This window comes from Micromonospora rhizosphaerae (assembly GCF_900091465.1).
Taxonomy (GTDB): Bacteria; Actinomycetota; Actinomycetes; order Mycobacteriales; family Micromonosporaceae; genus Micromonospora; species Micromonospora rhizosphaerae.
The window spans coordinates 6,386,481-6,498,872 of record NZ_FMHV01000002.1 but is presented as its reverse complement, the minus strand read 5'-3'; the positions used below and the strand labels follow the sequence as shown (position 1 = coordinate 6,498,872).

103 protein-coding genes, 1 tRNA gene, 1 other RNA gene, 4 pseudogenes and 1 riboswitch (1 of these 110 cut by a window edge) are annotated in these 112,392 nt (G+C 73.1%); of the genes and pseudogenes, 59 read left to right on the top strand and 50 right to left on the bottom strand.

Features of this window, described 5'->3' with window-relative positions; genetic code table 11:
* Window positions 1–13: 13 nt before the first annotated feature.
* On the top strand, window positions 14–412 hold the full coding sequence (locus GA0070624_RS30545; RefSeq protein WP_091350183.1) for a hypothetical protein: 399 nt from the start codon (window positions 14–16) through the stop codon (window positions 410–412).
* 147 nt (window positions 413–559) lie between these two features.
* Here the strand turns inward: GA0070624_RS30545 and GA0070624_RS30540 are convergent, their stop codons facing one another.
* Window positions 560–1,138, bottom strand: coding sequence for a TetR/AcrR family transcriptional regulator (locus GA0070624_RS30540; RefSeq protein WP_091346653.1), 579 nt, complete (start codon window positions 1,136–1,138; stop codon window positions 560–562).
* Window positions 1,139–1,209: 71 nt separating this feature from the next.
* Here GA0070624_RS30540 and GA0070624_RS30535 point away from each other — a divergent pair, with 71 nt between their 5' ends.
* Complete coding sequence (locus GA0070624_RS30535; RefSeq protein ID WP_091350179.1) at window positions 1,210–2,415, top strand: FAD-dependent monooxygenase; 1,206 nt, start codon at window positions 1,210–1,212, stop codon at window positions 2,413–2,415.
* Between the two features lie 59 nt (window positions 2,416–2,474).
* Here GA0070624_RS30535 and GA0070624_RS30530 read toward each other — a convergent pair whose 3' ends face one another.
* Both GA0070624_RS30530 and GA0070624_RS30525 read right to left on the bottom strand, forming a co-directional pair.
* Window positions 2,475–3,017 (bottom strand): SRPBCC family protein, encoded by a 543-nt coding sequence (locus GA0070624_RS30530; RefSeq protein WP_091346651.1) that lies wholly within the window; start codon window positions 3,015–3,017, stop codon window positions 2,475–2,477.
* A gap of 2 nt (window positions 3,018–3,019) precedes the next feature.
* On the bottom strand, window positions 3,020–3,328 hold the full coding sequence (locus tag GA0070624_RS30525) for an ArsR/SmtB family transcription factor (protein ID WP_091346649.1): 309 nt from the start codon (window positions 3,326–3,328) through the stop codon (window positions 3,020–3,022).
* Between the two features lie 137 nt (window positions 3,329–3,465).
* Between GA0070624_RS30525 and GA0070624_RS30520 the strand changes: the two genes are divergently transcribed.
* From GA0070624_RS30520 to GA0070624_RS30505, 3 genes are all read left to right on the top strand, one after another.
* The gene (locus tag GA0070624_RS30520) at window positions 3,466–4,395 is read left to right on the top strand and encodes an LLM class F420-dependent oxidoreductase (protein ID WP_091346647.1); all 930 of its coding nucleotides are present in this window, start codon (window positions 3,466–3,468) and stop codon (window positions 4,393–4,395) included.
* Window positions 4,396–4,766: 371 nt separating this feature from the next.
* Window positions 4,767–5,522, top strand: a complete 756-nt coding sequence (locus GA0070624_RS30510; RefSeq protein ID WP_091346645.1) for a DivIVA domain-containing protein — start codon at window positions 4,767–4,769, stop codon at window positions 5,520–5,522.
* Window positions 5,523–5,707: 185 nt separating this feature from the next.
* The gene (locus GA0070624_RS30505; RefSeq protein WP_091350176.1) at window positions 5,708–6,874 is read left to right on the top strand and encodes an FAD-binding protein; all 1,167 of its coding nucleotides are present in this window, start codon (window positions 5,708–5,710) and stop codon (window positions 6,872–6,874) included.
* Window positions 6,875–6,892: 18 nt separating this feature from the next.
* On the opposite strand, the gene GA0070624_RS30500 is transcribed toward GA0070624_RS30505, so the two are convergent.
* Window positions 6,893–7,342 carry a MarR family winged helix-turn-helix transcriptional regulator gene (locus GA0070624_RS30500; protein WP_091346642.1) on the bottom strand — a complete coding sequence of 150 codons (450 nt, stop codon included), beginning with the start codon at window positions 7,340–7,342 and terminating at the stop codon, window positions 6,893–6,895.
* A gap of 83 nt (window positions 7,343–7,425) precedes the next feature.
* Here GA0070624_RS30500 and GA0070624_RS30495 point away from each other — a divergent pair, with 83 nt between their 5' ends.
* The gene (locus GA0070624_RS30495; protein WP_091346640.1) at window positions 7,426–8,121 is read left to right on the top strand and encodes a maleylpyruvate isomerase family mycothiol-dependent enzyme; all 696 of its coding nucleotides are present in this window, start codon (window positions 7,426–7,428) and stop codon (window positions 8,119–8,121) included.
* Here the strand turns inward: GA0070624_RS30495 and GA0070624_RS30490 are convergent.
* Both GA0070624_RS30490 and GA0070624_RS30485 read right to left on the bottom strand, forming a co-directional pair.
* Entirely contained in the window at window positions 8,063–9,208 is a 1,146-nt protein-coding gene (locus tag GA0070624_RS30490; RefSeq protein ID WP_091346638.1) for a site-2 protease family protein, read from the bottom strand. The two genes, GA0070624_RS30495 and GA0070624_RS30490, sit on opposite strands and share 59 nt — an antisense overlap.
* A 48-nt stretch (window positions 9,209–9,256) precedes the next feature.
* The gene (locus GA0070624_RS30485) at window positions 9,257–10,108 is read right to left on the bottom strand and encodes an alpha/beta hydrolase (protein WP_091346635.1); all 852 of its coding nucleotides are present in this window, start codon (window positions 10,106–10,108) and stop codon (window positions 9,257–9,259) included.
* A 146-nt stretch (window positions 10,109–10,254) separates the two neighbouring features.
* On the opposite strand from GA0070624_RS30485, the gene GA0070624_RS30480 reads away from it, so the two are divergent.
* The 6 genes from GA0070624_RS30480 to GA0070624_RS30455 all read left to right on the top strand — a co-directional run bounded on the left by GA0070624_RS30480 (window position 10,255) and on the right by GA0070624_RS30455 (window position 16,952).
* On the top strand, window positions 10,255–11,214 hold the full coding sequence (locus tag GA0070624_RS30480) for an ABC transporter ATP-binding protein (protein ID WP_091346633.1): 960 nt from the start codon (window positions 10,255–10,257) through the stop codon (window positions 11,212–11,214).
* Window position 11,215: 1 nt separating this feature from the next.
* Window positions 11,216–12,019: an ABC transporter permease gene (locus GA0070624_RS30475; RefSeq protein ID WP_091346632.1), complete on the top strand. Its 804-nt coding sequence runs from the start codon at window positions 11,216–11,218 to the stop codon at window positions 12,017–12,019.
* A gap of 31 nt (window positions 12,020–12,050) precedes the next feature.
* Window positions 12,051–13,187 (top strand): sensor histidine kinase, encoded by a 1,137-nt coding sequence (locus GA0070624_RS30470; protein WP_091346630.1) that lies wholly within the window; start codon window positions 12,051–12,053, stop codon window positions 13,185–13,187.
* Window positions 13,184–13,807: a response regulator transcription factor gene (locus GA0070624_RS30465; RefSeq protein ID WP_091346623.1), complete on the top strand. Its 624-nt coding sequence runs from the start codon at window positions 13,184–13,186 to the stop codon at window positions 13,805–13,807. The genes GA0070624_RS30470 and GA0070624_RS30465 overlap by 4 nt, the downstream gene beginning before the upstream one ends.
* 194 nt (window positions 13,808–14,001) lie before the next feature.
* Window positions 14,002–15,489, top strand: coding sequence for a hypothetical protein (locus tag GA0070624_RS30460; RefSeq protein WP_091350173.1), 1,488 nt, complete (start codon window positions 14,002–14,004; stop codon window positions 15,487–15,489).
* Window positions 15,486–16,952, top strand: a complete 1,467-nt coding sequence (locus tag GA0070624_RS30455; protein ID WP_091346619.1) for an NADH-quinone oxidoreductase subunit NuoF family protein — start codon at window positions 15,486–15,488, stop codon at window positions 16,950–16,952. The genes GA0070624_RS30460 and GA0070624_RS30455 overlap by 4 nt, the downstream gene beginning before the upstream one ends.
* A 285-nt stretch (window positions 16,953–17,237) precedes the next feature.
* Here GA0070624_RS30455 and serS read toward each other — a convergent pair whose 3' ends face one another.
* The 3 genes from serS to GA0070624_RS30440 all read right to left on the bottom strand — a co-directional run bounded on the left by serS (window position 17,238) and on the right by GA0070624_RS30440 (window position 20,929).
* Window positions 17,238–18,524 (bottom strand): serine--tRNA ligase, encoded by a 1,287-nt coding sequence (gene serS, locus GA0070624_RS30450; RefSeq protein WP_091346617.1) that lies wholly within the window; start codon window positions 18,522–18,524, stop codon window positions 17,238–17,240.
* Between the two features lie 92 nt (window positions 18,525–18,616).
* Entirely contained in the window at window positions 18,617–19,696 is a 1,080-nt protein-coding gene (locus tag GA0070624_RS30445) for a DNA polymerase III subunit beta family protein (protein WP_091350168.1), read from the bottom strand.
* A gap of 45 nt (window positions 19,697–19,741) precedes the next feature.
* Window positions 19,742–20,929 (bottom strand): saccharopine dehydrogenase family protein, encoded by a 1,188-nt coding sequence (locus GA0070624_RS30440; RefSeq protein WP_091346615.1) that lies wholly within the window; start codon window positions 20,927–20,929, stop codon window positions 19,742–19,744.
* Between the two features lie 208 nt (window positions 20,930–21,137).
* On the opposite strand from GA0070624_RS30440, the gene GA0070624_RS30435 reads away from it, so the two are divergent.
* Entirely contained in the window at window positions 21,138–23,942 is a 2,805-nt protein-coding gene (locus tag GA0070624_RS30435) for a helix-turn-helix transcriptional regulator (protein WP_091346613.1), read from the top strand.
* Between the two features lie 6 nt (window positions 23,943–23,948).
* On the opposite strand, the gene GA0070624_RS30430 is transcribed toward GA0070624_RS30435, so the two are convergent.
* Both GA0070624_RS30430 and GA0070624_RS30425 read right to left on the bottom strand, forming a co-directional pair.
* Window positions 23,949–24,500, bottom strand: a complete 552-nt coding sequence (locus GA0070624_RS30430) for a DsbA family protein (protein ID WP_091346611.1) — start codon at window positions 24,498–24,500, stop codon at window positions 23,949–23,951.
* A 14-nt stretch (window positions 24,501–24,514) separates the two neighbouring features.
* Entirely contained in the window at window positions 24,515–25,192 is a 678-nt protein-coding gene (locus GA0070624_RS30425; protein WP_091346609.1) for a BON domain-containing protein, read from the bottom strand.
* Between the two features lie 304 nt (window positions 25,193–25,496).
* On the opposite strand from GA0070624_RS30425, the gene GA0070624_RS30420 reads away from it, so the two are divergent.
* Window positions 25,497–26,633, top strand: a complete 1,137-nt coding sequence (locus GA0070624_RS30420; protein WP_091346607.1) for a hypothetical protein — start codon at window positions 25,497–25,499, stop codon at window positions 26,631–26,633.
* Window positions 26,634–26,670: 37 nt separating this feature from the next.
* Window positions 26,671–27,309 carry a maleylpyruvate isomerase N-terminal domain-containing protein gene (locus GA0070624_RS30415; RefSeq protein WP_091346605.1) on the top strand — a complete coding sequence of 213 codons (639 nt, stop codon included), beginning with the start codon at window positions 26,671–26,673 and terminating at the stop codon, window positions 27,307–27,309.
* A 60-nt stretch (window positions 27,310–27,369) separates the two neighbouring features.
* Here the strand turns inward: GA0070624_RS30415 and GA0070624_RS30410 are convergent, their stop codons facing one another.
* Window positions 27,370–27,774, bottom strand: coding sequence for a hypothetical protein (locus GA0070624_RS30410; RefSeq protein WP_091350164.1), 405 nt, complete (start codon window positions 27,772–27,774; stop codon window positions 27,370–27,372).
* 404 nt (window positions 27,775–28,178) lie between these two features.
* On the opposite strand from GA0070624_RS30410, the gene GA0070624_RS30405 reads away from it, so the two are divergent.
* Entirely contained in the window at window positions 28,179–28,538 is a 360-nt protein-coding gene (locus tag GA0070624_RS30405) for an STAS domain-containing protein (protein ID WP_091346603.1), read from the top strand.
* Window positions 28,539–28,586: 48 nt separating this feature from the next.
* Here GA0070624_RS30405 and GA0070624_RS30400 read toward each other — a convergent pair whose 3' ends face one another.
* Window positions 28,587–29,114 (bottom strand): 5'/3'-nucleotidase SurE, encoded by a 528-nt coding sequence (locus GA0070624_RS30400; RefSeq protein ID WP_281181055.1) that lies wholly within the window; start codon window positions 29,112–29,114, stop codon window positions 28,587–28,589.
* Window positions 29,115–29,212: 98 nt separating this feature from the next.
* Here GA0070624_RS30400 and GA0070624_RS30395 point away from each other — a divergent pair, with 98 nt between their 5' ends.
* Window positions 29,213–29,683 carry an SRPBCC family protein gene (locus GA0070624_RS30395; RefSeq protein ID WP_245719067.1) on the top strand — a complete coding sequence of 157 codons (471 nt, stop codon included), beginning with the start codon at window positions 29,213–29,215 and terminating at the stop codon, window positions 29,681–29,683.
* 15 nt (window positions 29,684–29,698) lie between these two features.
* On the opposite strand, the gene GA0070624_RS30390 is transcribed toward GA0070624_RS30395, so the two are convergent.
* The 5 genes from GA0070624_RS30390 to GA0070624_RS30370 all read right to left on the bottom strand — a co-directional run bounded on the left by GA0070624_RS30390 (window position 29,699) and on the right by GA0070624_RS30370 (window position 35,858).
* Window positions 29,699–30,205 carry a hypothetical protein gene (locus tag GA0070624_RS30390; RefSeq protein ID WP_091346601.1) on the bottom strand — a complete coding sequence of 169 codons (507 nt, stop codon included), beginning with the start codon at window positions 30,203–30,205 and terminating at the stop codon, window positions 29,699–29,701.
* Window positions 30,206–30,328: 123 nt separating this feature from the next.
* Complete coding sequence (locus GA0070624_RS30385; RefSeq protein WP_091346599.1) at window positions 30,329–31,390, bottom strand: coiled-coil domain-containing protein; 1,062 nt, start codon at window positions 31,388–31,390, stop codon at window positions 30,329–30,331.
* A 4-nt stretch (window positions 31,391–31,394) separates the two neighbouring features.
* Window positions 31,395–31,529: riboswitch (cyclic di-AMP (ydaO/yuaA leader) on the bottom strand.
* Window positions 31,530–31,640: 111 nt separating this feature from the next.
* Complete coding sequence (locus GA0070624_RS30380) at window positions 31,641–32,555, bottom strand: cation diffusion facilitator family transporter (RefSeq protein WP_091350157.1); 915 nt, start codon at window positions 32,553–32,555, stop codon at window positions 31,641–31,643.
* A gap of 100 nt (window positions 32,556–32,655) precedes the next feature.
* Window positions 32,656–34,773: a HelD family protein gene (locus GA0070624_RS30375; protein ID WP_091346597.1), complete on the bottom strand. Its 2,118-nt coding sequence runs from the start codon at window positions 34,771–34,773 to the stop codon at window positions 32,656–32,658.
* A 119-nt stretch (window positions 34,774–34,892) separates the two neighbouring features.
* The gene (locus GA0070624_RS30370; protein ID WP_091346595.1) at window positions 34,893–35,858 is read right to left on the bottom strand and encodes an alpha/beta fold hydrolase; all 966 of its coding nucleotides are present in this window, start codon (window positions 35,856–35,858) and stop codon (window positions 34,893–34,895) included.
* Window positions 35,859–36,009: 151 nt separating this feature from the next.
* Here GA0070624_RS30370 and GA0070624_RS30365 point away from each other — a divergent pair, with 151 nt between their 5' ends.
* On the top strand, window positions 36,010–36,654 hold the full coding sequence (locus GA0070624_RS30365) for a carbonic anhydrase (protein WP_245719066.1): 645 nt from the start codon (window positions 36,010–36,012) through the stop codon (window positions 36,652–36,654).
* A gap of 34 nt (window positions 36,655–36,688) precedes the next feature.
* Here the strand turns inward: GA0070624_RS30365 and GA0070624_RS30360 are convergent, their stop codons facing one another.
* Entirely contained in the window at window positions 36,689–37,018 is a 330-nt protein-coding gene (locus GA0070624_RS30360; protein WP_091346591.1) for a hypothetical protein, read from the bottom strand.
* A gap of 315 nt (window positions 37,019–37,333) precedes the next feature.
* On the opposite strand from GA0070624_RS30360, the gene GA0070624_RS30355 reads away from it, so the two are divergent.
* The 4 genes from GA0070624_RS30355 (at window position 37,334) to GA0070624_RS30340 (ending at window position 42,993) form a co-directional block, all read left to right on the top strand.
* A complete protein-coding gene (locus GA0070624_RS30355; RefSeq protein WP_091346589.1) occupies window positions 37,334–37,825 on the top strand; it encodes a DUF3145 domain-containing protein in 492 nt (163 codons plus the stop codon).
* A gap of 39 nt (window positions 37,826–37,864) precedes the next feature.
* A complete protein-coding gene (locus tag GA0070624_RS30350) occupies window positions 37,865–39,592 on the top strand; it encodes a glycoside hydrolase family 3 protein (RefSeq protein WP_091346587.1) in 1,728 nt (575 codons plus the stop codon).
* A 126-nt stretch (window positions 39,593–39,718) separates the two neighbouring features.
* Window positions 39,719–40,717 carry a glycosyltransferase family 2 protein gene (locus GA0070624_RS30345; protein ID WP_281181034.1) on the top strand — a complete coding sequence of 333 codons (999 nt, stop codon included), beginning with the start codon at window positions 39,719–39,721 and terminating at the stop codon, window positions 40,715–40,717.
* Window positions 40,714–42,993, top strand: coding sequence for a hypothetical protein (locus GA0070624_RS30340; protein WP_091346585.1), 2,280 nt, complete (start codon window positions 40,714–40,716; stop codon window positions 42,991–42,993). Before GA0070624_RS30345 ends, GA0070624_RS30340 begins: the two co-directional genes overlap by 4 nt.
* On the opposite strand, the gene GA0070624_RS30335 is transcribed toward GA0070624_RS30340, so the two are convergent.
* The 9 genes from GA0070624_RS30335 to GA0070624_RS30295 form a co-directional block, all read right to left on the bottom strand.
* Entirely contained in the window at window positions 42,978–43,709 is a 732-nt protein-coding gene (locus GA0070624_RS30335) for a class I SAM-dependent methyltransferase (RefSeq protein WP_091346583.1), read from the bottom strand. The two genes, GA0070624_RS30340 and GA0070624_RS30335, sit on opposite strands and share 16 nt — an antisense overlap.
* 99 nt (window positions 43,710–43,808) lie before the next feature.
* The gene (locus tag GA0070624_RS30330) at window positions 43,809–49,259 is read right to left on the bottom strand and encodes an ATP-binding protein (RefSeq protein ID WP_091346580.1); all 5,451 of its coding nucleotides are present in this window, start codon (window positions 49,257–49,259) and stop codon (window positions 43,809–43,811) included.
* A gap of 201 nt (window positions 49,260–49,460) precedes the next feature.
* Window positions 49,461–50,885, bottom strand: coding sequence for an acyl-CoA carboxylase subunit beta (locus tag GA0070624_RS30325; protein WP_091346578.1), 1,425 nt, complete (start codon window positions 50,883–50,885; stop codon window positions 49,461–49,463).
* Window positions 50,886–50,908: 23 nt separating this feature from the next.
* The gene (gene fabF / locus GA0070624_RS30320; protein WP_091346576.1) at window positions 50,909–52,135 is read right to left on the bottom strand and encodes a beta-ketoacyl-ACP synthase II; all 1,227 of its coding nucleotides are present in this window, start codon (window positions 52,133–52,135) and stop codon (window positions 50,909–50,911) included.
* Window positions 52,136–52,137: 2 nt separating this feature from the next.
* The gene (locus GA0070624_RS30315) at window positions 52,138–52,377 is read right to left on the bottom strand and encodes an acyl carrier protein (protein WP_007072348.1); all 240 of its coding nucleotides are present in this window, start codon (window positions 52,375–52,377) and stop codon (window positions 52,138–52,140) included.
* Between the two features lie 86 nt (window positions 52,378–52,463).
* Window positions 52,464–53,408, bottom strand: a complete 945-nt coding sequence (locus tag GA0070624_RS30310; protein WP_091346574.1) for a beta-ketoacyl-ACP synthase III — start codon at window positions 53,406–53,408, stop codon at window positions 52,464–52,466.
* Window positions 53,405–54,574: an acyltransferase domain-containing protein gene (locus GA0070624_RS30305; protein WP_091346572.1), complete on the bottom strand. Its 1,170-nt coding sequence runs from the start codon at window positions 54,572–54,574 to the stop codon at window positions 53,405–53,407. The genes GA0070624_RS30310 and GA0070624_RS30305 overlap by 4 nt, the downstream gene beginning before the upstream one ends.
* Before the next feature lie 78 nt (window positions 54,575–54,652).
* Window positions 54,653–55,954, bottom strand: coding sequence for a PucR family transcriptional regulator (locus GA0070624_RS30300; protein WP_281181030.1), 1,302 nt, complete (start codon window positions 55,952–55,954; stop codon window positions 54,653–54,655).
* Between the two features lie 100 nt (window positions 55,955–56,054).
* Window positions 56,055–56,921, bottom strand: a complete 867-nt coding sequence (locus GA0070624_RS30295; RefSeq protein ID WP_141715217.1) for a septum formation family protein — start codon at window positions 56,919–56,921, stop codon at window positions 56,055–56,057.
* A 194-nt stretch (window positions 56,922–57,115) separates the two neighbouring features.
* Between GA0070624_RS30295 and GA0070624_RS30290 the strand changes: the two genes are divergently transcribed.
* Window positions 57,116–57,454, top strand: a complete 339-nt coding sequence (locus GA0070624_RS30290; RefSeq protein ID WP_091346566.1) for a hypothetical protein — start codon at window positions 57,116–57,118, stop codon at window positions 57,452–57,454.
* 36 nt (window positions 57,455–57,490) lie between these two features.
* Window positions 57,491–58,417, top strand: coding sequence for an NADP-dependent oxidoreductase (locus tag GA0070624_RS30285; RefSeq protein WP_176731934.1), 927 nt, complete (start codon window positions 57,491–57,493; stop codon window positions 58,415–58,417).
* A gap of 36 nt (window positions 58,418–58,453) precedes the next feature.
* Here the strand turns inward: GA0070624_RS30285 and GA0070624_RS30280 are convergent, their stop codons facing one another.
* Window positions 58,454–59,122 carry a hypothetical protein gene (locus GA0070624_RS30280; protein WP_091346564.1) on the bottom strand — a complete coding sequence of 223 codons (669 nt, stop codon included), beginning with the start codon at window positions 59,120–59,122 and terminating at the stop codon, window positions 58,454–58,456.
* Between the two features lie 224 nt (window positions 59,123–59,346).
* Here GA0070624_RS30280 and GA0070624_RS30275 point away from each other — a divergent pair, with 224 nt between their 5' ends.
* Entirely contained in the window at window positions 59,347–59,958 is a 612-nt protein-coding gene (locus GA0070624_RS30275) for a copper resistance CopC family protein (protein WP_091346562.1), read from the top strand.
* 382 nt (window positions 59,959–60,340) lie between these two features.
* Here GA0070624_RS30275 and gltX read toward each other — a convergent pair whose 3' ends face one another.
* The 3 genes from gltX to GA0070624_RS30260 are packed head-to-tail and all read right to left on the bottom strand — an operon-like array spanning window position 60,341 to window position 64,461.
* Window positions 60,341–61,750, bottom strand: a complete 1,410-nt coding sequence (gene gltX / locus GA0070624_RS30270; protein WP_091346560.1) for a glutamate--tRNA ligase — start codon at window positions 61,748–61,750, stop codon at window positions 60,341–60,343.
* Window positions 61,751–61,798: 48 nt separating this feature from the next.
* Window positions 61,799–63,076 carry an MFS transporter gene (locus tag GA0070624_RS30265; RefSeq protein ID WP_091346558.1) on the bottom strand — a complete coding sequence of 426 codons (1,278 nt, stop codon included), beginning with the start codon at window positions 63,074–63,076 and terminating at the stop codon, window positions 61,799–61,801.
* Complete coding sequence (locus GA0070624_RS30260; protein WP_245719064.1) at window positions 63,073–64,461, bottom strand: GH1 family beta-glucosidase; 1,389 nt, start codon at window positions 64,459–64,461, stop codon at window positions 63,073–63,075. The genes GA0070624_RS30265 and GA0070624_RS30260 overlap by 4 nt, the downstream gene beginning before the upstream one ends.
* Before the next feature lie 186 nt (window positions 64,462–64,647).
* Between GA0070624_RS30260 and GA0070624_RS30255 the strand changes: the two genes are divergently transcribed.
* Window positions 64,648–65,094 carry an SRPBCC family protein gene (locus tag GA0070624_RS30255; RefSeq protein ID WP_091346556.1) on the top strand — a complete coding sequence of 149 codons (447 nt, stop codon included), beginning with the start codon at window positions 64,648–64,650 and terminating at the stop codon, window positions 65,092–65,094.
* 265 nt (window positions 65,095–65,359) lie between these two features.
* Here the strand turns inward: GA0070624_RS30255 and aceE are convergent, their stop codons facing one another.
* On the bottom strand, window positions 65,360–68,104 hold the full coding sequence (aceE, locus tag GA0070624_RS30250) for a pyruvate dehydrogenase (acetyl-transferring), homodimeric type (protein ID WP_091346554.1): 2,745 nt from the start codon (window positions 68,102–68,104) through the stop codon (window positions 65,360–65,362).
* Window positions 68,105–68,310: 206 nt separating this feature from the next.
* Between aceE and GA0070624_RS30245 the strand changes: the two genes are divergently transcribed.
* The 8 genes and pseudogenes from GA0070624_RS30245 to GA0070624_RS30210 all read left to right on the top strand — a co-directional run bounded on the left by GA0070624_RS30245 (window position 68,311) and on the right by GA0070624_RS30210 (window position 74,417).
* Window positions 68,311–68,697 (top strand): hypothetical protein, encoded by a 387-nt coding sequence (locus tag GA0070624_RS30245; protein ID WP_091346552.1) that lies wholly within the window; start codon window positions 68,311–68,313, stop codon window positions 68,695–68,697.
* Window positions 68,698–68,753: 56 nt separating this feature from the next.
* On the top strand, window positions 68,754–69,158 hold the full coding sequence (locus tag GA0070624_RS30240; RefSeq protein ID WP_091346549.1) for a YjbQ family protein: 405 nt from the start codon (window positions 68,754–68,756) through the stop codon (window positions 69,156–69,158).
* 294 nt (window positions 69,159–69,452) lie between these two features.
* Window positions 69,453–69,933 (top strand): annotated as a pseudogene (locus GA0070624_RS30235) (MarR family winged helix-turn-helix transcriptional regulator).
* A 171-nt stretch (window positions 69,934–70,104) separates the two neighbouring features.
* Window positions 70,105–72,600, top strand: coding sequence for a transketolase C-terminal domain-containing protein (locus tag GA0070624_RS30230; RefSeq protein WP_425413565.1), 2,496 nt, complete (start codon window positions 70,105–70,107; stop codon window positions 72,598–72,600).
* Between the two features lie 111 nt (window positions 72,601–72,711).
* On the top strand, window positions 72,712–73,149 hold the full coding sequence (locus tag GA0070624_RS30225; RefSeq protein WP_091346545.1) for a DUF3052 domain-containing protein: 438 nt from the start codon (window positions 72,712–72,714) through the stop codon (window positions 73,147–73,149).
* A gap of 83 nt (window positions 73,150–73,232) precedes the next feature.
* Window positions 73,233–73,700, top strand: coding sequence for a peroxiredoxin (locus GA0070624_RS30220; protein ID WP_091346544.1), 468 nt, complete (start codon window positions 73,233–73,235; stop codon window positions 73,698–73,700).
* 82 nt (window positions 73,701–73,782) lie between these two features.
* Window positions 73,783–73,857, top strand: a tRNA-Val gene (locus GA0070624_RS30215).
* Between the two features lie 122 nt (window positions 73,858–73,979).
* Window positions 73,980–74,417, top strand: a complete 438-nt coding sequence (locus tag GA0070624_RS30210) for a hypothetical protein (RefSeq protein WP_091346542.1) — start codon at window positions 73,980–73,982, stop codon at window positions 74,415–74,417.
* On the opposite strand, the gene GA0070624_RS30205 is transcribed toward GA0070624_RS30210, so the two are convergent.
* Window positions 74,414–74,707: a DUF7710 domain-containing protein gene (locus tag GA0070624_RS30205; RefSeq protein ID WP_141715216.1), complete on the bottom strand. Its 294-nt coding sequence runs from the start codon at window positions 74,705–74,707 to the stop codon at window positions 74,414–74,416. The two genes, GA0070624_RS30210 and GA0070624_RS30205, sit on opposite strands and share 4 nt — an antisense overlap.
* A 182-nt stretch (window positions 74,708–74,889) precedes the next feature.
* Window positions 74,890–75,084, bottom strand: coding sequence for a hypothetical protein (locus GA0070624_RS30200; protein WP_091346538.1), 195 nt, complete (start codon window positions 75,082–75,084; stop codon window positions 74,890–74,892).
* A 215-nt stretch (window positions 75,085–75,299) separates the two neighbouring features.
* On the opposite strand from GA0070624_RS30200, the gene GA0070624_RS34445 reads away from it, so the two are divergent.
* The gene (locus GA0070624_RS34445) at window positions 75,300–76,055 is read left to right on the top strand and encodes a hypothetical protein (RefSeq protein ID WP_141715215.1); all 756 of its coding nucleotides are present in this window, start codon (window positions 75,300–75,302) and stop codon (window positions 76,053–76,055) included.
* 195 nt (window positions 76,056–76,250) lie between these two features.
* On the opposite strand, the gene GA0070624_RS30195 is transcribed toward GA0070624_RS34445, so the two are convergent.
* The 3 genes from GA0070624_RS30195 to GA0070624_RS30185 form a co-directional block, all read right to left on the bottom strand.
* Window positions 76,251–77,156, bottom strand: a complete 906-nt coding sequence (locus tag GA0070624_RS30195) for an NmrA family NAD(P)-binding protein (protein ID WP_091346536.1) — start codon at window positions 77,154–77,156, stop codon at window positions 76,251–76,253.
* A gap of 417 nt (window positions 77,157–77,573) precedes the next feature.
* Entirely contained in the window at window positions 77,574–78,485 is a 912-nt protein-coding gene (locus GA0070624_RS30190) for an MBL fold metallo-hydrolase (protein ID WP_091346534.1), read from the bottom strand.
* Window positions 78,486–78,795: 310 nt separating this feature from the next.
* Complete coding sequence (locus tag GA0070624_RS30185; RefSeq protein WP_091346532.1) at window positions 78,796–79,413, bottom strand: TetR/AcrR family transcriptional regulator; 618 nt, start codon at window positions 79,411–79,413, stop codon at window positions 78,796–78,798.
* 108 nt (window positions 79,414–79,521) lie between these two features.
* Between GA0070624_RS30185 and GA0070624_RS30180 the strand changes: the two genes are divergently transcribed.
* Both GA0070624_RS30180 and GA0070624_RS30175 read left to right on the top strand, forming a co-directional pair.
* On the top strand, window positions 79,522–80,235 hold the full coding sequence (locus GA0070624_RS30180; protein ID WP_091346530.1) for an SDR family NAD(P)-dependent oxidoreductase: 714 nt from the start codon (window positions 79,522–79,524) through the stop codon (window positions 80,233–80,235).
* A 32-nt stretch (window positions 80,236–80,267) separates the two neighbouring features.
* Window positions 80,268–80,507 (top strand): tautomerase family protein, encoded by a 240-nt coding sequence (locus tag GA0070624_RS30175; protein ID WP_091346528.1) that lies wholly within the window; start codon window positions 80,268–80,270, stop codon window positions 80,505–80,507.
* Window positions 80,508–80,802: 295 nt separating this feature from the next.
* Here GA0070624_RS30175 and GA0070624_RS30170 read toward each other — a convergent pair whose 3' ends face one another.
* A complete protein-coding gene (locus GA0070624_RS30170; RefSeq protein WP_176731933.1) occupies window positions 80,803–81,957 on the bottom strand; it encodes a low temperature requirement protein A in 1,155 nt (384 codons plus the stop codon).
* Between the two features lie 285 nt (window positions 81,958–82,242).
* Window positions 82,243–83,037 carry an SDR family oxidoreductase gene (locus GA0070624_RS30165; protein ID WP_091350143.1) on the bottom strand — a complete coding sequence of 265 codons (795 nt, stop codon included), beginning with the start codon at window positions 83,035–83,037 and terminating at the stop codon, window positions 82,243–82,245.
* A 103-nt stretch (window positions 83,038–83,140) separates the two neighbouring features.
* Here GA0070624_RS30165 and sigJ point away from each other — a divergent pair, with 103 nt between their 5' ends.
* The 4 genes from sigJ to GA0070624_RS30145 all read left to right on the top strand — a co-directional run bounded on the left by sigJ (window position 83,141) and on the right by GA0070624_RS30145 (window position 88,193).
* Entirely contained in the window at window positions 83,141–84,022 is an 882-nt protein-coding gene (gene sigJ, locus GA0070624_RS30160; RefSeq protein ID WP_091346523.1) for an RNA polymerase sigma factor SigJ, read from the top strand.
* Window positions 84,023–84,033: 11 nt separating this feature from the next.
* Window positions 84,034–85,302 (top strand): MFS transporter, encoded by a 1,269-nt coding sequence (locus GA0070624_RS30155; RefSeq protein WP_091346521.1) that lies wholly within the window; start codon window positions 84,034–84,036, stop codon window positions 85,300–85,302.
* Window positions 85,303–85,643: 341 nt separating this feature from the next.
* Entirely contained in the window at window positions 85,644–87,134 is a 1,491-nt protein-coding gene (locus GA0070624_RS30150; RefSeq protein WP_091346519.1) for an NCS2 family permease, read from the top strand.
* A 261-nt stretch (window positions 87,135–87,395) separates the two neighbouring features.
* Window positions 87,396–88,193, top strand: a complete 798-nt coding sequence (locus tag GA0070624_RS30145) for an alpha/beta fold hydrolase (protein ID WP_091346516.1) — start codon at window positions 87,396–87,398, stop codon at window positions 88,191–88,193.
* Here GA0070624_RS30145 and GA0070624_RS30140 read toward each other — a convergent pair.
* Window positions 88,165–88,725 carry a hypothetical protein gene (locus tag GA0070624_RS30140; protein WP_091346514.1) on the bottom strand — a complete coding sequence of 187 codons (561 nt, stop codon included), beginning with the start codon at window positions 88,723–88,725 and terminating at the stop codon, window positions 88,165–88,167. The two genes, GA0070624_RS30145 and GA0070624_RS30140, sit on opposite strands and share 29 nt — an antisense overlap.
* 474 nt (window positions 88,726–89,199) lie before the next feature.
* On the opposite strand from GA0070624_RS30140, the gene GA0070624_RS30130 reads away from it, so the two are divergent.
* Window positions 89,200–90,348 carry a polysaccharide pyruvyl transferase family protein gene (locus GA0070624_RS30130; RefSeq protein WP_091346512.1) on the top strand — a complete coding sequence of 383 codons (1,149 nt, stop codon included), beginning with the start codon at window positions 89,200–89,202 and terminating at the stop codon, window positions 90,346–90,348.
* Between the two features lie 9 nt (window positions 90,349–90,357).
* Here GA0070624_RS30130 and GA0070624_RS30125 read toward each other — a convergent pair whose 3' ends face one another.
* Window positions 90,358–90,564, bottom strand: coding sequence for a hypothetical protein (locus GA0070624_RS30125; RefSeq protein ID WP_091346509.1), 207 nt, complete (start codon window positions 90,562–90,564; stop codon window positions 90,358–90,360).
* Window positions 90,565–90,634: 70 nt separating this feature from the next.
* Window positions 90,635–91,507, bottom strand: a complete 873-nt coding sequence (locus GA0070624_RS30120; protein ID WP_091346507.1) for a carbohydrate kinase family protein — start codon at window positions 91,505–91,507, stop codon at window positions 90,635–90,637.
* Window positions 91,508–91,570: 63 nt separating this feature from the next.
* Between GA0070624_RS30120 and GA0070624_RS37055 the strand changes: the two are divergent.
* The 3 genes and pseudogenes from GA0070624_RS37055 to GA0070624_RS30110 all read left to right on the top strand — a co-directional run.
* Window positions 91,571–92,023: pseudogene (locus GA0070624_RS37055) on the top strand (ATP-dependent helicase); the annotation flags it as partial.
* 93 nt (window positions 92,024–92,116) lie between these two features.
* A pseudogene (locus GA0070624_RS30115) lies at window positions 92,117–94,687 on the top strand (DEAD/DEAH box helicase); the annotation flags it as partial.
* Window positions 94,684–95,799: an SWIM zinc finger family protein gene (locus GA0070624_RS30110; protein WP_091346503.1), complete on the top strand. Its 1,116-nt coding sequence runs from the start codon at window positions 94,684–94,686 to the stop codon at window positions 95,797–95,799. The pseudogene GA0070624_RS30115 and the gene GA0070624_RS30110, both read left to right, overlap by 4 nt.
* Here the strand turns inward: GA0070624_RS30110 and GA0070624_RS30105 are convergent.
* A complete protein-coding gene (locus tag GA0070624_RS30105) occupies window positions 95,794–96,051 on the bottom strand; it encodes a DUF3040 domain-containing protein (protein ID WP_091346500.1) in 258 nt (85 codons plus the stop codon). The two genes, GA0070624_RS30110 and GA0070624_RS30105, sit on opposite strands and share 6 nt — an antisense overlap.
* Before the next feature lie 425 nt (window positions 96,052–96,476).
* On the opposite strand from GA0070624_RS30105, the gene GA0070624_RS30100 reads away from it, so the two are divergent.
* The 3 genes from GA0070624_RS30100 (at window position 96,477) to GA0070624_RS30090 (ending at window position 99,267) form a co-directional block, all read left to right on the top strand.
* Complete coding sequence (locus GA0070624_RS30100) at window positions 96,477–97,898, top strand: ferredoxin reductase family protein (protein ID WP_091346498.1); 1,422 nt, start codon at window positions 96,477–96,479, stop codon at window positions 97,896–97,898.
* Window positions 97,899–97,913: 15 nt separating this feature from the next.
* A complete protein-coding gene (locus GA0070624_RS30095; RefSeq protein WP_091346496.1) occupies window positions 97,914–98,483 on the top strand; it encodes an FMN-binding protein in 570 nt (189 codons plus the stop codon).
* Between the two features lie 61 nt (window positions 98,484–98,544).
* Window positions 98,545–99,267 carry an FAD:protein FMN transferase gene (locus GA0070624_RS30090; RefSeq protein WP_091350139.1) on the top strand — a complete coding sequence of 241 codons (723 nt, stop codon included), beginning with the start codon at window positions 98,545–98,547 and terminating at the stop codon, window positions 99,265–99,267.
* Window positions 99,268–99,406: 139 nt separating this feature from the next.
* Here the strand turns inward: GA0070624_RS30090 and GA0070624_RS35105 are convergent, their stop codons facing one another.
* Both GA0070624_RS35105 and GA0070624_RS30080 read right to left on the bottom strand, forming a co-directional pair.
* Window positions 99,407–99,568: a hypothetical protein gene (locus tag GA0070624_RS35105; protein ID WP_176731932.1), complete on the bottom strand. Its 162-nt coding sequence runs from the start codon at window positions 99,566–99,568 to the stop codon at window positions 99,407–99,409.
* 88 nt (window positions 99,569–99,656) lie between these two features.
* The gene (locus tag GA0070624_RS30080) at window positions 99,657–100,337 is read right to left on the bottom strand and encodes a bifunctional DNA primase/polymerase (protein ID WP_176731931.1); all 681 of its coding nucleotides are present in this window, start codon (window positions 100,335–100,337) and stop codon (window positions 99,657–99,659) included.
* Between the two features lie 235 nt (window positions 100,338–100,572).
* Here GA0070624_RS30080 and GA0070624_RS30075 point away from each other — a divergent pair, with 235 nt between their 5' ends.
* From GA0070624_RS30075 to mctP, 7 genes and pseudogenes are all read left to right on the top strand, one after another.
* Window positions 100,573–101,799, top strand: coding sequence for a helix-turn-helix domain-containing protein (locus GA0070624_RS30075; RefSeq protein ID WP_091346491.1), 1,227 nt, complete (start codon window positions 100,573–100,575; stop codon window positions 101,797–101,799).
* Between the two features lie 16 nt (window positions 101,800–101,815).
* Window positions 101,816–102,397, top strand: a complete 582-nt coding sequence (locus GA0070624_RS30070; protein WP_091346489.1) for a flavoprotein — start codon at window positions 101,816–101,818, stop codon at window positions 102,395–102,397.
* Window positions 102,398–102,516: 119 nt separating this feature from the next.
* Window positions 102,517–103,354: pseudogene (locus tag GA0070624_RS30065) on the top strand (Nif3-like dinuclear metal center hexameric protein).
* The gene (locus tag GA0070624_RS30060) at window positions 103,344–104,081 is read left to right on the top strand and encodes a zinc ribbon domain-containing protein (RefSeq protein ID WP_091346487.1); all 738 of its coding nucleotides are present in this window, start codon (window positions 103,344–103,346) and stop codon (window positions 104,079–104,081) included. The pseudogene GA0070624_RS30065 and the gene GA0070624_RS30060 overlap by 11 nt, the downstream one beginning before the upstream one ends.
* Before the next feature lie 5 nt (window positions 104,082–104,086).
* Complete coding sequence (locus GA0070624_RS30055) at window positions 104,087–105,307, top strand: bifunctional RNase H/acid phosphatase (RefSeq protein WP_091346485.1); 1,221 nt, start codon at window positions 104,087–104,089, stop codon at window positions 105,305–105,307.
* Between the two features lie 160 nt (window positions 105,308–105,467).
* Window positions 105,468–105,710: a DUF3311 domain-containing protein gene (locus GA0070624_RS30050; protein WP_091346483.1), complete on the top strand. Its 243-nt coding sequence runs from the start codon at window positions 105,468–105,470 to the stop codon at window positions 105,708–105,710.
* Window positions 105,710–107,365, top strand: a complete 1,656-nt coding sequence (gene mctP / locus GA0070624_RS30045) for a monocarboxylate uptake permease MctP (protein ID WP_091346481.1) — start codon at window positions 105,710–105,712, stop codon at window positions 107,363–107,365. The genes GA0070624_RS30050 and mctP overlap by 1 nt, the downstream gene beginning before the upstream one ends.
* An 88-nt stretch (window positions 107,366–107,453) precedes the next feature.
* Here mctP and GA0070624_RS30040 read toward each other — a convergent pair whose 3' ends face one another.
* Window positions 107,454–107,933 carry a MarR family winged helix-turn-helix transcriptional regulator gene (locus GA0070624_RS30040; RefSeq protein ID WP_091346479.1) on the bottom strand — a complete coding sequence of 160 codons (480 nt, stop codon included), beginning with the start codon at window positions 107,931–107,933 and terminating at the stop codon, window positions 107,454–107,456.
* 53 nt (window positions 107,934–107,986) lie between these two features.
* On the opposite strand from GA0070624_RS30040, the gene GA0070624_RS30035 reads away from it, so the two are divergent.
* Entirely contained in the window at window positions 107,987–109,219 is a 1,233-nt protein-coding gene (locus tag GA0070624_RS30035; protein ID WP_091346477.1) for an MFS transporter, read from the top strand.
* A gap of 104 nt (window positions 109,220–109,323) precedes the next feature.
* Here GA0070624_RS30035 and GA0070624_RS30030 read toward each other — a convergent pair whose 3' ends face one another.
* Complete coding sequence (locus GA0070624_RS30030) at window positions 109,324–110,085, bottom strand: sulfite exporter TauE/SafE family protein (protein WP_091346475.1); 762 nt, start codon at window positions 110,083–110,085, stop codon at window positions 109,324–109,326.
* A 143-nt stretch (window positions 110,086–110,228) separates the two neighbouring features.
* Between GA0070624_RS30030 and rnpB the strand changes: the two genes are divergently transcribed.
* Both rnpB and GA0070624_RS34430 read left to right on the top strand, forming a co-directional pair.
* An RNA gene (gene rnpB / locus GA0070624_RS30025) (RNase P RNA component class A) lies at window positions 110,229–110,639 on the top strand.
* Window positions 110,640–110,869: 230 nt separating this feature from the next.
* A complete protein-coding gene (locus GA0070624_RS34430) occupies window positions 110,870–111,280 on the top strand; it encodes a DUF3592 domain-containing protein (RefSeq protein WP_141715213.1) in 411 nt (136 codons plus the stop codon).
* Window positions 111,281–111,316: 36 nt separating this feature from the next.
* On the opposite strand, the gene GA0070624_RS36555 is transcribed toward GA0070624_RS34430, so the two are convergent.
* Window positions 111,317–111,451: a hypothetical protein gene (locus GA0070624_RS36555; protein WP_281181028.1), complete on the bottom strand. Its 135-nt coding sequence runs from the start codon at window positions 111,449–111,451 to the stop codon at window positions 111,317–111,319.
* 17 nt (window positions 111,452–111,468) lie between these two features.
* Between GA0070624_RS36555 and GA0070624_RS36550 the strand changes: the two genes are divergently transcribed.
* Entirely contained in the window at window positions 111,469–111,594 is a 126-nt protein-coding gene (locus GA0070624_RS36550) for a hypothetical protein (RefSeq protein ID WP_281181027.1), read from the top strand.
* Between the two features lie 109 nt (window positions 111,595–111,703).
* On the opposite strand, the gene GA0070624_RS30015 is transcribed toward GA0070624_RS36550, so the two are convergent.
* A protein-coding gene (locus GA0070624_RS30015; RefSeq protein WP_091346473.1) for a M48 family metallopeptidase crosses the window boundary here: on the bottom strand, window positions 111,704–112,392 show its 3' portion. The gene runs 586 nt beyond the window's last position; the window shows 689 of its 1,275 coding nt (coding positions 587–1,275); its start codon lies off the right edge, out of view; the stop codon is at window positions 111,704–111,706.

Below are 112,392 nucleotides of genomic sequence, written 5' to 3'. Positions count from 1 at the left end.
GTCCGTGACCACCATGACACGAACGCGTAACCTGCTCGGCGGTCTGATTCTCGCCGCGGCCACGGTCGGCACCTGGTGGGCCTGGCTGGGCTGGGACACCGGGTACACGGTCAACCCGGAGACCGGCGCGACCAGCGGGCCGTACGCGCCGTGGCAGGTGGCCGGCTGCGTGCTCACCCTGACCCTGCTAGCCGCGGTCGGCGGCTGGTGGCTGAGTCCCTGGCTGGTGGCGCCCGTGATGACGGCCGCCTTCACCCTCACCTGGGCGACGCACGCCGCGTCGGTCGACGAAACCGGCCTGTGGGCGGTGGGAGCGGTGCTGGTCTTGGTCGGGATGGCGGCGGGGACGACCGTGGTGAGCGTCGGTGCCCGGCTGATCCGCCGACGCCGCACGCGCAAGCCGGCCAGCTGACCGGCGTGCTCCCGTTGGCGGGTCCGCGGGCCCCGCCGCTGCTCGCCTTGGCCGGGGCGCATGAGCGCTGAGGCCGTCGGCGCGAGGTCCCGGGCTGATGGGAGGGTGTCCGAATCGGAGCACGAGAGGGTGCGGGCGGTGCGCCACTCAGGTGGTGAACTGGCCGGAGATCGTGCGGAGCGCCCGGGCCAGGTCCTGGGCGGACGGGGCGCTGTCCGGATCGACCAGCCACTGGGCCGCCACGCCGCCGAGCAGCGCCTGGTGGAACGAGCCGAGCCGCAGCGCATCCGCCTCGTCGGCGGTCGGGTCGAGGCGGTGGAAGATCTCGGCCAGCCCCAGCCGGGCCTGGTGGTTCGCGGCGGCGAAGGCCTCGCGCAGCTCCGGGGCGCGGTCCATCTGGGCGATCAGCTCGAACTGGATGGCCCAGAGCGGCCGCAGCCGGGCGAAGGACTCGATGATCCGGGTCCAGGCCGCCTCGAACCGCTGCTCGGGCGTGGCGTCCGGCCCGGCGTCCACCGCGAGGGCCCGCTGGAGCTCCTCGCCCCACTCCGCCATCGCCTCGACGAGGGCCTGGTCGAGCAGGGCCTTCGTCGTGCGGAAGTGGTAGCCGATGGCGGCCAGGCTGGTGCCCGAGGCGCCGGCGATGTCCCGGGCGGTGGTGCCCGAGTACCCCTTCTCCATCAGGCAGCGCTTCGCGCCGGCGAGCAGGTCTTCCCGATTTCCCATGCCGACAGCCTAGCCGATCGCTTGAACGAACGTCTTGCACAAACGTCTTAAACGCTTGTACGGTGATGGGCATGACGAACATCCTGATCTCCGGCGCCAGCGTCGCCGGCCCCGCTCTGGCCTGGTGGCTGCGTCGCTACGGCTTCCGTCCGACCGTCGTCGAGCGCGCCCCCGCGCTGCGCGCGGGCGGCTACAAGGTGGACATTCGCGGTGCCGCCCTCGACGTGGTCGACCGGATGGGCCTGCTGGAGCAGGTGCGGCGGCACGACACCGGCATGCGGCTGGCCCGCTTCGTGGACGCCGAGGGCGCCCAGCTCGCCACCATGGACGCCCAGCTCTTCGGCGGTCGGGAGGGCGACGACGCCGAGATCATGCGCGGCGACCTGGCCCGGATCCTCGCCGCCGCCACCGACGACGTGGAGTACGTCTTCGGCGACTCGATCGCCGCGATGACCCCGATCGCCGAGGGGGTCGAGGTGGCCTTCGAGCGGGGTTCGCGGCGGACGTTCGACCTGGTGATCGGTGCGGACGGGCTGCACTCGAACGTGCGCCGGCTGGCCTTCGGACCGGAGTCGTCGCACCTACGGCACCTCGGCCACCACATCGCGATCTTCACGGTGCCGGCCGAGTTCGGCGTCCCCCGCACCGAGCTGATGCACCCCGCCCCCGGGCGGACGGTCGGCGTGTACCGCACCGCCGGCGCTCAAGACGCCAAGACCCTCTTCCTGTTCCCCTCGCCGCAGGGCGGGCCCGACCACCGTGACGTGGCCGGGCAGAAGGCGCTGCTGGCGGAGGCGTTCGCCGGCGTGGGGTGGCAGGTGCCGCGGCTGCTCGACGCGATGTGGGACGCGCCGGACTTCTACCTCGACTCGATGAGCCAGGTGCGGATGGACCGCTGGTCGGCGGGGCGGATCGGCCTGGTCGGCGACGCCGCGTACGGGGCGTCGCCCGCCTCCGGGCAGGGGACCAGCCTGAGCCTGGTCGGGGCGTACGTGCTGGCGACCTCGCTCGCGACGGCGGGCGGCGACCCGGCGGCCGGGTTCGCCGACTACGAGCGGCGGATGCGCCCGTTCGTCGAGGCGAACCAGCAGCTCGCCGAGCGCAACCTGAAGGGGATGGTGCTTCGCTCGGCCGCCCAGATCCGGTTCCAGGTGCTGATGCTGCGGCTGATGCCGCACCTGCCCGGCCGGGAGCGCATGATCCGCCGGGTGACCGAGCCGATCCGCAAGGCGGCCACCGCCATCACCCTCCCGGACGCCGCGGCCATTGCGAGCTGAGGCCGGCCCGGGGGCGCCGGGTGCGGCCCCCGCCGGCCGGGTGCGGCCTCGCCGGCCGCTCAGGGCCGTGGTGGGTCAAGGTCCAGGCGCTCGGCGTACGCGTCGCGCAGCTCGGCCCAGCCGAAGTTCATCGCCTCCGCGCCGCGGATCGGGCCGACCGGGTCGCCCTCGAGCAGATGGTCGGCGACGTCCAGGCAGAGGTGCCACCCGGCGGCCATCATCGGGGCCAGGTCCCGCTTCTCCACCCGGTGCTTCAGCGTGAGCCGGGTGCCGGCGTCGGACGGGGTGAGCTCCCAGCGCAGCAGGTCGCCGCCCCAGGTGTACTCGAGCAGGGTCGGCCGCTCCGCGCGGAGCACGGTGGCCGGCGTGTCGGTGGTCTGGTCGCCGTCCACCATGCTGAGCGTGGCGTCGCCCTCCGTGCCGAGGTCGCGGCTGGCGAGGAACGGCGCCCACTCGGCGAGCCGGGCCGGCTCGGTCAGTGCCGCCCACACCTTCTCTGGCGGATGCCGCAGGTCGCGGACGAACACCAGGTCCCAGCGGTCGTCGGCGGGTATGCAGAAGACCTCGGCGAGCGGGCCGGGTCGGAAGCTGTCGCGGTCCATCGTCACTCCTGACTGTCGAGATGGCGCTCGAGGGCGTCGAGATGGTCCGTCCACAGTCGCCGGTACGGCGCGAGCCAGCCGTCCACGGCCTGCAGCGGGCGTACCTCGATCCGGTAGATCCGCTGCCGGGCGACCGTGCGGCAGGTGACGAAGCCGGCCTCGCGCAGCACCTTGAGGTGCTTGGAGACGGCCGGCTGGCTCATCCCCAGCGCGTCCACGAGGTCGCCGACGCTGCTCTCGGCGCGGCGGAGCCGTTCGAGGATCCGGCGCCGGGTCGGCTCGGCCAGGACGGCGAAGGCGTCAACGGACACCACCAAAGTATGCCCCGAGGCTCATATGACTGTCAAGGAATGTGACGAGGTCAGCTCCGAAGAGCTGCATCACTGCACAGGTGTTAACAAGGGTCCTTCCCCCTCAGCCGGACATTTCGGCTCAATATGCTCGGGGCATGGAACTGCGGATCTTCACTGAGCCCCAGCAGGGCGCCAGCTACGACCAGCTGCTCGCCGTGGCCCGCTGTGCGGAGGAGACGGGCTTCGCCGCCTTCTTCCGCTCCGACCACTACCTGAAGATGGGTTCGGTGAGCGGCGAGCCGGGTCCGACCGACGCCTGGACGACCCTCGCGGGGCTGGCCCGGGACACCGCCCGGCTCCGTCTCGGCACCCTGATGACCGCGGCCACCTTCCGGCTGCCCGGCCCGCTCGCGATCACCGTCGCGCAGGTCGACCAGATGAGCGGCGGCCGGGTCGAACTGGGCATCGGCACCGGCTGGTACGCCGAGGAGCACAGCGCGTACGGGATTCCGTTTCCGGCGCTCCGGGAGCGCTTCGACCGGCTGGAGGAGCAGCTCGCGATCATCACCGGGCTCTGGGAGACGCCGGTCGGCAAGACCTTCGACTTCCTCGGGAAGTATTACCAGGTCCGGAACTCCCCGGCGCTGCCCAAGCCGGCGCAGCGCCCGTGTCCGCCGATCCTGCTCGGCGGGACGGGTGCCAAGCGGACGCCCGGCCTCGCCGCCCGCTACGCCGACGAGTTCAACCTGCCGTTCGTCTCGGTCGAGGACTCGGCGGCCCAGTTCGAGCGGGTCCGGTGGGCGTGCGCCGAGATCGGCCGCGACCCGGACGAGCTGGTCTGGTCCAACGCGCTGGTGCTCTGCTGCGGCCGGGACGAGGCCGAGGTGACCCGGCGGGCCGCCGCGATCGGCCGGGAGCCGGCCGAGTTGCGCGAGAACGGCCTCGCCGGCACGCCCGCCGAGATCGTCGACAAGATCGGCCGGTACGCCGAGATCGGCAGCCGGCGGATCTATCTCCAGGTGCTCGACCTGGCCGACCTGGATCACCTGGAGTTGGTCGCCGCCGAGGTGATGCGGCAGGTCTGAGCGGTGGCAGGGCGACGGGGGCGGACCGGCCCCGTCGCCCAGGTCGGCGGGCCACTGCGCCGGCCGCGCGGGGCGGTGGACCCGGTACGGGGACGGGGTCCGGCTCCGGCTCCGGCGTGGGCACCGGCAACGGCACCGGAGCAGTCCGGTGCGCCGCCGGGGCCGCGCTGGCCGGGTCGCGCCCGACGCCGGTCGAGTTGATCTCCTCCTCCGACGGGCACCCGTCGCCGCGGAGGGTGGGGTCGCGGTAGCAGCTCATCGGCGTAGGTTTCCCCGTCGGCGCCGGAGCAACCGTGCCCGATCGACCGGTTTCCGCCCCTTGACAGGCAGGCGGATGATGCACCCGGACGGTCGCGGACGGGGGGTACGACGTGGAGCTGCACAGGAACCGGAGCTCGCTGCCGCTGGCGATCCTCTGCGTGGTCGGCGGGGTGGTGCTGTTGTCCTGCTCCCGTGAGGGGCGGGTCCTGCCCATCCTGGTCGCCCTGGGCAGCATCGCCCTCGGCGCGGTGGTGCTGGTCGGAGTGCTGCGCCCGTTCCGCTTCGCCATCGGCCCCGAGGGCCTCGACGTCCGCCGGTCCGGCCTGCGCGGGACCTACCGGTGGGACCAGTTCGACGCGCTGGCGCTCGAGGACGCGCCCCGCCAGGACGGGCGGCCCGGCGCGCCGCGGCTGCTCGGCGTACCGGCCGCGGGCATGCCACCGGGGCCGAAGGCGACCGCGCAGCACCCGGTCGACGGTCGGGCCGCCATCGAACTGCTCGACCTGGCCCAGGTGCGGGAGACGCCCGAGGAGCTGGCCGCCGCGCTGACCCGCTTCGCGGGGGACCGGTTCACCGACTCCCGTACCTCGCTCGGGCTGGACGGCCTTGAGCTGGAGTTCACCGAGGGGCTGCGCGGCTACCGGATGGACCGGGTGAACGAGCTGATCCGCCGCGCCCGGGCCGCGCTGGCCCGGGACGACCGGTCGGCGCGGCTGGCCGCCCGGTCGGAGATCGAGCAGGCCCGGGCGGCCGGGCTGCCGGTCGCCCTGCGCGGATACAACACCGGCCAGGTCGACGCGGCGCTGGACCGGCTCTGCGCCGCCCTGACCGACGAATCCGCGACTGACCGGAAGACCGCTCCGTGACCGACACTCCCGCCCACGCCGTCGCTGCCCCCAACGCCGACGGCGGCCGCATCGCGCAACGGGTCCCGAGCGGCGGCGCTGCCCGCGCCGAGAGCGGCGGCGCCCGCGTCGCGGGCGGGGACGCGAGCCGGAACTGGGCCGGCAACGTGCGCTACCGGGCCCGACGTCGGCACGAGCCGTCCACCATGGACGAACTGCGCCGGCTGGTCGCCGGCAGCGACCGGATCCGGGCCGTGGGCAGCGGGCACTCCTTCAACCGGCTCGGCGACACCACCGGCGACCTGGTCTCGCTGGCCGGGCTGCCGCCCACCGTCGAGCTGGACCCGGAGCGGGCGACGGTGACGGTCGCCGCCGGCCTGAGCTACGGCGAGGTGGCCACCCGGCTGCACTCCCAGGGGTACGCGCTGGCCAACCTCGCCTCCCTGCCGCACATCTCGGTGGCCGGCGCGGTCGCCACCGCCACCCACGGCTCCGGCGACGCCAACGGCAACCTGGCCACCGCTGTCGCCGCCCTGGAACTGGTGACCGCCGACGGCGAGCTGCTGACCGTGGACCGCTCCGACGACCGGTTCGCCGGGATGGTGGTCAACCTCGGCGCGCTCGGCGTCGTCACCCGGGTCACCCTCGACGTGGTGCCCGCCTTCGACGTGCGGCAGTACGTCCGGCTCGGCCTGCCCCGCGACGCGCTCGGCGCCGCCTTCGCCTCGGCGTACAGCGTCAGCGCCTTCACCGACTGGCGTTCGTCCCGCCTCGAGGTGTGGCGCAAGCAGCAGGCCGACCAGCCGCCGCCCCCGGCGCGCTGGTTCGGTACGACGGCGGCCAGGGCGGACCGCCATCCGGTGCCCGGCATGCCGGCGGAGAACTGCAGCCCGCAGCTCGGCGTGCCCGGGCCGTGGCACGAGCGGCTGCCGCACTTCCGGCTCAGGTTCACCCCGAGCAGCGGGGACGAGCTGCAGTCGGAGTACCACCTGCCACGCGAGGTGGCCGCAGCGGCGCTGGCCGCCCTGGATCCGGTGGCCGACCGGATCGCGGCCGTGGTGCAGGTCTGCGAGCTGCGCACGGTGGCCGCCGATGAACTGTGGCTGAGCCCGAACTACCGCCGGGACACCCTGGCGATGCACTTCACCTGGATCGGTGACGAGGCGGCGGTGACGCCGGTGGTGGCCGAGGCGGAGCAGCGGCTGGCGCCGTTCGCGCCGCGCCCGCACTGGGGCAAGGTCTTCGGCTCGAGCCCGGGCGCGGTGGCCGCGGCCTGGCCCCGGCAAGCCGACTTCCTGGCTCTGCTGACCGACCTCGACCCGACCGGGAAGTTCCGCACCGAGCTGCTGGACCGCTACTTCCCCCGTCGATAGCGGCCGATCCGTAGTCGGTCACTCGTACGGGTCGGTGATCTCCCGGAGCCGGGTCAGGGCGCGCCGGAGCTGGCTCGCGGCCTGCCGGCCCAGGTGTCGGGTCCATTCGGCTTCGACCTGTGCCTCGGCGCCTCGCGCCACCGTGATCGCCGCTTCGCCCCGCTCGGCGATGGTCACCAGCCGGGCGCGGGCGTCCCTGGGGTCGGGCACCCGGCGGACGTAGCCGGCGCGCTCCAGCTGGTCGACCAGGAACGCGGCGGTCTGCTTGGTGACCCGCGCCTGCTCGGCCAGGTCCGTGACCCGGGTGCCGTTCGGGCCGATCCGGGCGAACACCCGTCCCTGCGCCGGTGTGAGGTCGTCGAATCCGGCAGAGGCCAGGGCGTCGAGCACCCGGGCCTCCATGGCCCGGTACGCGATGAAGCAGAGCAGCCCGAGGTTCGGCTCGTCGGTGCCGCGATCCGCGCTCATGCGCCCCCTTGACTTAGTCAGAGCATCTGACCGATATTAGTCAGAGGATCGTATCAAATTCAGTCGCCGGCGAGGGGGCGGGGATGGATCGTGATGACGTCTGGCGGACGGTCGACGACGAGCGGTCCAGCCTTGCCGACCTCCTCGATGACCTGTCGCCGGAGGAGTGGGAGACCCCATCTCTCTGCGCCGGCTGGCGGGTACGCGAGGTCGCCGCGCACCTGACGCTCGCCCACATGGGCGCGCTGCCGGCAACCCTGGCGATGCTGCGAGCCCGCGGCAGCTTCCACCGCATGGTCCACGACACGGCCGTACGGCAGGCCCGGCTACCCGTCGAGCAGTACGCCGTCCAGCTGCGGGGCATGGTCGGATCGCGCCGGAAGGCACCCGGCGTGACGCACCTGGAGCCGCTGTTGGACATCCTCGTGCACGGCCAGGACATCGCCGTACCACTGCACCGCAGCCGCCCGCTGCCCCTGGCCGCCGCGGCCACCGCCGCTACCCGGGCCTGGACCATGGGCTGGCCGTTTCATGCGCGCCGCAGGCTGGGCGGATTCGAACTCGCCGCCGTTGACCATGCCTGGTCCATCGGGCGCGGCCCGCGGGTCCAGGGACCCATCGCGGCGCTGCTGCTCCTGCTCACCGGCCGGCACGGGGCCCTGGCGGGACTGTCCGGCCCGGGACTTGCCGAGCTCGAGGCACGACTGTCTCGGCAGCCAGCTAGCGGCGGCCGCCGGCCATCTGCTCCCGGAGGCTGCCGCGCTGCACCGCCCGACTGATGTCGCTCGGCGAGACGATGCCGACCAGCCGCTGATCCGTCACCACCAGCGCCCGGCCGTCGGAGCACTCGCTGAGCCGGGGGAGCAGGTCGTTGAGCTGTTCGTCCGGCGAGGCCAGCACGAGTTCGTCGGCCCGGCAGGCCACCTCGGCGAGGGTGGTGGCGGAGCGCCGGTCGGCCGGGATGCCGCGTACCCGGTCCAGGGTGACCAGGCCGACCGGCCGGCCGCCGTCCTCGGTCAGCGGCAGCGACGAGTGCCGGTACGTGAAGAGATGGTGGTCCACGAAGTCGGCGACGGTCATCTCCGCCGAGGCGGTCTGCGGCTCCGGGGTCATCACTTCCGCTACCCGGACCCCGCGCAGCGCGCTGCCCATCCGGGCCTGCCGCTCCTCCATGCCGGCCGCGCCGATCAGGAACCAGCCGATCAGCGCCAGCCAGAGCCCGCCGATCCCGGCGCCCACCAGGAACCGCCACAGCCCGAGGCCGATCAACACCGCACCCAGAACCCAGCCGGCCCGGGCGGCCACCACGGAGGCCTTGGTCCGGTCGCCGGTCGCCTTCCACACCGCGGCCCGCAACAGCCGCCCGCCGTCCAGCGGGGCGGCCGGCAGCACGTTGAAGATCGCCAGCAGGATGTTGATGCCGGCGAGCCAGGAGAGCGCGCCGAGCAGCAGGCCGCCCTGACCGGCGAGGGCGAGCACCACGGCCATGCCGCCGAAGAAGAACCCGATCAGCAGGCTGACCAGTGGCCCGATGCCGGCGATGCGCAGCTCCGCACCGGGATCCCGGGCCTCACCCTTCAGCTCGGAGACCCCGCCGAAGAGCCAGAGCGTGATGCCGCCGACGCCGATCCCGTTGCGCTTGGCGACCACCGAGTGGGACACCTCGTGGGCGAGCAGGCCGAGGAAGAAGACCACCGCGGCGCTCAGTCCCGCCGCCCCGTACGCCAAGGCCGAATGGCCGGGGTACGAGCGCGGGAACAGGCTGGCCGAGAGCGCCCAGGCGATCAGCAGGAAGATGACCAGGACGCTCCAGTTGACCCCGACGGGTACGCCCGCGATCCGGCCAAGCCGGAAGCTCGCCCTCATAGGTCCGTGATACCCCCGCGATGTCCCGCCATGCCAGCGACGCCCGCCTCACCGGCCGGGCGCCGTGCTCACCACCGTCGGCGACACGGTGTTCGCCATCTCCACCGCCCAGTCCAGCGCGTAGTCGGCCTGCTGCTCCCAGCCCGGCTCGCCACCCACGAAGTGCGACCGCCCGGGGAACTGGTGGTAGGCGGTCACGGCCGTGGACTTCTGGTAGAGGGCGGCGTTCGAGGAGATCACCGAGGGCGGCAGCACGTGGTCGGCGCCGCCGGCGATGAGCAGCAGCGGCGCCCGGGCGTCGCGCCGGGTGTCCACCTGGGCGGCCGAGTCCGGGTCCAGGTTGGCGAAGGCGCCCTCGAAGAAGACGTGGCCGGCGCCCGGGACGGCGTACCGCTCCCAGGCCGCGTCGGAGTCCGCCCGGCTCATGGTGTTGCCGAAGGCGTAGTGGAAGTCGTCCGCGGAGAACCACACCGCGCGGTGCCGGTTGGCCGGGTTGCGCAGGATGGAGAACGCGGAGCGCAGCGTGCTGAGCGGCAGCTTCAGGACCCCCTTGACCGGGGCGGGGTGCACGCCGACCCCGGCGGCGCCGAGGCCGCGGTCGAGCAGGATCTGGGTGATCAGTCCGCCGAAGGAGTGCCCCATCACGATCGGCGGCCGGGGCAGCTCGCGGATGATTCCGGTGTAGTGGTCGACGATGTCGGCGATGCGCTGCTGGGCGATCGGGGTCGGATCCGCCCGCAACGCCTCGACCTCGACCTCCATCCCGGGCCAGGCCGGGGTGAGCACCCGGAAGCCCCGGGCGGCGTAGCGGTCGGCCCAGCGTTCCCAACTGCGCGACGTCATCCACAGTCCGTGGATCAGCACGATCGTGTCGACCCGTCCCGTTGGCGCGCTCGCCATGGCATTGCCTCCCGGTCTCGAGACGCGTGGACGACGCGCTTACCCGGCCGCGCTCGCCATGCACCCGTACGCCCTGACAAATGTCATGGCCGGAAGGTGACGCGCGCTCCGGGGCTCGGCCGCCCTCCCGCTGGAGCATCAATCTCATGACCCATACCCCACCGGCCGTCGAGCTGGCCGGACTCACCAAGACCTTCGGCCCGGTGACGGCTGTCGACGGGCTCAGCCTCCGGATCGCCCCGGGCGAGGTGGTGGCCTTCCTCGGCCCCAACGGCGCCGGCAAGACCACCACCATCGACATGCTGCTCGGGCTGGCCCGCCCGGACGCCGGCAGCGTCCGGCTCTTCGGCGGTACCCCGGCCGACGCCGTCCGGTACGGGCGGGTCGCCGCCGTGATGCAGACCGGCGGGCTGCTCAAGGACCTCACCGTCGCCGAGACGGTACGGATGACCGCGCACTTCTACGGCCGGACCCGCCCGGTCGGAGAGGTGCTGGAGCGGGCCGGCATCGCCGGGATCGCCGACCGCCCGGTCGGCAAGTGCTCTGGCGGTCAGCAGCAGCGGCTGCGCTTCGCCCTGGCCCTGCTCCCGGACCCGGACCTGATGGTGCTCGACGAGCCGACCACCGGCATGGACGTCGAGGGGCGGCGCGACTTCTGGCAGGCCATCCGGGCCGACGCCCGGGCCGGCCGGACCATCCTCTTCGCCACCCACTACCTCGACGAGGCCGACGCGTACGCGGACCGGATCGTGCTGGTGCGGCAGGGCCGGGTGGTCGCCGACGGCACCACCGCCGAGATCAAGAACCTGGCCGCCGGGCGGGTCGTCCGGGCCACCCTGCCCGGCGCCGACCAGGCCACGCTCGCCGCCCTCCCCGGCGTCCGCGCGGTCGAGGTACGCGGCGACAGCGTGCTGGTGCGGACCGACGACTCGGACGCGGTGGCCCGGCACCTGCTGACCCGGACCGCCGCCCGGGACGTGGAGATCACCTCCCGCAACCTCGAGGACGCCTTCCTCACCCTCACCACCGACAGCCCGACCGCGGACGGCCGCACCCCCGACAGCCTGACCGCCGTCCGTTTGACCGCCCAGACCATCGGAGCCTGAGATGACCGTCGCCGCCTCGCCCACCACCGCCCCGGCCGCCCGCGTCGACCGGCGCCCGCCCGCCCTCGGCGGCTTCTCCACCGCCGTGCTGGCCATCGAGATCCGCCGGGTGCTGCGCAACCGCCGGACGCTGATGTTCACGCTGGTCATGCCGGCGGTCTTCTTCCTCCTCTTCGGACTGCCGCAGCGCGGCCAGGAGCTGCCCAACGGCCGCCCGGTCACCGCCTGGATCATGATCAGCCTGGCCGTCTACGCCGCCATGGTCGCCACCACCAGCGCCGGGGCGGCGGTCGCCACCGAACGCGCCCTCGGCTGGAGCCGGCAGCTCCGGCTCACCCCGCTGCGCCCGGCCGCGTACGTGGCCACCAAGGTGGCCACCGCGATGGTGCTGGGGCTGCTCGGCGTGCTGGTCGAGTTCGCGGTCGGGGCGGCCGCCGGGGTGCGGGTGCCCGCGGACGTCTGGCTGCTGTCCGGCCTGGCCGCGTGGATCGGCTCGCTGGTCTTCGCCGCCTTCGGCCTCTTCGTCGGCTACCTGGCCCCGGCCGAGAACGTCATGCAGTTCATGGGTCCGATCCTGGCCATCCTGGCCATGTTCGGCGGCCTCTTCGTCCCGCTCGAACTGCTGCCGCACGTGTTCCAGCAGATCGCGAAGTTCACCCCGGTGTACGGGGTGGGCGTCCTCGCCCGCGCCCCGCTGACCGGCGACGGGGTCTCCTGGGCGGCGGTGGCCAACCTGGTCGGCTGGACCGCGCTGTTCGGCCTGGGTGCGGCCCGGCTGTTCCGCCGGGACACCACCCGGGTCTGATCGGGGACGGCGGAGGTTTAGCGTGTTCAGGATGCAGCTTCCGCCGGACCGGAACTATCTGGAGACCCGCCATTGGCGGCTCACCGGCTGGTTGCTCGCCGCGGTCTGGCTCTTCTTCCTCAACATCCCGCTGCTCGCCGCCCTGCACCAGCCTGAGCCGTGGCGACGGGTGGTCGGCGCGGGGACGCTGGTCGCCTTCGGCGTGTGCTACGTCTACGTCTTCCAGTGGGCGCGCGCCCGGCGCCTGACGCACCGGGGGATCCCGGTCGGCCGGGCCTGGGCAGCCGTGGCGCTGCTGCTCGCGCTCGGGCTGGCCGGCATCCCGGGGACCGGCGGCGACTGGCTGACCACTTTGGTCTTCGTCGCCGCCGCGGCGGTGTTCCTGCTGCCGTCCCGGCAGGCGCTGGTGGTGGTCGCCCTAACCGCGCTCACGCCGCCGGTGACGGCCGCGCTGGTGCCCGGCTGGGAGGCGGAGGGCACCGTGGTCTTCGCGGTGCTGCTCGCCTCCTTCGCCATGTACGGGGTGACCCGGCTGACCCAGCGCAACAGCGAACTCCAGGCCGCCCAGCAGGAGATCCGCCGGCTGGCGGTGGCCGAGGAACGGGCCCGCACAGCCCGGGACCTGCACGACATCCTCGGCCACTCGCTGACCGTGGTCGCAGTGAAGGCCGAGCTGGCCGGCCGCCTGCTGGAGCTGGATCCGGCCCGGGCGGCCACCGAGATCGCCGACGTGGAGCGGCTGGCCCGGCAGGCGCTGGCGGACGTCCGGGGCACCGTCGGGGCGTACCGGGGGATCAGCCTGGCGGGCGAACTCGCCGGCGCCCGCTCCGCGCTGGCCGCCGCTGGCATCGCCGGCGAGCTACCGGACGCGGTGCCGGAGCTGCCGGCGGAGCGGGACGAGCTCTTCGGGTGGACGGTGCGGGAAGCGGTGACCAATGTGGTGCGGCACAGCGGGGCGCGGCGCTGCGTGATCCGGGTGGAGCCGGACCTGGTCGAGGTCCGCGACGACGGCCGCGGGCCGGGCGAGGAGGCCGGGCCCGCCGGCCACGGGCTGGTCGGCCTCCGGGAGCGGGCGCGACGGCTGGACGCCACGCTCACCGTCGGCCGCCGCCCGGAGGGAACCGGATTCCTGCTCCAGGTCGCCCTGCCCAGGTCGGAGCGCGCATGACCGGACCGATCCGGCTGCTGCTCGCCGACGACCAGGCGCTGGTCCGGGGTGCGCTGGCCGCGCTGCTCTCGCTGGAGCCGGACCTGACCGTGGTCGCCGAGGTGGGCCGGGGCGACGAGGTGGTCCCCGAGGCCCGCCGGACGGCGCCGGACGTGGCGCTGCTCGACGTCGAGATGCCCGGCCTGGACGGGATCGCGGCGACCAGCGCCCTGCGCGCGGCGGTGCCCGGCTGTCGGGTGCTGATGGTGACCACCTTCGGCCGTCCCGGCTACCTGCGCCGGGCGATGGAGGCGGGCGCCAACGGATTCGTGGTCAAGGACACCCCCGCCCGGCAGCTCGCCGACGCGGTGCGCCGGGTGCACGCCGGGCTGCGGGTGGTCGACCCGACCCTGGCCGCGGAGACCCTGGCGACCGGGGCGAGCCCGCTGACCGAGCGGGAGACCGAGGTGCTGCGGACCGCCCGGGGCGGGGGCACCGTGGCGGACCTGGCCGCCACGCTGCACCTGTCCGAGGGGACGGTCCGCAACCACCTCTCCGCGGCGATCGGCAAGACCGGCGCCCGCAACCGGGCCGACGCCGTGCGGATCGCCGAGGAGAACGGCTGGCTGCTCGGCGAGTGACCGCCCGGCCTCGTCCCATTGATGGGTAGGCGTCGTTGAGACGACGCCTACCCGCGCGCCGGGGCGGGACGGTTCGAAGGACCGGCCGAGAAATTGGCCAGCCGCGCTGATCCGCCCGCGTCGTCCGTCCGTACTGGAGGAGGGAGCAGGGTCGGCCGGTGGGGGCGCCGCCGCGAGATGCGATCGAGGAGCAGATGGCCCGGGCAAAGCAGAACGAGGATGCCGCGACCGTCCGGACCACCAGCACCAGTCGAGGTGTCCGGACCCGGTCAAAGCCCGCGCTGGTCGCGCTGGCCGCGTCCCTGCTCGCCATCGCGTGGGCCGGCGTCGAACTGGCCGGCGCGGGCGGGATGCTGTACACGTACGGCTTCTTCTTCACCGAGCTCTTCGCCGGGGTGGTCGCCCTGGTCTCGCTGAGCCTCACCGTGATGCTGGGGCTGCTCGCCACCGACCGGCTGGTGCTGATGATCCGGCACCGGGTGCTGCTCCAGTCCGCGCACCGGGCCACCGGCATCCTCGGCGTGGCCGGCCTGGTCTGCCACATCATCACCAAGATCTCGATCGGCCGAGCCGGACCGACCGACGCCGTGGTGCCGTTCATCGGCGGCCGCGGGCTCTACGTCGGGCTCGGCACGGTGGCCTCGTTCCTCATGGTGAGCGTGCTCTGGACCGGCCTGATCCGGGTCCGTTTCGCGGGCGCGGGTCCGAAGTGGTTGTGGCGGGCGCTGCACTCCATGGCGTACGGCTCCTGGCCGTTCGCACTGATCCACGGCCTCAACGCCGGACGGCCGGCGAAGTCCTGGGTGGTGCTGAGCTATCTCGCCTGCGTCCTGCTGGTGGTGGTGGCGCTGATGGTCCGCCTCAGCGTTCACCTCGGCAGGCGCAGCCGGGAGCGGCACCAGGCCGCCGCGCGGAACAAGGCGATGGCCGGCAGCCCGGCCGAGGAGAGCCGGGGACTGCTCGCGGGGCTGGGCCGCAAGCACTCCGGGGACGAGGAGGAGAGCCGGTCCGGCCGGGGACGCGAGGCTGGCTGGGCGGTGCGGGAGGATGGCTGGGCGGAGACCAGGGCCACCTCATGGAGCGTGCCCACCGGCCGTCGCCGTGACCCCGACCGGTTCGCGGTTCCGGTGGTGCCCGAGCCCGGCACCCTGCGGGAGCCGGTCCGCGCGGCGGCGCGACGGCGCGCCGGCGAGCGCCCGGCCGGGCGGTACCGGGACGCGGCGGAGACGACCTCCCGCCCGTACCGCGACGACGCCGGCGCCCGCTACTCGCTGCCCCCGCAGCGCCGGGTCCACGAGCCGGAGGAGCCGTGGGGCAGCCCGCGGCGGTCGGAGACCGCGGAACGGCGGGTCTCCGCGGAACCGACCTCCGCCGGATCCGTCTCCGCCGGACCGGTGTCGGCTGGACCGGCCTCGGCCGGGTCGGTCTCCGCCGCGCCGCGCAGCGGAGGTGGCCGGCACAGCGCCGAGGACGACGTGCCGGAGCAGCCGGACTACTGGCGGCCGCCGGCCCGGTACGTCCCGGAGGACCTCCCCGCGGACGACACCCCGACCCTGGTCGACCTGGCGTCGCGGCGGGCGCTGCGCGCCTCCGGGGAGAGCCGGTCGGCCCGGCGGCGCCGGGCCAGCGCCGAGGCGGTCGACGGGGCGTACTGGGCCGGGCTGCGGGGCGAGGCGAAGTGATGCGGACGACGGTGCCACCGGTGGCCTGCGTCGGCGAACCCCGGCTCACCGCCGGCTTCGCCGAGTTCGGCCGGCTCGACCTGATGGCCCATGGCGAGGTGCACGGCCCGGCCGGGCCGATGGAACCGGCCCACCTGCTCCGGCTGGCCGAGGCCATCGAGCTCAGGGGCAAGGGTGGGGCCGGCTTTCCGTTCGCCCGCAAGCTGCGCGCGGTGCTGGAGTCCTGCGCGCGGCAGGATCTGGCCGCCGTGGTGGTGGTCAACGCCACCGAGGGCGAGCCGGCGAGCTGGAAGGACAAGGTGCTGCTCACCCGGGCCCCGCACCTGATCCTCGACGGCGCCGCGCTGGCCGCGTACGCGCTGGATGCCGAGGAGATCGTCATCGGGGTGGCAGACGACGACGTGGGCCGACCCTCGCTGGCCGACGCGCTGCAGGAACGCCGGATGCCGGTGCCCACCACCATCGTCACCGTGCCGCACCGGTTCATCTCCGGCGAGGGCGGCGCGCTGGTCAACGGCATCAACGGCCTGCCGCACATCCCGCCCGGCACCAAGAAGCGGGCCAGCGACTCGGGCGTGAACGGGCTGCCCACCCTGCTCTCCAACGCCGAGACGTACGCCCAGCTCGCGGTCGCCGCCCGGCTCGGCCCGTACGAGTACGCGGCGCTCGGCACCGACGACGAGCCGGGCACGGTGCTGCTCACCGTCACCGGCGCGGCGGCCCGGCCGGCGGTGGTGGAGTGCGCAGCCGGCACGCCGCTGCGGGAGATCCTCGACCTCTGCGAGGTGCCCGACGGCCCGGGGGTCCTGCTGGGCGGCTACCACGGCAAGTGGATCACCCCGGAGGCGGCGGACCGGGCGGAGGTCTCCCGCACGGGGCTCGCCGCGGTCGGCGGCACCCTCGGCGCCGGCATCATCCTGCCGCTCGGGCGGGACACCTGCCCGCTGGGCGAGGCCGCGCAGGTGGTCCGCTACCTGGCCGGCGAGTCCGCCGGGCAGTGCGGACCGTGCAGGATGGGCCTGCCCGACCTGGCCCGCGCCGTCGACCTCGCGGTCTCCGGCAGCGCCCCGGTGGAGATCGTCCGGGCGGCCGCCGGTGACGTGAAGGGGCGGGGCGCGTGCAGCCACCCGGACGGCACGGCCCGGTTCGCCCTCTCCGCGATGGAGGCCTTCGCCGAGGACCTGCGGCTGCACACCACCGGCGAGGGCTGCGGCCGGCGGGTCAAGGGCGTGCTGGGGCTGCCCGGGGCGCCCGACGCCAACCCGCAGAAGCTCACCCTGGACTGGTCCCGCTGCGACGGTCACGGGCTCTGCGCGCACGTGGTGCCCGACTTCATCCGGCTCGACGCCAACGGGTACCCGGCGTTCCCGTCCACCCCGGTGCCGACCTGGCTACGGGAGGGCGCGCTGAAGGCGGTCAAGGTCTGTCCCGAACTCGCGCTCCGGCTCGCCCGGGCCGAGTAGCCGCCCGAGAGGAGATCCGCTGGTCGCCGGCCCGTCGGACGGGCGCGGCGCGGTCGGCCGCGCGCTCACCGCCACCGTCGGGCTGACCACCGGGTCCGTGCTGGTCTTCGGCGCCCCGTCCGCGCTGGCCTCGCTGACCTGCTCGATCGCCCCGTGCCCGGCACGACACGCCGGGATGCTGGGCCGGTCCGACCGCGGCAGATCCCGCTGGCGACGTCGGGGCCCCTCGTGAGACGACGAACGGCGGGGGCCGGGAAAGCCCGACCCCCGCCGACGTCGAGACGGTCAGCGGACCGGCGTGAGCCGGTCGGTGCCGATCCTGTCGCGGAGCACCTCCGGCACCAGCACCGAGCCGTCGGGCTGCTGGAACTGCTCCAGGATGGCCGGGAAGAGCCGGCTGGTGGCCAGCGCCGACCCGTTCAGGGTGTGCACGAAGCGGGTCTGCTTGCCGCCCGGCTCGCGGTAGCGGATGGCCGCCCGGCGGGCCTGGTAGTCGCCGGCCCAGGAGACCGACGACACCTCCTTGTACTTGCCGGTGCTCGGCATCCAGACCTCGATGTCGAGGGTCTTCCGCATCGAGGCGGCGGCGTCGCCGGCGGCCAGCAGGCTGCGCCGGTAGTGCAGGCCGAGCGCCTCGACCAGGCTCTCGGCGTGGGCGAGCATCTCCTCCAGCGCCATGTCGGCCTGCTCCGGCAGGGTGAACTGGAAGATCTCCACCTTGTTGAACTGGTGGCCCCGGACCGTGCCCCGCTCGTCCGAGTGCGACCCGGCGGCCTCGCGCCGGTAGCAGGGCGTGTAGGCGAACGCCTTCAGCGGCAGCTTCGCCGTCTCCAGGATCTCGTCCTGGTACGCCCCGAGGATCGCCGTCTCCGAGGTGGGGAGCAGGAACTGGCCGCGCGGGGCGCTTTCCCGGTCCAGGTGGTAGACGTCCTCGTAGAACTTGGGGAACTGGCCGGCGGCGTAGCCGGCGCTGTGCAGCAGCAGGTGCGGCGGGAGCAGGAACTGGTAGCCGGCCTTGATGTGGTGCTCGATGAACCAGTTGATCAGTGCCCACTCCAGCCGCGCGCCGAGGCCGGTGTAGATCCAGAAGCCGGAGCCGCCGAGCTTGACGCCGCGCTCGTAGTCCACCAGGCCCAGGGCCCGGGACAGCTCGACGTGGTCCCGGACCTTCTCGATCTTCGGCGGCTCGCCGAAGGTCTTGACGACCCGGTTGGCCTCCTTGCCGCCGGGGACGACGTCGTCGGCGGGCAGGTTGGGCAGCTCGCTCATCGCCTCGCGGAGCCGGGACTGCACCTCGTCCAGCTGGGACTCCAGCTCGGCGAGCTGCTTGCGCTCGGCCTCCAGCTTGGCGGGCTCCGGCGCGGTGCCGGCCCGCTTCGCCTCCGCGTACGCGCGCGCCTCGGCCTTGCGGCGCTGCCGCTCGGCGTCGATCTCGCTGATCAGGGCGCGGCGTTCCTGGTCGAGCCGCTGGACCTCGTCCAGCACTCGGTTGACCTCGGCGGGATCCAGACGCTTCGCCAGCGCGGTCGCCACCGCCTCGCGATCCTTCCGGATCAACTCCATGTCGAGCATGCTGCTCCGTACGCCTCCGTCCAGGCAGTCAGGTGGGACCCCCAGATGCTACCGTCGCTGCCCCTTCCGCCCGGCCCACACCCTTGACCGGCTCAGAGCCGGACCGGCATCAGGATCGAGAAGGCGTGCTCGTCGTCCGGGCGGCGGACGGCCAGCGGGGCGATCGGCCCGTCCAGCTCCAGCACGAGCTGGCCGCGATCGCCCGCGTCGAGGGCGTCGAGCAGGTACTCCCGGTTCACCCCGATCCGGACGGCCTCCCGGCCCGTGGCATCGTCGGCCGCCAGCACCCGCAGCCCGCCCCGCTGGTCCAGCCCGAGCACGCTCACCTCGGCGCGGACCCCATCGTGCTCCTTGACCACGACCGGCGCGCCCTCGGCGATCAGCGCGGTCCGGAGCGCGACCACGTCCACCGGGACCCGGTGCGTCGGCGCGGCGGTGACCTGGCCGCGCAGCAGGCGGCGGTAGTCCGGGAAGTTGTACGGCAGCGGGGTGGCCTGCACCGCGCGGCCGGCGACGGAGGCCTCGATGCCGTCCGGGCGCACCGTCACGTGCGCCTCCGGGGTGATCCCGGCGCCGGTGTCCAGCAGGGCGCGCACCTCGTCGACGAAGCCGACCGGGGCGATCACCCGCACCGGCGGCCCGGCCATCTTCGATCCGGTGCGGGCCACCGCCAGCCGGTGCCGGTCGGTGGCGACCAGCCGGACCCCGTCCGGCTCGACATCCAGCAGCACGCCGGCCAGCACCGGCAGCTCCGGATCGGTGCCGACGGCGAAGCGGACCGCGTCGATGGCGGCGGCGAGCTCGGCGCGGTGCAGCACGAGGCGGGTGGTCATCGGGATCTCCTCGGGATCGATCAGGGTACGGATCCGGGAGAGTTCACGGCGGGCGTCGGCGAGGCCGTCCTCCAACCGGCGCAGGTGCGCGTCCAGCAGCCGGCCGACCACCGCCGGCTCGGACCGGTGCCGCACCGCGGCGGCGATCTCGGCCAGCGGCATCCCGACCCGGCGCAGCCCGGCCACCAGCCGGGCCGGGGCGACCTGGTCGTCGGTGTACCAGCGGTAGCCGGTGATCGGGTCGACCAGCGCCGGGACCAGCACCCCGGAGCGGTCGTAGAACCGCAGGGCGCTCACGGTCAGTCCGCTGGCCCGGGCCAGCTCGCCGATGCTGCGCAGTTCGCTCTCCACGAGGTGATCCTGTTGCCTCAACCTGGTTGAGGGTCAACCGGTCGCGCGGTCGTCGAGCACCCGGAACGCGATGCCGGCCTTGACCAGGCGGTCGAGGAGGGCGTCGCCCATGGCGGTCACCGGGGTCACCTGGCCCGACCTCGGCGGCAGGTCGTCGAGGGCCAGGCAGAGCGCGGACTCGGCGAGCATCTTCGCGGTCTCGTCGTACCCGGGGTCGCCGCCGGCCACCTCGGTCAGCACCCGGCGGTCGCCGCCGGCGCCGAGGAACCGCGCCCGGAACCAGGACTTCGCCCGCTGCTCGGGAGTGGGCCCCTGCCCGGAGGCGAGCCGGCCGAGCAGCCAGCGCCGGGCGGGCGGCAGCTTCACCACCCCGACCAGCCCGGCGAGCCCGGCCGCGCCGATCAGCAGGGTCGGCAGCCGCTTCACCGCGGCGAAATGGCGGTAGCGGAAGTCCGGGCCGTACTCCGGCCGGGCGGCCGCCGACCGGCGGACCACCTGCGGGTCGATGGTGGGCAGCGGCACCACCCACCTGCCCAGCTCCTTCGACCGGCCCACCTTGCCGGGCACCGCGCGGACCCGGCGCCCCTCCGGCCGGGGCTCGACGGCCTTGCGCTCCTTCGCCGCCCGGCTCATCTGCGCCTTCCGGGACAACGCGATCAGCGCCGAGTGATACGTCCCGGCGGAGAACCGGGCACCGACCCGGACGAAGCCGTCCACGGTGATCGGGACGTCCGACGGGAGGTGCTTGACGGTGAACCAGGCACCGAGGTCGTACGGGATCGAGTCGAAGCCGCAGGCGTGCACCAGCCGCGCGCCGGTGCGGACCGCCTCGGCGTGGTGCCGCACGTACATCAGGTCGACGAACTCCGGCTCGCCGGTGATGTCCAGGTAGTCGGTGCCGGCGGCGGCGCAGGCCGCCACCAGCGGCTCGCCGTAATGGATGAAGGGGCCGACGGTGGTGGCGACCACCCGGGCGCTCTCCGCGACCGCCCGCAGCGACCCCGGGTCGGTCACATCGGCGGTCAGCAGCGCCAGCTCGGCCAGCGCCGGATCGATCGCGGCGAGCCGGTCCCGCACCGCGGCCAACTTGCCCGGGTTGCGGCCGGCCAGCGCCCAGCGCAGCCCCTCCGGAGCCTGGCGGGCCAGGTACTCGGCGGTCAGGCCGCCGGTGAAGCCGGTCGCGCCGAACAGGACGAGGTCGTACGGGCGGTTGTCGCGCATGCGCCGAGTGTGCCATCCGGCCCGTCCCATCCGTACCACCTGCCCCTCGCCTCGTCGCGGTCCTGCGGACGGCCGGCCACGCGCACCGGCCGCTCGCGCTCCTCCGGCTCCGGGTGAAGCTGGCTCGCCCCGAAGGGGTGAACCGGGCCGGGCCGGGTAACCGCTGCCGGCACCGCTGGGGAGTGGACGCGACAGGGGGAGGGGCCGCATGCCGGAGGAGCGCGACCGCGTCCGGGCCGTCGACGCGCCGACCGGAGCGACGGGCTCGACCGGACCGACGGGCTCGACCGGACCGGCGGCGGCGACGGCATTGGACTCGCCGCCGCTGCTGGCGTCCCGGCTGTCGCCGGCCGCCCTGCCCGAGCCGGTGGTGGTCCGGCCGCGGCTGCTGGACCGGCTGGAGCGGGGCGTCACCGGGCCGGTCACCCTGGTCTCCGCGCCGGCCGGCTGGGGCAAGACGACGCTGCTCGCCTCCTGGGCGCGGTCGACGCGGGCGGAACCACCGCCCGCCTGGGTCGCGGTGGAGGCCGGCGACACCGGGGAGCGACTCTGGTCCTACCTGGCGGCCGCGCTCCGCTCGGCGGCGGCGGGAATGCCGGACGCCGAGCCCCCGGTGCCGGACACCCCGCCTCGCCCGGACCAGCTCGAACTGCTCGCGGCGGCGCTCGCCACCTGGGAGCGCCCGGTGCTGCTGGTCCTGGACGACCTGCACCGGATCACCGATCCGGGCGCGCTGACCGGGCTGGAGTTCCTGCTCCGCCACGCCGAGCAGCGGCTGCGACTGGTGGTCGGGGCCCGGGCCGAGCTGCCGCTGGCCCTGCACCGTTGGCGGCTCGCCGGGGAGCTGACTGAGATCGGCCCGGACGAACTGGCCTTCACCGAGGACGAGGTGGCCGATCTGCTGGTCGCGCACGGGGTGCGGCTTCCGGTCGCGGCGGTGCCCCGGCTGCGGGAGCGCACCGGGGGCTGGCCGGCCGGGCTGCGCTTCGCCGCGCTGGCGCTGCGCGCCCAGCCCGATCCGACGCGCTGGGTCGAACGGTTCGGCGGGGACCAGCCGGACGTCGCCGGCTACCTGCGCGAGGAGGTGCTCGCCTCGCTGGACCCGGACGCCCGGGACCTGCTGCGGCGTACCGCCGTCGCCGCCGCGGTCTGCGCGGACCTGGCCGACGCGGTCACCGGCCGGGCCGACTCGGAGCAGGTGCTGGCCGACCTCGCCCGGCAGAGCGGCTTCCTGCGCCAGGACGACAGCAACCCGCCGTGGTACCGCTGCCAGCCCCTGCTGGCCGACCTGTTCCGCGACGAGCTGGGCCGGCTCCCGGCCGACGAGCTGCGCGAGCTGCACCTGCGGGCGGCCGGCTGGTACGCCGGCAACGGCCGGCCGGCGGAGGCGCTCCGGCACGCGCTGGCCGGCGGCGAGTGGGACCGGGCCACCGAGCTGCTGATCGCGCAATGGCCGGAGCTGGCCCCCTACGACCGGGACCTCCCGGTCGATCCGCCGCCCGCCGCGTCGCCCCCGGAGGCGGTCCACCGGGACCCGGAACTCGGGTTGGCCTGCGCGGCGGAACGGGCGTACGCGGGCGACGCGAGCGCCGCGGCCGAGTATCTGCGGGTGGCGGTCTGGGAGGCTCGCGCGCTGCCCGCTCCGCGCCGGGACCGGTTCCGGCGGCTGGCCACCGCCCTGGAACTCACGCTGGCCCGGCTGTCCGGCGACCACGATGAGACCCGCGAGGCGGCCGCCCGGCTGTTGGCCACGCGTACCGAGCCGGGGCCGAAGGACGATCCCCGTACGGGCGTCGGTGAGGACGCCGACGCGCGCGCGGTCGCCGGGACCGCGCTCGGCCTGGTCGAACTGGCCGAGGGGGACCTGTCCACCGCCGGGGACCGGTTCGCCGAGGCGCTGGCCGCGGCCCGGCAGGCGGGTCGGGGTCGTACGGAGCTGGTCTGCGCCAGCCGGTCCGCCCTGCTCGACGCGGTCCGGGGCGGGCTGCGGGCGGCTGAGCGGACCGCACGGGAGGCGCTGGCGATGCCGCCCTGCCGGGGCTGGTCCGGCCGAGTGGACTGCGGGCACGCGTACCTGGCGCTGGCGGTGGTGGCGCTGCACCGCGACGAGCCGGCGGAGGCGGCGGCGAACCTGGCGCTGGCCGCTCCGGCCACCGGAGGGGCCGGCGTCGCCGCGCTGGCCGCGTTCTGTCGGGCGGAGCTGCTCGCCGCGAGCGGCGAGGAGCCGGCCGCGCTGCGCTCGCTGGTCGAGGCCCGGGCGGGATTGCCGGACCGGCCCGCCGACCGGGAGCTCGCCGCCTGGTTGACCGGCGCCGAGGCGCAGCTCAGGGCCGCCGTCGGCGACGTGGACACCGCCCGCGGTCTGCTCGTCGATGCGCTGGGCCGGGCGGATGCCGAGGGTGGACCGCGGTCGGCCGGTGCGGCGGCGGCGCTGGGCGTGGCGCTGTCCCGGGTGGAGCTGCGGGCCGACGATTCGCGGGCGGCCGCTCACGCGCTGCCCGACTGGTCGGCCCCGGAGGCGGAGTCCTGGCCGCTGCCGGTACGCCTCGCCGCCGGGGTGCTCGACGCGGTCCTGGCTCAGCAGGGCGGGGACGACCGGCGGGCCGGCCGGATCCTGGAGCAGGTGCTCGGCCTGGCCGAGCCGGAGGGGTACCGCCGGGTCTTCACCCGGGCCGAGCCGGGGGTACGCGATCTGCTCGCCGCCCACCTTGACTCGGGCACCGCGTACTGGCCGACGGTGAGCGACCTGGTCCGGGGCGCGGACGAGCGGCGGGCCGACGAGCCGGCGGACCGGCCGGGCGCGCCGGAGCGGGCGCTGGACGAGCCGCTCACCGAGCGGGAGCTGACCATCCTGCGCTACCTGCAGAGCATCCTGTCCAACGTGGAGATCGCCAGCGAACTGTCCCTGTCGGTCAACACGGTCAAGACGCACGTGCGCAACATCTACCGCAAGCTCGACGCGACCCGCCGGCGCGAGGCGGTCCGGCGGGCCCGTGAGCTCAGGTTGATCTGACTGTGTTCAGGCAGTGGCCGCAACGTCCACCGCGGCCAGCAGCTCCGCCACGTTGTAGCCCCCGTCGTGGCGGACCTCGTTGACGAACAGGGTCGGGATGCCCTTCACCCCGCTGTGGATGCCGCCGACGAAGTCCCGGCGGACCCGGTCGGCGTGCGCCTGCCGCTCCACCTCCGCGCCGACCTCGTCCGGCGGCAGCCCGAGCTGCTCCACGCCGAGCGACAGGTGCACCGGGTCCAGCTGGTCCTGGTGCTCGAAGAGCCAGTCGTGCATCGCCCAGAACCGGTTTCGCCGCCCGGCCGCCTCGGCCACCTCCGCCGCGCTCTCCGCGTACGGGTGCACGTTGGCGATGGGGAAGTGCCGGTAGACCAGGCGGACCACGTCGGCACGCTGGCGCAGCACCTCGGCCAGGCTCGCGTGCGCGGCCCCGCAGAACCGGCACTGGAAGTCGGCGTACTCGACGATGGTGACCGGGGCGTCCGCCGGGCCGCGGGCGTGGTCGGTCTCGGTCACCGGGATCCGCAGCTTGGCGCTGACGACCTGCAGTGGCGTGGTCATCCGCGGCTCGGCGCTCAGCGGGCCACGGTTACGTGGTTCTGCACCTCGCGGATTCCCGGCGCGGACCAGACGACCCGCTCCACCTCCTCGCGTTCCGGCACCGATTGCACCACGCCATCGAGGACAATCGTGTCGCCGCGTACCAGGACCCTGATCCCCTCGATCTCGGTCGCGCGGTTGCGGGCGAGCGCGTCCACGATCCGGTCGGCCAGTTCGCGGGCGTCGGGCCGGGTCGCCGGCCGCACCGTGATCCCGTTGGTCACCCCGCGCACACCGGTCAACCGGCTGACCGACCGCTCGGCGGCGCGCCGCTGGTACTCCCACTCGACCTCGCCGTGCAGCGTGACCCAGCCGTCCGCCACGGTCACGTCGAGGGCCTCGATCGGCACGAAAGCGTCCCACTCCAGGGCCCGGCTGGCCGCCGTGGCGATCTCCGGGTCGCTGCGCTCGGCGGCGGTGGCGATCCGGACGGCCAGGTCGTTGGCGACCGCCCGCACCCCGGACACCCGGTGCGCGGCCCGTTCGGCGGCCCACTTCTTGGCGTAGCTGTCGACCCAGCCGCTCAGCGTCACCACCCCGTCGGTGACGGTCACCCCGACCTCGTTGGCGCGGACGCGGGGTTCCCAGGTCAGCTCGTCGAGCACGTCCGACTGGATCTCCTGGTTGTTACGGGTGATCGTCGCGGTGGCCATCGGTCACTCCTTCGGATCGGGATCGGGAGGGCGGCCCCGTGGGCCGGCCCCCGGCAACGGACACGCACCCACCACTGATCCTGTCGCCACCCGGGGTGACCCGACCTCACCCACCCGGGGTGACCCCACCGCCGCCCCGGCACCCGTCGATCTTGCACCTCGTGCTCCGGCAAACCGGGTGATACGCCCATCTCGCGGGCCGCGCTCTCGCTGGCCATGCTCGCCCGGGGGCACGGCTGGTCGCTGCGCCGGGGCTACCGGCCGGACCGGGTCCGACCCGGGCTGGGCGGCGGCCGGCTGGGCCGTGGCCGCCTGGCAGATCACCCTCGGCTTCGGCATCGGCCTGCCCTTCGCGTACGTCCTCGGGCTGCTCTGCCTCGCCGCGGCGGTCGGGTACGGCCGGTCGTGGTGGCGGCGCCGGTCCCGGCCGGTCGTCCCGCGCGGGCTGCTCCTGGCCGCCCTGGCCGGCGGCAGCGGCTTCGCCGGGGTGACCCTGCTGATGGCCGCGCCGTACTTCGAGGTGGTGGCCCGGCATCCGGCCGGCCGGCGGACGGTCGCGCAGGTCGCCATGTTCTCCCCGCCGGTACGCGGGTTCCTGACCGCGCCGCCCGAGTCGTGGTTGTGGGGTGAACCGCACGCGGCGGTCCGGGCGACGCTGGGTTTCCCCACCGAGATGACCCTGCTGCCGGGGGTGGTGCTGCTCGGGCTGGCCGGCGCCGGGCTCCTCTTCTCCGTGCGGCGGGTCCGGCACCGGGTGGCGCTGGCGCTCGGGGTGCTGCTCAGCGCCGCGCTGGCGGCCGGCACCACGTTGGGCGGCGACGGCGATCCCGGCTACGTCACGCTGGTGCGGCACGTGCCCGGCTGGGACGGCATCCGCACCCCGGGCCGGCTGGTGCTCTGGACGACGCTGCTGCTCGGCGTCCTGGCCGCCGGGGCGCTGACCGTACGCCGCTCGGAGCTTCCGCCGGGTGCCCGGGGCTGGCGGCGGTGGGGCCGCCCCGTCCTGGTCCTGCCGCTGCTGCTGGTGCTGCTGGAGGGGGTCAACCGCACCCCGCGCGTGCCGGTGCCCGCCGAGCCGGCGGCGCTGCGCGGGCTGGACGGCCCGGCCCTGGTGCTGCCCAGCGACGGCACCCGGGAGTTCCACGTCATGCTCTGGTCGACCGACGGCTTCCCGCGGCTGGTCAACGGGCTCGCCTCGTTCACCCCGGCGAGCCAGGAGCGGATCCGCGCGGCGAGCGAGACCTTCCCGGACCCGGCCTCGGTGGCGTACCTGCGGGCCGCCGGGGTGCGCACGGTGGTGCTGCTGCCCGGGTACGCGGCCGGTACCCGTGGTGGGACGCGGCCGGACGACCGGTGGACGGTCTCGGGATCCGCCGGGAGACGGTCGGCGACGGGATCATCTACCACCTGGACCGGCCGTCCCGCTGATCTTCGTGGGTAGGCTCGGGGACCGGATCCGTGAGAGAGGGGTACGCCCGATGCATCCGATCAGGACGGTCTACCTGACCGCCGCGCGTTCTGCGGTGGAACTGCTCGCCGCCCCGGCGGTGGCGCAGCGGTGGGACTCCCCGAGCGCGCTCGCCGAGTTCCGGGTCGGCGGGCTGGCCGGTCACCTCGCCTGGCAGCTGCTGGCGGTGCCCGGGGTGCTGGCCGAGCCGGTCCCCGCCGGCGAGCCGGTCGGCCTGCTCGGCCACTACGCCCGCGGCACCTGGATCGGCGCGGCCCTCGACGACGAGGTGAACGTGGGTGTCCGGCGGTCCGGGGAGCGGGTCGCCGCCGACGGCCCGGAGGCGCTGGTGGCCGACGCTCGGGCCACCGTGGAGGAGCTGGCCGTTGCCCTGCCGGCCGAGCCGGACGGGCGGGTGGTGCACTTCGCCCGGGGGCCCTGGTCACTCACCCTGGAGGACTACCTGACCACCCGGCTGATGGAGATCGCGGTGCACTCCGACGACCTGGCGGTCAGCGTCGGCGTGCCCACCCCCGAGCTGCCCGCCGAGGTGCTGGACCCGGTGCTCGCCCTGCTCGCCCGGCTGGCCGTACGCCGGCACGGGCAGCCGGCCGTGCTCCGCGCGCTCAGCCGGGCCGAGCGAGCGCCGGCGAACGTCACCGCGTTCTGATCAGGCGAATGGCGGTGCCCCCCGGGCCGGGGGGCACCGCCATGTCGTCGGCGCGGGATGTCAGCCGTCCAGGCCGACGGGGGAGTTCGGCCGGTCCACGTCCACGAACTCGATGCCGTCGACCGCCCGGTACCGGCTGCCGGCGGCCCGGGCGGCGGTGCCGGCGGCCCAGCCGATCGCCGCGCCGACCAGCGTGGCGCTGACCAGCAGGGTCCACGGCAGCGCCGGGCGGCGGCCGGCGAGCGCGTCGAAGGCGAGGGTGGCCCGGCGGCGGGCCTCGTCGGCGGCGGAGCCGACCAGGTCGGTGGCCTCGTCCGCCAGGCCCGAGCCGCTGCGGCGGGCCGACCGGGCGGTGTCCCGGACGCTGTCACCGGCGGAGCTGACGGCGGAGACCAGGTGCTGCCACGCCTGGTCCGCGATTCGCTCGGGCTTGCTGCGGCGTTCCAGCAGGGTGGTTCCGAACATCGTGCTTACCTCCTCGGGGTGCCGAAGCCCGGCGGCCATTTCGGACTCCGGCGTCTGTCCGGCGCGGACTGTTCGCTCCACCGTGCCCAGCCCGGCGGCGGCGCAAACCCTGCAGGTGCGAGAGGTCAATCACCCGAACGCGCCGACGTTCGGGTGCGCGCCCGGCCCGCCTCGGACCGCTACCCTGGTTCGGCGGATCGGCCGGCCCCGGTCGTTCGTTGAAGAGTGAGAAACCCGTCGTCGAGAGAGTGGGAACCGGAAGTTTCGGATCCGGGTGCCCAGGTGTGCCCAGTCCGCGAATTGCTCATCCCGAGGGGTGGCGACCGAGGCCGTCGGAGGAATACTCTCGGTCGCGGCCCGCGTACTGATGAGGCGCCCGGTTACGGGCGAGTGGAGGTGCTCGCGTGAGCCTGTCGATCGTGAAGTCGGTTATGCCGGGTGGTGTCGTTCAGATCGTCCCGCGGGGCGAGATCGACGTCGACACCGCGTACGAGGTGCGTGATGCGATCGCCGAGGTGCTCGCCAAGGGGCGTCCGTCCCGTATCGAGCTGAACATGCGGTTGGTCACCTTCATCGACTCCGTCGGCATCAGCGCCATGGTCGCCGGCTTCCAGACCTGCGAGGTCAGCGGCGTCAAGCTCGTGGTGATCGAGCCGAGCCGGTTCGTGCACCGGCAGCTCTGGGTCACCGGCCTGCTCGGCCTCTTCGGCGCCCCGGAGCCCTACTTCGCCGCGGCCACCCGCGAGGTCCTTCCCGGCGCCTGACCGCCCCTCGTCCGCCCCACCGTCGTCCGGGCATCCCGCCGGAGCGGCTCAGTCATCCGTTGCGCCGAGGTTGGCGAGATCCACGTCGGAGACCTCGGTGACCGCCCGGACGGCGGTGACCGAGGCGTACCCGTCGGCCAGCAGGGCGAGGCCGGTGCCGGGCTGGGCGGCCTGTCCGGGCTCCTGCAGTGAGGTGCGTACGAAGCCGTGCCCCGACTCGGCGACCGTCATCTGCACCTGACCGAAGGTGGCCAGCGAGCCCTGGCGCACCCCGCGCAGCCGCCCGTGCGGCAGGTCCGGCGCGTTGACGTTGAGCACGCTCTCCACCGGCCCGGCCAGCAGCCGGGGCAGCAGGTCGAGGGCGACCCGGGCCGCCGTGGACCAGTGGCGTTCGGCGTCGCGCACCCGGACGGCTGCCGCCACCGCGGCGCCCCCGCTGGCGGCCGTGGCCTCCCCGGCGGAGAGCACGTCGAGGGAGACCGCCATCGCCCGGCAACCGTTCGCGGCGGCGGTGAACGCGGCGCCCACCGTGCCCGAGTGCAGCACCGCGCGGCCGGCGTTCGCGCCCCGGTTGATCCCGGAGATCGTCCAGCCCCGGCAGCCGCCATGTCCGGCCAGCCGTTGCCTGGCCGGCCGGCGTACGGGACGATCGGGCGGACCGCCGACGGTGAGGGGTGGACGAGGTGCTAAGCCGGGACACGTTCAGCTACACCGTCCAGGCGCGCTGCTCCCGGGCGGACGCGTTGGCGCTCCTCGGCGATCTGACCCGCCAGGGCGAGCTGCACCCGCTGGTCGTCGCGGTCCGCCGGGTGCCGCCCCGGCCCGGCGCGCTGGCCAGCTACGCGATCACCGACCGGCTGGCGGTCGGGCCGCTGCGCTTCCCGGTCACCTACCAGGCCGACGTGCTGATCGCGACCGAGGACGAGGTGGTGACCGTGGCCCGGCAGTGGCCCGCCACCACCGTGCGCAACCACACCCGGTTCAAGGACGAGCCGGCCGGCGTGGTCCGGATCGACGTCGAGATCACCCTCTCCGCACCGGCGCCCCTGTTCGGGTACGCCTTCCGGCAGGCCCGGGCCGCCCATCTGGGGCTCGCCACCCGGCTCGGCGCGGCCCTCGAGCGCGGCCCGGACGCCGCGAGCTGAGCCGGCGGTGGTCGCTCAGGGCCGACCCGCGGCCACGGGCCGCCGGTTCCCACCGGCCCGGACCCGGCGGCGACCCCACGGCTTGTAGGTGGAGAGCACGGTGGCCACGATCAGCACGCTGGTGGAGACCATCGGCGGGATCACCAGGTCGAGCCGGTCGCGGGTGGTCACCGCCGGACCCAGCTCGCCGAGCCCACGCACGGTCGGCATCAGCAGCAGCAGGACCAGGCCGAGCATGACGGTGGTGAGCACGAGTTTGACCAGCACCCAACGCCAACGCAGCAGCCCCCACGGGGTGAGCAGCGCGGTCGCCACCCCGACCAGCCAGACCACCACGCTCAGCGGCGCGAAGAGGTAGGTGACGACGAGTCCCGCCGCCGGGTAGACCACCGCGGGATCGGCGCCGCGCAGCCCGACGATGCCCAGGGTGAGCAGCACCAGGTCCGCGCCGAGCCAGCCGAGCGAGGTGACCAGGTGCAGGGTCAGCAGGGCCTTGCGGGCGGCGGGGGAGAGTCGGCTCATGACCCCGATGCTCGTCCGCCGACACCGCCGCGTCGTGGCACCGGCGGCGACATCCCGCGTACGTCCAGGGGCGTAGTCCGTGTCGGGTGGCCTGCCGGATCGGGCGGGCCACCGACGCGGGGGTCAGTAGACCGAGACGTGCACGTGGTTGGTGTGGTCGCTGGACGGGTCGCCGTTGCCGCCGCTGTACGCCTTCCACCCGCTGCTCGGCAGCCAGATCTGCTTGAACCAGATCACGTAGAGCACGGCCAGCGGGTCGGCGTTGCGGACGAAGTACGCCGCCAGGTTGTCACCGTAGGTCCGGTCGCCGCCGGAGGCCACTCCGCCGAAGCCGTCCTGCTGCGCCGCGAAGTCGCAGGCCCTGCCCTTCGGGTGCTCGCCCGACCCGCTCGGTCGGTAGCAGGAGACGTACCGGGTGAAGCCCGCCGCCTTGGCCTCCTGCAGCGCGTGCAGCATGCGCGGGGTGATGCAGCCGTCCGCCGGGGTCGGGTCGTTCACGCTGCACGACTCCGGCGGCCAGGAGCCGTCGGCGTTGCGCGGGGCCGGATCGGCGTTGGCGGTGGACGTACCCCGGGTGGCGCCGCCGGCGGCCCGGTTGTTGGCCACCTGCAGCGCGCGTTCGGCCTGCTGCTTGCGCTTGGCCATCACGGCGACCTGCTTGCGCTGTTGCTGGATCTCGACGTTCAGCGCGGTCCGGGTCCGGGTGGCCTGGTCCCGGGTCTCGACCAGGTCGCGCAGCGCTCGGTCCTCGTTGGCGGCGACCTGGTCCAGCGCGGCCGCGCGGTCCATGAAGCCTTCCGGCGTGGCGCTGTTGAGCAGGGCCGACGCCGCGCTGAGCCGCCCGGTCCGGTACGCGACCCCGGCGATCTCACCGACCTTGGCGGCCCGGACGTTCAGCTCGGCCTCGATCGTCTTGAGCTGGCCGGTGAGCTGCTGCTGCCGGCTGACCGAGCGGGCCAACGCCGCCTTCGCCTCCAGCCAGCCCTTGCTGGCCGCCTCGAGCTGGGCCCGCAGCTCCGGGGTGCCGCCCTCGTCGTCGCCACCGGGAGCGGGGGCGAGCAGGCCGGTCGGGGGAGCCGCCACGGCGGTGCCGACCGGCGCGGCTGCGACGCCGAGGGCGAGCGCCGCGACGAGCAGGGCCGCCAATCGGGCGGCCGTCCGTCGTACGGGTGCCACTGATGGCATTCAGGTGTCCTTCCGTCAGCCGCCGACCGGGTTAGCTGACGGGTTCGGGACGGAAGATCCCTACCGCGCTGAGGCGGATGCACCCCACGAACGTGGTTCCCCGGCTCGCCGCAGGCGGGCGATTAGGCGACGGCCACCGCAGGCGCCGGAGGGCGCCGCTCGGCGGAGGCCGCGACCGAGCCTACCGGCGCGAGACCGGACGAAACCGGCATTGATGGACAACAACCACGCAGATTTAAGTTTGCCCTAATTACCACTCGACGGCGCTACAGGACCCGGGCGACGCTCCGGGCTCGATCTGCAACGTGGCGTGATCGATCTGGAAGTCCTCGTGCAGGGCCGTCCGCGCGGCGGCCAGCACCTCGCCCAGATCCGCCCCGGGAGCGATGGTGAGGTGGGCCGAGGCCACCTCCATCCCGGAGGTCAGCGTCCAGACGTGCAGGTCGTGCACCTCGGCGACGCCGGGCACCGCGGCCAGCCGGTCGTGCACCGCGGTCACCTGGAGGTGCTCCGGGGCGGCCTGCACCAGGATGCGGACGGCGGCCCGCCCCAGCCGCCAGGTGCGGGGCAGGATGAACAGCCCGATCGCAACGGCCACCAGCGGGTCGACCCACCACCAGTCGGTGAGCGCGATGATCAGCGCCGCGGCGATCACCCCGAGCGAGCCGAGCAGGTCGCCCAGCACCTCCAGGTAGGCCCCGCGCAGGTTGATGCTCACCTGCGCGCCGCCGCGCAGCAGGGCGAAGGCGGCGAGGTTGGCCAGCAGGCCGAGCAGCGCCACCGCGAGCATCGGCCCGGCCAGCACCTCCGGTGGCTGACCGAACCGGCGTACCGCCTCGATCAGCACGTAGACCGCGACGCCGCCGAGCAGCACCGCGTTGGCCAGCGCGGCCAGCACCTCCAGTCGGTAGAGCCCGAAGGTGCGCTGGGGGTCGGTGTCGGCGCGCCGGGTCGCGGTGATCGCGGCGAGCGCCATGCCGATGCCCAGCACGTCGGTGAACATGTGCCCGGCGTCGGAGAGCAGGGCCAGCGAGCCGGTCGCGAACGCGGTCGCTGCCTCGACCAGCATCAGGGCGGTGAGCAGCCCGAAGGCGCCCCAGAGCCGGCCACGGTGGCGCTGTGCGGCGTTGGTGACCGAGCCGTGGTGCCCATGACCTGCGCCCACGCCCACACCCTCCGTCCTTCGCCCGGGCCCGATCCAATCTATGTTCACATCGCTATATATGCAAGTGATTGCCCGCTGCCCACCCGGCCCAGGCCCCCGATCAGGTGACCGGGTCGATCGTGGTGAGGCGCTGGGTGGCGCGGGAGAGGGCCACGTAGAGGGTCCGCACCCCGGACCCCGGATCGGCCCGGATCTCGCTCGGCGCGACCAGCACGACGCCGTCGTACTCCATGCCCTTGGCCTGCAGGCTCGTCACCACCTGGAGCCGGGAGCCGCCCAGTTCGCCCAGCCAGCCGGCCACCTCGTCCCGACGCGGCACCGGCGTGATCACGCCGACCGTCCCCTCGACCTCGCCGAGCAGGGTGCCCGCCGCCTCGACCGTGGCCGCGGGCAGCTCGGCCGCCGGCACGGTCCGCTCGACGGGTGCCACACCGGTGGAGCGGACCGCGGTGGGCAGCGGCAGCTCGGGGTAGAGCCGGCGGATCTCCGCCGCCGCGACCGCGAAGATCTCCGCCGAGTTGCGGTAGTTGGTGGTCAGCGTGAACTGGTGCCGGCGGCGCCGGCCGAGGGCCTGGTCCCGGGCCCGGGTCAGCTCCTCCGCGTCGCCGGTCCAGGCGGTCTGCGCCGGATCCCCCACCACCGTCCAGGACGCCAGCCGGCCCCGCCGGCCGATCATCCGCCACTGCATCGGCGACACGTCCTGCGCCTCGTCGACCACCACGTGCGCGTACTCGCGGTAGTCCGCCGGCCGCTCCCGCGCCGCGGCCCGGGCCGCGCGCTGCCGGTCGGCGAAGGTGCTCAGCTCGCGAACGCCACCGGCGAGCTGGAACGGGTCGCGCCTGGGCTTCGCCCGCTGCACCGGCTTGCCCAGCAGCGCGTCCAACTCGTCCAGCAGCGCGATGTCGGCGATGGTCAGCCCCTCGGTGTCCAGGCTCCGGTACGCGGCGGAGAGCAGCCGGATCTCGCTGCCGGCGAGGATGCCGCCCGCGTACCGGCGTAGCCGGTCGGGGCGGGTCAGCCAGCCGAGCACGTGCCGAGGGTGCAGCCGGGGCCACCACGCCTTGAGAAACTCCCGGAACTCGGGCCGCTCGATGATCTCGTCCTCGAAGGCGCGCTGCTCCGGCAGCCGGCCGACGCGCAGCTGGCGGGCCTGTGCGTACAGCGCCGAGAGGACGGCGTCGAAGGCGGCGCGGCGCACCTCATTGCGGCGCGCGCCCCTCGGCAGTGCCCGGTCCCGGATGCCGTCGAGCTCCCGGCGCTCCAGCCGGAGCAGCTCGCCGCGGTAGAGCAGGCGCAGCTCCTCCGGCGAGTCCGGCACCGCGTCCCGGACCGCGCGCTCCAGCACCCGGCGCATCCGCAGCGACCCCTTCACCGCCGCCACCTCGGGCGGGTCGGTCCGGGTGGCGGACATGCCGGGGAAGAGCGAGCCGAGCGAGTGCAGGGTGGCGTTCTCCTCACCGAGCGAGGGGAGCACCGAGGCGATGTACTGGACGAAGACGGTGGACGGGCCGACCACCAGGATCCCGCCGCCGGCGTACCGGTTGCGGTCGGAGTAGAGCAGGTACGCGGCCCGGTGCAGGGCCACCGCGGTCTTGCCGGTGCCCGGGCCGCCGGAGACGATCGTGACTCCGGAGCCGGGGGAGCGGATCGCCTGGTCCTGCTCGCGCTGGATGGTGGCAACGATGTCGCGCATGCCCCGGCCGGTGGCGCGGGACAGGGTGGCCAGCAGCGCCCCGTCGCCGACCACCGCCATGTCCGGCGGCGCTGCGGCGGGATCGAGCAGGTCGTCCTCGATCCGGGTCACCTTCTCGGCGGAGGACTGGATGGTGCGTCGCCGCACCACGCCCAACGGCTCGGCCGGCGTCGCCTGGTAGAAGGCGGCGGCGGCCGGTGCCCGCCAGTCCACCACCAACGTCTCGGCGTTCTCGCCGCGCACCCCGAGCCGTCCCACGTGCAGCACCTGACCCGCACTCAGGTCGAGCCGGCCGAAGACCAGCCCCTCGTGCTCGGCCTCCAGCACGTGCCGGCGCTGCGCCGCGTGGAAGACCATCGCGTCCCGTTCGACCAGCGCCCCGAAGTTGCCGACCCGGGCCAGCCGGTAGCCCTCCCGCTCGGCGTCGGCGGCCGACCGACGCAGTTCGGCCAGGCGGGCGTACACCCGGTCGAGATGCCGCTGTTCGACGGCGATCTCGCGGTCCAGGGTGGTCTGGTCGGTCAACGGGGTGGCTCCTGTGGTCACGGCGGTGGGGCATGACGCGCTGAATGAGGGTACGGGCCAGCACGTCAGCCCTCGCGAGGGCCATGCCGGTTCCCGGAACACCCCGTCCCGGTTGCCCGTTATCCGGCCGTTCCCACCCCGGCAGCCGGTGCGTCCCCGGTCCCGGTGCGGGCGCCGCCCAGGCCGGGCCGCTCCAGCACCTGCCGGAGCACCCCGGTCAGCGCCGCGTTGACCTCGTCCGGCCGTTCCATCATCAGCATGTGCCCGGCGCCCGGGCAGACGGTCAGCTCGGTGGTCGGCAGCGCCGCAGCGATCGACTCCGCGCACGGCGGCGGGGTGAGCCGGTCCCGGTCGCCGACCAGCGCGGCGGCCGGTAGGTGGGCCAGCTCGGCGAGGGTGTCCAGCCGGTGCTGGGCCCCGATGGAGGCGCGGAACCCGCCGATCGAGCGCAGCGAGGCACGGGCCACCGCGGAGGTGACCAGCCGGATGTCGGCCGCTTCGGAGCGGTCCCCGAAGAGCATCCAGCGGATGCTGGGTCGCAACGCGCGCAGCAGCGCCCGGGGCGGGCGCCAGGACCCGCACCGGGCCAGCACCCCGGCGCCGGTGGTCTCGGCGAGCCGGATCAACCGGGCGATCCGCGGCGACAGCCCGTAGACGGTGTGCGTGTGCCCCTCGGCGGTGGTGGAAACGAAGACCAGGCCGGTGGTGCGGGCGGCGAAGTGCGCCGGGTGGCGGTGGGCGTACTCCATCACGGTCATCCCACCCATCGAGTGCCCGACGAGCACCACCCGACCGGTCGGGGCGACCTCGTCGACCACCGCGGCCAGGTCGTCGCCGAGCTGGGCCAGGGTGGCCGTGCGCAGCGGCATGCAGCTGGACCGGCCGTGCCCCCGGGCGTCGTAGCTGACCACGCGGACCCGGTCGCCGAAGCGTTCCCGCAGGTGGGCGAGCTGATGGTGCCAGGCCCGCCCGTCCAGCGTCCAGCCGTGCAGCAGGATCACGGTGACTTCGGCGTCGCGCGGCCCGGTCGCCTCGACGTGCAGGCGTACGTCGTCGGGAAGCCGTAGCTCCAGGTGCTCCGGCATCGCCGCCTCCCCCAGGCCGCCCGGTGTCGCTTCACACCGGGTTAACCCGGCGGTAACACCGGCTACCCATCATGACAACACGCCAATCGTGGTGGTGAGAAGATTCGCAACCGGCGCCCGCGGCGTCGGATCGGCGACCAGGCTGGTGGGCATGTCCTCGCCTCGGCGGATGTCGGCCGGCCGCACGCCCCGTACGGCCCTCGCCGAGCTGCTCGCCGGAAACCGCCGCTTCGTCAGCGGTCAGCCCGTGCACGGCCACGACGTGACCGCCGCGGCGGCCGTCGCCTCCGGCGACCAGGAGCCGTACGCCGTGCTGCTCGGCTGTATCGACTCGCGGGTCCCGCTGGAGGCGATCTTCGACCAGACCTTCGGGTCGATCTGCGTGATCCGCACCGGCGCGCACGTGCTGGACCGGGCGGTCTGCGGCTCGATCGAGTACGTGGTCGGCCAGCTCGGGGTGCCGCTGGTGATGGTGCTCGGGCACGAGCGCTGCGGGGCGGTCGCCTCGGCCGTGGACACCCTGCGCACCGGGGAGCGGCCGGGCGGCTCGTTGGCGTACGTGGTGGACCAGATCGCCCCGGCGGTCTCCGAGGTGGGCGCGGACGATCCCCGGGCCCATCCGATGGCGGTACGCCGGCACGTGCTGCGCACGGTGGCCACGCTGCGCGCCGACGATCTGCTCGCCGGGCCGGTCGCCAGCGGGGAGGTGGCCGTGGTCGGTGCCGTGTACGACCTGGCCACCGGCGAGGTCACCCTGCTGGCAGAGGAGGAGACAGCGAACCGCCCGCCGGGATGACCCGACGGGCGGTTCGTTATGTTGCGGAGAGGGCTCAGCCCTCGAAGACGCCAGCCTCGACGAGGCGCTTCTCGGTGGCGTCCCAGCCGTGCTGCGGGTGAGCGGCGGCGAGGCTGTTGATCTCCGCCCGGATCTTGGCGGCGTGGCCGGCGGCGGCCAGCGCCCGGATCTCCTCGACGAAGGCCTCGGAGTCGGTGCGCAGGTGCGCGGTCTTGCCGTTGGTCAGGTTGCGCACGTAGGCGTGCTTGCCGCCGTTGAGCGGGATCAGGTACTTGAACTCGCCCAGCACGCTGAGGGCGCCACCCTGGCCAGCCTGGCCGGCCCGGACTGACGCGCGCGCGGTCTTAGAGGTGTTGCTCGCCACGGAGGTACTCCTTGCAGACGTACGGGAGGACTGAAAAAAGTCCGGGGGCTGTTGCGGGTGACGCCCGGATGAGCCTCGGCCCGCGAAGACGTGCGGCGGCACAGAACCGCCCAGAGAACTGTACACGAGCACGACACCTGGCTGGTCATCGCGCCGTCATGGGGGTCAACCGGCTCACCCGTCCGACTATTCCGACCGGCGAATTTTCCGATTCGCTGGCGCACCATCCGTCACACGGGTCATCATGTGTTCCAGACACCACTCGGGTGAACGAGGTCGTAGGGGAAGACGCACCTCGCTCTCCGGGAGGTCACCGTGCCAACGCGTGGCGTCGTATACGTCCACTCGACCCCGCTCGCCGTGTGCTCGCACGTCGAGTGGGCGATCGCGCGCGTCCTCGCCGCGCCGGTCGACCTGCAGTGGACGGCCCAGCCCGTGGATCCCGGCGCCCGGCGCGCCGAGTGCGGGTGGACCGGTAGCCCGGGGACGGGCGCCGAACTGGCTGCTGCCCTCCGGCAGTGGCCCATGATCCGTTTCGAGGTGACCGAGGAGCCCAGCCCCGGCACGGACGGCGAGCGGTTCATGTACGTCCCGGGGCGGGACCTCTTCCGGGCCACCGTCGGCGCGGCCGGCGACATCCAGCTCGGCGAGGACCGGCTGCGCAGCATCATGGCCGCCGCCCGCGCCCCGGAGGCGCTCGCGCACGCCCTCGACAAGGCGCTCGGTACCGCCTGGGACGCCGAGCTCGAGCCCTACCGGTACGCGGGCGACGGAGCGCCGGTGACCCTGCTCACCCGGGTCGGCTGACGGAAGGTCAAGTTGCCCGATAAACGGTGAACTGGTGGGATGGGCCGCGTGTCGATTGCCCCGCGACGTGCCGGCGTCGCGCTCGCCGCACTGACCGCGCTGCTCGTCTCCGGCTGCGCGGGAGGGTCGAGACGACCGCGTTCCACCCCACCGCCGAGCCCCTCCGCCGCGGCCCCCGCGCCGACCCCGACCGCCGGCGACCCGGCGGCCCGCGCCGCGGCCCTGGTGCGCGCGCTCGCCGACGAGGACCTGGTCGGCCAGGTGCTGATGCCGTACGCCTACGGCAGCTCGGCCACCCGGGTGTCGCCCGGGTCGGCCGCCGGCAACCGAACCCTCGCCGGGGTCGACACCCCGGCCGAGATGGTGGCGAAGTTCCGGCTCGGCGGGGTGATCCTGGTCGGCTTCAGCGCCGACGACCCCACCTCCGGCAACCAGGCCACCACCAACGTCGACAACCCCCGGCAGGTCCGGGATCTGACCACCGGGCTGCGCGCGGCCGCGGGGAAGCTCCCCGCCGGCCCGGCCCCCTTCCTGATCGGCACCGACCAGGAGTACGGCGTGGTCACCCGGATCACCGACGGGGTGACCCTGCTGCCCAGCCCGCTGGCGGCCGGCGCGGCCGGGAACCCGGCGCTGACCGAGGCCGCCTGGCGGGTCGCCGGCGCGGAACTCGCCGCGATGGGCATCAACCTCGACTTCGCCCCGGTCGCCGATGTGCTCGCCACCCGCAGCACCGTGATCGGCTCCCGCTCCTTCGGCGCCGACCCGAAGAACGCGTCCGCACAGGTGGCCGGCGCGGTGAAGGGCCTGCAGGCCGCCGGGGTGGCGGCCAGCGTCAAGCACTTCCCCGGGCACGGGCTGACCGGTGCCGACTCGCACAAGGACCTGCCGGTGGTCGCCCAGCCCCGGCCGGTGCTGGACCGCACCGCGTTCCCGCCGTTCACCGCGGGGATCGACGCCGGCGCGATGGCGGTGATGTCCGCCCACCTGGACGTGAAGGCGGTCGACCCGGGCACCCCGGCCACCTTCTCCCGCAAGCTCCTCACCGACGTGCTCCGCGGCCAGCTCGGCTTCCAGGGCGTCGTGATCACCGACGGGATGAACATGCCGCCGGCCAAGCGCTGGTCGCCCGGCGAGGCGGCGGTCCGGGCGCTCAACGCCGGCAACGACCTCATCCTGATGACCCCGAACGTCAGCCAGGCGTACCACGGACTGCTCGCCGCCCTCCGGGAGGGCTCGTTGCCGCGGGCCCGGCTGGTGGAGGCGGTCACCCGGGTGCTCACCATGAAGTTCAAGCTGGCCGACCGGCCGGCCCCGGAGATGTCCACCCTGAACAGCCCGGCCCACCGCAAGGCGGCGAACGACCTGGCGGCCGCCGCGGTCACCGTGCTGCGCGGCCGCTGCGGGGGCCCGGTGACCGGCCCGGTCACCGTCACCTCCTCCGGAGGGCGGGACCGGACCCGGGCGGCGCTGGCCGGGGCGCTCACCGCGGCCGGGGTGAAGGTCGTGCCGAGCGGTGGCACGTTGGTGCACCTGGTCGGGTACGGCGACGACGCCGGCGACCTGCGCGCCGACGCCGCGGTGACGGTGGCCATGGACACCCCGTACGTGCTGGCGGGGGCGAAGTCGCCGACGCTGCTGGCGACCTATTCGTCCAGCCGCGCGTCGATGACCGCGCTGGCCGGGGTGCTCGCCGGCAAGGCCCGACCGGGCGGCCGGTCCCCCGTCCCGGTGTCCGGGCTGCCCGCCACCACCTGCGCCGCCTGACCGCCGGCGGCCCGAGCGCCGCCCCTGTCCGCTGACCCGGTGGTCCCTGGCGACGGACCGGACCGCGACGACCCCGACTGGTAGCGTCGGGCCGTCCGCCGCCGCAGGGAACGGAGGGTCGAGGCCGTGACGCGATCGCAGCCGGCACTCTCCGTGGTGGTGCCGATGTTCAACGAGGAGAGTGTCCTGCCGCTGCTGGCCGAGCGGCTGCGCGGCGTGCTCGACGGCCTCGGCGACGCGTACGAGGTGGTGGCGGTCGACGACGGCAGCACCGACGGCACCGCGGCGGGGCTGACCGCCCTGCGCGCGGGCTGGCCCGAACTGCGGGTGCTGCGGCTGCGCCGCAACAGCGGCCACCAGGCCGCCCTCGTCGCCGGGCTGCTCCGCGCCCGGGGCGAATACGTGGTCAGCATCGACGCCGACCTCCAGGACCCGCCCGAGGTCATCGTGGCGATGCTGCGCCGGGCCCGCGCCGAGGAGCTGGACATCGTCTACGGCGTCCGGGCCGACCGGAGCCGGGACACCGCGTTCAAGCGGTGGACCGCGGCCGGCTACTACCGGCTGATGCGCCGCCTGGTCGGCGAGCAGGTGCCCGCCCAGGCCGGCGACTTCCGGCTGCTCAGCCGGGCCGCGGTGGAGGCGGTGCGGGAGCTGCCGGAACGCAGCCCGGTGCTCCGGCTGGTGGTGCCCTGGCTCGGCTTCCCCAGCGGCGAGGTCGCCTACGAGCGGCAGGAACGCGCCGCCGGGCGGACGAAGTATCCGCTGTCCCGGATGGCCGGCCTGGCCGCCGAGAGCGTGACCAGTTTCTCGGCCGCGCCGCTGCGGCTGGCCACCTGGCTGGGGCTGTCCGGGGTGGTCGTCTGCGGGGTGCTGGTGGTGGTGGCGGTGCTCGCCTGGTTCGCCGGCGCCACGGTCACCGGCTGGCCCTCGCTCTACGTCGCGATCCTCTTCCTCGGCGCGGTACAGCTGCTCTGCCTCGGCCTGCTCGGCGAGTACGTCGCCCGGATCTACACTGCGGTGCAGGGCCGGCCCGCGTACTTCGTGGCCAGCGACAGCGCCGCCGGGCCGCCGGCCGCCGGCGTTCCCGCCGCGGACGTCGTCGAGCTGGCCGACAGCCTCCGGTGACCGCGCTCGCCACCGGGGACTCGGCCCCGCCAACCGTTGCCACCCGCCGCGCCCCGGCGGCCGTCCGGTTCGCCCCGGCCGTGGCGGGCTACGCGTTCGTCGCCATCGTCCTGCTCACCGCCGGCACGGCCCCGCTCGACATCGTCCGCTGGACGGCGTACGCCCTGCTGGCCGTGCTGCTGCCCGGCACCCTGGCCTACCGGGCGCTGCGCCGGCGGCCGCACACCCTGGTCGAGGACCTGGCGCTGGGCGCCGCGGTCGGGCTGGTGCTGGAGCTCGCCGCGTGGGCGGTCTTCACCGCCGCCGGCAGGCCCGGCTGGCTGTGGCTCTGGCCGCTCGCCGTGCTGCTGCCGTTCGCCGCGGTGCCGCGGCTGCGCCGGCACTGGCGGGTCCGCTACGACACGGTGGCCCCGACCGGCTGGGCCTGGTCCCTCGCGGCGGTGGTCGCCGGCTTCGCGCTCTACCTGAACGAGTCGTTCCTCAAGGTCAACCCGGTGCTCCCCACCGACGAGGGGCAGGCACAGTACATCGACCTGGCGTTCCAGCTCTCCATCGCCGGGGCGGCCACCCACCAGGTGCCCCCGGACGTGCCGCAGGTGGCCGGCGAGCCGCTGCACTACCACTGGTTCGGCTTCGCCCATCTGGCGGCGACCAGCCTGGTCAGCGGGGTCGACCTGCCCACGGTCTTCTTCCGGCTGGCCGTGCCGGCGCTCTGTGCGCTGGCCGCCGTGCTGGTCGCCGTGGTCGGCTGGCGGATCAGCGGCCGGCCGTACGCCGGGGTGGTCGCCGCCGCGCTGATGTTCACCGTCGGGGAGTTCGCCTTCGAGAACGGCTTCCGGCAGCTCTTCGGGACCCAGGCCACCTTCATCGTCTGGGGCAGCCCGTCGATGACGTACAGCTGGGTGCTGCTGCTGCCCCTGATCGCCGCGCTCGGCGAGGTCGTCGGCCGGGCCCGCGGGGTGGCCGTGCCCCCGCTCGGGCGCGGCGCCTGGACGCTCGCGCTGCTCTTCCTGGCCGCCTCGACCGGGGCCAAGGCCAGCTCGGCGCCGGTCGTGCTGGCCGCGCTCGGGTTCACCGCCGCGGTGCTGCTGGCGGTCCGGCGGCGGCTGCCCCGGGCGGTGCTCGTCGCCGCCGGTCTGGCGTTGGCCGCGCAGGTCTTCGCGACCTGCGTGCTCTTCGCCTTCGAGAGCCACGGGGTGACCGTCGACCCGTTCTCCGGCCTGCGGACGTACGTGGGACCGGGCCACTCGGCGGGGGCGAGCGTCCTGATCTGGCTGGCGGTCCTGCTGGCCTTCCTGCTCAACCTCCAGCTCCGGCTGACCGGGGTGGCGGGCCTGCTGCGGCTGCGCCGCGGGCGGCTGGAACCGGTGCAGCTCTTCCTGCTCGGCGGGGCGCTCGCCGGGCCGGCCATCTACCTGCTGGTCGGCCACCCGGGCGGGAGCAACCAGTACTTCACCCGGGCCGGCTTCGCCTTCGGCGTGCTCCTCTCCGCCTGGGGCTGGGTCGAGATGGCCGACCGGGCCGCGCTGCCGGCCCGGGGTCGGCTGCTGCTCGGCGGGGCCACGGCCGGGTTCGCGGTGCTGCTCACCGCGGTCCAGCTCAGCTCCGCCACCACCACGCCGAGCACCCCGGCGTACGCCCCGGTGCTGCCCCTGCTCCTCTGGGCCGCCGCTCTGACGGTGGTGGCGCTGCTGGTGGCCCTGTACTGGCCGGCGCTCGTCGAACGCTGGCCCGCCCTGGCCGGACGGGGCGCCCTGCTGCTGCTCACCCCCGTGCTGGTCGCCGGCGCGCCCGGCCTGGTCATGGACGCCGCCGCCGCTCGGCACTACCCGAACGGCGGGGCGTACCCGGTGGTGGCGATGCCGGCCTCCCGGGTGGAAGCGGCCCGCTGGGTGCGGGCGCACAGCGATCCGGACGACGTGGTCGCCACCAACGCGCACTGCCGGGCAGTGGTGGACGGCTGGTGCGACGCCCGGTCGTTCTGGCTGAGCGGCTACGCCGAGCGTTCGGTGCTGGTGGAGGGGTGGGCGTTCGCGCCTCGGATGGTCGGGCTGCCCGAGGGACCGTACGCCCCGTTCTGGGACACCGAACGGCTACGGGCCAACGACGTGGCCTTCACCGCCCCCACCGCCGCCCGCCTGGCCGAACTGCGCGACCGGTACGGCGTGCGCTGGCTGGTCGCCGACCGGGAGACCGGCCCCGAGTCGCCGGAGCTGCGGTCCCTGGCCGACCTCCGCTTCTCCAATGAGCGGACGGCCGTCTACCGCCTCCGCTGACCCGCTCCCGCGGGGCGGTGGGCGCGCAGCATCAGCGACACGCCGGGCAGCGACCGCACCGGCAGGTACCGCTCGGCGGTGATGATCGTCCGCAGTCCCAGGTTGACCACCGGGTGCAGGTCGTCCAGGTCGCTGCCGGTCGACTTCCGCCGCCGCCAGGCCGCGACCGGGCGGAGCACCACGTTCCAGCTCCACAGCTCGTCGACGACCAGCCCGGCCTTTTCCACCACCGCCCGCAGCGAGGCGCGGTCGTAGCGGCGGACGTGCCCGACCGCCACGTCGTGCGCGGACCAGAGCCGCATGTCGCACGGCACCGCGATCAACGCCGTTCCGCCAGGACGCAGCGTGCGCCGGATCTCGGCGGCGGCGAGGTGGTCCTCGTCGAAATGCTCCAGGATGTCGAAGGCGACCACCAGGCCCAGGCTGGCCGATCCGACCGGCAGGTGCCGGGCGTCGGCCCGGATCACCTCGAGGCCGCGCTCCCGGGCCACCCCGGCACCCTCCGGGCTGTACTCCAGGGCCAACGGCCGCCAGCCGTGCGCCCGCAGCACGCGGGTGTTGCCGCCGCCGGCCGCGCCGATGTCCAGCGCCCGCTCGGGGCGCGTCCCCGCGGCCGCCAGCCGGCGCAGCGCCCGGGCCAGCAGGGCTCGCCGCTCCCGGTACCACCAGTGGGTGTCCTCGAGCGCGGCGAGCTTGCGGATCTCGGTCGCTTCCACAGCGCACTCCTCCGGCGACTCTCGGCGGCCCTCACCCTAGTAGCGGTCCCGGCGAACGGCTGCCCAACACCTGAACAGCTTCCGCACCGACTGACAGCGTTACGCACCCGCGAGGCCGCGCTCGATGGCCGCGATGATCTGCGGTCGCAGCTCCTCGGGCCGGATGATGGCGTCCACGGAGCCGACCTCGACCGCGCGCTGGATGCTGTGCACGCCGTCGAACTCGGCGGCAACCTCGCCCAGCTTCTCCGACCGGACCGTGGCCCGGACGTCCATGAGCTGCGTGACCAGCGCCGCCCGCTCCCCACCGGTCGCCGCCGCGACGCGCGCCTCCAATTCGGCCACGCGCGGATCCTTCGCCGTGCGCGCGTTGACGTCGCCGGCGAACACCACGGCCGCCGCAGGCGCCCCGCCGATTACGGACGCGAACGAGCCCTCCACGGCGAGCACGGTCATGTTCGGGTTGAGCGCCTTGGAGAACACCACGAACGCGCCGCCGTGATACCGCGAGATCACGCAGAACACGATCGGCCCTTCGAAGTTCACGATCGCCCGGCCGATCTCCGCGCCGTACTCCAGCTGCAACTGCCGCATCGACTCCGGCGAGCCGTCGAACCCGGACAGGTTCGCCAGCACGACCAGCGGCCGGTTCCCGCTTGCCGCGTTGATCGCCCGCGCGGCCTTCTTCGACGAGCGCGGGAAAAGGGTGCCCGCGGTGTAGGTGTCCGGGCCGTCGGTGGGCGGAAATCCGCGCCGCGGCACCGACCGGGACTCGATGCCGAGCAGGCACACCGGGATGCCGCCGAGGTGCACGTCCTGCACGACCGCGGTCTCGGCGTCGGCCATGCCCGCCCAGCGCTCCAGGATCGCGTGATCCTGGTCGGACAGGGCCCGCATCACCGTGCGGATGTCGAACGCTTTCTTGCGATCGGGGTTGCGCTCAGGGGAGAAGATCTCGCCGACCGTCGTGAAATCGCTGTCCGGCACCGCATGCGGGTAGCCGGAGATGTCGCGGTCGACCGGGTCGGACGTGACCGCCCGGCGCGGCCGGTTCTCGCCCGGCGCGATGTAGGTGTGGTCGTAGTGCGTCATCAGCAGGTTGCGGGCGGCCCGCAGGTCCGGCGCCCAGTACTGGGCCTGGCCGTTGGGGCCCATCACCCGGTCGTAGCCGCCGATACCGAAGTTGTCCTCCGCCGACACCCCGCCGGAGAAGTCCAGCGACTGCTTGCCGGTCAGCACCATCGCCGAGTCCGGGGTCATCACCAGGATTCCCTTGGTGTGCATGAGCATCGTGGCTTCGGCGTTCCAGTACGGCTGGGCGCCCACATTGATCCCGGCGACCACGATGTTGATCTCGCCGCCGTTTTGGGTGAACTCCACGATCCGCTTGAGCGCGGCGGCCACCCAGTCCATGTTCTCCGTGCCCGAGTTCATCGAGATCCGCGCGCCCGCCGACAGGGCGAACCAGTCGACCGGTGCGTGCATCCGCTCGGCCAGGTCGAGCGCGGCGATCACCCGCGCGCACTCCGGCTCGGCCAGCGCGCCCAGCGCCTTGGTCGGGTCGCCGAGCAGCACCACCCGCGTGACGCCTTCGGGATACCGCTCGGTCGGCGTGCTCGCCACGCCGGCGACGATGCCCGTCTTGTTCTGCCCCTTCGGCCGCTCGACCGGAGCCAGCTCACCGGTGTCGTCGAGGTCGTACTCGGTGAAGCTGCCGCCCTGGCCGGCCAGCATCTCGGTCAGCTCGTACGGGTTCGTCGTGCCGCGTCGCCGCGCGGAGAGCACCTTCTGCCGGTAGTCGTCGAGCGGCTGGATCGGCTCGGCCGTCGGCTCGGTGACCAACACCCGCATGCCCGAGTCGTAGGAGATCCGGACCGCGATGTCGGTCAGCTCGCCGGTGGCCCCGTCGCGCTGGCGGCCGAGGAACAGGACCTCCTCCAGGCCCGCGCCGGCCGTGATCGGCAGCACCCGCTGGGCGACGGCGTTCAGCTCCTCGATGGTCAGCTCGTTCGGTGGCCAGACGTAGATGGTGATCCGGTTGGTGTCGAACCGCTTCTTCGCGGGCCGCAGCGCCTGGACCTTGCGGATCGCATCGAGACACGCGTCCAGCGCGCCCTCGGCCGCGGGCAGCGCGAGGATCCGTCCGTCGGCGTCGCGCAGCGGGGTCAGGTCGCGGACCTGGGCCATCGCCACGAGCCGCTCGTCAGTCGGGTTGTTCGGGGCGACGCAGTGGAAGACGTAGACCTCTTCGTCGGCGGACGGCAGCCGGGTCAGGTCGAAATTCCGCAGCCGTGGCAGTTGCAGGCGCTGGGCGATCAGCGGGTGCAGCCCGCGGATGACCCGGTCCTCGCCCAGGCCCGGCCGGAACGTGAAGTGGTGGTGCATCGCCGTGCCGTTGCGCCCGGCCACCGACACCGTCACGCGCTGGAGCACGTCCAGCAGCCCGGCGCGGTCGAGGACCTCGCGCAGGGTCGTGGCCATCGCGTCCACGTCGGGCTGGTCGGTCCAGGTGAGGTAGACGTCGGCGACGGAGTCCGAGTCGGACAGCTCGATGACCTTCTTCAGGGTCGCGGGCAACTCGGTGAAGTCCGTGGCCACCGCGATCAGCCGGAAGCGCTCGCCGTCGCGGTCGTACTCCGCCGTGAAGAAAGAATGCCCCGCCACCTCGACGGATCGCGCGTCGCTCGCGCCGCGGTTGCCGTAGTAGCGGCGGCTGAGCACCTCGAGCATCGGGCCGTGGTCCGCACCCGGCTTGCCGATGCGCTGACCGAGCAGCCGGACCAGCGGCTCGGGCGAGGCGACCATCTTCGCGATCCGCTCGGCGCGGTCGGCCGCGCCGGGGTTCTTGTCGAAATAGCGCAGGTGGCCGCGGACGTCCGCGTACACCTCGGCACGCTTGCGGCGCAGCATCGGCTGGGCGGCCCAGCGGAACACGACGCTGCGGGCCAGGTCGCCGACCACCGGGAACCGGAGCTGGGTGGCGAAGATCAGGTGCTCTAGCGCCTGGCCGACCATCTCGCGCAGCCCGTCGCCGGGCAGCGGCTCGGCCAGCCACTGCTGCAGGAACGTGACGATCACTGAGACATCGGCCGAAGCCCGTTGCTGCGCAAGGAAGATCCGGAACACCGCCTCTTCCAGCGCCGGCGTGCGCTCGAAGTCGTCGACGCCGTAGTGAGCGAGCACCCGGGCGAGCCGGTTGCGGAAGGTGTCCGGCAGCGCCGCGCGCTCGACGTCGAGGCACTGAAGGTAGCTGTGGAAGTACTCGCGCGGGCTGTGCACCCGGGTGTCGGCCCTGGTCTCCTCGCCGACCGGCCGGTTGCGGCTGAGCTCGGACAGGTCGGCGAACACCCGCAGCAGCTCAACCTCGTCCTCGAGCGGACGGCGGCTGAGCTCGGCTCGCGCGGCCAGGTAGTTGGACAGGATCCGACGCTCGTCGCGGGGATCGAGGTCGTAGCCGAGCAGCAGGCTGCGCAGGTCGGCGATGCCGCGCGCGACCCGGGCGTCGGCGGCCAGACCAGTCGGCTCGGGCGGCAACTCCAGGTCGACGGCCGCGGTCTCCGCGGCCTCGCCCGCGGCTTCGTCGCCGATCGGTTCCAGGCGGAGCAGCGGCGCGCTGGTCTCCACCTGGCTGCCGACGGAGACCAGGCGTTCCCGCAGCTTCGCCTTGAACGGCGCGCGCAGCACGGTCTCCATCTTCATGCTTTCCAGGACGAGCACGGGCGCACCCGCCTCGACCTCGTCCCCCACTTCGAGCGGGGTCGCGACGACCAGCGCCGGCGCCGGGGAGCGCAGCACGCCGCCCTCGTCGCGGCTGACGCGGTGCGTGACGCCGTCCACCTCGACCAGGTGGATGGGCCCGTGCGTGTCGGTGACGAGCCGGAAACGCCGGCCGTTGACCAGGATCCGGCCGGTGTGCTCGTCGAATCGCTCGAGTTCGGCGTCCACGGTGGGCGCTGTCCCGATGCCGACGCGGAACCGGCGTGGCCCGGTCTGTGCGACGGTCACCCGATAGGTCGCGCCGCGGAGCTTGAGGTCGATCGGCCGGCCGCTCTTGTGCTGGACCTGCGGGCGGCCGCCGTGCGCGGTGGTCAGCAGCCGCTGCCGCTCGACGAGCGCTTCGTCCTCGTACGCCTCGATGGCGGCCGCGGCCAGCGCGATGCCGGAGTGCTTGGTGGAGACCAGGCCGCCCTGCGCGCGGACCCGGTCGATCCAGCCGGTGTCCGCGCTGGCGTCGATCACCTCGGGCTGGTCGAGCAGGTCGAGCAGGAAGCTCTTGTTCGTGGCGCCGCCCTCGATGATCACCGTGGTCTCGGCGACCGCGCGGCGCAGCCGGCCGAGCGCTTCGCCGCGGGTGCGGCCGTAGGCGATGATCTTGGCGATCATCGAGTCGAAGTCGGCCGGGATCACGTCGCCCTCGCTGACCCCGGTGTCCACCCGGATGCCGGGGCCGCTGGGCAGCTCCAGCCGGACGATCCGGCCGGGCGACGGCGCGAAGTCGCGGTCCGGGTCCTCGGCGTTGAGCCTGGCCTCGACGGCATGTCCGGCCTCGGCCGGGATCTGTTCGCCGAGCCGGCCGCCGGCGGCCACGTGGATCTGGGCCTTGACCAGGTCGAAGTCGGTGGTGGCCTCGGTGATCGGGTGCTCGACCTGCAGCCGGGTGTTGACCTCGAGGAACGCGAGCAGCCTTTCACCAGGGTGGTAGAGGAACTCGACGGTGCCGGCGCCGCAGTAGTCCACGGCCAGCGCGAGCCGCTCGGCCGCCGCCTTCAGCTCGCGGGTCTGCTCGAGGGCGAGCACGGGGGAGGCGGACTCCTCGATGACCTTCTGGTTGCGCCGCTGCACCGAGCAGTCCCGGACACCCAGCGCCCACGCGGTGCCCTGACCGTCGGCGATCACCTGCACCTCGACGTGCCGCGCGCCGGTGACCAGGCGTTCCAGGAACACGACGCCGCTGCCGAACGCGCGCTCGGCCTCCAGGCTCGTGCGCTCGTAGGCATCGGTGAGTTCCTCGTCGCTGCGGACGACCCGGATGCCCCGGCCGCCACCGCCCGCGGTCGCCTTGAGCATCAGCGGGTAGCCGATCTCGGCCGCCGCGCGCTTGGCCGCGGCCAGGCTCTCCACCGCGCCGCGGCTCCACGGCGCCACCGGGACGCCGACCTCCTCGGCGATCAGCTTCGCGCCGATCTTGTCACCGAGCGTGCGCATCGCTTCAGCGCTCGGACCGATGAAGGTGACACCGATCTTCTCGCAGAGCTCGGCGAAGGCCGGGTCTTCGGCGACGAAGCCCCAGCCCACCCACGCCGCGTCCGCACGTGTCTCGACCAGCGCACGCTCAAGGGTGCGGTGGTTCAGGTACGGGCGCGCCGACGCGGGCCCGAGGCAGTAGCTGTGGTCCGCTTCGCGGACGAAGGTGGCGGTGCGCTCGGCGTCGGTGTAGAACGCGATGGTCTCGATCGGCGGGGCGCCGGTCTCGGCGTTGAGCTCGCGGACGGCGTGGATCAGCCGCATGGCGGCCTCTCCCCGGTTGACGATGGCGATGCGGCTGAACACCGACTAAGACTCCCGATTCATCACGCTGGCCAGTGGTGGCGGTGGCGGCGTCGGGTCTGCCCGATCACCTTGCCAGTCCTTGGCCATCGACCACGTTGAACAGTGCATGTCACCGCGGGAGGCATCTGCTCCGGCGTGGTGACCACCAGGCTCTCGGGGTCCCCGCCCGGACGGGCGCGGACCCCGACGGTACGACCGGTACTACAGCGGGATGTTGCCGTGGGCGCCGCGGGCGGCCGGGGCCGCCGCGAGCGCTTCGGCGATCCGCCGCCGGGTCTCCTCCGGCTTGATCACGTCGTCCACCACGCCGATTTCCAGCGCCCGGTTGACGCCGCCGGCGACCCGGATCTGCTCCTCGATCAGCTCGGCGCGCAGCGCCTCCCGCTCCTCGGCGGGGGCGGCGGCCAGCTTCTTGCGGTGCAGGATGTTGACCGCGGCGCTGGCACCCATCACCGCGACCTCCGCGTTCGGCCAGGCGAAGACCGCGGTCGCGCCCAGGGAGCGGGAGTTCATCGCGATGTACGCGCCGCCGTACGCCTTGCGGGTCACCAGCGTCACCCGCGGCACCACCGCCTCGGCGAAGGCGTGCAGCAGCTTCGCTCCGCGCCGGACCACGCCGTCCCACTCCTGGCCAAGGCCGGGCAGGTAACCGGGGACGTCGACCAGCACGATCAGCGGCACCCCGAGCGAGTCGCACATCCGCACGAACCGGGCCGCCTTCTCGGCGCTGGACGCGTCGAGGCAGCCACCCAGCCGCAGCGGGTTGTTGGCGATCACGCCGACCGTCCGGCCGGCGAACCGGCCGAGCGTGGTGACGATGTTCGGCGCCCACTTGGCGTGCAGTTCCACGCCGGGGGCGTCGAGCAGCGCCTTGACCACCGGCTTCACGTCGTACGCCCGGTTGGCCTCGGCCGGCATCCTGGCGGCCAGGTCGTGCCCGTCCTCGGCGCCGGTCGCCACGTCGTCCGGGGAGAGCCGCCCCTGCCGACCGAGCAGGGCGGCGAGCTTGCGCGACTCGGCCACCGCCGCCTCGTCGTCGGCGCAGGTCACGTGGACGACGCCGGAGCGCCGGCCATGCGGCTCGGGGCCGCCGAGGCGCTCCATGTCGACCTGCTCGCCGGTGACGCTGCGGACCACCTCGGGACCGGTGACGAAGATCCGGCCGGTGCCGCTCATCACCACGATGTCGGTCAGCGCCGGGCCGTACGCGGCGCCGCCGGCCGCCGGGCCGAGCACCACCGAGATCTGCGGCACCCGGCCGGAGGCTCGCACCATGGCGGCGAAGACCTGCCCGACGGCGTCGAGCGCGACCACGCCCTCGGCCAGCCGGGCGCCGCCCGAGTGCCAGAGGCCGACCACCGGCACCCGCTCCCGGACGGCGGTGTCGATGGCGTCCACGATGTGCCGGCACCCGTCGGTGCCCATCGCGCCGCCCATCTTGGTGGCGTCGGTGGCGTACGCGATCGCCGGCGTGCCGTCGATCTCACCCCGCGCCCACCCGACGCCGGAGGTGTCCCGCGGCGCCAGCAGGCGCAGCGAGCCGGCGTCGAACAGGGCCCGGAGCCGGACCTCGGGATCGCGGTAGTCCAGTGTCGAGCTTTCCGTGCTGACGACGGTCGTGGTCACTTGTGCCTCCAAGGCCCGTGGTCTCAACCCCGCGTGAAGACGAGAGCCACGTTGTGGCCGCCGAAGCCGAACGCGTTGTTCAGCGCGGCGGGGATCTCCATGTGGCGCGCCTTGTGGGCGGCCACCTCCATGGTCAGGCCGTCGTCCGGGTCGTCCAGGTTGATCGTCGGCGGTACGACACCGTCGCGGATGGCGAGGATCGTGGCGATCGACTCCAGCGCGCCGGCCGCGCCGAGCAGGTGGCCGGTCATCGACTTGGTCGCCGCCAGCACCGCGTGATCGCCCAGCGCCTTGTGCAGCGCGCCGATCTCCAGCATGTCGCCCACCGGGGTCGAGGTGGCGTGCGCGTTGACGTGGGCGATGTCCGTCTTCGCCACGCCCGCGTCGGCGATCGCCCGGGAGATGGCCCGGATGGCGCCCTCGCCCTCGGCGTGCGGCTGCACGATGTCGTACGCGTCCGAGGTGATCCCGGCGCCGGCGAGGCGGGCGTACACCCGGGCCCCGCGGGCCGCGGCGTGGTCGGCGCGCTCGAGGACGATCGCGCCGGCGCCCTCGCCGAGCACGAAGCCGTCGCGGCCCTTGTCCCACGGGCGGGAGGCCTTCCCCGGCTCGTCGTTACGGGTCGACATGGCCCGCATGGAGGCGAAACCGGCGATCGGCAGCGGGTGGATGACCGCCTCGGTGCCGCCGGCCACCACCACGTCGGCCCGGCCGGCGCGGATGATGTCCAGGCCGAGCGCGATCGCCTCCGCGCCGGTCGCGCAGGCGCTGGCCACCGAGTGCACGCCGGCCTTGGCGCCCAGCTCAAGCCCGACCCAGGCGGCCGGGCCGTTCGGCATCAGCATCGGCACGGTGTGCGGGGAGACCCGCCGCGGGCCGGACGCCTCCAGGATGTCGTCCTGGGCGAGCAGCGTGGTGGCGCCGCCGATGCCGGAGCCGACGCTGACCGCCAGCCGCTCCGGGTCCAGCCCGGAGTCGGCCAGGCCGGCGTCCGCCCAGGCCTGCTGCGCCGCGATCAGGGCGATCGCCTCGGATCGGTCCAGCCGGCGCAGCTTGACCCGATCCAGCACCTCGGCCGGGTCCACGGCGAGCTGGGCGGCGATCCGGACCGTCAGTTGGCCGGCCCACTCCTGGGTGAGCGGACTCACCCCGGAGCGGCCGGCGAGCATGGCGTCCCAGGTCGACGCGACGTCCCCGCCGAGCGGGGTCGTCGCGCCGAGCCCGGTGACGACGACGTCGGGGCGACTCATGATCAGGACTGCGCCTCGATGTAGCTGACCGCGTCCCCGACGGTCTTGAGGTTCTGCACCTCGTTGTCCGGGATCTTGACGCCGAACTTCTCCTCGGCCGCCACCACGACCTCCACCATGGAGAGCGAGTCGACGTCGAGGTCGTCGGTGAAGGACTTCCCCTCGGCCACGTCGTCCGGGTTCACCCCGGCAACCTCTTCGAGGATCTCGGCGAGGCCGGCGGTGATCTCGTCACGGGTCATTTCGGTTGGTTCCTCTCATCGGGGGGTTCACTCGACCGGCGACGCCGGTCGTCACTCCTCGGCGCGCTCGACGCCGGAGGGGGTCTTCATGGGCAGCGGACGACCTGACCGGCGTAGGTCAGGCCGCCGCCGAAGCCGAACAGCAGTACCGGGGCGCCCGCGGGCACCTCCCGCCGCTCGACCAGCTTGGACAGGGCCAGCGGCACGCTCGCCGCCGAGGTGTTGCCGGACTCGGCGATGTCCTTGGCGATGATCGCGTCCGGGATGTTGAGCCGCTTGGCGATGCCGTCGATGATCCGGGCGTTGGCCTGGTGCGGCACGAACGCGGCCAGTTCGGACGGGGCGACCCCGGCCCGCTCGCAGGCCTGCATGGCCAGCGGGGCCAGCGCGGTGGTGGCCCAGCGGAAGACCGTCTGCCCTTCCTGCGCGATGTACGGCCGCCAGCCCTCGATGCGGACCGCGTCGCTCTTCTCCGGCACCGAGCCCCAGACCACCGGGCCGACCCCGGCGGGCTCGTCGTCGGCGGTGGCGGTGACCACCGCGGCGCCGGCGCCGTCGCCGAAGATGATGCAGGTCGAGCGGTCGGTCCAGTCGGTGAAGTCGGAGAGCTTCTCCGCGCCGATGACGATGGCGTTGCGGGCCGCGCCGGCCCGGATGGCGTGGTCGACGGTGCCCAGCGCGTACGCGAAGCCCGAGCAGGCGGTGTTGATGTCGTACGCGCCGGGGGCGGTGATGCCGAGCTTGGCGGCGACCCGGCAGGCCACGTTGGGGCTGCGGTCGACCGAGGTGCAGGTGGCGACCACGACGAGGTCGATGTCGGCGGCGGTGAGGCCGGAGTTGGCCAGCGCCTTGCCGGCGGCGGCCGCGGCCATGTCGGCCACCGTCTCGTCACCGGCGATCCGCCGGGTCACGATGCCGACCCGGTCCCGGATCCACTCGTCGTTGGTGTCGACGAGCTGGGCGAGGTCGTCGTTGGTCACCACCCGGGAGGGCTGGTAGTGCCCCATTGCGACGATCTTGCTGCCGGTCATGCGTGACCTCCGATGCGGGCGAGCGGCTGGCCCGGGGCGACCGGGTCCTCGTGGTGGGCGAGCCACTCGGTGAGCAGCCCGCTGTCGTGCGCGGTCACCTCGACCGGCCCCTGCCGGGTGACGACGTGACCGATGACCTGGCCCTTGCGGAGGTCGGCGCCTTCGGCGAACTCCTCGGCCGGGGTGAAGGTGCCGGCGGCGGGGGAGACCACCACCCGGAACTGGATCACCGGCTCGTGGCCGCCAAGCCCGCTGTGCCGGGTGATCAGGTCGCGCGCGGCGGGCAGGTCGTCGGGGGTGTTGAGGGTGACGATCTCGGGCGCGCCGACGCCCTTCAACTCCCGCTTGACCAGGCCGGCCAGGGTGCCGGCCGGCGGCAGCTCGATCACCGCGGTCACCCCGAGGTCGGCCAGGGTACGCATGCACAGGTCCCAGCGCACCGGCGCGGTGACCTGCCGGACCAGCCGCTGCACCATCTCCCGGCCGTGGTTGACCGCCGAGCCGTCCAGGTTGGAGAGCAGGATCCGGGCCGGGTCGGCCGGGGTGATCCCGGCGGCGACCCCGGCCAGCGCGGCCTCGGCCGGGGCCATGTACGGGGTGTGGAAGGCGCCGGCCACCTGGAGCCGGATCACCCGGGCCTTCGCCGGCGGCTCGGCGGCCAGCTTCTCCAGCCCGTCAACCGCCCCCGCGGCGACGACCTGGCCGGCGCCGTTGCGGTTGGCCGGGTACAGCCCGTGCGCGTCGATCGCGGCGAGCACCTCGTCCGGGTCGCCGCCGAGGACGGCGGCCATCCCGGTCGGCTCCAGCGCGCAGGCGGCGGCCATCTCGCGGCCCCGCACCCCGGCGAGGGTGATCGCCGCCTCGGCGGGCAGCACCCCGGCCAGGGCCGCCGCGCCGAGCTCGCCGACGCTGTGTCCGGCGGTCACCGCGACGTCGTACATCGGCAGGTGTTCGGCGGCGAGCAGCGCGGCCGCGACCAGCAGCGGCTGGGTGCGGGCGGTGTCCTTGATCTCGTCCGCGTCGGCCTTGGCGCCGAGGTGGACCAGGTCGACGCCGGCCAGCGCGGACCACCAGCGCAGGCGCGACTCGGTGCCGGTCAGGTCGAGCCAGGGAGTCAGGAAGCCGGGTTTCTGGGAACCCTGTCCGGGCGAGAGTACGGCGAGCACGTTTATGACTCTGACGGATACTCACGGGTCACGCTGTAGCGAGCGCCACCAAACCGCACTAGAACCTTTGGAGGGATCCTACAAAAATCGGCGGGGGTGATCACCTGTCTGTGATGATTTCCTGACGCCTGGGCTCAATGTCTGGGTCGGGACGGGTGCGACGCCCGGGGTCACCGGGTCCAGCCGACCCACGGTCAGCGCGACCTGGAGGGCGAACGCGTCCCGGGGCGCCAGCGGGGAGAAACCCGTCACCTCCGCGATCCGCTTCAACCGGTAGCGCACCGTGTTCGGGTGCACGAAGAGCGCCCGGGCGGCGCTCTCCAGCGTCCCGCCCGCGGCGAAGAAGGCGTCCAGCGTCTCCAGCAGCTCGCCACCGGTCCGGACCAGCGTGGCGTACACGTCGTGGCGCAGCCGGCGGCGGGCCTCCGCGTCCCCGGCGAGGGCCCGCTCCGGCAGCAGGTCGGCGGCGGGCACCGGGCGCGGCGCGGTCGGCCAGGCCGGCGCGGCGCGGAACCCGGCCAGCGCGGCCCGCGCCGAGTCCGTCGCCTCGTCCAGGCTGGGCACGGCCGGGCCGACCACCACCGGCCCGTCCCCGAACGCGGTCAGCAGCTTCTCGGTCGCCGCCACCGGATCGGCGGCCCCGCCGAGCACGATGACCAGCCGGTCGCCGTGCACCCCGCCGATCACCTCCACCCCGATCCGCCGGGCCTGCCGGTAGACGGTGTGCAGCACGGCCGCCACCTCGCCGCCGGGGGAGCGGCCCACCGCCACCGCCACCGGGGGCGCGTCCGGCCAGCCCAGCGCCGCCGCCCGGCTGGCCAGCACGTCCGGCGAGTCCCCGCGCAGCAGCGCGTCCACCAGCAGCGCCTGCAGCCGGGCGTCCCACGAGCCGCGGGACTCGGCGGCCCGGGCGTAGACCCGGGCGGCGGCGAAGGCGATCTCCCGGGAGAAGCGCAGCACCGCCTCGCGGAGCTGCTGCTCCTCGCCCTTCGCGGCCAGGTGCGACACCTGCTCCTCGACCACGTCGATGGTCACCTTGATCAGCGCGACGGTCTGCTGGAGGCTGATCGAGCGGGCCAGCGCCTGCGGGGCGGTGGCGAAGACCTCGTCGGAGACCTCCTGCGTGCTGTCCGCCGTGCCGCCGCCCTGGCGGAGCCACTGCACCAGCGACCGCGCGCCGGCCTGGGCCACCAGCATCACCCAGGAGCGCTGGTCCGCCGGGAGTTCCCGGAACCAGGGCAGCGTCTCGTCCATCCGGGCCACGCTGGCGGTCGCCAGCGCCCCCGCCGCCCGCTCGATGCGGTGCAGCGTGGCTGACAGGTCGCCACCGCCCGGCTCGTTCACCGCTCCAGCCTGACATGCCCTGACCAGCACATCCACACCGAGGTTGGGTCAGCGGCGGCCGTCCTTCCGGGGCGAGCGCGAGTTCCTCGGTCAGGATGGGGGCACCCGGCCGGCCGCAGCTCGCACGGGGACGGGCTCAGTCGGCCTGGGGTGCGGGGAGTCCTTTCACCCCGACGCCCGCCAGGGGTCGGTTAAACGGCGGGCCGTCCGTGTGCAGGAAACAGAGCACCCCGGTTTCGCCCGCGGCCCGCTCCTCCTCCGAGAGAGCCCAGGCGAGCACGTCCAGTCGACGCTCCACCTCGTCCTCGTCCGGCACCCCCACGTGTCGCGCGACGACGCCGTAACAGCCGTCCCACATGTCGTCCTCCGGGATCTCCTCCCCGTACGGAAAGTCGTCGGCCCACCACACGCCCGCGAACTCGCTCTGGTGCGGCCCGGTGCAGGAGGCAGGCGGCAGCGTCTTCATCTCATCCCCGATGAAGGTGGGGTTGTAGCAGCCGTGCCGCAGCGGGGAGGACGGCGAGCGCAGCCCGCCCTTGAGGCTGTTGGCCCGGGGCGACGGTTCGTACAGGTCCAGCGCCACGATCTCCACCAGGTCGCAGCGGTACCAGCGCTCCGCCGCCGCCCATCCGGTGGCCGTCGGCAGCATCACCTGCAGCGACAGCCGGGCCGCCCGCCACTCGTCGCCGAGGAAGTCCCGCGCCGCCGTGCCGCACGAGGCATACGCCCGCCGAGCCGCGTCCGACCCGGTCTCCGGCGGGTCGTCGGAGTCGGCGTCGAGCCCGGCGAACCGGCCGACGAAGAAGGTCTCCGCCTCGTGCCGCGTCAGGCAGTCGACCGGCTGGTACGCCTCGCCGCTGGCATTGTCTCCCGGAGCCAGGTGGCAGACCCCGGCCTGCGGCACGAATCCGGACTCGCAGTCTCGCCCGGGCAGCACGTCGCACCCGGCGACGACGCTTGCGGCGAGCACCATGAGCAGGGCGCCGACTCTTCGGGGACTCAACACTGACGCTCCAGGGCTCGGCCGGCGGATCGGCGGGAGTCTACGGCAAGATCACTTTCGCGGGGTACGTCTTCGTGGCCAGAAGACGATCTCCACGGGTACGCGGCGCACGGCCCGTCGGGCCCGGCCAGTACGGTGTCAGGGCACGTCGGGACCACCGCTCGGCGCGCGAGGGCGAGTGTGAGGAGACCGGGATGGCGCACGGGGAGGCCGAGCACGGCTGCGCCCAGGGCGAGCCCTGCCGACCGGGCCACCACGAGCAGCCGCCGGCGGCGAAACACCCCCGCCGGCTGAGCGGCGTGATGCATCCGACCGAACCGGCCGCCGGGTGGACGCCCGAGCGGGCCGAGGAGGACGCGCCGGCGCCCCGCCAGCGCGGGTCGGAGCCGGGCGCGCCGGCCGCGCCCGAGTCGACGCCCGCCCAGGGCTGCCGCAGCGATCTGGCCGGGTGGGCCGGCGCGCACCGGCACGGGGCGGTCCGGCCCCGGAGCCGGACGGTCCGCCGGGAAAGGCCGCCGCGCCGCTGGTGCTGACTCCCTGACCGCCGTCCGGCGACTAGCGTGAGCAGGGTGAAGGCGATCGCGATCGACGGGTACGGCTCGGCCGAGCAGCTCACCCTCCGCGACCTGCCGGACCCACCGGTCGGCCCGGACACCGTGCTGGTGCGGGTGCGCGCCGTGGGGGTGAACCCGGTCGACTGGAAGATTCGCGAGGGTTACCTGGCGGCCGCCATACCGAGCCACTTCCCGCTCGTGCCCGGCTGGGACGCGGCCGGGGTGGTCGCCGCGGTCGGGCCGGCGGTGACCGGGTTCGCGGTCGGCGACGAGGTGATCGGGTACGTCCGGCGCGACCACATCCAGCACGGCACGTACGCGGAGCTGGTGCCGGCACCGGAACGGACGCTGGCCGACAAGCCGGTGCAGGCGTCCTGGGCGGAGGCGGGTGGGCTGCCGCTGGCCGGGCTGACCGCGTACCAGGCGCTGCAGCTCGCCCGGACCGGAGCCAATGACACCGTCCTGGTGCACGGCGCAGCGGGCGGGGTGGGCCATCTGGCCGTGCAGCTGGCCCGGGCGCTCGGCGCGGGCCGGGTGATCGGCACGGCGAGCGAGGCCAACCACGACTTCGTCCGGTCGCTGGGCGCCGAGCCGGTCAGCTACGGCGACGGGTTGCTGGACCGGGTCCGCGCGGTCGCGCCCGACGGGGTGGACGTCGCGCTCGACCTCTTCGGCGGCGCGGCGCTGGACGTCTCCGCCGAGCTGCTGGCCCGGCCGGCCCGGCTGATCTCGACCGCCGACCCCGAGCACGTCACCCGGCTCGGCGGCAGTTACCTCTTCGTGAAGCCGTCCACCGCCGACCTGAGCGTGCTCGCCGGGCTGGTCGACGCCGGCCGGCTCACCGTCCACGTGGCGCGGACCTTCCCGCTCGCCGAGGCCGCCGAGGCGCAGCGGCTGGTGGCGGAGGGGCACGTCCGGGGCAAGGTGGTGCTGGAGATCTGACCGGCCGGGCTCCACCGCCGAGGGCCGGCCCGGTGGTCAGCGGGTGCGGCGGCGGATGAGCAGCGCGATCCCGGCGAGCCCGAAGGTGATGACCAGCACCACCGCGACGTTGAGCAGCAGCAGCCGCTGGAGCTCGGCGAAGGCCTCGTCGAAGTCCTGCACCGGGTTGAGCGACTCCTCGGGGATGACCCGCTCGCCCCCGCCCACGCCGCCGCTGACCGTGTCGATCTGCCGCTCCAGCGGCACCCCGACGGTCCGCAGCGTCTCCGACATGTTCAGCCGGCCGAAGAACCAGCCGGCCTTGGGCTTGCTGAGATCGGGCTGCTTGGCCGGCCGGTAGACCCGCGGCCCGCCCTTGGCCAGGGGGTAGAGGTCGTACGTCTGCACCGCCACGTCGCCGGTGAGCACGACGACCGTGTACTTCGGACCGAGGTTCTTCGCCTCCGGTCCGCGCTGCTGGCCGGTCCGGCCGAGCCAGCTCACCTGGTCGATGACCGCGACCACCTCGGCGGGCCGGGTGTCGGCGCGCAGCCGCAGCGGCTGGACGAGCCGGTCACCGGTGATGTCCACCCCGGCCGGTGGCGGCTTGGGGGCCGCGGGCGCCGCCGCCCGGGCCGCCGTCGTGCCGACCAGGGCCAGCGAGCATGCGGTCGCCAGCACGGCACCGGTCACCGCGGCCAGCAGCCGCCTCACCTTCCGGACCATCGCCGCCTCCTCGCCCCGTTCGATGGGTGGCTTCCGCTGCAGGTCACGCTTGATCGGCCGATGGCGGTGGTCGTACCCGCGAGCCGGGTGCCCACCCTCAAAGACTCCGCAGAACGTCGCTAAGTTGCAGCTGCTGGAAAAGTATTTGGAACTATCTGCGATCTGCGGCCGACTAACGAGCGGCCGTTGATCAGCGGGCGGATCGTACCTTCGCGGAGGGGTTCATGGGGGGCACGGTGGCGCGCCGGGTGCGCACCTGGCTGGTGGTTCTCGGCGTGGCGCTCGCTGTCCCGGTGCTGCTTCCGGCCACACCGGCCGGGGCGCACAACTCGCTGACCGGGAGCGATCCCCGTGACGGGGCCGTGCTGGCGGCCGCGCCCAAGCGGATCGAGCTCCGCTTCCTTGCCACGCCCGCCCCCGGTACGACGAAGATCACGGTCACCGGACCGGACAACTCGCCCGCAGCCGGCGGCTCCCCGACCTTCTCCGGCAACCGGGTGAGCGTGCCGTTCAGGCCCGGCCCGGCCGGCCGCTACGTCGTCGGTTACCGGGTCGCGTCGAGCGACGGCCATCCGGTGACGGGCGAGATCCGCTTCACCCTCACCACGGGCGCCCCGGCCCCGTCCCCGTCCCCGTCCGCGACTCCGACCGCCCCGGCGACCACCGCGGTGGCGGGTGCCCCCACCGCCTCGGCGACGCCGCCGGCGAGCCCGGCCGCCGGCCGCCGCTCCGACGGCGACGCCGGATCCGGCTGGCTCTGGGCGCTCGCCGCCGTCGCGGCGCTCGCACTGCTCGCCGGCGGCCTCCTGCTCCGCCGCCGCGGGACCCAGCGCTGACCCGGGCCCTCGCCCGTCCTTGATCAACTACAGGTCGGCGACCTGGTGGTGGCCCGAACGACCTGAGGTCGCTGGATCGGCCATCTGCCGGTGATCCACCGACGGGTGTATCCCCGCCCGCTTCGCTCTGCCGCCGTGGGCGCAACAGCGGCGTCAGGGCGCTGGCGGGCGACTACGTCCTGAGCGCCCTTTGGAGCTGCCCGCATGGATGGGGCGGTCCGTCGCCCGGCGCTGCCGTGCCGGGTCGCCGTTGGTTGTTGCCCGCATGGACGGGGCAGCTCCAAAGGTTGGCAATGGAGACTCCCGGGCCGGCCCGGGCGGGCGCCTTTCCAGCGCCAGCAGCAGGCGATGCGGCGACGACCCCCGGCTGCCGGCGTGCCCCTCAGACCAGCCGGACCCGGGCGGCGCGCAGGCGGGTCAGGGTGCGGTCGCGGCCGAGGACCTCGAGGGACTCGAAGAGCGGCAGCCCGACGGTGCGGCCGGTGACCGCCACCCGGACCGGCGCCTGGGCCTTGCCCAGCTTGAGGCCGCGCTCCGCGCCGACCGCCTCCAGCGTGGACTTCAGCGACTCGGCGTCCCAGGGCTCCAGCGCCTCGAAGCCGGCGATCGCGGCGCCCAGCAGCTCGGCCGCGCCCTCCTTCATCGCCTTGGCCCAGGCCGCCTCGTCGATCAGCGGGTCGGCCAGGAAGAGGAAGTCGACGTTCGGCACGATCTCGCTGAGCACCGCGATCCGGGTCTGCGCCAGCGGCGCCACGGCGGCGAAGGCGGCCGGGTCGAACTCCTCCGGCTGCCAGGGCGGGGGCGCGATGTTGCCGGTGCCGGTCAGCCACGGCTGGCAGGCGTCGATGAACTCCTCGATCGGCAGCGCCCGAATGTACTCACCGTTGAACGCGCGCAGCTTCTTCTCGTCGAAGAACGCCGGGGAGGGGTTCACGTCCTCCAGCCGGAACTCCTCCTCGATCACGGACCAGGGCACGATCTCCCGGTCGCCCGAGGGCGCCCAGCCGAGCAGCATCAGGTAGTTGCGCATCGCCGCGGCGAGGTAGCCCTCGTCCCGGTACGCCTCCAGGGCAACCTTGTCGCGCCGCTTGGAGAGCTTCTGCCGCTTCTCGTTGACCACCACCGGCACGTGCGCCCAGATCGGCGGCTTGACCCCGAGCGCGTCCCAGAGCAGCTGCTGCTTCGGGGTGTTGGGCAGGTGCTCCTCGGCCCGGATCACATGGGTGATCCCCATGGTCATGTCGTCGACCACGTTGGCCAGCAGGAAGACCGCGGAGCCGTCGGCCCGGGCGATGACGAAGTCCTCGATGTTCTTGTTCTCGAACGTCGGCTCGCCGCGGACCAGGTCGACCACCACGGTCTCGCCCTCGTCCGGCGTACGGAAGCGCAGCGCGCGCCCCTCGCCCGGGCCGAGGCCCCGGTCGCGGCAGAAGCCGTCGTAGCCGGCGTACTGCGAGCCGGTCCGGGCCTGCACGTCCTCGCGGGTGCAGTCGCAGTAGTAGGCGCGGCCGGCCTCGTAGAGCCGCTGTGCGGCGGCGCGGTGCTCGCCGGCGTACGACGACTGGAAGTACGGGCCCTCATAGCTGCCCCGCGCGATGCCGATCCAGTCCAGCGCCGACAGGATGCCCTCGGTCCATTCGGGCTTGTTCCGGGCCGCGTCGGTGTCCTCGATGCGGAGCACGAACACCCCGCCCTGCTGCTTGGCGTAGATCCAGTTCTGCAGGGCCGAGCGGGCACCGCCGACGTGGAACATACCGGTCGGCGAAGGGGCGAAGCGCACACGTACCGTCACGTCCCCAAGCCTACGGGCGGCGGCCGGCGGATTCCGCCAGGGGGCCGGTCACGGCACCGAGCGGATCTTCAGCACCAGCGCGCTGCCGAGCAGGGTGACCGCCGCCGTGGTGGCGTAGAGGGTCGGGTAGCCGCCCAGGTGGACCACGATCGGGGCGGAGATCGCCGGGCCGAGCACCTGCGGCGCGGAGTTGGCGATGTTGATCACGCCGAGGTCCTTGGCCCGGTCGGTGGCCGCGGGCAGCACCTGGGTGATCAACGCCGCGTCCACCGCCAGGTAGACGCCGTAGCCGGTGCCGAGCAGCAACGCGGCGGTCACCGCCATCGGCCAGACCGGGGCGACGGCGAGCAGCAGCGCGGCCACCGCCATGATCACGCCTGAGGTGATCACGAAAACCTTCCGTCGGCCGGAGCGGTCGGACAGCCGGCCGGCCACCACCGCGGTGAGCATCATCCCGGCGGTGTAGAGCAGGATCAGCACCAGCAGCGCGCCCTCGGGGTCGGGGTGGCGCACGCCGTCGGTGAGGAAGTACAGCAGGTAGAGGGTGCCCAGCGCGTTGCCGGTCTGGACCAGGAACCGGGTGAACCAGGCCCAGGCGAAGTCGGGGTGTCGGCGGGGGCTGATCCACATCGAGGCGAGCAGCCCGCGCAGCCGCAGCGCCGGCCGGTGCTCGCGGGGCAGCGGGTCGTCGGCGGTGAGCAGTGCGAAAGGCAGCGACAGCAGCAGCACGGCCAGCGCGATTGCCGCGTACCCGGCGGCATTGCCGGTCACCACGGCGGTGACCAGCACCGCCCCGACCACCAGGCCGAGCGCCTGTGGGATGCCCACCCAGCCGGAGACGCCGCCGCGCTGGGCGACCGGCACCCGGTCCGGGATGGCGGCGGTCAGGCTGGCCAGCATCGCGTTGAAGCAGACCTGCGCGGCGACCCAGCCGAGCGCCACCCCGGCGATGGTCTGCTGGCGGGCCAGCAGCACCAGCGCCAGCGCGCCCAGCACCGCCCCACCGGCGGTCCAGACGTGCCGGCGGCCGAGGTGCCGCCCGGCCAGCCGGAGCATGGTCCGGTCCGACAGCGCCCCGGCGAGGGGGTTGGCGAGCACCGCGGCGAGCGCGCCCAGCCCGGTGACGACCGCGAGCATCGCCTCCTTGTCGGCCGGCGCGATCCGCTCCACCTGCTGCGGCAGCAGCACCTGGATCGGGGTGAAGAAGGCCATCCAGACGCCGAGGTTCGCGGCGAAGATCAGCGCGATCCAGCCCCGCCGCACCGGCACGGTCGGTTCGGCGAGCGCCGCCGGCAGCGCGGCGGGCGTCGGGTTCACAGTGGTCACAGTGCTGGCCTTTCGCTCGCGACTGCGGGGCTCGGTAGCTCACTCCTCGCGCTCGCCGCGCGAACCACCTGGTCGCGGAACCACGCGTACGAGATCTTCGGCGTGCGCACCTGGGTGTCGAAGTCGACGTGCACCAGGCCGAAGCGCTTGGTGAACCCCTCGGCCCACTCCCAGTTGTCCAGCAGCGACCAGACGAAGTACCCGGTCACGTCGACGCCGTCGTCGATCGCCGCCCGGACCGCGCGCAGGTGCCCCGCCAGGTAGGCGATCCGCTCCGGATCGTGGACCCGGCCGGCGGCATCCGGTACGTCGTCGTACGCGCAGCCGTTCTCGGTGATCTGGATCGGCGGCAGCGCTTCGCGGTAGCTGTCCCGCAGCCAGGTGAGCAGGTCACGCAGTCCCTGCGGGACCACCGGCCAGTCGAACGCGGTCCGCGGGTACCCCTCCAACGGCACGATCTCGAACGGCAGCGGCGAGCCCTCCTCCGGTGCCCGGATCCCGGTCGGGTTGTAGTAGTTGACCCCGAGCACGTCGATCGGCGCGGCGATCAGGTCCAGGTCGCCGTCCCGGACCACGGCGGCGTCGAAGCCCAGCCCCGCCGGGTAGCCCCGACCGAGCAGCGGGTCGGTGAAGAGCCGGTTGTGCAGCGCGTCGTACGCCGCGCCGGCCGCCCGATCGGCCTCGGTGTCGCCCTGCAGTTGGACCGGGGAGTAGCTGTTGGCGATGGCCACCGGGCTGGTCGTGCGGGCGCGGAGCGCCGACACCGCGAGCCCGTGCCCGAGTAGTTGGTGGTGGGCCACCGGGAAGGCGTTGAAGAGCAGCATCCGGCCGGGGGCGTGTACGCCCGTGCCGTGGCCGAGGCTCATGTGGACGAAGGGTTCGTTGAGCGTGATCCAGAGCTTCACCCGGTCACCGAGGCGGGCCGCGACCAGGTCGGCGTACTCGGCGAAGCGGGTCGCGGTGTCCCGGTTCAGCCAGCCGCCGGCATCCTCCAGCGCCTGCGGCAGGTCCCAGTGGAAGAGGGTGGCGACCGGGTCGATGCCGGCGCCGAGCAGCGCGTCGACCAGCCGGTCATAGAAGTCCAGCCCCGCGGCGAGGGGCGCCCCGGTGCCCGCCGGCTGCACCCGCGGCCAGGCGATCGAGAACCGGTACGCGGACACCCCGAGTCCGGCCATCAGCGCGACATCCTCGGCGTACCGGTGGTAGTGGTCGCAGGCGACGTCGCCGGTGCTGCCGTCGGCGATCCGGTCGGGGCAGTGGGCGAAGGTGTCCCAGATGGACGGTCCTCGGCCGTCGACCTCGACCGCGCCCTCGATCTGGTAGGCGGCGGTGGACACCCCCCAGCGGAATCCGGCGGGGAACTCCGGCATCGGATCGGTCGTCATCCGCCCTCCCAGAGAACGCGAAGCGTGCTCGGGACTCTAGGGCGCGCGCCGGCGAAGCGCTATAGGCCCGCAACGAGAGGCGGCGCAAGGGATTTCGGCGTGTCTTCTGCAAACCCGTCCGGGTACGTCCAAGTTTGCGCATACAGTGCTGAATATCGTGGATGTCCTCAGTGGGGGAAGACAGAAATGATCCTCGTGGAACGCAGTGCACACGTGATGGCGCCGGTGGAAGTGGTCTGGGACGTCGTGCAGCGGGCCGAGCAGCTGCCGTCCTGGCTGGCGGGGGTCCGCGCGGCGGAGGTCCTCTCGGGGGAGGGCTTCGGCCGGCGACAACTGGTCCAGGCCGGGCGCGGCGCGGCGCACGAGGCCGAGGTGATCGCCTACCAGGAGCCGACCCTGATCGGCTGGCGCGAGCGGGCCAAGGGCGCGGGCGCCCGGGCCGAGGCGCGCACCGAGATCTACGTGCAGTTGACCCCGGACGAGGAGGAGGGCGGCACCATCGTGCGGCTCATCGTCGTACGGTGGCCGGCCGGGCCGGTCAAGGCCGCCCTGCTCCGGCTCGGCCTGCGTCGGGTCGGCGCCGACCTGGAGGACTCGCTGGCCCGGCTGACCGACCTGGCCGCCGTCGGCTGACCGGGCCCGTCCTGGCGTCACCCGCGATGGTGACGATGGTCCGGCGTCCCCGCCAGGGACGCCGGACCATCGTCGACTCTGGGGCCGGTCAGCGAGCCGCGATCGAGCCCTTCGTGGCGGCGACCCTGCGCGCCGACCATGGAGTTGTGGCGCCCACCTCGGGGGTTTCGCCCCTTTTGTCAACCACCACAACTCCTTGATCGCCCGAAGAGAGAGGGCCCGGCGTGGTGGTGACCACGCCGGGCCCTCTCGTCGTACCGAGGAACTAGCTCTCGCCGCCGGTTTCGCTGACCGGGGCGGCCGTCACATCGTGGATCGCGTACTTCTTGGCGGCCTCGTCCGGCACGTTCGCCGGCACCGCGCCGCGGAGCGCGAGCTGCCGCAGCGTCGCGACCACCACCGACTCGGCGTCGACGTGGAAGTGCCGGCGCAGCGCGTGCCGGGTGTCGGACATGCCGAACCCGTCGGTGCCGAGCGACGTGTAGTCGCCGGGCACCCAGCGGGCGATCAGGTCCGGCACCGCGCGCATCCAGTCGCTGACCGCGACCTTCGGCCCCTCGGCGTCGGCCAGCTTCCGCGCCACGTACGGGACCCGCTGCTCGGCGCCCGGGTTGAGCAGGTTGTGCTCCTCGCACTCCACCGCGTCCCGGCGCAGCTCCGTCCAGGAGGTCACCGACCAGACGTCGGCGGACACCCCCCAGTCCTCGGCGAGCAACTGCTGCGCCCGCACCGCCCACTGCATGCCGGTGCCGGAGGCCAGAATGTTGGCCTTCGGCGCGTTCCCGGCCACCGACGGGGCGGGGGAGTAGCGGTAGATGCCCTTGACGATGCCCTCGGCGTCGACGCCCGGCGGCTCCGCCGGCTGCACGATCGGCTCGTTGTAGACCGTGAGGTAGTAGAAGACGTTCTCCTGCCCCTCCCCGTACATCCGGTGCAGGCCGTTCTCCACGATGTGCGCGATCTCGAACGCGAACGCCGGGTCGTACGCGACCACCGCCGGGTTGGTGGCGGCGAGCAGCAGCGAGTGGCCGTCCTCGTGCTGCAGGCCCTCACCGTTGAGGGTGGTCCGACCGGCGGTGGCGCCGAGCAGGAAGCCGCGCGCCATCTGGTCGGCGGCCGCCCAGAGCCCGTCGCCGGTGCGCTGGAACCCGAACATCGAGTAGAAGATGTACATCGGAATCATCGGTTCGCCGTGCGTGGCGTACGACGAGCCGGCCGCGGTGAAGGTCGCCACCGAACCGGCCTCGTTGATCCCCTCGTGCACGATCTGCCCGTTGGTGGCCTCCTTGTATGACAGGAACAGCTCCCGGTCCACCGAGGTGTACCGCTGGCCGTGCGGCGAGTAGATCTTCGCCGTCGGGAAGAGCGAGTCCATGCCGAAGGTGCGGGCCTCGTCCGGGATGATCGGCACCCAGCGCTTGCCGAACTCCTTGTCCTTCATCAGGTCCTTGAGCAGACGGACGAAGGCCATGGTGGTGGCCACCTTCTGCTTGCCCGAGCCGCGCTTGACGTCGGCGAAGCGCTCGGGGCGGGGGATCTCCAGCCGCTTCTCGACGTTCTGCCGGGACGGCAGGTACCCACCGAGCTGCTGGCGCCGCTCCTTGAGGTACTGGATCTCCTCCGACTTCTTACCGGGGTGGTAGTACGGCGGCAGGTAGGGGTTCTCCTCCAGCACCTTGTCCGGGATGTCCAGGTAGAGCCGGTCGCGGAAGAGCTTCAAGTCCTCCAGCGTCAGCTTCTTCATCTGGTGGGTGGCGTTGCGGGCCTCGAAATGCGAGCCGAGCGTCCAGCCCTTGATCGTCTTGGCCAGGATCACCGTCGGCTGACCGGTGTGCTCCGTCGCCGCCTTGTAGGCCGCGTAGAGCTTGCGGTAGTCGTGGCCACCCCGCTTGAGGTTCCAGATCTCGTCGTCGGTCAGGTGCTCGACCATCTTGCGGGTCCGCGGGTCGCGCCCGAAGAAGTGCTCCCGGACGTACGCCCCGGACTCCGCCTTGTAGGTCTGGTAGTCACCGTCGGGGGTGGTGTTCATCAGGTTCACCAGCGCGCCGTCGGTGTCCGCCGCGAGCATCGGGTCCCACTCCCGGCCCCAGACCACCTTGATCACGTTCCAGCCGGCGCCCCGGAAGAACGCCTCCAGCTCCTGGATGATCTTGCCGTTGCCGCGGACCGGCCCGTCCAGGCGCTGCAGGTTGCAGTTGATCACGAAGGTGAGGTTGTCCAGCTCCTCGCGGGCGGCCACGCCGATCGCGCCGAGCGACTCGACCTCGTCCATCTCGCCGTCGCCGAGGAACGCCCAGACGTGCTGCTGGCTGGTGTCCTTGATGCCCCGGTGGTGCAGGTAGCGGTTGAACCGGGCCTGGTAGATCGCGTTGATCGGCCCGAGGCCCATGGAGACGGTGGGGAACTCCCAGAAGTCCGGCATCAGCCGCGGGTGCGGGTACGAGGGCAGTCCGCCCCCGGGGTGCGACAGCTCCTGCCGGAACCCGTCGAGCTGGTCCTCGCTGAGCCGCCCCTCCATGAAGGCCCGGGCGTACATGCCGGGGGAGGCGTGACCCTGGTAGAAGATGTGGTCGCCGCCGCCCGGGTGGTCCTTGCCGCGGAAGAAGTGGTTGAAGCCCACCTCGTAAAGCGACGCCGAGCTGGCGAAGGTGGAGATGTGCCCGCCGACGCTGATCTCGGGACGCTGCGCCCGGTGCACCAGCATCGCGGCGTTCCACCGGATGTACGCCCGGATCCGCCGCTCGATGTGCTCGTCACCCGGGAACCACGGCTCGCGCTCCGGCGGGATGGTGTTGATGTAGTCGGTGGTGGTCAGGGACGGCACCCCGACCTGGCGCTCACGGGCCCGCTCCAGCAGGCGCAGCATGACGTACCGGGCGCGCTTGGTTCCGCGCTCGTCGATGACACCGTCGAGCGACTCGACCCATTCGCTGGTTTCGTCAGGGTCGATGTCCGGAAGCTGGCTCGGCAGACCAGCGGTGATCACCGGGCGCTTGCGTTCCGTAGCCACAGGCGTTCCCTCGGTTGTGTGTGGGATAGGTCTCTAGCGCCATCCTGCCCCCTTGTGCCGTCCGGCGTCACGCCCACTGTCGGCAGACGCGACGCGCGACACAGGTACCCGTCGGTAACTTTCTGCTGGTCGGAGGTTCATCCGCCCGAGGAGGCCCGGTGCCGCGATGCGGTGGTCCCCTTGCCGGCCGGTACTACCGTGCGGCCATGGTGTGGCGGGTTCTCGGTGGCGGCGTCGCACTGCTCGGCGTGATCGGCGTCGTGCTCACCGTCGCCGCGCTGCTTCACGGCGAGTCGGCAGCGGCCCCGATCGGCGTGGTCGGGCTGCTGCTGCTCGCGCTCGGGCTCCGGTTGGCCATGGTGCCGCCGCGGCCGCTGGCCTACAGCCCGCCCCGCAGGGTCTGGTCCTCGCCGATCTTCAACAACTACGGCAGTGGCCCGGACAGCGGGGACGACCGGTCCTCCGGCGACGGCGGCGGCTCGTGGGGCGGTGACAACGGCGGCGGTGGTGGCTGGTGGGGCGGCGACGGCGGTGGTGGTGGCGGCTCGTCAGGAGGCGGTGGTGGCGACGGCGGCGGCGGGGGCGGATCCTGACTTCGGCCCGCGCCGGGTTGCCGCGGGGACGTGGTGGTTCGGGCAGACTGGACGCCATGCGCAGTGAGGTGATCAGCGTCCAGACCGGGTCCCGGCCGAGCGTCCGGGACATCACGGCCGAGGCCGGGCGGTTCGTGTCCGGGCAGGGCGACGGCCTGCTGCACGTCTTCGTGCCGCACGCCACCGCCGGCCTGGTGCTCATCGAGACCGGCTCCGGCTCCGACGACGACCTGCTCGGCGCGATCGACGACCTGCTGCCGGCGGACGACCGGTGGCGCCACCGGCACGGCTCGCCGGGCCACGGCCGGGACCACGTGCTGCCGGCCTTCATCCCGCCGTACGCGACGCTGCCGGTCCTCGACGGCCGGCTGGCGCTCGGCACCTGGCAGTCGCTCTGCCTGGTCGACACCAACGGCGACAACCCGACCCGCAAGGTCCGCTTCTCGTTCCTGCCCGGCTGACGCGCCGCCCTGCGGCGCCCGGGGCAGGCCCAGGTGACAGCAGGCCGGCTCCCGCCCCTGGTGACCATGAAGTTGTTGTCACCCGACGCGGCGTGTCGGAGCAATAACCTCATGATCACCAGGGCGGGTCGGGCGGGGCCGGCCCAGGGCGGTCGGGGCTGCGCGGCGCGGATCAGCGCCCTGTTGCACGACGCGTCGCGCAGGCTGCCCGAGATGGCGAGGACGGAGAAGCATTGCGTGAGACAATCAACAGTAGAGCTGCTCAACTATTTAATAACAAGTAAAATGTGAGCCATGGCGCAATCCACCGATCCCATCGCCGGCCCCGACGCGGGCGACCGCGCCGGCCTGGCCGGGGACGCGGTGCGCCGGATCATGCACATCGCCGCGGCGATGCGGCACCACCAGGACGAGGAGATCGCCGCGCTCGGCCTCACCCCGGCCGTCGCGCGCGCTGCATCAGCTCGACCCCGACCGGCCGCTGCCCGGCCGGGACCTCGCCGAGCAGCTGCGCTGCGACCGGTCCAACGTCACCGCCCTGGTCGACAAGCTGGAGCAGGCCGGGCTGGTGGAGCGGCGGGTCGACTCCGCCGACCGACGGCAGAAGACGTTGGTGGTCACCGAGGCGGGGCGCCGGATGCGGGACCGCGTGCGCAACGTGGTGTCCGACTCCCGACTGCTCGGCGGGCTCACCACCGGGGAGCTGGCCACCCTGCGTGAGCTGGTCTGGAAGGTCTCCGACGGCGGCTGTCCGGAGCAGTGCGGCACCGACTGAGGCCGCCCGGGCGGATCGTGTCCGAGTGGGCGCGGCGCCCCTTCGTCGGTAATGCTGTCCGACGTGACCACCCCGCAAGATCTCGACGACCGGTTCCGGGAGGCCCTGAGCGCGCTCGGTGACCCGGCCCAGCGGCGTGACCCGGCCGAACCACTCTCCGATGGCGCGCCGCTGAGCGGCGCGCAGGCCCTGGCCCTCTTCGACGCCCAGGCCACCAGTCGGCAGTTGGACCTCGCCGGGCGCTGGCTGCGCAGCTTCGGCGAGGGCTTCTACACCATCGGCTCCGCGGGCCACGAGAGCAACGCGGCGGTGGCCGCGGCGCTGCGGCCCACCGATCCGGCCCTGCTGCACTACCGCTCCGGAGCCTTCTACTGCCTCCGCGCCGCCCAGGCCGCCGGCACGTTCCCGGCCGCGCCGGCCGACAGGAGTACGACCGCGGAGCGCCCGCCCGACGGCACCGCTGCGGAGTCCGGCGGGCCCGACCCGGAGCTCCACGCCGGCGGGCCCGACAACGACCTGCCCGTCGCGGACGGCCGGCCCGGGTCAGATCCCGGGGCCGCGCCGGCCGACGACGAGCCCGAGCACGCCGACGGTCCGTCCGCCGAGGCGGCCAGCGTGGTGGTCGGCGCCGGCGTCGCCGTCGACGCCGCGGATCAGGCCGTGGCCGGGGATCCGGGCGAGGTGGCCGACGTGGAGGACGCCTGCACGGAGGCGGCGCGGGACGTACTGCGCGGGATGGTCGCCTCGGCGCGGGAGCCGATCGCCGGGGGACGGCACAAGGTCTTCGGCCGGGCCGACCTCGCCGTCATCCCCACCACCTCCACCATCGCCTCCCACCTGCCGCGGGCGGTCGGCATGGGGCTGGCCCTGGAGCGGCTCCGCAAGCTCGGCGTCGGCGGGCGACGTGCCGGGGCGGGAGTGCGGATCGGCCGCGGCGACGGTAGCTCGCCCTGGCCGCCGGACGCGATCGTGGTCTGCTCGTTCGGCGACGCCTCGGTCAACCACGCCAGCGCCACCGCCGCGTTCAACACCGCCGGCTGGTACGACCACATCGGCCTGCGCATCCCGGTCCTCTTCGTCTGTGAGGACAACGGACTGGGCATCAGCGTGCGGTCGCCCCGGGGCTGGGTGGCGGCGGCGCTGCGCGCGAAGCCGGGCATCCGCTACTTCGCCGCGAACGGCGCCGACCCGGTCGAGGCGTACCGGGTGGCGGGGGAGGCGGCGGCCTGGGTGCGCCGGCACCGGCGGCCGGCCGTGCTGCACCTGGCCACCGTGCGCCTGATGGGGCACGCCGGGGCGGACGCGGAGACCGCGTACCGCAGCCGGGCCGAGATCGCCGCCGACGTCGAGCGGGACCCGCTGCTGGCCACCGCGCGGCTGCTGGTGGCGGGCGGCTTCGCCACCGGCGAGGAACTGCTGACCCGGTACGACGAACGCGGCTGGCAGGTCCGCCGGGTGGCCGAGGAGGTGCTCGACGAGCCGAAGCTCGCCTCCGCGGCCGAGGTGGTGGCCACGCTGGCCCCCCGCCGACCGGTACGGATCGCCGGGGCGGTGGCCGAGGCGGCGGCCCGGGCCGGCGGAGCGAACGCGGGCGCCCGGGCCGAGGTGTTCGGCGGCAAGCCGCCGGAACTGGCCGGCCCGCTCACCCTGGCGCAGAGCATCAACGCCGCGCTGGCCGACGGGATGCTCGACCACCCGCAGATGGCGGTCTTCGGCGAGGACGTGGCCGCCAAGGGCGGCGTTTACGGGGTGACCAAGGGGCTGCGTGACAGGTTCGGGGCGGCCCGGGTCTTCGACACGCTGCTGGACGAGACCTCGATCCTCGGGCTCGGCCTGGGCGCCGGGATCTGCGGGATGCTGCCGGTGCCGGAGATCCAGTACCTGGCGTACCTGCACAACGCCGAGGACCAGTTGCGCGGCGAGGCGGCCACCATGCGGTTCTTCTCCGCCGGCGCGTTCCGCAACCCGATGGTGGTGCGGGTGGCCGGGCTGGCGTACCAGGAGGGGTTCGGCGGGCATTTCCACAACGACAACTCGGTGGCCGTACTCCGGGACGTGCCGGGCCTGGTGATCGCGGTGCCGGCGCGGCCGGACGACGCCGCGCCCATGCTGCGGACCTGCCTGGCCGCCGCGGCGGTGGACGGCAGTGTCTGCGTCTTCCTGGAGCCGATCGCGCTGTACCACACCCGCGACCTCTACGGCGACGGCGACGGCGAGTGGCTCGGTCAGTACGCCGAGCCCGGCGCGTGGGCGAGCGGCCACGTCCCTGTCGGCCGGGCCCGGGTCTACGGGGTCGGCTCCGCCGAGGACGTCACGATCATCACCTTCGGCAACGGGGTACGGATGTCGCTCCGGGCGGCGGCCACCCTCGCCGACGAGGGGATCGGCAGCCGGGTGGTGGATCTGCGCTGGCTCGCCCCGCTGCCGGTCGCGGACATCGTCCGGGAGGCCTCGGCCACCGGCCGGGTGCTGGTCGTCGACGAGACCCGCCGGTCGGGTGGGGTCGGCGAGGGGGTGATCGCCGCGCTGGTCGACGGCGGATACGTGGGCGCGGCGCGGCGCGTAGCCGGAGTTGACTCGTTTGTACCATTAGGTCCGGCGGCGCGTCAGGTACTGGTCACCGAGGAAGCCATTACCCAGGGTGCCCGCACCCTGCTGGCACGGTAAATTCCGTTCCACCCGGTGCGCCACTTGCGCGGGGGGCCGCAACTGTGTGGACTGGGCCCGACGGCGCCGTAGGACGCCGCGAGCAGGGATGAGATGAGGAGGCACGCGACAGTGAGCGCGACCGCTGGTCAGGCCGCCGACGGGGTACGCAGCCTGGCGGACCGGTTCGGGATCGAGCCGGGGATGGTCGTCATGGAGATGGGGTACGACGACGACGTCGACCAGGATCTCCGGGACGCCCTGACCGACCGGGTTGGAGAGCTGGTCGACGAGGACACCGACGAGGTGGTCGACTCGGTGCTCGTTTGGTACCGGGACGGCGACGGTGACCTCTTCGAGCTCCTCGTCGACGCCCTCGGGCCGCTGGCCGACAACGGCGTGGTGTGGCTGCTGACGCCCAAGGCCGGGCGGGAGGGCCACGTCGAGCCGAGCGAGGTCGCCGAGAGCGCACAGACCGCTGGCCTCCAGCAGACGTCCACGATCAACGCGGGTCGGGACTGGAGCGGCGCTCGCCTCGTGCTCCGGCGCGGGTCCAAGGGCAGGAAGTAGCCCGAGCAGCCCATGGCCCGGCGGCGCCCGCCGCCGGGTGTGGCAGGCTGAGGCGACCTGCAGACTCGACCCAAGGAGCTCGCATGCCCATCGAGGTTGGCGCCGAGGCGCCCGACTTCGTGCTCAAGGACCAGAACAACCAGGAGGTCCGGCTCTCGGACTTCCGCGGCAAGCGCACGGTGCTGCTGGTCTTCTACCCGCTGGCCTTCACCGGCATCTGCCAGGGTGAGCTGTGCGAGGTGCGGGACAACCTCAACGAGTACGTCAACGACGATGTCCAGGTGCTGACGGTCAGCGTCGACTCGGTCTACGCCCACAAGATCTGGGCCGACCGGGAGGGCTACCAGTTCCCGCTGCTGGCCGACTTCTGGCCGCACGGCGCGGTCGCCCAGGCGTACGGCGTCTTCAACGACGTCGCGGGCATCGCCAACCGGGGCACGTTCGTGATCGACAAGGCCGGCGTGGTCCGGTTCGCCGAGATGAACATGCCGGGCGAGCCGCGGGACCAGGAGGGCTGGCGCAAGGCGCTCACCGAGACCGTGGCCGCCTGATCCCACCCCAGGCACGCCGTTCGACCGGGTCGGCGGCCGGCAGGTAAGCTTGCCGGTCTCCGGCCCGCCGTACGGGCGTTCCGGGCGCGTAGCTCAGTGGGAGAGCACCCGCCTTACAAGCGGGGGGTCGCAGGTTCGAAACCTGCCGCGCCCACCACCACATGACCAGGGAAGACCCGCGCCGCGCCGGGTTGCATTTGCGGCCCGCACGGTACCTGACATCCATTTCTGACATCAGCCGTCGGAGCCGAATGCCTCGCCGAGCTATGTACCGGGATCGTGGCCGTGCCGGTGTCGTGGGCTGTCCTCCGGCAAGCCGAAGCGGAGCGTGGTGAGGCGACCCCGGACGCGGCGGTGAACGTGTACGTGCTCAAGATGAGCAGCGGGGAGGAGTTGGGGCTGTCGCGGGTTCTGGTCGCCGGGCGTCATGACGAGCTGCTGCGGCAGTGGCGTCAGTCCCGGGGCGAGATGGAACGTGCCAGGGCACCGTCGAAGCTTGAGACGGTTGGTCCGATCGGCGGAGACGAGCGCGGGAGAACTTTGCGCAACTCGGCGCATGTGACGAGTCAGCGATCGGGCGCGTACGAGGCCCCCTGGACTCAGAGCAGCCAGGGCGGCGGCGATGTTAGCTGCCGACAGCAAGTAGCCAAGGCGGTGCGCCGGCTACGGCGGCTGGCAGGTATTAGCCGGGTGCGGCGGCCCGAAGGTAGCGTCTAGTCCGTTGCGCCGTCGGTGACGTGGACGTGATCCAGGCTGGGGGAGAACTCGGCAACATGGCCGGGCTTGCCGTGGTGTGGCTTGCTTGGCCGGAACCGGCCCCGGGCCAAGGCCCAGTCGTAGCAGCCCTCCCCGAGGGGATATTCGCTGAGGATGCCGGTGAGACGGTGCTGAGCCACCCAGTCAAGCCCGTCGGCCCGGGAAGCGAAGACACCAGACGCGAAGCGCGCCCCCTCGCCATGGAAGACCCACACCGTCGGGGCCGGTTGGGCGCTCCGGCTGTCGTTCACCGCCGCATTATGCCCAGCCCGCTGGAGTGAGGCAGCCAGGAGGCAGCGAAGGCGACAGCAGTGACCGGAAGCGGACGACACAGGTCAGCACGGACGCTGCGCTCGGCAACACAGAACGGCATCCGCGGGCATCCAACGGTGACGGGCATCCGCGTTCACACAGAAGCGGTCGCTGGTCTGGTTTACCACTGGTCCGGGACGTCGTACTCAGACGCTACGGCGATCGCGTCGGCGGCCAGACGCCGGCGCTCATCTGGGTCGAGGTTCTGTTCCCACTCGTTGAAGCGGTGGAACCGGTCGAGGAGCATCGCACCGTAGGCGTCGGTCGCGGCGATCTGACGGAGGCCGGTGTGGCCGGCGAGGACGTCACGGGCCATCTCCTGGAGGCCGTCGCCGGCGACGCCGTCCCCGAAGGTGCATGAGACTGGCGTGGAGCAGCTTGGCCAGGCCGGGGCTGCCTTCGCTGAGGTCGAGGAACTGTCGTTCGGGGTCGGCTTCGGGGCTGGTCATGCGGCCAAGCTGCCAGCTCAGGCACTTGTCCCGCTGTGTCAGCCTGATAGCGATGGCGAATTCCGGCGATAGGGCTGCGAGGATGCGCGAGGAAGTTGCTTCCGAATCAACGGATCATCGTGAGTTCGTTCGAGATGTCCTCCGTGAGGACTATATGCTCACTCGACAACAGCAACGGGAACTCCTAAATACCTTCGAGCGAAATCTCGCCGTCCTTATCGCCGGCTTGTCGCTGGCCGTTGCATTCGGCAAAGATACCGTCTCGATTGTGCTGCCATTCGCGCTAACCGTGATTGCTGCCTATCAACTGCATCAACTAGGAGACATGCAGATGCTCGCCGCGCGTCGACACTGTTTGCAAATGCGGCTGAAGGATATGCTGCCGGCGCGTGGAGCGTTGGAAGGGTGGACTCTTCCTGACGATGCTGAAGTCGGTGATTCGCGTTCGTACAGCATCGGCCACCTGATGCTGGTTGCGCTAGGTGGAGCATTTGCAGTCTCGGCGACGCTAAGCGTTGTCACCGCATTCCGCGTGTGGCACTGGGCTCTAGCGTCACTGGATGCGCTATTCATCCTAGGCGCCGGATGGTTCTTAGTAATAGCAGCCTGCGAGATGCTCCTTGCCTTGTCGAATACCTACGCCGCTTACAGTCAGCAGGGGTGGCCCACTCCATCGACTCGAGATCGAAGCGGGGGTTTTGAGCGCCTCGTTCGTGCGACGTTGCGGGTCTTTCTCTTAAAGTGGCACGTGGCCCAGCGATCCCGGCCGACCGACCGGATTGCACACGAGGACGTACCTCAGCAGGTGGAGTCTGGCTTTCCAGGCGACCCAACGTAGGCAGGAGTCGCAACCGTGCCCCGACCGCACCAGCCCTAAACGAGCCTCACCAGCCCGCATGACGTCGGATGACACCCCGACGCGACCGGCCGCTACATGCCGACAGATGGCGGCCCTGGGTGACGCTCAGTAAAGATCAACGCGATTCCCAAGCCGATGCCGGGCATTTGCCTGGCTGACCGCGGCCGCACCGGCTCAGCCCAGGTAGAAGTCCCTGCGAGCGGCCACGAACGCCTCGATCGTCTGGGCGGGTACGCCCGTCACGCGTTCGACGTCGTTGGACGCGCGGTCGTAGCGGTTCTCACGGTGCAGGCGGGCCATGGTGGCGATGTGCTGTTCGGTGTGTGGCGGCAGGCCAACCATCGCGAGCACCTCGGACCGCCACCGGTCCAGCGGCAGGTCTATATAGGACACCGGACGCCCTAGTGCCCGGGAGAACTCCTCGGCCACCTGCGTCATGTCGACGGTGCGTGGCCCGGTCAGCTCGTAGACCTGCCCGATGTGCGGAGCCGGGTCGCGGAGCACGGTGGCGACCACCCGGGCGACGTCGTCCACGGCGACCGGCGAGGTGCGCCCGGTGCCGAAAGGCAGCGCGACCGTGCCGTTCTCCCGGATCGACCGCGCCGCCAGCGTGGTGAACAGCGGATTGTCCAGGAACGACGTCGGCCGGATGTGCACCACCGGCAGGCCCGACCAGTTCAGTACCTGCTCGGCCAGCCAGTGCAGCCGCTGATGGTGTGACTCGGCGGTGCTGGTGGCGGTCATCTGCGACACCGTCAACTGCGACATGCCGATCAGGCCCGCCAGTTCCCCGTGCTCCCGCGCCACGGTGGCCACCACGGTCGCCGCCAGCAGATGGTCCGGCGACACGGGCATCGCGAAGTACATCCGTCCGACACCCTCCAGCGCGGCCGCGACGCTCTCGGGTCGGGTCAGATCACCGAGGACGACATCCGCGCCGAGTGCACGCAACTCAGCCGCACGATCGTCGTCGCGGCGGACCATCGCGCGCACCGGCACGTCATGCGCGCGCAGTTGGTCGAGGACGGCGCGGCCCACCCCACCGGGGCCGGGGATGAGAACAAGGTCTCTGTCAACCATGGGTTGATCTCCTTCCGGAAGAGTCGCTGAACACCCGAGCGGAGGTGTGCTTGCTGGCTCTGCGGAGCCCGAGCAGGGCGACCCAGGGCGAGGAGGCCGGCGACGGAGTACTCGGCGGCCCGGCGCGGTCGACCTGGACGCTCTCCTGCTGACAGGCCGCAGCGGAGTAACCAATGCGCCCCCTCACACGCCCTGGACCCTGACGCCAGAAAGCGGCGGGCATGGCTGTTTCCTCTCCGAGCAACTCGGCCACTCCACGACGACCCCTACCCGCGACACCTACCAGAGCGTCACGAAGGAACTGCACACGATGTCGCGGACGCCGTTGCCAACAAGATCAAAAACAGGGTGGCGCAAGACGGCGTACCGTCCGCGGGGGGTTCGCGCCGCGTGGCCAGTGCGCGGTCGGTGAACGACTCAAGGCGCGATGCCAAACGGGCCCATGCTGCCGTAGTCCAGCCGTAGGGCTTCGGCCATTGCCCACGCGTTCGGCAGGGTAAATATGTCGGCACCGCCCAAACGTTGGCTCCAACGCGGAACGAGTTCATCGGCGGCTTGGGCGGCCACGGCGTCGAGGTAGGCCCTGAAGATGGCCCAGGCGTTGGTGGCGTCAACCGGGGTCAGAATCTTCTCCAAGTCAACCGAGGAGAGCGCTGCCTCGGTGGTGGAGCGCAGGTCTTGCACGTATTCGATTTGGGTCCTGACGTCGTCCGGGGTGCCGGGCCGGGTGACGTGTCCGCCGACGAGCTTCTCGAAGGGGTATTCGAGGGTCTGTTCCTGGGCGTTGACGAAGCCGGGGATGTTCGCGGAGACCGCGAGGTTGGAGAACGGGACCCAGCCGGGGAAGATCACGTCCACGAGCATCAGGACGCGTTGTGTCGGGGCGTAGATGAAGATGTTTCCCTCGGCGTGGTTGGGGCCCTTGTAGTCGAGTTGGAGGCTGTGGTTTCCCGCTTCGATCGTCAGGGTGTCGTCGAACACGTGTGTCGGCGGGGGACGGTTGGGGTCGCCGAGCAGCGCGAGTCGTTGCGCTGTGATGCGGTGGGCATAGCGTGGTACGTCCTCGGGGTAGACCGAGATGGCGCCGACGTGGTCGGAGTGCTGGTGGCTGTAGACGACCTGGGTGATGGGGCGGCTGGTCACGCTGCGGATTGCGCGGAGAATGTTGTGGCCGAGGGTGGGTGGCGCGTCGACGGCGACAACACCTTCGTCCGTGACCACGAACATCATCTGGTACATGCCCTCACTGAGCCAGAACACGCCGTCGGCGATCTCCTCCAAGACGTAACCGGCCTTGGGGACCTCGGGACCCAGGGCGGCCTGCGGCACTGGGACCGTTGGTAGCTTCCGCGCCCGCTCAGCAACGTCCGAATACGGAACTTTCGACACGTGGCCCCCTGCCTCGCCAATCGCACCGACCGGCTCTGCCCGCTACTGCGTGCCGCGGTCGCTGGGCAACGGATGGCCCGGCGCACCGTCGATCGTCCTCGCCGGCATTCAGGCTCGCTGCCGTATCGCCCGATGCTCATTCGCAAGGGGGACACCTGGGGGCATGCTCCCGTCCCGTTCCGTGCGTTCGTCCGTGGCGAGTTTCTCCGATGGTTCGGAGGCTCCGCACAGCCCGTTCCGCCGGGGTCGTTCAGTCGGCCGGCCGCTCGTGCGGCGGCACCTGGAGCAGGTTCAGGCAGTTGCGCCACAGCGTCTCGAGTTGGGCCGGATCGTTGAGCAGCTTCGCGAGCAGGACCCGTCCCTCGATCTGGGCGACGATGGACCGGGCGGCCTCCCGGGCGTCGACCGACGGGCCGGCCTGGCCCTGCTCCTTCGCCTCCACGACAATCCGCTCGATGAGGTCGATCTGGGCCTCGAAGATCTCCTGGAGCCGGCGGCGGATCTCCTCCGCCTGGTTGCTGAGTTCGAGGGCCAGGTTGCCGAACAGGCAGCCGGCGACGAGGCCGGCCTGCTCCTGCCCGGCGCGTTGCACCTCCTCGGTGGCCTCGAACAGGTCCCGCAAGCGGCGCAACGGGTCGCGGTCGCTGCTGAGCAGTTCCTCCCACTGCCGGCGCTGCCTCGCCCAGTGCTCGTCGATGACGGTGAGGGCGAGCGCCTGCTTGGACTCGAAGAAGTAGTAGAAGCTGCCCTTCGGCACGCCCGCCGTCGCGCAGATCTCCGCCACGCCCAGCGCCGAATATCCGCGCTGTTCCAGCAGCGTTGCGGCCGCACCGAGGATCTTGTTCCGCGCGTCACTAGTCCGTCCCATGGCTTTGACGATACACGACCGGTCGGCTAGCTTTTTGTCGACCAGTCGTCTACTGGTCATCAGGGCCCGGGCCAACAAGGGCTCCGGCCAGTCAGGAAGAGGAACGTCATGAGCAGTCAGGGACAGAAGGTCGCCGTGATCACCGGTGCGTCTCAGGGCATCGGGGCCGGCCTCGTGGACGCGTACCGCAAGCTCGGGTACGGCGTCGTGGCGACCTCACGCTCGATCGGTGAGGCCAACGATCCGGAGATCGTCACCGTTCGGGGCGACATTGCCGACGCCGACACGGCGGATCGGGTGATCGCCGCCGCGTTGGACCGTTTCGGCCGTATCGACACCCTCGTGAACAACGCCGGGGCCTTCATCGCCAAGCCGTTCACCGACTACACCGATGAGGATTTCGACCTGCTCACCGGGGTCAACCTCGCCGGCTTCTTCCACCTCACCCGGCGTGTCCTGCCGCACCTGCTCGCCGTCGGCGGGGGACACGTCGTCAACATCACCACCAGCCTCGTGGACCAGCCCAACTCCAACGTGCCGTCCGTGCTCGCGTCGTTGACCAAGGGTGGCCTCAGCTCCGCCACGAAGTCCCTGGCCATCGAGTACGCGGGCCGAGGAGTCCGGGTCAACGCCGTCGCGCCCGGCATCATCAAGACCCCGATGCACCCGGTCGAGTTCCACGACACGTACGGCGGGCTGCACCCGGTCGGCCGGATGGGCGAGACCAGCGACATCGTCGACGCCGTCGTCTACCTCGAGTCCGCGCCCTTCGTCACCGGCGAGATCCTGCACGTCGACGGCGGCCAGAACGCCGGTCACTGACCCCACCGCAAACCGGAGACAGGACCACTACGATGCCGATCGTCACGATCCAGATCACCCGCGAGGGCAGCACGCCCGGCGCGTCCGCGGCGACCGCCGCAGAGAAGGCGGCACTCATCAAAGGGGTGAGCCAGCTGCTGCGCGACGTCCTGAACAAGCCGTTGGACTCGACCTTCGTGGTGATCGACGAGCTCGACACCGAGAACTGGGGACGGGGCGGCCTGCCGGTCGAGCAGTTCCGCGAACAGCAGCAGTCACGCGCGGGCGAATAGAACGCTGCGCATTACCGTGCAGTGACCTGCGGACTGCAGCAGTGGGGAATCCTCGTAAGCCTGTAGCGGGGCGGGGCGCACCGACAGGACCGATGGCGCAGATCCGAGCCCGGATCTGCGCCATCGCCTGGTGCGCCCCGACATCGTCCGGAGACCCATGAGTGACCCTCCTGGGCTATCCCCGCCTTGAGAGTTCCCCCCATCGCAGGGAGGTGGCGGCCGGTGGGCGGAGCCGGAGCTGCACCCATCGGCACGATCCCCCGGCAGTGCGTCCGGGTTCACTGCGCCGTCTGCACTAGCTGCCGGTCGGATGCGGCTGGGTGGGCCGGTTCTCGACGACGGCCACCACGAGAAGCACTCCGGTCGTTGTCACGCTGACGCCGATCAGCGGCAACCAATGGGCGGTGACGGCGGCGACGAGTATGGCGAGCAGGCCGATCAGGCGGGGCCAGGACAGCCGGCGGTAGATGGTGGCGGACAGTATTAACCGACCGGTGAGAAACAGAGCGGGGCCGGCGACCGTGATGGCGATGGCTGCGCCGAATCCCCGTTCAGTCGGATGCGCGATGACAGCTTCAGCGGCGGCGGAGGAGGCCAGGACGCCGGCGATCATGACGAGATGCAGGTCGGCAGTCAGCGTGCCGAACCGGGACAGACCACGCTTCTCGATGGCGGCGCCGAGATACGTTCCCGCCGGAGTGACGTACGACAACCCGATCAGCACCGTGGCAGCGAAGACCACCAGAAACGCAGCGGAGTGGAGGAGATCCTTGTCGGTACGGGAGTAGACCAGACCGGCGGAGAACAGGAGCTCGCCGAGAGCGATGATGAAAATCTGCTGGTACCGCTCGGTGAGATGACCCCCTCGCAGTTGCAGTTCCTCCGGCCCCGCCCGGCCAAGCCCTGGCGCCCGCCATCCCAGTAGCGGCCCGGAATAGTCGAGTGCGAAGGCCGCCGCCCACGTCGGTATTCGCACCGCCGCCCAGAATGCCCCCACCAGCCACAGGACCCCAGACGTGCTGAACCAGACGAAGAATCTCAAGGGGCGCCTGCGCAGCGGATGCCCCCGCAGTGCCAGCGCCGCGAAACCGCTCCGGCTGACGTGAACGGCGACGTAGGCGCCGGCGAAGAGAACCGCCTGTCCCTCCTCAACGCACGGGACGGCGGCGCTCATCAAGATCACGCCCAGGGTCGAGCCGATCAGCAGAGCCCGCACCCTGCGGTTGGTGCGTGCATACCAGTCGGAGAACCAGGTGGTCACCACCCAGACCCACCACAGAGGCAACAGGAGAAGGATGGTGTTCAACGCTCCGGCGACGGTCATGTCGGACAGCAGGACCCCTGACAGCTGCCTCAACGCCAACACGAATGCCAGATCGAAGAACAGTTCCAGGAAGGACGCACTGAGCGGTTCGTCACGCTGTCGCAGCAGCGGAGCCCGAATCCTCACGTCGCCCCCCTGATGCCCTCGGCACTTAATACCACCGCCGTGACCACCTCTGCGGCATCTCCCGGCAAAGTTCCCCGCCGGTGATTACTGACTGTCCGGGTAACCATCGGTTCCAGCCGGGGTAGAACACCAGCTTGTCGTTGGCATACGGCCGCCACGAACTGCTGGCCACAGGTCAGGGGTCACGGACCGTGCCAGCTGCGTCATCGTCCTTCGGGGAAGAAGCGGGGTATGACCAGGGCGTCGTAGTCCGCTGCGTCCACGTCGGCTGCTCTGGTCCGATTCTCACCGGCCTGAAGGCAGCCGATCGGCCAGGAAGTCTTCCCAGGTGCGGTGGCCGACGGCCGGTTCGGGGGCGAGGTTGGCACCGGCCCGGAGGGCGCGGGCGCCTTTGCCCGGAAGCCTGACCGGCATGATCAGCCGGCGCCGATGAATGGCCCGAAGGTAGCCGCGGACCAGTTCGTCCATCCGGTACACCCGCGGCCCGGCGATGTCGGGGACGAGGCCGGCCGGCTTGCCGAGCGACAGCTCGACCATCCGGGCCGCCACCTCGCCGGCGTCGACCGGTTGGAACCGGACGCCGGCCAGGACCGGTATCACCGGCAGCTTCGCCATCTGCGTGACCACCATCAGCACCAGGTCGTGGAACTGGGTGGCGCGCAGGGTGGTCCACGGCAGTCCCGAGTCAGCCACGATCTCCTCCGCGGCCCGCTTGGACGCGAAGTAGCCGAACATGGCGCGGTCGAGGCCGCTCACGACCGGAGTCCGGTCGGCGCCGACGACCGAGATGTACACCAGATGGGGGTCACCGGCCCGCGATGCCGCCCGCACCAGATTGCGGGCCTTGTCCTCGTCGCCCCTGGAACTGCCCGCGCAGTGCACGATGGTCTCGACCCCGTCCACCGCGGCGTCGAGCCCCTCGCCGGTGGCCAGATCGCCGATCATGAACTCCACGCCGTCCCGGGACTCGTGGCCACGCCGACTGAGCACCCGCACCTGACAGCCGGAATCCCGCAGGAGTGGCACGACGAGGCGCCCGAGCGTGCCCGTGCCGCCGGTAACCAGAAAGGGTGAGGCCACGGCCATCTCCAATTCCTCTGTCCGGGAGTCGATCTCCCGGTCACACCCGCCGCGTTTTGCGGGTCTACTGCTATGACACCCCCCGACGAAGGAATGTGACCCGATGGACGAGCGCGAGTGGCTGGCCGAGCGTTTCGAGGAGCACCGGACCCGCCTGCGAGCGGTGGCCTACCGGATGCTCGGCTCGCTCAGCGAGGCGGATGACGCCGTGCAGGAAGCCTGGCTGCGGGTCAGCCGCGCCGACACCGGCAGCGTCGAGAACCTCGCGGGGTGGCTGACCACCGTGGTGGCACGGGTGTGCCTGAACGTGCTGCGAGCGCGCCAGTCGCGGCTCGAGGAGCCGCTCGGCGTGCACATGCCCGACCCGATCATCAGCAACGAGGACCAGGACGATCCCGAGCGGGAGGCGTTGCTGGCGGACTCGGTGGGGCTGGCGCTGCTGGTGGTGCTCGAGACGCTGACGCCGGCCGAGCGGCTCGCCTTCGTCCTGCACGACATGTTCGCCGTGCCGTTCGAGGAGATCGCGCCGATGATCGAGCGGTCCCCGGCCGCGGCCAGACAGCTCGCGAGCCGCGCTCGTCGCCGGGTGCAGGGGCGGGCCCCGGCTCCCGACCCTGATCTCCGACAGCAGCGGGAAGTTGTCGATGCGTTCTTCGCCGCCGCCCGCGACGGCGACTTCGACGCGCTCGTCGCCGTGCTCGACCCCGACGTCGTGCTACGGGCCGACGGCGGTGCGGCCCGCGGCCGCCCCACCGTGGTGATTCACGGCGCACGGGCCGTGGCCGGACAGGCGCTCACCTTCACGCGGCTCGCTCCGTTCGTACGACCGGCGCTGGTCAACGGGGCCGCCGGAGTCGTGGTCGCTGCGGGCGGCCGCGCCCTGTCGGTCATGGGCTTCGCGGTCGCGCACGGGAAGATCGTCGCCATCGACGTGCTCTCCGACCCCAAGCGACTGGCCGACCTCGACCTGGCCCACCTCGACTAGTCTCGCGAACCATGGCGGGGGTGTTCGGACATCCGGGGTACGCGCGCTTCTGGGCGGCCGACACCGTCTCCGCCTTCGGGACGTACGTCACCACGGTGGCGCTGCCGATCGTCGCCATCGCGACCCTGCGGGCCACCGATGCCGAGGTCGGGCTCATCAACGGCGCCCGCTGGGCGCCCTACCTGCTGTTCGGGCTGCTCGCCGGGGTGATGGCCGACCGGTACCGACGACGCCCGATTCTGGTGGTGACCGATCTGGCCCGTGCGGTCCTGCTGGCCCTCATCGCGTCGCTCGCCCTGACCGGGATGCTGACCGTCCCCGCCCTGATGCTCCTCGTCGCCGTCTTCGGCGTGATGTCGTTGCTCTACGAGGCCGCACACCAGTCCTATCTGCCCGGACTCGTGCCAACGGCGGCGCTCACCCGGGCCAACGCCCGGATGGAGCAGAGCGCGTCGCTGGCGCAGACCACCGGCCCGTTCCTCGGTGGGTCGCTGGTCGCGGCGGTGGGCGCACCCGCGGCGATGGTCGTGGACGCGGTGTCCTACCTGCTCTCCGGCCTGCTGCTGGCGACCATCCGGCGGAACGAGCCGGTGCCGCACCCCGGTCGCCGCGACCTCGGCCGGGAACTGCGCGAGGGGTTGGCCTGGGTGTACCGGCACCCGGTGCTGGCTCCGTACGCCGTCACGCTGCACGCCCGGTTCCTGTTCGCCAGTGTGGCATCCACCGTGTTCACCCTCTTTGTCGTGCGGGGCCTCGACCCCGGACTTCCCCCGGACCGGGCGGCGTTCGGGCTCGGCGTGGTGCTGGCCGTCGGCGGCGTCGGCGCGGTGGTCGGCACCTCGCTGTCCCACGTTGCGGGTCGGTGGGGAGCCGGCCGCGCCATCGTCGTGGAGCGGGTGGTCGAGCCGCTCGGCTGGACGTTGGTGGCCCTCGCGGTGACCGGGACCGCGGGCTGGGTCATGGTGGGTGTTGCCCAGTTCCTCATCTGGCTCGTACTGGGTGTCAGCGGACCCAACGAGATGGGCTACCGGCAGGCCGTCACACCCGACCGGCTCCAGGGCCGGATGAATGCGACCATCCGCTCCCTCAACTGGGGAATGCTGACCGTCGGCGCCCCGGTCGGCGGGCTGCTGGCCCAGTACATCGGCTATCGGCCGGCGATCTGGATCGGCGTCGCCGGCATGGCGGTCGCCGCGACGGCCGCCGCGTTGTCCCCACTGCGCAACGCCCGACACCCCGAACCGACGCCGCCCCCGGAGCCGGCGGTCGTCCACGGGTGACCATCCCGGCCGGTTCCGCTCGCGCCAGTCAGCCGCCCGTCCCGCCAGGCCGACGCCGCTCCGCCGCCGGCCGTCCATCGACATGAGGCGGCTGAGCGGGCCGCGACGTTGCCAATATCACCCCCGGTGGGCCCGTCCGCGCAGGTTATCGGGGGTTGGTCGGCGGTTAAGGTGGTCGCGCGAAGTCGTTCCCGGACCGGGAGCGGCTTCGTAGTGCTTCACGGGACCCGTGAAGCCCAGCCGTCCCGACGTTCTCCGGGCCAACCGAATCGGGACGACTGCACCCCCACCGCCCGACCGGTACGTCCGGCGGGCCAACCCGGAACGGAGTCAGCCACGCCATGAGCGTGACTACGCAGGAGCCTGCTGCCCCGGTCGAGCAGGCGGCACCCGCCGAGCGCGGCCGCCTCGACCGCTTCTTCGAGATCACCCGCCGGGGGTCCACCGTCAAGCGCGAGGTGCTCGCCGGCGTCACCACCTTCGCGACGATGGCCTACATCGTGGTGCTCAACCCGCTGATCATCGGTACCGCCCCGGACAAGGACGGCAACCTGCTCGGCATCGCGCCGGTCGCCGGCGTCACCGCCCTCGTCGCGGCGGTGATGACCATCCTGATGGGGATCGTCGGCCGGGTGCCCTTCGCGGTGGCGACCGGCCTCGGCCTCAACGCCTTCGTCGCGTACGCCGTCGCCTCCCAGATGACCTGGGCGGAGGCGATGGGCCTGGTCGTGATCGAGGGTCTGGTCATCACCGTGCTGGTGCTGACCGGCTTCCGGAAGGCCGTCTTCCGGGCCATCCCCGCCGAGCTGAAGGCTGCCATCGCCGCCGGCATCGGCCTGTTCATCGCGCTGATCGGCTTCGTCGACGGCGGCCTGGTCCGCCGGGTGCCGGACGCCGCCGGCACGACCGTGCCGGTGCAGCTCGGCGGTGACGGCACGCTTCGCGGCTGGACCACCGTCGTCTTCCTGGTCGGCCTGCTGGTCACCGGCATCCTGGTCGCCCGCAAGGTGAGGGCCGGCATCCTGATCGGCATCGTCGCCACCACGGTTGTCGCGGTGATCGTCAACACGCTGACCAGGCCGGGTCCGGCGTTCATCGACGGCAAGCCGAACCCGACCGGCTGGCAGCTCAACGTGCCGAGCCTGCCGGACCCGCTGGTCAAGGCGCCCGACCTGCACCTGCTCGGCCACGTGTCGTTCAGCGCGTTCGCGCACGTCGGCGTGATGACCGCCGTGCTACTGGTGTTCACCCTCGTGCTCGCCGACTTCTTCGACGTGATGGGGACGACCGTCGGCCTGGCCAAGCAGGCCGGACTCACCACCTCGGACGGAACCGACATGCCCCGGCTGGGCAAGGTGCTCTTCGTCGACGGTGTGGCCGCGGTGGCCGGTGGTGCCGGCAGCGCCTCCTCGGCGACCACCTACGTCGAGTCGTCCTCCGGTATCGCGGACGGTGGTCGTACGGGTCTGACCAGCGTGGTGACCGGCGTGCTCTTCCTCGGCGCTCTGCTGCTCACCCCGCTGGTGTCCCTGGTGCCCAGCGAGGCCGCCGGTCCCGCGCTGGTGGTCGTCGGCGCGCTGATGATCCGACAGGTCCGGGAGATCGACTTCTCGGACGTCGGCGTCGCGGTCCCCGCGTTCCTGACCATGACCCTCATGCCGTTCACGTACTCGATCACCAACGGCATCGGCGCGGGCTTCGTCAGCTGGGTGGCGATCAAGGTGGCGCAGGGCAAGGCGCGGCAGATCCACCCGCTGATGTGGGCCGTCTCGGCGGCGTTCGTGCTCTACTTCGGCATCAACCTGGTCAAGGCCGTCACCGGCGTCAGCTGACCGACACCGACGCACCCCCGCTGCCTCCGGCCCGACGGCAGCGGGGGTGCGTCGTATCCGGGCGTCCGCACCGCAGCCGAGCTGTCCCGGGATGACTCTGCGGCCCGGGCGGCAGGGCGAGCGCCCGCCGCCGGACCGGCGCGCGTTGCCGTGTGCAGGGGACCCATGAGTACGACCGGCCGTCGGCGTTTCACGTCTGGAGCGCCCGGCGGTGGACCGTGGGTGCGCGAAGCTGTCCGGAGTCGACGGAGGGATACCAGCGTGAGCTACGCGGACGTCAACGGAGTAAGGATCTACCACGAGAGCCACGGCTCCGGCCGCCCGCTGGTGCTGCTGCACGGCGGGTACGGCGCGGTGGAGATGTTCGCCCCGATCCTGCCCGCCCTGGCCGAACGCCGGCAGGTGATCGCGGTCGACCTGCAGGGCCACGGGCGGACGGCCGACGTGGACCGGCCGCTGCGCTTCGAGTCGATGGCCGACGACGTCGCCGCGCTGATCCGGCACCTCGGGCTGGCCGAGGCGGACCTGCTCGGCTACTCGCTCGGTGGCGGCGTCGCGCTGCGGACCGCGATCCAGCACCCCGGGCTGGTGCGCCGGCTGGTGCTGGTCTCCGCGCCGTTTCGGCGTCAGGGCTGGTACCCGGAGGTGCTGGCGGCGATGGCGGCGCAGGACGAGCGGGTCGCCGAGCAGATGCGCGGCACGCCGCCGCACGAGCTCTACACCCGCGTCGCCCCGCGCCCCCAGGACTGGCCGCAGCTCTGGGTCAAGACCGGCGACCTGCTCCGCCGCGACTACGACTGGTCCGAGGAGGTGGCCGCGCTCGCCATGCCGGTCATGCTGGTCTTCGCCGACGCCGACTCGATCCCGGTCAGCCACATGGCGGAGTTCTTCGGGCTGCTCGGTGGCGGTCACCGGGACGCCGGCTGGGACGGCGCCAACCGGCCGGCGGCCCGGCTGGCCGTCCTGCCCGGGCTGACCCACTACGACATCACCAGCTCACCGGCGCTGCCCGAGGCGGTGCTGCCGTTCCTCACCCACGAGGCTCGTACGCCGGCCTGAACGGCCGGCTGGCCCGCGCACGCCGGACCGCGGCCAGGCCGAGCAGCACCAGGCAGCCCAGGCCGGTCCACCACCAGAACCGGCCGCCGACGCCCCACGGCGGATCCGCGTCACGGACCCGTCCGGCGTGCACCACGTCGTCCGACACGTCCACCCCGAGCACTTGGTCAGGGGCGGTGAGCACGGTGGTGGGCGCGGCGGCGCCCGGCGTGAGGGCCAGCACCCGCACGGTCCGCACGTTCCCGTACGCCGTTCGCTGATCCATCCCAAGCGGCTGGTCGAAGCGCGTCGGTGAGCGCGGCTCCGGCTGGTAGGCGACCACCAGCGCGGAGCCGTCCGGGCCCCAGCCGAGCAGCCGTACGGCGGTGACGTCCTTGACGGTGGGCAGCTCCAGCGGGCCGAGGTCCCGGCCGCTGACCGAATCGACTCGGCGCAGCCGCCAGCGGGTGCTCTCCGGCTGCCTGCTGACCAGGGTCAACCCGCCGTCCGGCAGCCAGGCGCCCTTGCCGGCCAGCGCGCTGTCGACCGGCACATCGAAGGAGGAGAGCCGGACCCCGTCGATGCCGGCGACGACGACCTGGTCGCCGGTCTGGAAGGCCAGCCCGGCGCCCGCCGCGGCGCCGGGGGCAGGCAGACTACCCGGTCGTCGCGGCGTAGCGCCGGATCACCAGTCCACTGTCGAACGGGCGCGTGTCGACCAGGGTGAAGCGGTGCGGGGTCGAACCACCTCGAAGGCGCCGCCGGGCAGCCCGGCCGCCACGTGGAACGCCACGTCGTCGGCGTACCCCCGGCGTAGCACCGCCCCGACTGCCCTGCTCCACTACGCGGTCGACGGCCTCCTCTTCGACCTGCTCACCACGTCCGTCGACGCAGGGTTCGACGTTGACCAGGTGGTCTCGGCCCTGGTGTCCCCGTCTGGGCGGTGCGCCCGGGGGGTAACCCGTCCACGTATGCCGAGCGGCGCAGCGGGAATCCGCCCGTCGACGCCCCTGGGGAGGAGCGACGGATGACGGACGCCGCACTGACGCTCGGTGTGCTCGGCTCGTACGGGGGTCGCAACCTCGGCGATGAGGCCATCCTCACCGGCCTCCTGTCCGACCTGCGACACCTCGAGCCGAACGCCCGGATCATCGTCTTCTCGCGCAATCCCGCGCACACCGCGCTGGCCCACCCCGACGTGGAGGCGGTGCCCTGGGAGGGCGTCAGTCGGGCTGACTCGTCGATGATCCTGGGCGAGCTGGACCTGCTGATCCTGGGCGGCGGCGGCATCCTCTACGACCGGGAGGCCCGGCGCTACCTGCGGGTGGTCCGGGTCGCCCAGGAGCGCGGCCTGCCGTTGCTCACGTACGCGGTGGGGGTCGGGCCGCTCAGCGACGGGGTGGACACCGGCATGGTCCGGGAGACCCTGGCCCGCGCCACCGAGGTGACCGTGCGGGACCAGGAGTCCCAGATGGTCCTCGAGGAGGCCGGCCTGCTGAACCCGGTCACCGTCACCGCCGATCCGGCGTTCCTGCTGGAGCCGGAGGACTTCCCGGCGAGCTGGTTGCGTGAGGAGGGCGTGCCGGTGGGCAAGCGGCTGGTCGGGCTGAGCGTCCGCGAGCCCGGCCGGGCCGCGGAACGCCTCGACGTCGACGGCTACCACCGACTGCTCGCCCAGATCGGGGACTTCCTGGTGCACCGGATCGACGCGTACGTGCTCTTCGTCCCGATGGAACGCGACGACATCCGGCACTCGCACGGCGTGATGTCGCACATGACCGCGTCTCATCGGGGCCGGATCCTGCACGGCGACTATTCGCCCCGCCAGATCCTCGGCATGATGCGACACCTCGATCTCGCGGTCGGCATGCGGCTGCACTTCCTGATCTTCGCCGCCATGGTGGGCATTCCCTTCCTGCCCCTGCCGTACGCCGGGAAGGTCTTCGACCTGGCCCAGCGGCTCGGCGTGCCGGCGCTGCGCGGCGTGGAACGGGAGGTGGAGGGACCGCTGCTGGCCGAGGTGGACCAGCTGTGGGACGACTGGGAGGCCCGGGCGGATGCCACCGCCCAGCGGGTGGCCGAGGTGTGCGAGCAGGCCCGCGGCACCTCCCAGGTCACTCGAGGGGTGCTGGAGAGCATCCGGTCGCGGAGCCTGACCCAGGCGAAGGCGGCCTGAGCCCTGCGGTCAGACCGCCGGGCCGCGCCAGGTGTAGATCCACGCCCGGCCCTCGTGGTCCCGGGACTCCAGCTCGTAGATCTGCGCCTCGGCCAGCCCGCGCCGGCCGAGGTGATGGTGGGTCAGCGGCGGGCGGCCGTGGCTGTCCAGCTCGACGGTCACGGTCTCGCCGTCGGCGTCGCCGCCCACCAGGGGGATCTGCAACGTGGATGCCATGCGCCCATCCTGCCCCGGAGGGCGCTGCGGCGCAGCGGATAGCGGGGCAGCGGCCGCGCAGTTGCCAAGCTCAGTGGCGGGGCAGGAGACCGGGCGGATACTCCATCCCGTCGTGGGCGCAGGCCGCCGCGGCGACCCGGGCGGCGTACCTGGCTGCGTCGGTCAGCGTGGCGCCGCGCAGCCGGGCGGCGACCAGGCCCGCGACGAAGGCGTCGCCGGCGCCGTTGGTGTCGACCACCGCGCCGGGCGGGGCCGCGGCGGGCACCCGCACCGGCGGATCGTCCGGGGTGTGCAGCGTCGCGCCCGCCTCCCCGCCGGTCACCACCACCGTCCGGGGCGCCAGCGCGGCGGCGAGCGACGCCGCCCGGTCGCCGAGCCGTACCCCGCTGACGAAGACCAGGTCGGCCAGCTCGGCGAAGGGGCGGTGGTAGGGGTTGTCCCCGTCCCAGTCGTGCAGGTCGGTGGAGAGCGCGGCGCCGTCGGCCAGTCCGGCGCGCAGCGTCGGCAGCAGGTCCAGCGTCCAGTCCATGATCGACAGGTGCACGTGCGCGGCGTCCCGGACCAGGGCGGCCAGCTCGGCCGGGGCGAACGGCGCCGGGCCCTGCCGAGGCCGCGGGTCGTAGAGGGACATCCGTCGCCCGCTCGGGTCGACCAGGTTCACCGACCGCCGGGTGCCGGCCGGGTCCTCGGCGAGCACGGCGTGCACCGAGGTGCGGGCCAGGGCCGCCCGGACCACGTCCCCGGCCGGGTCGGCGCCCAGCACGTCCACCACCGCCACCCGCAGGCCCAGCGCCTGCGCGGCCAGCGCCACCCCCGCGCCGGTGTTGCCGATCCGCAGCTCGATCGGGGACACGGTGAGCGAATCGGCGGCCGGCAGCGGTAGTTCGGGCACCTGGACGCGCAGGTCGACCCCGAGTCCGCCGATCACGAGCAGATCGAACACGGCGCAGACCGTAGCCCAGCCCGGCCGCCTATCCTTGCTCGGGGCGTCAATGAGGGGGAGTGCGTGCTGGTCATCCACGGGGTGTGGCTGTCCGGCGTCGGGCTCGCCGTCTGGGCCGAGGAGACGACGCTGCCGGCGAGGGCACCGCGCCGGCCCGGCCGGGCCCCGAAGGAGCGGCCGCATCCGTTCGCCGCCGACCACGCCACGCTGGCCGGCGCGCTCGGCGACGTCCCGGCGGAGGCCGGGTCCGTCCTGCTCACCCTCCCCACCCGGGCCGGCTCGCCGGTCGACTCACCGGAGCTGGTCCGGACCGCCGAGGCGGAGCCGGTCCGTGGTCCGGTCACCCTCGCGGGCTGGCGGGTCCCCGCCCTCGGGTACGCCCCGGACGACGCGTTCGCCCTGCTGCGCGACCTCGGCGACGGCGCTGCCGTGCCCGGGGCGACCCTGCGACACCTCGCCGAACTGGCCGACTTCGCCGCCGACCTGGTCGCCCGCGGCCGGGTCCTGCCCGGGCTGGCCGAACCGCGACCCGTCCCGCCGGCCGACCACCACCAGCTGATAGGAGGGGCCCCCTGGACAACCGCAGGCGTCAACCAGGGGCCCCTCCCTTCCGCTGCCCGGGCCGTCTGGCGGCCGCTGCTCACCGGGACTGACGCCGCCTGGGCGCGGTCGCTGGCCCTCGCCCTGCCCCCGGCCGCCCGCGCCGCATCCGCGCCGGACGGCGAGGCCGGCCCAGGTGAGCTGGTCGCCGACGCCCTGGACACGCTGACCGACGCCGCCGCCCGGGCCGCCCTCGCGGAGACCGCGCTGTCCCGGGGCATGCGCCCCGGCGGGCCGGTGCCGGCCTGGCTGGCCGCGCTGACCGGCCAGCGGCGCGAGTTCAGCGCCGACCCGGCCGCGCTGGACACCCTCCGGGCCGAGCTGGACGCCTGGCAGCGCGACGCCGCCGGCGGCGCGGTACGGGGCAGCTTCCGCCTCGTCGAGCCGGCCGTCGACCCGGTCGCCGAGCTGGTCGAGGGGGGCTCCTGGCGGGTCGAGTTCGGGCTGCAACCGGCCGACGAGCCGGGGCTGCTGGTCGACGCCGGGCAGGTGTGGCGCGAGCCGGAGGCGGTGCCCGCGCTCGCCGACCGCCTCGACACCCCGCAGGAGACCCTGCTCGCCGAGCTGGGCCGGGCCAGCCGGCTCTGGCCGGAGCTGGACGGCGCGCTGCGGGCCGCCACGCCGGAGGGGATGGAGCTGGACGCGGAGGGGGCGCACCGGTTCCTGCGGGAGGGCGCGCCGGTGCTGCACGCGGCCGGCTTCGGGGTGCTGCTGCCGTCCTGGTGGCGGCGGCCGTCGTCGCGGCTGGGTGCCCGGCTGCGGGCGCGTAGCCGGACCGCCCCGGGCGCCGTCGCCGCCGCCTCCGGTGGGCTGGGGCTGGACGCCCTGGTCGACTACCGGTGGGAGGTCGCCCTCGGCGACCAGCCGCTGACGGCCGAGGAGCTGGCCTCCCTGGCGGAGCTGAAGTCCCCGCTGGTCCGGCTGCGCGGACGCTGGGTCGAGCTGGACCCGACGCGGCTCGCCGCCGGCCTGCGGCTGCTCCGCTCGGCCGGCGAGCTGACCGTGGCCGACCTGCTCCGGTTGGGCCTGGCCGAGGCCGACCGGCCGGACGAGCTGCCGGTGCTGGAGGTGACGGCCGACGGGGCGCTCGGCGAGCTGCTCGCCGGACAGGCGGAACGGCGGCTCACGCCGGCCGACCCGCCGCCGGGGTTCCACGGCCGGCTGCGGCCGTACCAGCGGCGGGGACTGGCCTGGCTGGCCTTCCTCCAGTCGCTCGGGCTGGGCGGGATCCTCGCCGACGACATGGGGCTGGGCAAGACGGTGCAGCTGCTCGCCCTGCTGGCCGGCGACCCGCCGGAGGCCGGGCCGACCCTGCTGGTCTGTCCGATGTCGCTGGTCGGCAACTGGCAGCGGGAGGCCGCGCGGTTCACGCCCGGGTTGCGCGTACACGTGCATCACGGGGCCGAGCGGGTGCGGGGGGAGGGGTTCGTCGCGGCCGCGCACGCCGCGGACCTGGTCCTCACCACCTACTCGGTGGCCGCCCGGGACGCGGTCGCGCTGGCCGGGATCGACTGGCACCGGGTGGTGGTGGATGAGGCGCAGGCGATCAAGAACGCCTCCACCCGGCAGGCCGAGGCGGTCCGGTCGCTGCCCGCGCGGCACCGGGTCGCGATCACCGGTACGCCGGTGGAGAACCGGCTCGCCGACCTCTGGTCGATCATGCAGTTCGCCAACCCGGGGCTGCTCGGCCCGGCACCGACGTTCCGGAAGAAGTTCGCCGAGCCGATCGAGCGGCACGGCGACGCCGAGGTGGCCGGGCGGCTGCGCCGGATCACCGGCCCGTTCGTGCTGCGCCGGCTCAAGACCGACGCGTCGATCATCTCGGACCTGCCCGAGAAGCTGGAGATGGAGGTGCTCTGCAACCTCACCGCCGAGCAGGCCGCGCTCTACCGGGCGGTGGTCGACGACATGATGGCGAAGATCGAGTCCAGCGACGGGATGGAGCGCCGGGGCCTCGTGCTGGCCACCATGACCCGGCTCAAGCAGGTCTGCAACCACCCGGCGCACCTGCTGCGGGACGGCTCGGCCCTGCCCGGCCGCTCCGGGAAGCTGGAGCGGCTGGAGGAGATCGTCGACGAGGTGCTGGCCGCGGGGGAGAAGGCCCTGCTCTTCACCCAGTACGCCGAGTTCGGCGGCATGCTGCGCGGGCACCTGTCGGCCCGGTTCGGCCGGGAGGTGCTCTTCCTGCACGGCGGGGTCGGCAAGGCCGACCGGGACGCCATGGTGACCCGGTTCCAGTCCCCGGACGGCCCGCCGCTCTTCGTCCTCTCGCTCAAGGCCGGTGGCACCGGGCTCACCCTGACCGCGGCGAACCACGTGGTGCATGTGGACCGGTGGTGGAACCCGGCGGTCGAGGACCAGGCCACGGACCGGGCGTTCCGGATCGGCCAGCACCGCCGCGTGCAGGTACGCAAGTTCGTCTGCGCCGGCACGGTCGAGGAGAAGGTGGCCGCGATGATCGCCGAGAAGCGGAGCCTCGCGCAGCGGGTGGTGGGCAGCGGCGAGCAGTGGGTGACCGAGCTCTCCACCGACGCGTTGCGCGAGCTGTTCGCCCTGGAGGCGGGGGCGGTGGTGGAATGAGCAGCACCGACGATAGCCCGGGCGGTGGCCGGTTCTCCGACTTCGGGCCGCCGCGCCGGGTGGAGGGCGGGCTGCGGGCGCGCAGTACCCGGGGCGCGATCGGACAGTCCTGGTGGTCCCGGCGCTTCCTGGAGGTGCTGGAGTCCTTTGCCCTGGGCACCCGGCTCACCCGGGGACGCGCGTACGCGCGCCGGGGCCAGGTGCTCCACCTGGACATCGCCCCCGGGGTGGTCACCGCCGCAGTGCAGGGCTCCCGGCCCGACCCGTACCCGGTGCGGATCGAGCTGGCCGCGTTCCCGGCCGAGCTGTGGGGGCGGATCGAGGCGGACCTGGCCGCGCAGGCCTTCTTCAGCGCCCGGCTGCTCGCCGGCGACCTCCCGGCCGAGCTGGAGGAGCTCTTCGCCGGGACGGGCGCGCCGCTCTTCCCGGCCGATGTGGACGAGCTGACCCAGCGGTGCGGCTGCCCGGACTTCGCGGTCCCGTGCAAGCACCTGGCCGCCACCTTCTACCTGCTCGCCGAGGCGTTCGACGCCGACCCGTTCCAGCTCCTGCACTGGCGTGGCCGCAGCCGGGCCGAGCTGCTCGACCGACTGCGCACCCTGCGGGCCGCCGCGACCCCGTCCGGCGGGACGGGAGCGCCGGTCGACCGGGGCGGAGAGCGTGCCGACGGGCGGACTCCGCACTCGATCACCCCGCCCGGGCCGGCGGGCGCCGCGTCCACGGTGGAGCTTTCGGCCCCCGCTGGTGCGGCGCGGGTGCTCGGCACCCTGCCCGCGGTTCCGTTGGCCGAGGCGGTGGACCGGTTCTGGGTGTCGCCGGTGCCGCTGCCCGACCGGCCGCCCACCCTGGCGATCGGACCGGAGCTGCTGCTGCGTCAGCTCGGCCCGCCGGGGCCGGCCATCGGCGGTCCCGGCCTGACCGAACGGCTGCGCCGGGCGTACCGGGAGTTCGGCCGCCCGCGACCGCCGGCCGACTCACCGCAACGCGAGCCGTCGCGTTCGGGGGACTCACCGCGACGCGAGCGGTCGCGTTCGGCGGAGTCACCGCGACGCGAGCGGTCGCGGCCGGCGGAGTCACCGCGACGCGAGCGGTCGCGGCCGGCGGAGTCATAGCCATCGGCGCCGGAACCGCCACATGAGTCCGGCGTTGGCCAGCAGCACCACGGCGCAGATCGCGCCGGCCAGCCGTCCGGCCAGCACGGTCATCGCCGGCAGTGAGGCCCACAGCACGATCGTCAACAGCATCAGGTACCGGCCACGGCGCGCCCGGGCCCGTTGGTCGAGCCGGGCGAAGAACTGCGGGTCGCTCTCCCTCAGCTGACGGGTGATCTGCTCAAACCTGCGCTGATCCTCTTTGCTGAGCATGGCGGTGCCTTCCCCTCACGGCTTCAGCGGTCCGTCGGCATACCCGCAACGGAGGCCGGTCACGCGCTCGTGCCGCCGCTGACTTTGGCCCTGGTGCGGACATGCGCGGCGGCGGCGAAGAGGCTGGGGATCTTCCGGTCGGACGACCTCAGGTCCGGCTTATCCACGCCTTAGGTTTTCCTGTTCCGGTGCACGGCACCAGCGCCACGGCGGCCGAAAGGGTACGTCGGGGGCGGTGTCTACGCTCGCTGGTCGTTGCTCCGCCGCTGGCCCGGCTTGAACGATCTGGACAGCGAAGACGTACCCGGGTACACAACATGTTCGACGTCGACGGGTCCGTGGCGCAGGGGCGTTTCGGACTTACGACCCACGGAGTTTGACAAGATGTTTCCCCGGCAGGCACACACCCTCATGAAATTGCACGAGTGAAATATCAGGACATTTACGCCACCAACCGCCGTACTGCGACCTCGTCCCCGTACGGCGGTCGTTCGGCTGCCCCCACACCCGCGCCGCCGGCTGTGCCGCGCCGCGGGCCTGGCGGCCGGCGGGCCCTGTCGGTCCTGTTCTGGCTCGGCCTGGTGGCCGCCGTGCTGCCCTGGTGGCTGGACACCCCGGCCGGCTCGCTCACCGGCACCGCCGAGACCCTCACCGCGGCCGGCCGGATCACCGGCCTGATCGCCGGCTACCTGCTGCTGGTCCAGGTGCTGATGATGAGCCGGCTCGGCGCGCTGGAACGCTGGGTGGGCGGGGAGCGTCTCTCCCGCCTGCACCGCGACCTCGGGGCCACCCTGCTCGTCGCGGTGCTCGCCCACCTCGCGCTGATCGTGGTCGCCTACGCCGACCTGGAGGAGAAGTCGATCCTCGGTGAGGTCGGCGTGCTGCTGCGCGACTACGAGGACATGGTCTCCGCCTTCGTGGCCGCCGGCGTCATGGTGGCGGTCGGCCTCACCGCCGTCCGGGCGATCCGCACCCGCATGCCCTACGAGCTCTGGTATCACCTGCACCTGACCAGCTACGCGGCCCTGCTGCTCGGCTTCGGCCATCAGTTCAGCAACGGCGCGCAGCTCTTCGAGCCCGGTCCCGTCCGTACCGGCTGGATCGCCGCGTACCTGCTGGTGCTCGCCGCGCTGATCTGGGGTCGGGTGGTCGCCCCGCTGCGCTTCAACCTGCGGCACCGGCTGCGGGTGGCCGACGTGGTGGCGGAGAGCCCGGACACCATCTCCATCTACCTGACCGGTCGCCGGCTCAACCAGATCGACATGCTCGGCGGCCAGTACTTCCGCTGGCGCTTCCTCAACCCCGGCTGCTGGTGGCAGTCCCACCCGTTCTCGCTCTCCGCCGTTGGGAACGGCCGCTGGCTGCGCCTGACGGTGAAGGTGGTCGGCTCGCACACGGCCGAGCTTCGGGACCTCGACCCCGGCACCCGGGTCTGGGCGGAGGGCCCGTCGGGCACGTTCACCGCGGCGCACCGCACCCGGCAACGGGCCCTGCTGATCGCCGGGGGGAGCGGCATCGCCCCGCTGCGGGCGATGCTCGAGGAGCTGCCGCCCGGTGCCGCGCTGATCTACCGTGCCCGCACCCCGGCCGACGTGCTGATGCACCCCGAGCTGGACTGGCTGGCCCAGGCCCGGCGGACGTCGATCTGGTACGTCATCGGCTCCCGGCACGACCCCGGCCCGCGCCAGGTGATGAGCCCCGAGGGACTGCGCCGGCTGGTGCCCGACCTGACCCATCGCGACGTCTACCTCTGCGGCCCCGCGGGCCTGGTCGAGGAGGCGGTCCGGGTGCTGCGCCGGGCCGGCGTCTCCCGCCGGCAGATCCACCTGGCCACGTTCGAGCTGTAGAAGGGCACTCCTCGCATGCGTCGCGCCGTCCTCGCGATCACCGGTCTGGCCGCTGGCACCACCGCTCTGGTGGTCCTCAAGGGCGCCCCGGGCACCAGCCAGGTCGCCCAGGACCTCCCCGCGGACCAGGCGTCCGTCGTGCCGGGGTCGTCCGCCGCGCCCGGGGCCACCCCGGACCCGGCGGCGTCGGCCGGGTATCCGTACCCCGGCGCGAGTCCCAGCCGGACGCCCAACGCCCGGACCAGCACCGGCGCCAGGGCCACCACCGCCCCGCCGCAGGCCACCACGGCCGCGCCGAAGACGACCATCCGCAAAGTGACCGGGCCGGTGGTGTCCAACAAGTACGGCGACGTCCAGGTGCAGATCACCCTCTCCGGCACCCGGATCGTCAACGCGGTCGCCCTTGAGCTGCCGCGGGAGACGGCGCAGTCGTCCCTGCGCAGCGACAAGGTCGACGCCGCGTACAGCGGCACCTCCGGACAGGTGGTGCGGCGGCAGAACGCCAACCTCGACACCGTCTCCGGGGCGACCTACACGAGTAACTCGTACAAGCAGTCGCTGCAGGCCGCGATCGACAGGGCCTGAGGGGGTGACCGAGGTGACGGCGCCCCGCGTCCGGCCCGGCCTGCGCCGGGTCGAGCACGTCATGGGCACGGCGATCAGCCTGGACCTGGCCGACGACCTGCCCGTCGCGACGCTGCACGAGCTGGCCGAGGAGACCTTCGGCTGGCTCCGCGAGGTCGACGCCCGGTTCAGCACCTACCGGGAGGACAGCGAGGTGTGCCGGTTCGACCGGGGCGAGCTGCCGTTCTCCGAGGCGTCGGCCGACCTGCGGGCCGTGCTGGAGCGCTGCGCCGACCTCTGGGGCGCGACCGACGGATTCTTCGACGCGTACGCCACCGGCCGCCTGGACCCATCCGGCTACGTGAAGGGGTGGTCGGCGCAGGTTGCCTCCGACCGACTGCTCGCCGCCGGGGCGGCCAACCACTGCCTCAACGCTGGCGGCGACGTCCGGGTACGCGGCCACTCCGCCTCGGGCCAGCCCTGGCGGATCGGCATCCGGCACCCGTGGGACCCGACCGCGACCTGTCTGGTGCTCGCCGGCACCGACCTGGCGGTGGCCACGTCCGGCGTCTACGAGCGCGGCCACCACGTGGTCGACCCGCGTCGTGGCGCCCCGGCCCGGGGCCTGCGTGCCGTCACCGTCGTCGGCGCCGACCTCGGCCTGGCGGACGCGTACGCCACCACGGCCGTGGCGATGGGCTCGGCCGGCATCGGCTGGCTGGACCGCCTCCCGGACCACCTCCACGCGATCGTCACCGACGACGCCCGCCTCCTGCACTCCACCCGCCTCCCCCTCGCGGACTGACCCGGTCCGGCCCCTGGCCCCGCCGTGTCCCTGCCCCGGTGATCATGAGGTTGTTGCCCGCCGCACGGCGTGTCGTGGCAGTAACTTCATGATCACCGGGTGCAAGCGGGTGGGCGGGGGCGGGCGCGGGCCCAGGGGGTCAGCGGAGGGGGCGGTGGGTGGTGGCGGGGCGGGAGCCCGGTGGGCGGGGGCGGCCGGGGCGGGTGCCCAGGGGGCGGGTGGCGGCCCAGCGGCGGGGGCGGCGGTGGTGCCCGGAGGGTCCGGTGCCGCCGGTGTGGTGTGCCGCGTCGTCCGTGGACATTGTCAACCCCCGCTCGTGGCGCCGGGCGCGCCGTCACCGGTTCAACGAGTCCGGCACCGGTGGGGACGCTGTCGCCGGAGGCGTCGGGTCAGAAACCACGGCGGGGCAGCGGCAGTTGGCCGGGGAGCAGGTCGGAGGCGACCGTGACCCCGCCCGTCCGTAACGCGCGGATGAGCGCGTTCTGCGCCAGGTAGGAATCGGGAAGCTGCCAACGGACCTGCTCCGGCGCGACCGCCCAACGCACCGTCCCCTCGGCCAGCCGGGTCGGCGGCGCCGCGATCCACGAACCCGGACCGTGGCGGACCACGTGGAAGCACTGCTCCAGTTCGGGCCGGAGCGGGTCGCCGGGACGGACCAGGAACATCCATCGCCCGGTGGGGGTGACCAGGACCGGCCCGCGAACCCCTAGGCCGGCGGGATGGGTCGCGACGCCGTCCAGCATGCGCCGGCCGAGATCGGCCGAAACCTCCAGCACGTCGAAGGCCCGCCCGGTGGGGAGCAGCACCGCGTGCGGACGGCTGCGCCACCAGGTGGCCACCCGCGCCGGATCGGCGCTCGCCGCCTCCTCCCAGTCTTCCAGCGCGGGGTGGCAGCCGATCGTCGGGCAGCCGGCCCGGCCGCAGACGAATCGGTTGTTGGCCAGGCACGCGCCGGGCGTTACCTCCCAACCGTGCGCGGCGTAGCGCACCGCGACCCGGCGCAGCCGGACCCGCTCCAGGGACGACAGGTGGGCGACGCGCGGTCCGACATTCCCCCACATGTGTGTCATCTCCTCTCGCCCTGAGTGGACGGTGGCCCGGTCGCACGTCGAACGCCGTCACTGCCGTAACCCATCGTCGTTGAGTTGACGAAACGGCTGATGCAACTTGCACGAAAACTACGAGGACCGGCCGCACGGCCGACGTACAGACTGTGCGATCAGGACAAACCTGAGGATCCAGGGACCACTGTGGTCGCGGAGCGCGAGTTCAGCCGGAGGTTGGCAGGGGGAGGGGCGCGCGGAGATGGACGAGTTACCCATAGGCCGCCGGGTGGCCTACTGGCGCGGCCGACGGAAGATGTCCCAGCAGGTCTTCGCCGACCGGCTGGGCAAGTCCAAGAGCTGGGTGGACAAGGTGGAGCGGGGGGTCCGCCGGCTGGACAAGTTCTCCGTCGTCTACGAGATCGCCGACATCCTCCAGGTCGACGTGCAGCTGCTGCTCGGCAAGGACCCGGAGCGGCGTACCGACGCGCTGAACTGCATAGACCAGGTTGAGGTGGAGGAGATCCGGGCGGCCCTGGAGCGGTACGACTCGATGAGCGCCTACTTCGACGCCGCGCCGTACCCGCCGCCGCTGGCCGACCTGCGCAAGGCGGTCAACCACGCCTGGCTGACCTACCAGTACGGCCGCTACGGCATGCTCACCCGGGCGCTGCCGAAGCTGTTGCGCGACGCCCAGGCTGCGGACGCCGGCTACGGCGGCGACCAGGCCCGGGAGGCGGCCCACCTGCTCGGGCAGGTCTACCAGATCGCCTCCTCGGCGCTGCGCAAGCTCGGCGAGTGCGACCTGGCCTGGCTGGCCGCCGACCGCTCGATGGCGGTCGCCCAGCGGGCCGACGACCAGCTGCTGGCCGGCGTCGCCACCACCCGGGTCTGCAACGCGCTGGTCGCCATGGGCCGGGCCCGTCCGGCGCTCGAACTCAACGTCAACATCGCCAACCGGCTCGCCCCCGGTGGCGGCAACGACGCCTCCCCGGCCCGGCTCTCCGTCTACGGCATGCTGCTGCTCCAGGGCGCGATGGCCGCTGCCCGGATCGGCGACTCGGCCACCGTGGACGACCTGATCAGCGGGGCCCAGGAGGCGGCGACCCTGCTCGGCGGCGACCACAACCACTACTGGACCTCCTTCGGCCCGACCAACGTGGAGCTGCACCGGGCCGCCGCGGCCGTCGAGCTGGGCGACGGCGGGCGGGCGGTGGAGACCCACCACCGGATCTCCGAGCCGGCCTTCAACGCCCTGCTACCCGAGCGCCGGGCCCACCACCTGCTCGACATCGCCCGGGCCTTCGCGCAGATCGGGGACGTGGCGAACGCGGGGGAGATGCTGCTGCGCGGCGACCGGCTCGCGCCGTCGGAGATCCGGTGCCGGCCGATCGCCCACGAGGTGATGGCGGACGTCCTGCGTCGGACACGGGGTGCGCCGCCTCCGACAATCGCAGAGTTGGCTGAGCACATGGGAGTCGGAGTATGAACGCGGTGCCGGTCGGATGAACGGGCCGCACGCCAGCGAGGGGCGCCGCCCGGTGCTCTACGTCATCGCCTGCGGTTCGCCGCTGGCCGGCAACGTCGGCCGGCTGGTCGAGCTGGCGCAGCAGGAGGGCTGGGACGTCTGCGTGGTGACGACGCCGGACGGCGCGAAGTTCGTGGACCGGTCGGCGCTGGCCCGGCAGACCGGTCACCCGGTCCGCACCAGGTACAAGAACCCCGGCGACCCGGACGTGCTGCCCCCGGCCGACGCCATGCTCGTCTGCCCGGCGACGGTCAACACCGTCAACAAGTGGGCGCTCGGGATCGCCGACACCCTCGCCCTGGGGCTGCTGGTCGAGGGGCAGGGCCTCGGGTTGCCGATCGCCGCGGTGCCGTACACCAACACGGCGATGGCCGCGCACCCGGCGTTCCAGGCGAGCCTGGCGCGGCTGCGCGAGTGGGGAGTGAGCGTGATCTTCGGCGACCACGTCGTCCCGCTCCACCCGCCGGGCACCGGCGAACGTCACGTGGACGCCTTCCCGTGGGCGGCCGGCCTCGCGGCGCTGCGCGGCCGGTTGCACCCGGTCGCCCCCGTCGCCTGAGGCGTGAGCATTCCGTTGCCCCGGCCGCCCCTCTTCACCGTCGAGGCCGTGGTGCACGGCCAGCGCCGGTAAGCTGGCCCGCCGTGAGCACAACCGGATCCCCGCCCACGGTGGCCGACGTGGTGGCCGCGCTGGACCGCCGCTACCCGCCCGCCTGGGCGGAGGAGTGGGACCGGGTCGGCCTGGTGCTCGGCGAGCCTTCCACCCCGGTACGCCGGATCGCCTGCGTGATCGATGTGGTGCCGGAGACGGTGGCCGAGGCGCTGGCCGCCGGGGCGGACATGATCGTCGCTCATCACCCGCTGCTGCTGCGCGGCGTCTCGTCGGTCGCCGCGACCACGTACAAGGGGCGGATCGTCCACCAGCTGATCAAGGGGGACGTTGCGCTGTACGTCGCCCACACCAACGCCGACATGGCCGACCCCGGCGTCTCGGACGCCCTCGCGGCCCGGTTCGGGCTGACCGGGCTGCGCCCGCTGCACCGCCCGCAGCCCGGCTCCCCGGCCGCCGGCGGGTCGCGGGGCATCGGCCGGATCGGCGAGCTGCCCACTCCGATGACGCTGGCCGACCTGACCCGGCACGCCGCCGCGGTGCTCCCCGTCACCGCGTGGGGAGTTCGCGCCGCCGGGGATCCCGGGCGTATGGTTCGTATCCTCGCCGTCAGCGGCGGGTCGGGGGACAGCTTCCTCGCCGAGGCGACCGCCGCCGGGGTGGACGCGTTCCTCACCGCCGACCTGCGCCACCATCCCGCCGGTGAGCACCTCGCCGCAGGCGGTCCCGCCCTGCTGGACGCCGCCCACTGGGCGACCGAACGACCCTGGTTGGACGACCTGGCCGCCCACCTGCGGGACGCGCTGGGCGTCGAGACCGTGGTGTCCGACCTGGACACCGATCCGTGGACCGTGCACGCCACCGCATCCCCGAGTGGACGACAAGGAGCCGTACTGTGAAGGCTGACCCGCAGGTCCAGCGCCGCCTGCTCGACCTCCAGGCGATCGACACCGCCCTCGCCCAGCTCGCCCACCGGCGCCGGACGCTGCCGGAGCGGGCCGAGCTCGAGGCCCTGGCCCGGGAGATCTCCGCGCTGGAGGACGAGCGGGTCCGCGCCCAGGTGGCCGTCGACGACCTGGACCGGGACATCGCTCGGCAGGAGAAGGACATCGAGCAGGTGCGGGCGCGCAAGAGCAAGGACGAGGCCCGGCTCGCCGCCGGCACCGGCCCGGCGCGGGAGCTGGAGGCGCTCCAGCACGAGCTGGTCTCGCTGAACCGCCGGCAGAGCGACCTGGAGGACGCCGAGCTGGAGCTGATGGAGCAGCGGGAGACCGCGCAGGGCGTGCTCGACGGGATCGAACGGCGGATGGCCGAGGCGCGCGACCGGCGGGCGGCGGCCGAGCAGCGCCGGGACGAGAGCCTCGCCGAGATCGCCAAGGAGGAGGAGTTCAAGCGGTCCGCCCGCCAGCCGCTCGCCAACGACCTCCCAGCCGACCTGGTCACCCTCTACAACCGGATCCGGGAGGACACCGGGCTCGGCGCGGCCCTGCTCACCGCCGCCCGCTGCGGCGGCTGCCGCCTGGAGCTCTCCGGCGCCGACCTGGCCCGGATCCGCAAGGCCGACCCGGACGAGGTGGTCCGCTGCGAGGAATGCCGGCGGATCATGGTACGGACCAGCGAGTCGGGGCTGTAGCCGCGATGGCGGTGCGTTCGGTGGTCGTGGAGGCCGACGGCGGGGCCCGGGGCAACCCCGGGCCGGCCGGGTACGGCGCGGTGGTCCGTGACCCGGAGACCGGCGAGGTGCTGGCCGAGCGCTCCGAGTCGATCGGCATCGCCACCAACAACGTCGCGGAGTACCGGGGGCTGATCGCCGGCCTGGAAGCGGCCGCCGAGCTGGGCGCGTCCGAGGTCGAGGCGCGGATGGACTCCAAGCTGGTGGTCGAGCAGATGTGCGGCCGCTGGCAGATCAAGCATCCCGGGCTGCGCCCGCTGGCCGCCCAGGCGGCCGGCCTGGTCGGGCGGTTCGCCTCGGTGCGGTTCAGCTGGGTCCCGCGGGAGCGCAACCGGCACGCCGACGCGCTGGCCAACGCCGCGATGGACGCCGCCGCCGGGAAGGCGCCGACGCGGCCGGCCGTCGAGCCGCCCCGGATCGTGGAGCCGCCGCGCGAGGTCGCCGGGCCAGACCCGGCGGACCGCGCGCGGGCCCGCGAGGTCACCGCCCGGGCCGCCACCGGGCGCGCCACCGGCACCGACCCCACCACCACGCCGGCCTCCTGGGAGCCGCGCCCGACCGAGACCGCCACCCGGCTGATCCTGGTCCGGCACGGCGAGACCGATCGGACCGCGCAGGGTCGCTACTCCGGCCGCGGCGACGTGCCGCTGTCGGACCGCGGGCGGTCCCAGGCCCGGGCCACGGCCGCCCGGGTGGCCGCCCTCGCCCCGTCCGTCGCGGCCGTGGTCAGCTCGCCGCTGTCCCGGTGTACGGCCACCGCCGAGGTGATCGCCGGAGCCGTCGGCAACCCGCCGGTACGCCCCGACGACGACCTGATCGAGTGCGACTTCGGGCTCTGGGAGGGGCGAACCTTCGCGGAGGTGCGCGAGGGCTGGCCGGGGGAGCTCGACGCCTGGCTCGCCTCAACCCGGGTCGCCCCGCCGGAGGGCGAGTCGTTCGCCGCGGTCGCCGAGCGGACCGGCCGGGCGGTCGCCGGCCTGCGCGAGGCGTACCCGGGGGAGACCGTGGTGGTGGTCTCCCACGTCTCGCCGATCAAGCTGGTGCTGCGCGACGCGCTCGCGGCCGGCGACGCCTTCCTGCACCGCCTCTACCTGGACACCGCGGGCATTTCGGTGCTCGACCTCTACCCGGACGGCGGGGTCGCGGTCCGCTCGGTCAACGACACCGCGCACCTCGTCGAGCCGTAGCACCCCCGGTGCCGCCGGCCCGCCCGACGCCGGCGGCACCGCTCGGCGCAGCCGGTACGCCGTTCGGCGCAGGCGTCGCACTGGCAAACGTGACCGCGCTCACGGGGTCGTAGCCTCCGGCCGTCACATGGCAAGTTACGACTTCCCGGAGGTGTGTCAGATGGCAGCACCCGAACCGGAGGCGCCGACCACGGCGCGATCCAGGGCGAAGGACCACAGTCCCTGGAACTGGTTGCTTTTCATACCGATCCTGGTGCCGCTGATCCCGGCCTTCTTCAACGCAGACTCGCCCCGGCTTTTCGGGTTTCCGCGCTTCTACTGGCTGCAACTGGCGTACATCCTGCTCGGCGTCGGCACGACGACCCTGGTGTACCAGATGACGAAGAAGCGGGGTGAGCGGTGATGTGGCGGGATCATCTGACCGAGATCATCATCTTCACGCTGCTCTTCCTGCTGGTCAGCGCGATGGGCTTCGTGGCGGCCCGGTGGCGGGCGCCGCGCGACATGGCCCACCTGGACGAGTGGGGGCTGGGCGGGCGCAGCTTCGGCGGCTGGATCACCTGGTTCCTGGTCGGCGGTGACCTCTACACCGCGTACACCTTCGTGGCGGTGCCGGCGCTGGTCTTCGGCGCGGGCGCCATGGGCTTCTTCGCCGTGCCGTACACGATCGTCATCTACCCGCTGGTCTTCCTGGTGCTCTGCCGGCTCTGGTCGGTGTCGCACCGGCACGGCTACGTCACCCCGGCCGACTTCGTGCGGAACCGGTTCGACTCTCCGGTGCTGGCGCTGCTGGTCGCGATCACCGGCATCGCGGCGACCATGCCGTACATCGCGCTGCAGCTGGTCGGCATCGAGGCGGTGCTCAAGACGATGGGCGTCACCGGGGAGGGCACGCTCGCCCGGCACCTGCCGATCATCATCGCGTTCGCGATCCTGGCCGCCTACACCTACCAGTCCGGCCTGCGCGCGCCGGCGCTGATCGCGTTCGTCAAGGACTCGCTGATCTACATCGTGATCCTGGTGGCGGTCTTCTACCTGCCGTACAAGCTCGGCGGGTGGAGCGGCATCTTCGACGCGGCGGACGCGAAGTTCAAGGCGTCACCCGCGCCGGGCGACGGGATCCTGCTCAACGCCAACAACCAGCTCCAGTACGTCACCCTCGCGTTCGGGTCGGCGCTGGCGCTGTTCCTCTACCCGCACAGCCTGACCGGCGTCCTGGCCAGCAGGAACCGGGACGTGATCAAGCGCAACATGTCGGCGCTGCCGGCCTACAGCCTGCTGCTCGGGCTGATCGCGCTGCTCGGCTACATGGCGATCGCGGCGGGGGTGAAGCCGCTGCCGGGGGCGACCCAGGGCAGCGTGGACGGCAACACGATCGTGCCGCTGCTGTTCGACAAGCAGTTCCCGGACTGGTTCGCGGGCGTCGCGTACGCGGCCATCGGCATCGGCGCCCTGGTGCCGGCGGCGATCATGTCGATCGCGGCGGCGAACCTGTTCACCCGCAACATTTACAAGGAGTACCTGAGGCGGGACGCCAGCCCGGCGCAGGAGGCGAACGTCTCGAAGATCACCTCGCTGGTGGTGAAGATCGGCGCGGTCGCCTGCATCGTCTTCCTCGACCCGCAGTTCTCCATCGACCTGCAGCTCATCGGCGGCGTGATCATCCTCCAGACGCTGCCGGCGGTGGCGCTGGGCCTCTACACCCGCTGGTTCCACCGGGGCGCCCTGATCGCCGGCTGGGTGGCCGGCATGGCGCTCGGCATGTGGATGCTCTACCAGATTCCCAACGCGGCCACGAAGCGGGCCCACTTCGGTGGCTCGGCCTTCCCGCTGGAGAAGTTCGGCTTCGACACCCCGAAGACGATCTACGTCGGGATCGTGGCCGTGCTGGTCAACCTGGCGATCGCCGCACTGCTGACGCTGGTCCTGCGGGCCGCGAAGGTGGCCGACGGCGTCGACCACACCACGCCGGACGACTACTTCGCCGACGAGGGCGATCCCCGCGTCACCCCCGGCACCACCCGCGACGCCGACTCCGCCCCGGAGCCCGTCGCCTGAGTTGAAAAGGAGGGGCCCCCTGTCAACGGATTCCGTTGTATAGGGGGCCCCTGCTAACGCCTCGGCCGCCGGCCGCCGGCCGCGGGCGTCAGCGGGAGCGCTTGCGGGATTCCAGGGCCTGGTTGAGGCGGTGCAGCAGGTCCGCCAGGGTGTCCCGGTCGTCGCTGGTCCAGTCGGTGAGGATGTCGCCGTAGAGCCGGGTGCGGGCCGCCCGGACGGCGGCCATCCGGTTCAGGCCCGCCGGGGTGGGGGAGATTACCGTGCCCCGCCCGTCGGCCGGGTCCGGCGTACGGGCGATCAGGCCGTCCCGCTGCATGGCGGAGACCTGCCGGGTGACCGTGGAGCCGTCCAGGTTGAGCTTCGCGGCCAGCGCGGAGACGTTCTGCGGGCCGGCGCTGTCGAGGTGCCGCAGGATCACGTACGCCGCCCGGTCCAGCACCCGGTGCTCCGCGGTGCCGGTGGCCCGGCGGGTCGCCTCGCCCAGCCGCATCAACAGGGCCACCTCGGTCTCGATCCGACCCAGGGTGGCCTCGTCCCGATCGGTACCCGTGCCGTGGTCCACGCTCATAGCTGTATGATACAACCGAATTACCTGTACGATACAGCTATCTGGGAGGCGGAGTGGATCGGCGATCCGAACCGAACCGCAGTGCCATCTACGCCACCACGCTGGTGGCCTTCCTCGCCATCGCCGGCATCGCCGTCGTCGACCCGATCCTGCCGGCCATCGGCGAGGAGATCGGGGTCACCGCCTGGCAGGTCGAGCTGCTGTTCACCGCGTACATCGCGGTGATGGCGATCGGCATGATCCCGGCGACGCTGGCCAGCGGCCGGTTCGGCTTCAAGCCGGTGCTGATCACCGGCGTCTCGGTCGTCGGCGTCGCCGCCATCCTCGCCTCGTTCAGCGACAACATCGTGCAGCTCTCCGTGCTGCGCGGCGTCTGGGGGCTGGGCAACGCGATGTTCTTCGCCACCGCGATGGTGGTGCTGGTCAACCTCGCCATCGACCGGGAGTGGGTGGTCGGCCTCTTCGAGACCGCGCTCGGTCTCGGCTTCGCCGTCGGCCCGCTGCTCGGCGGCCTGCTGGGCCACGTGAGCTGGCGGCTGCCGTTCTTCGTCTGCGGCGTGTTCATGGTCCTGGCGCTGGCCGTCGCGTCCCGCAAGCTGCGCGAGCCCGCCACCAAGCTGCCGCCGGTGCAGGTGGGCTCGATCTTCGCCACCTACCGCAAGCCGGCGTTCATCAGCCTCTGCGTGGTCACCGCCGCCTACAACTTCGTCTTCTTCGTGGTGCTCGGCTACACCCCGCTCTTCCTGCACCTCGACGTGGTGCCCCTCGGGCTGGCCTTCACCGCCTGGGGCCTGGGGCTGGCCGCCGGCATCCTGGTGATCGGGCACCGGCTCGCCCACCGCATCGGGGCGGTGCAGACCCTCGGCATCGCGATCACCGGCCTGCTGGTCTGCCTGGCGCTCTTCGCCACCTCGTCCGGCACCGCCGAGTCGCTGGTGGTGCTGGTGCTCGCCGGCCTCTGCATGGGCCTGGCCAACGCGAACCTGACCGACCTCGCGCTGGGCCTGGGCTCCAGCGACCGCCGGGTCGCCACCGGCGCGTTCAACCTGGTGCGCTGGGGTGCCGCCGCACCCGCCCCGATCATCTCCGGCAAGCTGGCCGAGCACTCGCTGGCGCTGCCGTTCTGGGTCGGCTTCGGGGTGCTCGCCGTCGGCGTGCTGGTCTACCTCGCGTTCGCCCACGTGATGGCCGCCGGTTACGGCGAGCGGGTGCTCTGGTCCCGCTGGAACCGCGCCGCCGCCGACGCCGAGCACGCGACCGAGGAGCCGGTCGGCGAGGCGTACTGAGCGTTCTCCTCCGCCCCTGGCCGAACCGCCCCGTCGCCGCGACGGGGCGGTTCGGCGTTCCGACCCTGGTCTGCGCGACCGCGGTGTCGGCGCTGGAGCCGGTCTCAGCGCAGCGCGCGCCAGAGCAGGTAGAGGCCGATCACCGTGCCGAAGACCACGATGACGGTCTTCAGCACCACCGGCGGGAGCCGGCGTACCAGTCGGGCGCCCGCGTACCCACCGATCAGCGTGGCCGGGGCGACCACCGCGACGGCGGCCCAGTTGACCGGGCCGAAGAGCGAGAAGATGACCACCGTGGTCAGTCCGACCACGGCGGAGAGCAGGTTCTTGATGGCCGACACCCGGGCCAGCGTCGCGTCCAGCACCAGGGCCAGGCCGGCGACCAACATCACCCCGAGCGCCGCGCCGAAGTAACCGCCGTACACCGCGCCGAGCCCGACCATGGCCTGCACGGTGACGGTACGGCGGCGCGGGCTGAGGTCGGCCGGGTGGCCGACCAGCCGGCGCAGCGGATCCTGAAAGGCCAGGACGGCGGTCGCGCCCAGCACCAGGAACGGCACCACCACCTCGAACGCCCGCGCCGGCGTGGCCAGCAGCAGCACGCAGCCGACGACAGTGCCGAGCACCGCGGTCGGCAGCAGGCCCCACAGCTTCCGGCCGTGCGGCAGGTCCAGCCGGCTGCCGACGACGCTCGCGACGTACCCGGGGAAGACCGAGACCGAGTTGCTGACGTTCGCCGGCACCGGCGGCAGGCCGGTGGCGATCAGGGCCGGGAAGGTGATCAGGGAACCGCCGCCGGCCACCGCGTTCACCGTGCCCGCGGCGAGACCGGCGACGAGCAGAAGCGCGGCGTCGGAGAGGTCCATGATCCCCAGAGGCTAGATACGTCCGGGTCCGGACTCAACCTTTGGATACCGTTCCGCGTCGTTCCGTGCGACTGCCCGGGCGAAGGGAGCGGAGGCGGAAATGGCCGCGGACGCCGCGTCGTTAAGATTAGTGGCGCGACGGACGAGTCGACCGGGCGGTCGCGTTGACGGGTTTCGGCCCGTTGCCGAGGAACGTCCGGACTCCACAGGGCAGGGTGGTTGCTAACGGCAACCCGGGGTGACCCGCGGGACAGTGCCACAGAAAACAGACCGCCGACCCTATATGGGACGGTAAGGGTGAAACGGTGGAGTAAGAGCCCACCAGCATCCCGGGTGACCGGGATGGCTCGGTAAACCCCACCCGGAGCAAGGCCAAGAAAGGGTCGTCACCGCAAGATGGCGGCCCGCGCAGACGCTCGAGGGCTGCCCGCCCGATGTCTGCGGGTAGGCCGCTGGAGCCTGCCGGCGACGGCAGGCCGAGATGGATGACCGCCGCCGACGCGCCCTCCGGGGCGCGTCGGTCACAGAATCCGGCGTACAGGTCGACTCGTCCGTCGCCCACCAGGTCAGCCGCCCGTACATGGCGGCTGACCTGCTGTTTCTGCAGTGCTGCTCGTCGTCGTTGCTCATCCCTGGTCGGCGTTTGACGGCCCGGTGACGGCCCACAGTCTGGGGCCTGCCTGTAGACCCCTGGGTCGGCTCCAACGGCCGCGCCAGCCTCGTTGCTGACCTGTTCTAAGGTCCGGCCATGCACCGCCGACGGCCAAGCCGAAACTTCCTGCGGGTGTTCTCGACGTTCGGTCTGGTCTTTGCGATTGCGCTCACGGCGCTAGCCACATCGTCGATCGCAGACGAGCGTCGGGGATCGGAGGCAGTCGCCGAGGTGCTGGACGTCGAGCGTCTCGGAGCTAGAACCTTCCTGACAGTTCAGTTCACTACAAATCGTGGCGAGGCGTGTGAATCACGCCTGCGCGTTACGGTCGACGCGAACCGGGCTGTGAGTACCGGTGAGCACATCGGCGTCCACCACGCCAAGAACAACCCTTGCCTCAGGGTGCGCGAGGCTAGCGATCAATCCCGATGGTTCATCATCCTCGTCGCGGTGGCACTTCTGGTCACATTCGGCATCCTGACCTACGTTGCGTGGCGCCGGCCCCGACCTCCGCTCCCACTCCGATACGCGGGCATGCCCTGACGAGCCGGACGAGGTCGGTTTGACCTGGACCAACCGTCAGACGTTGAAGCGGACCAAGAGCTGCTGCTGGAAGAGCCATCTTCGGGTCTCGGCCCCGCTCTGGCTCTTCACCTGCTGGACGGACTCGTCATTCGGGCTGCCCCGCCCGACGGAGTGGGAGCAGTTCCTCATCACCGACCCTGGTGGCGGTGGAACCCGTCTTCTACCTGGCCTGCACGCCGTACGTGCTCGCGTACGGGATCCGGGCGGCCCGGCCGGCGGCGCCGCAACCGGCCGGCGTCACGCCGTCGCACCCGGTGCCGTCCGGCGCCTGACCGGCCCGGCCTGGCAGCGGTGACGTCGCCCCAGGCTTCCCAGCGGCGCAACCGTCGTCGTTCGGACCGGTGTGCGGGTTACGGCGCCGACATCCGGTGGCGCCGCCGGTCAGGCCGACCAGCTCACCGTCCGGCGGACCCGTTCGTACTCCCGGGCCAGCTGGGCATCGATCCGCGCCATCCGGTCGTCGGTCAGCACCACCCTCGGGTCGTGCCACGGCCGGGCCTCCAGCAGCCGCCGCCGCAATCCGCTGGGCGGATGCGAGGCGAACAGCGACGCCTCGTCCCGCACCGACAGCTGCCGCAGCAGCGGCAGCCGGGCCGCCGCGGCGGCGCGGGACTCCGCCACCGCCGCCCGCCACCGGTCCGGACCGTGCCCGGCCCGCGACTCCCTGCGTACGGCGAGCGCAATGGACTCCTCGGCGAGCAGGGAGTCGAGCATGCGGGTCGCGGCTGCCGAACCCGCCACCCGCGCCGCCAGCTCGTCGGCCAGGTACTCGGCGCGCTGGCTGTCCCGCAAGGCGACGCAGACCAGCACCAGGTGCGCGGTGAAGAGCAGCCGGGACAGTACCCACTGCACGGTGTGCGCCAGCGCCAGGCCGGCCAGCTCCAGGATGCCCCCGCCGGAGACGGTCCGCACCGGACGAACCAGGTCGGCGGCGGAGCCGAGCATGGTGAAGGCGGGCTGGACGAGCAGCGCCCGGCGCGGGTCGCCGTTGACGAAGTGGCCCAGCTCGTGACCGAGCAGGGCCACCCGCTCCTGCGCCGGCAGCGAACCCCACAACGGCAGCCCGAGGC

Bases quoted from the DNA above. Each gene is read 5' to 3' on its own strand.
- mctP (WP_091346481.1), top strand. From the start codon at position 105,710: ATGTGGCGGGATCATCTGACCGAGATCATCATCTTCACGCTGCTCTTC.
- GA0070624_RS30415 (WP_091346605.1), top strand. From the start codon at position 26,671: ATGCATCCGATCAGGACGGTCTACCTGACCGCCGCGCGTTCTGCGGTG.
- GA0070624_RS30275 (WP_091346562.1), top strand. From the start codon at position 59,347: ATGGGGGGCACGGTGGCGCGCCGGGTGCGCACCTGGCTGGTGGTTCTC.
- GA0070624_RS30050 (WP_091346483.1), top strand. From the start codon at position 105,468: ATGGCAGCACCCGAACCGGAGGCGCCGACCACGGCGCGATCCAGGGCG.
- GA0070624_RS30385 (WP_091346599.1), bottom strand. From the start codon at position 31,390: ATGCCATCAGTGGCACCCGTACGACGGACGGCCGCCCGATTGGCGGCC.
- GA0070624_RS30530 (WP_091346651.1), bottom strand. From the start codon at position 3,017: ATGGACCGCGACAGCTTCCGACCCGGCCCGCTCGCCGAGGTCTTCTGC.
- GA0070624_RS30435 (WP_091346613.1), top strand. From the start codon at position 21,138: ATGCCGGAGGAGCGCGACCGCGTCCGGGCCGTCGACGCGCCGACCGGA.
- GA0070624_RS30185 (WP_091346532.1), bottom strand. From the start codon at position 79,413: ATGGGACGGACTAGTGACGCGCGGAACAAGATCCTCGGTGCGGCCGCA.
- GA0070624_RS30545 (WP_091350183.1), top strand. From the start codon at position 14: ATGACACGAACGCGTAACCTGCTCGGCGGTCTGATTCTCGCCGCGGCC.
- GA0070624_RS30475 (WP_091346632.1), top strand. From the start codon at position 11,216: ATGACCGTCGCCGCCTCGCCCACCACCGCCCCGGCCGCCCGCGTCGAC.
- GA0070624_RS30535 (WP_091350179.1), top strand. From the start codon at position 1,210: ATGACGAACATCCTGATCTCCGGCGCCAGCGTCGCCGGCCCCGCTCTG.
- GA0070624_RS30255 (WP_091346556.1), top strand. From the start codon at position 64,648: ATGATCCTCGTGGAACGCAGTGCACACGTGATGGCGCCGGTGGAAGTG.
- GA0070624_RS30070 (WP_091346489.1), top strand. From the start codon at position 101,816: ATGAACGGGCCGCACGCCAGCGAGGGGCGCCGCCCGGTGCTCTACGTC.
- GA0070624_RS30245 (WP_091346552.1), top strand. From the start codon at position 68,311: ATGGTGTGGCGGGTTCTCGGTGGCGGCGTCGCACTGCTCGGCGTGATC.
- GA0070624_RS30410 (WP_091350164.1), bottom strand. From the start codon at position 27,774: ATGTTCGGAACCACCCTGCTGGAACGCCGCAGCAAGCCCGAGCGAATC.
- GA0070624_RS30090 (WP_091350139.1), top strand. From the start codon at position 98,545: ATGGGCACGGCGATCAGCCTGGACCTGGCCGACGACCTGCCCGTCGCG.
- GA0070624_RS30390 (WP_091346601.1), bottom strand. From the start codon at position 30,205: ATGAGCCGACTCTCCCCCGCCGCCCGCAAGGCCCTGCTGACCCTGCAC.
- GA0070624_RS30105 (WP_091346500.1), bottom strand. From the start codon at position 96,051: ATGCTCAGCAAAGAGGATCAGCGCAGGTTTGAGCAGATCACCCGTCAG.
- GA0070624_RS30430 (WP_091346611.1), bottom strand. From the start codon at position 24,500: ATGACCACGCCACTGCAGGTCGTCAGCGCCAAGCTGCGGATCCCGGTG.
- GA0070624_RS30315 (WP_007072348.1), bottom strand. From the start codon at position 52,377: ATGACCCGTGACGAGATCACCGCCGGCCTCGCCGAGATCCTCGAAGAG.
- GA0070624_RS30075 (WP_091346491.1), top strand. From the start codon at position 100,573: ATGGACGAGTTACCCATAGGCCGCCGGGTGGCCTACTGGCGCGGCCGA.
- GA0070624_RS30520 (WP_091346647.1), top strand. From the start codon at position 3,466: ATGGAACTGCGGATCTTCACTGAGCCCCAGCAGGGCGCCAGCTACGAC.
- GA0070624_RS30130 (WP_091346512.1), top strand. From the start codon at position 89,200: ATGACGGACGCCGCACTGACGCTCGGTGTGCTCGGCTCGTACGGGGGT.
- GA0070624_RS30110 (WP_091346503.1), top strand. From the start codon at position 94,684: ATGAGCAGCACCGACGATAGCCCGGGCGGTGGCCGGTTCTCCGACTTC.
- GA0070624_RS30260 (WP_245719064.1), bottom strand. From the start codon at position 64,461: ATGACGACCGATCCGATGCCGGAGTTCCCCGCCGGATTCCGCTGGGGG.
- GA0070624_RS30540 (WP_091346653.1), bottom strand. From the start codon at position 1,138: ATGGGAAATCGGGAAGACCTGCTCGCCGGCGCGAAGCGCTGCCTGATG.
- GA0070624_RS30080 (WP_176731931.1), bottom strand. From the start codon at position 100,337: ATGACACACATGTGGGGGAATGTCGGACCGCGCGTCGCCCACCTGTCG.
- sigJ (WP_091346523.1), top strand. From the start codon at position 83,141: ATGGACGAGCGCGAGTGGCTGGCCGAGCGTTTCGAGGAGCACCGGACC.
- GA0070624_RS30505 (WP_091350176.1), top strand. From the start codon at position 5,708: ATGGACGAACTGCGCCGGCTGGTCGCCGGCAGCGACCGGATCCGGGCC.
- GA0070624_RS30220 (WP_091346544.1), top strand. From the start codon at position 73,233: ATGCCCATCGAGGTTGGCGCCGAGGCGCCCGACTTCGTGCTCAAGGAC.
- GA0070624_RS36555 (WP_281181028.1), bottom strand. From the start codon at position 111,451: ATGAGGAACTGCTCCCACTCCGTCGGGCGGGGCAGCCCGAATGACGAG.
- GA0070624_RS30500 (WP_091346642.1), bottom strand. From the start codon at position 7,342: ATGAGCGCGGATCGCGGCACCGACGAGCCGAACCTCGGGCTGCTCTGC.
- GA0070624_RS30365 (WP_245719066.1), top strand. From the start codon at position 36,010: ATGTCCTCGCCTCGGCGGATGTCGGCCGGCCGCACGCCCCGTACGGCC.
- GA0070624_RS30470 (WP_091346630.1), top strand. From the start codon at position 12,051: ATGCAGCTTCCGCCGGACCGGAACTATCTGGAGACCCGCCATTGGCGG.
- fabF (WP_091346576.1), bottom strand. From the start codon at position 52,135: ATGAGTCGCCCCGACGTCGTCGTCACCGGGCTCGGCGCGACGACCCCG.
- GA0070624_RS30290 (WP_091346566.1), top strand. From the start codon at position 57,116: ATGGCGCACGGGGAGGCCGAGCACGGCTGCGCCCAGGGCGAGCCCTGC.
- GA0070624_RS30150 (WP_091346519.1), top strand. From the start codon at position 85,644: ATGAGCGTGACTACGCAGGAGCCTGCTGCCCCGGTCGAGCAGGCGGCA.
- GA0070624_RS30310 (WP_091346574.1), bottom strand. From the start codon at position 53,408: ATGACCGGCAGCAAGATCGTCGCAATGGGGCACTACCAGCCCTCCCGG.
- serS (WP_091346617.1), bottom strand. From the start codon at position 18,524: ATGCTCGACATGGAGTTGATCCGGAAGGATCGCGAGGCGGTGGCGACC.
- GA0070624_RS35105 (WP_176731932.1), bottom strand. From the start codon at position 99,568: ATGTCCACGGACGACGCGGCACACCACACCGGCGGCACCGGACCCTCC.
- GA0070624_RS30370 (WP_091346595.1), bottom strand. From the start codon at position 35,858: ATGCCGGAGCACCTGGAGCTACGGCTTCCCGACGACGTACGCCTGCAC.
- GA0070624_RS30200 (WP_091346538.1), bottom strand. From the start codon at position 75,084: ATGGCCCGTGACGTCCTCGCCGGCCACACCGGCCTCCGTCAGATCGCC.
- GA0070624_RS30195 (WP_091346536.1), bottom strand. From the start codon at position 77,156: ATGGTTGACAGAGACCTTGTTCTCATCCCCGGCCCCGGTGGGGTGGGC.
- GA0070624_RS30460 (WP_091350173.1), top strand. From the start codon at position 14,002: ATGGCCCGGGCAAAGCAGAACGAGGATGCCGCGACCGTCCGGACCACC.
- GA0070624_RS30155 (WP_091346521.1), top strand. From the start codon at position 84,034: ATGGCGGGGGTGTTCGGACATCCGGGGTACGCGCGCTTCTGGGCGGCC.
- GA0070624_RS30280 (WP_091346564.1), bottom strand. From the start codon at position 59,122: ATGGTCCGGAAGGTGAGGCGGCTGCTGGCCGCGGTGACCGGTGCCGTG.
- GA0070624_RS30495 (WP_091346640.1), top strand. From the start codon at position 7,426: ATGGATCGTGATGACGTCTGGCGGACGGTCGACGACGAGCGGTCCAGC.
- GA0070624_RS30350 (WP_091346587.1), top strand. From the start codon at position 37,865: ATGGGCCGCGTGTCGATTGCCCCGCGACGTGCCGGCGTCGCGCTCGCC.
- GA0070624_RS30485 (WP_091346635.1), bottom strand. From the start codon at position 10,108: ATGGCGAGCGCGCCAACGGGACGGGTCGACACGATCGTGCTGATCCAC.
- GA0070624_RS30480 (WP_091346633.1), top strand. From the start codon at position 10,255: ATGACCCATACCCCACCGGCCGTCGAGCTGGCCGGACTCACCAAGACC.
- GA0070624_RS30125 (WP_091346509.1), bottom strand. From the start codon at position 90,564: ATGGCATCCACGTTGCAGATCCCCCTGGTGGGCGGCGACGCCGACGGC.
- GA0070624_RS30425 (WP_091346609.1), bottom strand. From the start codon at position 25,192: ATGGCCACCGCGACGATCACCCGTAACAACCAGGAGATCCAGTCGGAC.
- GA0070624_RS30240 (WP_091346549.1), top strand. From the start codon at position 68,754: ATGCGCAGTGAGGTGATCAGCGTCCAGACCGGGTCCCGGCCGAGCGTC.
- GA0070624_RS30490 (WP_091346638.1), bottom strand. From the start codon at position 9,208: ATGAGGGCGAGCTTCCGGCTTGGCCGGATCGCGGGCGTACCCGTCGGG.
- GA0070624_RS30465 (WP_091346623.1), top strand. From the start codon at position 13,184: ATGACCGGACCGATCCGGCTGCTGCTCGCCGACGACCAGGCGCTGGTC.
- GA0070624_RS30180 (WP_091346530.1), top strand. From the start codon at position 79,522: ATGAGCAGTCAGGGACAGAAGGTCGCCGTGATCACCGGTGCGTCTCAG.
- GA0070624_RS30440 (WP_091346615.1), bottom strand. From the start codon at position 20,929: ATGCGCGACAACCGCCCGTACGACCTCGTCCTGTTCGGCGCGACCGGC.
- GA0070624_RS30030 (WP_091346475.1), bottom strand. From the start codon at position 110,085: ATGGACCTCTCCGACGCCGCGCTTCTGCTCGTCGCCGGTCTCGCCGCG.
- GA0070624_RS34445 (WP_141715215.1), top strand. From the start codon at position 75,300: ATGCGCGAGGAAGTTGCTTCCGAATCAACGGATCATCGTGAGTTCGTT.
- GA0070624_RS30040 (WP_091346479.1), bottom strand. From the start codon at position 107,933: ATGAGCGTGGACCACGGCACGGGTACCGATCGGGACGAGGCCACCCTG.
- GA0070624_RS30175 (WP_091346528.1), top strand. From the start codon at position 80,268: ATGCCGATCGTCACGATCCAGATCACCCGCGAGGGCAGCACGCCCGGC.
- GA0070624_RS30055 (WP_091346485.1), top strand. From the start codon at position 104,087: ATGGCGGTGCGTTCGGTGGTCGTGGAGGCCGACGGCGGGGCCCGGGGC.
- GA0070624_RS30095 (WP_091346496.1), top strand. From the start codon at position 97,914: ATGCGTCGCGCCGTCCTCGCGATCACCGGTCTGGCCGCTGGCACCACC.